This window comes from Streptomyces sp. NBC_00878, from assembly GCF_026341515.1.
In the GTDB taxonomy this organism is placed as follows: Bacteria; Actinomycetota; Actinomycetes; order Streptomycetales; family Streptomycetaceae; genus Streptomyces.
Window position 1 is genome coordinate 7,617,644 of the sequence record NZ_JAPEOK010000001.1, and the last position, 114,205, is coordinate 7,731,848.

95 protein-coding genes, 1 tRNA gene and 13 pseudogenes (2 of these 109 cut by a window edge) are annotated in these 114,205 nt (G+C 69.2%); 55 read left to right on the forward strand and 54 right to left on the reverse strand.

Annotated elements, in window-relative coordinates; genetic code table 11:
- From mmsB to OHA11_RS32985, 6 genes are all read right to left on the reverse strand, one after another.
- On the reverse strand, positions 1-26 hold the 5' end (the start) of the coding sequence (gene mmsB / locus OHA11_RS32960) for a multiple monosaccharide ABC transporter permease (RefSeq protein WP_266502613.1). Its footprint begins 1,219 nt before the window's first position; 26 of the gene's 1,245 nt are visible here — the first part of the coding sequence; its start codon is at positions 24-26; the stop codon falls past the left edge of the window.
- A 5-nt stretch (positions 27-31) separates the two neighbouring features.
- Positions 32-1,573: a multiple monosaccharide ABC transporter ATP-binding protein gene (gene mmsA, locus OHA11_RS32965; protein WP_266502614.1), complete on the reverse strand. Its 1,542-nt coding sequence runs from the start codon at positions 1,571-1,573 to the stop codon at positions 32-34.
- A 32-nt stretch (positions 1,574-1,605) separates the two neighbouring features.
- Entirely contained in the window at positions 1,606-2,718 is a 1,113-nt protein-coding gene (gene chvE, locus OHA11_RS32970; RefSeq protein WP_266502615.1) for a multiple monosaccharide ABC transporter substrate-binding protein, read from the reverse strand.
- A gap of 133 nt (positions 2,719-2,851) precedes the next feature.
- Positions 2,852-3,820 (reverse strand): hypothetical protein, encoded by a 969-nt coding sequence (locus OHA11_RS32975; RefSeq protein WP_266502617.1) that lies wholly within the window; start codon positions 3,818-3,820, stop codon positions 2,852-2,854.
- A gap of 274 nt (positions 3,821-4,094) precedes the next feature.
- Entirely contained in the window at positions 4,095-5,108 is a 1,014-nt protein-coding gene (locus OHA11_RS32980; RefSeq protein ID WP_266502618.1) for a zinc-binding dehydrogenase, read from the reverse strand.
- Positions 5,109-5,277: 169 nt separating this feature from the next.
- Positions 5,278-6,438 carry a mandelate racemase/muconate lactonizing enzyme family protein gene (locus tag OHA11_RS32985; protein WP_266502619.1) on the reverse strand — a complete coding sequence of 387 codons (1,161 nt, stop codon included), beginning with the start codon at positions 6,436-6,438 and terminating at the stop codon, positions 5,278-5,280.
- Positions 6,439-6,692: 254 nt separating this feature from the next.
- On the opposite strand from OHA11_RS32985, the gene OHA11_RS32990 reads away from it, so the two are divergent.
- Positions 6,693-7,418, forward strand: coding sequence for a hypothetical protein (locus tag OHA11_RS32990; RefSeq protein WP_266502620.1), 726 nt, complete (start codon positions 6,693-6,695; stop codon positions 7,416-7,418).
- 338 nt (positions 7,419-7,756) lie between these two features.
- Here OHA11_RS32990 and OHA11_RS32995 read toward each other — a convergent pair whose 3' ends face one another.
- Complete coding sequence (locus tag OHA11_RS32995; RefSeq protein ID WP_266502621.1) at positions 7,757-8,224, reverse strand: MarR family winged helix-turn-helix transcriptional regulator; 468 nt, start codon at positions 8,222-8,224, stop codon at positions 7,757-7,759.
- Positions 8,225-8,337: 113 nt separating this feature from the next.
- Here OHA11_RS32995 and OHA11_RS33000 point away from each other — a divergent pair, with 113 nt between their 5' ends.
- Positions 8,338-9,360 carry an NADP-dependent oxidoreductase gene (locus OHA11_RS33000; RefSeq protein ID WP_266502622.1) on the forward strand — a complete coding sequence of 341 codons (1,023 nt, stop codon included), beginning with the start codon at positions 8,338-8,340 and terminating at the stop codon, positions 9,358-9,360.
- 169 nt (positions 9,361-9,529) lie between these two features.
- Here the strand turns inward: OHA11_RS33000 and OHA11_RS33005 are convergent, their stop codons facing one another.
- Positions 9,530-12,109 carry a M14 family zinc carboxypeptidase gene (locus OHA11_RS33005; RefSeq protein WP_266502623.1) on the reverse strand — a complete coding sequence of 860 codons (2,580 nt, stop codon included), beginning with the start codon at positions 12,107-12,109 and terminating at the stop codon, positions 9,530-9,532.
- A gap of 247 nt (positions 12,110-12,356) precedes the next feature.
- Here OHA11_RS33005 and OHA11_RS33010 point away from each other — a divergent pair, with 247 nt between their 5' ends.
- Complete coding sequence (locus OHA11_RS33010; protein WP_266502625.1) at positions 12,357-12,551, forward strand: hypothetical protein; 195 nt, start codon at positions 12,357-12,359, stop codon at positions 12,549-12,551.
- 657 nt (positions 12,552-13,208) lie between these two features.
- Positions 13,209-14,012 (forward strand): EI24 domain-containing protein, encoded by an 804-nt coding sequence (locus OHA11_RS33015; protein ID WP_266502626.1) that lies wholly within the window; start codon positions 13,209-13,211, stop codon positions 14,010-14,012.
- On the opposite strand, the gene OHA11_RS33020 is transcribed toward OHA11_RS33015, so the two are convergent.
- Entirely contained in the window at positions 14,002-15,249 is a 1,248-nt protein-coding gene (locus tag OHA11_RS33020) for a pyroglutamyl peptidase (protein WP_266502628.1), read from the reverse strand. The two genes, OHA11_RS33015 and OHA11_RS33020, sit on opposite strands and share 11 nt — an antisense overlap.
- Before the next feature lie 218 nt (positions 15,250-15,467).
- On the opposite strand from OHA11_RS33020, the gene OHA11_RS33025 reads away from it, so the two are divergent.
- Positions 15,468-17,915, forward strand: coding sequence for a glycoside hydrolase family 3 protein (locus OHA11_RS33025; RefSeq protein ID WP_266502629.1), 2,448 nt, complete (start codon positions 15,468-15,470; stop codon positions 17,913-17,915).
- 103 nt (positions 17,916-18,018) lie between these two features.
- Here the strand turns inward: OHA11_RS33025 and OHA11_RS33030 are convergent, their stop codons facing one another.
- The gene (locus tag OHA11_RS33030; RefSeq protein WP_266502631.1) at positions 18,019-18,927 is read right to left on the reverse strand and encodes an SGNH/GDSL hydrolase family protein; all 909 of its coding nucleotides are present in this window, start codon (positions 18,925-18,927) and stop codon (positions 18,019-18,021) included.
- Between the two features lie 200 nt (positions 18,928-19,127).
- On the opposite strand from OHA11_RS33030, the gene OHA11_RS33035 reads away from it, so the two are divergent.
- A complete protein-coding gene (locus OHA11_RS33035; RefSeq protein WP_266502632.1) occupies positions 19,128-19,622 on the forward strand; it encodes a DUF3145 domain-containing protein in 495 nt (164 codons plus the stop codon).
- 89 nt (positions 19,623-19,711) lie between these two features.
- Here OHA11_RS33035 and OHA11_RS33040 read toward each other — a convergent pair whose 3' ends face one another.
- The 5 genes from OHA11_RS33040 to fasR form a co-directional block, all read right to left on the reverse strand.
- On the reverse strand, positions 19,712-21,007 hold the full coding sequence (locus tag OHA11_RS33040; protein ID WP_266502633.1) for a beta-ketoacyl synthase: 1,296 nt from the start codon (positions 21,005-21,007) through the stop codon (positions 19,712-19,714).
- An 84-nt stretch (positions 21,008-21,091) separates the two neighbouring features.
- Positions 21,092-21,340, reverse strand: a complete 249-nt coding sequence (locus OHA11_RS33045; protein ID WP_055611752.1) for an acyl carrier protein — start codon at positions 21,338-21,340, stop codon at positions 21,092-21,094.
- A 71-nt stretch (positions 21,341-21,411) separates the two neighbouring features.
- Positions 21,412-22,443 carry a ketoacyl-ACP synthase III gene (locus OHA11_RS33050; protein WP_266502635.1) on the reverse strand — a complete coding sequence of 344 codons (1,032 nt, stop codon included), beginning with the start codon at positions 22,441-22,443 and terminating at the stop codon, positions 21,412-21,414.
- 14 nt (positions 22,444-22,457) lie between these two features.
- Positions 22,458-23,384: an ACP S-malonyltransferase gene (locus OHA11_RS33055; protein WP_266502637.1), complete on the reverse strand. Its 927-nt coding sequence runs from the start codon at positions 23,382-23,384 to the stop codon at positions 22,458-22,460.
- Between the two features lie 89 nt (positions 23,385-23,473).
- Positions 23,474-24,679 carry a fatty acid biosynthesis transcriptional regulator FasR gene (gene fasR, locus OHA11_RS33060; RefSeq protein ID WP_266502639.1) on the reverse strand — a complete coding sequence of 402 codons (1,206 nt, stop codon included), beginning with the start codon at positions 24,677-24,679 and terminating at the stop codon, positions 23,474-23,476.
- Positions 24,680-24,760: 81 nt separating this feature from the next.
- On the opposite strand from fasR, the gene OHA11_RS33065 reads away from it, so the two are divergent.
- A complete protein-coding gene (locus OHA11_RS33065) occupies positions 24,761-25,420 on the forward strand; it encodes a pirin family protein (protein ID WP_266502641.1) in 660 nt (219 codons plus the stop codon).
- 8 nt (positions 25,421-25,428) lie between these two features.
- Here OHA11_RS33065 and OHA11_RS33070 read toward each other — a convergent pair whose 3' ends face one another.
- Both OHA11_RS33070 and OHA11_RS33075 read right to left on the reverse strand, forming a co-directional pair.
- On the reverse strand, positions 25,429-26,292 hold the full coding sequence (locus tag OHA11_RS33070; protein ID WP_266502643.1) for a serine hydrolase: 864 nt from the start codon (positions 26,290-26,292) through the stop codon (positions 25,429-25,431).
- Between the two features lie 131 nt (positions 26,293-26,423).
- Positions 26,424-26,894 (reverse strand): GNAT family N-acetyltransferase, encoded by a 471-nt coding sequence (locus tag OHA11_RS33075; RefSeq protein WP_266502645.1) that lies wholly within the window; start codon positions 26,892-26,894, stop codon positions 26,424-26,426.
- A 96-nt stretch (positions 26,895-26,990) separates the two neighbouring features.
- Between OHA11_RS33075 and OHA11_RS33080 the strand changes: the two genes are divergently transcribed.
- Both OHA11_RS33080 and OHA11_RS33085 read left to right on the forward strand, forming a co-directional pair.
- Positions 26,991-27,455: a MerR family transcriptional regulator gene (locus tag OHA11_RS33080; RefSeq protein WP_266502647.1), complete on the forward strand. Its 465-nt coding sequence runs from the start codon at positions 26,991-26,993 to the stop codon at positions 27,453-27,455.
- On the forward strand, positions 27,452-28,468 hold the full coding sequence (locus tag OHA11_RS33085; RefSeq protein ID WP_266502649.1) for an aldo/keto reductase: 1,017 nt from the start codon (positions 27,452-27,454) through the stop codon (positions 28,466-28,468). The genes OHA11_RS33080 and OHA11_RS33085 overlap by 4 nt, the downstream gene beginning before the upstream one ends.
- 119 nt (positions 28,469-28,587) lie before the next feature.
- On the opposite strand, the gene OHA11_RS33090 is transcribed toward OHA11_RS33085, so the two are convergent.
- From OHA11_RS33090 to OHA11_RS33100, 3 genes are all read right to left on the reverse strand, one after another.
- On the reverse strand, positions 28,588-29,457 hold the full coding sequence (locus OHA11_RS33090; protein ID WP_266507624.1) for a DUF4429 domain-containing protein: 870 nt from the start codon (positions 29,455-29,457) through the stop codon (positions 28,588-28,590).
- Between the two features lie 57 nt (positions 29,458-29,514).
- On the reverse strand, positions 29,515-30,741 hold the full coding sequence (locus tag OHA11_RS33095) for an alpha/beta hydrolase (protein WP_266502651.1): 1,227 nt from the start codon (positions 30,739-30,741) through the stop codon (positions 29,515-29,517).
- Positions 30,742-30,914: 173 nt separating this feature from the next.
- On the reverse strand, positions 30,915-31,583 hold the full coding sequence (locus OHA11_RS33100; protein ID WP_266502653.1) for a TetR/AcrR family transcriptional regulator: 669 nt from the start codon (positions 31,581-31,583) through the stop codon (positions 30,915-30,917).
- A 141-nt stretch (positions 31,584-31,724) separates the two neighbouring features.
- Between OHA11_RS33100 and OHA11_RS33105 the strand changes: the two genes are divergently transcribed.
- Positions 31,725-33,344: an MFS transporter gene (locus tag OHA11_RS33105; protein ID WP_266502655.1), complete on the forward strand. Its 1,620-nt coding sequence runs from the start codon at positions 31,725-31,727 to the stop codon at positions 33,342-33,344.
- Between the two features lie 403 nt (positions 33,345-33,747).
- On the opposite strand, the gene OHA11_RS33110 is transcribed toward OHA11_RS33105, so the two are convergent.
- Both OHA11_RS33110 and aceE read right to left on the reverse strand, forming a co-directional pair.
- Positions 33,748-34,554 (reverse strand): potassium channel family protein, encoded by an 807-nt coding sequence (locus OHA11_RS33110; protein ID WP_266502657.1) that lies wholly within the window; start codon positions 34,552-34,554, stop codon positions 33,748-33,750.
- Positions 34,555-34,714: 160 nt separating this feature from the next.
- Complete coding sequence (gene aceE, locus OHA11_RS33115) at positions 34,715-37,462, reverse strand: pyruvate dehydrogenase (acetyl-transferring), homodimeric type (protein ID WP_266502659.1); 2,748 nt, start codon at positions 37,460-37,462, stop codon at positions 34,715-34,717.
- 510 nt (positions 37,463-37,972) lie between these two features.
- Here aceE and OHA11_RS33120 point away from each other — a divergent pair.
- The 6 genes from OHA11_RS33120 (at position 37,973) to OHA11_RS33145 (ending at position 43,118) form a co-directional block, all read left to right on the forward strand.
- Positions 37,973-38,410, forward strand: a complete 438-nt coding sequence (locus OHA11_RS33120; RefSeq protein WP_266502660.1) for a DUF3052 domain-containing protein — start codon at positions 37,973-37,975, stop codon at positions 38,408-38,410.
- Between the two features lie 380 nt (positions 38,411-38,790).
- Positions 38,791-39,258 carry a peroxiredoxin gene (locus OHA11_RS33125; protein ID WP_266502661.1) on the forward strand — a complete coding sequence of 156 codons (468 nt, stop codon included), beginning with the start codon at positions 38,791-38,793 and terminating at the stop codon, positions 39,256-39,258.
- Between the two features lie 172 nt (positions 39,259-39,430).
- Complete coding sequence (locus OHA11_RS33130) at positions 39,431-40,006, forward strand: TerD family protein (protein WP_055617911.1); 576 nt, start codon at positions 39,431-39,433, stop codon at positions 40,004-40,006.
- A gap of 144 nt (positions 40,007-40,150) precedes the next feature.
- A complete protein-coding gene (locus tag OHA11_RS33135) occupies positions 40,151-40,726 on the forward strand; it encodes a TerD family protein (RefSeq protein ID WP_266502663.1) in 576 nt (191 codons plus the stop codon).
- A gap of 297 nt (positions 40,727-41,023) precedes the next feature.
- Positions 41,024-42,169, forward strand: coding sequence for a DUF475 domain-containing protein (locus OHA11_RS33140; RefSeq protein WP_266502664.1), 1,146 nt, complete (start codon positions 41,024-41,026; stop codon positions 42,167-42,169).
- Positions 42,170-42,380: 211 nt separating this feature from the next.
- Complete coding sequence (locus tag OHA11_RS33145; RefSeq protein ID WP_266502665.1) at positions 42,381-43,118, forward strand: Tellurium resistance; 738 nt, start codon at positions 42,381-42,383, stop codon at positions 43,116-43,118.
- Between the two features lie 188 nt (positions 43,119-43,306).
- Here OHA11_RS33145 and OHA11_RS33150 read toward each other — a convergent pair whose 3' ends face one another.
- Positions 43,307-44,242, reverse strand: coding sequence for a TerD family protein (locus OHA11_RS33150; RefSeq protein WP_266502666.1), 936 nt, complete (start codon positions 44,240-44,242; stop codon positions 43,307-43,309).
- Positions 44,243-44,441: 199 nt separating this feature from the next.
- Between OHA11_RS33150 and OHA11_RS33155 the strand changes: the two genes are divergently transcribed.
- The 3 genes from OHA11_RS33155 (at position 44,442) to OHA11_RS33165 (ending at position 49,159) form a co-directional block, all read left to right on the forward strand.
- The gene (locus OHA11_RS33155; protein ID WP_266502668.1) at positions 44,442-45,608 is read left to right on the forward strand and encodes an HpcH/HpaI aldolase/citrate lyase family protein; all 1,167 of its coding nucleotides are present in this window, start codon (positions 44,442-44,444) and stop codon (positions 45,606-45,608) included.
- Between the two features lie 66 nt (positions 45,609-45,674).
- Entirely contained in the window at positions 45,675-48,305 is a 2,631-nt protein-coding gene (locus OHA11_RS33160) for a phosphoribosyltransferase (RefSeq protein ID WP_266502669.1), read from the forward strand.
- Entirely contained in the window at positions 48,305-49,159 is an 855-nt protein-coding gene (locus tag OHA11_RS33165) for an HAD family hydrolase (protein WP_266502670.1), read from the forward strand. The genes OHA11_RS33160 and OHA11_RS33165 overlap by 1 nt, the downstream gene beginning before the upstream one ends.
- On the opposite strand, the gene OHA11_RS33170 is transcribed toward OHA11_RS33165, so the two are convergent.
- A complete protein-coding gene (locus OHA11_RS33170) occupies positions 49,086-49,865 on the reverse strand; it encodes a DedA family protein (RefSeq protein ID WP_266502671.1) in 780 nt (259 codons plus the stop codon). The two genes, OHA11_RS33165 and OHA11_RS33170, sit on opposite strands and share 74 nt — an antisense overlap.
- 176 nt (positions 49,866-50,041) lie before the next feature.
- Here OHA11_RS33170 and OHA11_RS33175 point away from each other — a divergent pair, with 176 nt between their 5' ends.
- Positions 50,042-51,136 carry a sensor histidine kinase gene (locus OHA11_RS33175; protein ID WP_266502672.1) on the forward strand — a complete coding sequence of 365 codons (1,095 nt, stop codon included), beginning with the start codon at positions 50,042-50,044 and terminating at the stop codon, positions 51,134-51,136.
- A complete protein-coding gene (locus tag OHA11_RS33180; protein ID WP_266502675.1) occupies positions 51,127-51,771 on the forward strand; it encodes a response regulator transcription factor in 645 nt (214 codons plus the stop codon). Before OHA11_RS33175 ends, OHA11_RS33180 begins: the two co-directional genes overlap by 10 nt.
- 256 nt (positions 51,772-52,027) lie before the next feature.
- Here OHA11_RS33180 and OHA11_RS33185 read toward each other — a convergent pair whose 3' ends face one another.
- The 4 genes from OHA11_RS33185 to OHA11_RS33200 all read right to left on the reverse strand — a co-directional run bounded on the left by OHA11_RS33185 (position 52,028) and on the right by OHA11_RS33200 (position 55,493).
- Positions 52,028-52,246 carry a zinc ribbon domain-containing protein gene (locus OHA11_RS33185; protein WP_266502676.1) on the reverse strand — a complete coding sequence of 73 codons (219 nt, stop codon included), beginning with the start codon at positions 52,244-52,246 and terminating at the stop codon, positions 52,028-52,030.
- A 9-nt stretch (positions 52,247-52,255) separates the two neighbouring features.
- A complete protein-coding gene (locus OHA11_RS33190; RefSeq protein ID WP_266502678.1) occupies positions 52,256-52,942 on the reverse strand; it encodes a DUF4383 domain-containing protein in 687 nt (228 codons plus the stop codon).
- A 266-nt stretch (positions 52,943-53,208) separates the two neighbouring features.
- Positions 53,209-54,633: a hypothetical protein gene (locus OHA11_RS33195; RefSeq protein WP_266502680.1), complete on the reverse strand. Its 1,425-nt coding sequence runs from the start codon at positions 54,631-54,633 to the stop codon at positions 53,209-53,211.
- A 74-nt stretch (positions 54,634-54,707) separates the two neighbouring features.
- A complete protein-coding gene (locus OHA11_RS33200) occupies positions 54,708-55,493 on the reverse strand; it encodes a DUF4097 family beta strand repeat-containing protein (protein ID WP_266502682.1) in 786 nt (261 codons plus the stop codon).
- Between the two features lie 301 nt (positions 55,494-55,794).
- On the opposite strand from OHA11_RS33200, the gene OHA11_RS33205 reads away from it, so the two are divergent.
- Both OHA11_RS33205 and OHA11_RS33210 read left to right on the forward strand, forming a co-directional pair.
- Positions 55,795-55,866, forward strand: a tRNA-Val gene (locus tag OHA11_RS33205).
- A gap of 667 nt (positions 55,867-56,533) precedes the next feature.
- Positions 56,534-56,887, forward strand: a complete 354-nt coding sequence (locus tag OHA11_RS33210; RefSeq protein WP_266502684.1) for a VOC family protein — start codon at positions 56,534-56,536, stop codon at positions 56,885-56,887.
- Here OHA11_RS33210 and OHA11_RS33215 read toward each other — a convergent pair.
- On the reverse strand, positions 56,881-57,045 hold the full coding sequence (locus tag OHA11_RS33215; protein ID WP_266502685.1) for a hypothetical protein: 165 nt from the start codon (positions 57,043-57,045) through the stop codon (positions 56,881-56,883). The two genes, OHA11_RS33210 and OHA11_RS33215, sit on opposite strands and share 7 nt — an antisense overlap.
- 328 nt (positions 57,046-57,373) lie before the next feature.
- On the opposite strand from OHA11_RS33215, the gene OHA11_RS33220 reads away from it, so the two are divergent.
- Entirely contained in the window at positions 57,374-58,798 is a 1,425-nt protein-coding gene (locus OHA11_RS33220) for a Tat pathway signal sequence domain protein (protein ID WP_266502687.1), read from the forward strand.
- Between the two features lie 42 nt (positions 58,799-58,840).
- Here OHA11_RS33220 and OHA11_RS33225 read toward each other — a convergent pair whose 3' ends face one another.
- Complete coding sequence (locus OHA11_RS33225) at positions 58,841-59,188, reverse strand: hypothetical protein (protein ID WP_266502688.1); 348 nt, start codon at positions 59,186-59,188, stop codon at positions 58,841-58,843.
- A gap of 130 nt (positions 59,189-59,318) precedes the next feature.
- Here OHA11_RS33225 and OHA11_RS33230 point away from each other — a divergent pair.
- The 4 genes and pseudogenes from OHA11_RS33230 (at position 59,319) to OHA11_RS33245 (ending at position 63,826) form a co-directional block, all read left to right on the forward strand.
- Positions 59,319-60,106 (forward strand): annotated as a pseudogene (locus OHA11_RS33230) (TnsA-like heteromeric transposase endonuclease subunit).
- Positions 60,094-62,158 (forward strand): annotated as a pseudogene (locus tag OHA11_RS33235) (Mu transposase C-terminal domain-containing protein). Before OHA11_RS33230 ends, OHA11_RS33235 begins: the two co-directional pseudogenes overlap by 13 nt.
- Positions 62,143-63,185: pseudogene (locus tag OHA11_RS33240) on the forward strand (TniB family NTP-binding protein). Before OHA11_RS33235 ends, OHA11_RS33240 begins: the two co-directional pseudogenes overlap by 16 nt.
- Positions 63,182-63,826: a TniQ family protein gene (locus OHA11_RS33245; protein WP_266502690.1), complete on the forward strand. Its 645-nt coding sequence runs from the start codon at positions 63,182-63,184 to the stop codon at positions 63,824-63,826. Before OHA11_RS33240 ends, OHA11_RS33245 begins: the two are co-directional and overlap by 4 nt.
- Before the next feature lie 184 nt (positions 63,827-64,010).
- Here OHA11_RS33245 and OHA11_RS33250 read toward each other — a convergent pair whose 3' ends face one another.
- The 3 genes from OHA11_RS33250 to OHA11_RS33260 form a co-directional block, all read right to left on the reverse strand.
- Positions 64,011-64,871 carry an aminoglycoside phosphotransferase family protein gene (locus tag OHA11_RS33250; protein ID WP_266507626.1) on the reverse strand — a complete coding sequence of 287 codons (861 nt, stop codon included), beginning with the start codon at positions 64,869-64,871 and terminating at the stop codon, positions 64,011-64,013.
- A 328-nt stretch (positions 64,872-65,199) separates the two neighbouring features.
- The gene (locus tag OHA11_RS33255; protein ID WP_266502691.1) at positions 65,200-65,868 is read right to left on the reverse strand and encodes a response regulator transcription factor; all 669 of its coding nucleotides are present in this window, start codon (positions 65,866-65,868) and stop codon (positions 65,200-65,202) included.
- Positions 65,865-67,025 (reverse strand): sensor histidine kinase, encoded by a 1,161-nt coding sequence (locus tag OHA11_RS33260; RefSeq protein WP_266507628.1) that lies wholly within the window; start codon positions 67,023-67,025, stop codon positions 65,865-65,867. The genes OHA11_RS33255 and OHA11_RS33260 overlap by 4 nt, the downstream gene beginning before the upstream one ends.
- A 278-nt stretch (positions 67,026-67,303) precedes the next feature.
- On the opposite strand from OHA11_RS33260, the gene OHA11_RS33265 reads away from it, so the two are divergent.
- The 7 genes and pseudogenes from OHA11_RS33265 to OHA11_RS33295 form a co-directional block, all read left to right on the forward strand.
- The gene (locus OHA11_RS33265) at positions 67,304-67,822 is read left to right on the forward strand and encodes an RICIN domain-containing protein (protein WP_266502692.1); all 519 of its coding nucleotides are present in this window, start codon (positions 67,304-67,306) and stop codon (positions 67,820-67,822) included.
- Between the two features lie 197 nt (positions 67,823-68,019).
- Positions 68,020-68,553 carry an RICIN domain-containing protein gene (locus OHA11_RS33270; RefSeq protein ID WP_266502693.1) on the forward strand — a complete coding sequence of 178 codons (534 nt, stop codon included), beginning with the start codon at positions 68,020-68,022 and terminating at the stop codon, positions 68,551-68,553.
- A 400-nt stretch (positions 68,554-68,953) separates the two neighbouring features.
- The gene (locus OHA11_RS33275; RefSeq protein ID WP_266502695.1) at positions 68,954-69,601 is read left to right on the forward strand and encodes a hypothetical protein; all 648 of its coding nucleotides are present in this window, start codon (positions 68,954-68,956) and stop codon (positions 69,599-69,601) included.
- Positions 69,602-69,740: 139 nt separating this feature from the next.
- A pseudogene (locus tag OHA11_RS33280) lies at positions 69,741-71,132 on the forward strand (ISKra4 family transposase); the annotation flags it as partial.
- Positions 71,133-72,358: 1,226 nt separating this feature from the next.
- The gene (locus OHA11_RS33285; RefSeq protein WP_266502697.1) at positions 72,359-72,532 is read left to right on the forward strand and encodes a hypothetical protein; all 174 of its coding nucleotides are present in this window, start codon (positions 72,359-72,361) and stop codon (positions 72,530-72,532) included.
- Between the two features lie 700 nt (positions 72,533-73,232).
- Positions 73,233-73,802 (forward strand): hypothetical protein, encoded by a 570-nt coding sequence (locus OHA11_RS33290; protein ID WP_266502698.1) that lies wholly within the window; start codon positions 73,233-73,235, stop codon positions 73,800-73,802.
- Between the two features lie 303 nt (positions 73,803-74,105).
- A pseudogene (locus tag OHA11_RS33295) lies at positions 74,106-74,378 on the forward strand (DUF4265 domain-containing protein); the annotation flags it as partial.
- A 107-nt stretch (positions 74,379-74,485) separates the two neighbouring features.
- Here the strand turns inward: OHA11_RS33295 and OHA11_RS33300 are convergent.
- On the reverse strand, positions 74,486-74,749 hold the full coding sequence (locus OHA11_RS33300) for a hypothetical protein (protein WP_266502699.1): 264 nt from the start codon (positions 74,747-74,749) through the stop codon (positions 74,486-74,488).
- A gap of 222 nt (positions 74,750-74,971) precedes the next feature.
- Here OHA11_RS33300 and OHA11_RS33305 point away from each other — a divergent pair.
- From OHA11_RS33305 to OHA11_RS33320, 4 genes and pseudogenes are all read left to right on the forward strand, one after another.
- Positions 74,972-75,082, forward strand: a pseudogene (locus OHA11_RS33305) (dihydrofolate reductase); the annotation flags it as partial.
- A gap of 109 nt (positions 75,083-75,191) precedes the next feature.
- A complete protein-coding gene (locus OHA11_RS33310) occupies positions 75,192-75,917 on the forward strand; it encodes a bifunctional 2-polyprenyl-6-hydroxyphenol methylase/3-demethylubiquinol 3-O-methyltransferase UbiG (protein WP_266502700.1) in 726 nt (241 codons plus the stop codon).
- Between the two features lie 167 nt (positions 75,918-76,084).
- Entirely contained in the window at positions 76,085-76,981 is an 897-nt protein-coding gene (locus OHA11_RS33315; RefSeq protein ID WP_266502701.1) for an aminoglycoside phosphotransferase family protein, read from the forward strand.
- Positions 76,982-77,157: 176 nt separating this feature from the next.
- Entirely contained in the window at positions 77,158-77,586 is a 429-nt protein-coding gene (locus tag OHA11_RS33320; RefSeq protein WP_266502703.1) for a VOC family protein, read from the forward strand.
- Between the two features lie 279 nt (positions 77,587-77,865).
- Here OHA11_RS33320 and OHA11_RS33325 read toward each other — a convergent pair.
- Positions 77,866-78,261 (reverse strand): annotated as a pseudogene (locus OHA11_RS33325) (FAD-dependent monooxygenase); the annotation flags it as partial.
- A 32-nt stretch (positions 78,262-78,293) separates the two neighbouring features.
- Here OHA11_RS33325 and OHA11_RS33330 point away from each other — a divergent pair.
- Both OHA11_RS33330 and OHA11_RS33335 read left to right on the forward strand, forming a co-directional pair.
- Positions 78,294-78,530: pseudogene (locus OHA11_RS33330) on the forward strand (TetR family transcriptional regulator); the annotation flags it as partial.
- Positions 78,531-78,623: 93 nt separating this feature from the next.
- The gene (locus OHA11_RS33335; protein WP_266502704.1) at positions 78,624-78,986 is read left to right on the forward strand and encodes a hypothetical protein; all 363 of its coding nucleotides are present in this window, start codon (positions 78,624-78,626) and stop codon (positions 78,984-78,986) included.
- A 133-nt stretch (positions 78,987-79,119) separates the two neighbouring features.
- On the opposite strand, the gene OHA11_RS33340 is transcribed toward OHA11_RS33335, so the two are convergent.
- Positions 79,120-80,157 carry an LLM class flavin-dependent oxidoreductase gene (locus OHA11_RS33340; protein ID WP_266502706.1) on the reverse strand — a complete coding sequence of 346 codons (1,038 nt, stop codon included), beginning with the start codon at positions 80,155-80,157 and terminating at the stop codon, positions 79,120-79,122.
- A 93-nt stretch (positions 80,158-80,250) separates the two neighbouring features.
- Entirely contained in the window at positions 80,251-80,754 is a 504-nt protein-coding gene (locus OHA11_RS33345; protein ID WP_266502707.1) for a MarR family winged helix-turn-helix transcriptional regulator, read from the reverse strand.
- Positions 80,755-80,870: 116 nt separating this feature from the next.
- Between OHA11_RS33345 and OHA11_RS33350 the strand changes: the two genes are divergently transcribed.
- Positions 80,871-81,431: an NADPH-dependent FMN reductase gene (locus OHA11_RS33350; protein ID WP_266502709.1), complete on the forward strand. Its 561-nt coding sequence runs from the start codon at positions 80,871-80,873 to the stop codon at positions 81,429-81,431.
- A gap of 119 nt (positions 81,432-81,550) precedes the next feature.
- Complete coding sequence (locus OHA11_RS33355; protein ID WP_266502711.1) at positions 81,551-81,787, forward strand: DUF2277 domain-containing protein; 237 nt, start codon at positions 81,551-81,553, stop codon at positions 81,785-81,787.
- 91 nt (positions 81,788-81,878) lie between these two features.
- Here the strand turns inward: OHA11_RS33355 and OHA11_RS33360 are convergent, their stop codons facing one another.
- The 5 genes from OHA11_RS33360 to OHA11_RS33380 all read right to left on the reverse strand — a co-directional run bounded on the left by OHA11_RS33360 (position 81,879) and on the right by OHA11_RS33380 (position 88,595).
- The gene (locus OHA11_RS33360; RefSeq protein ID WP_266502713.1) at positions 81,879-82,643 is read right to left on the reverse strand and encodes a DedA family protein; all 765 of its coding nucleotides are present in this window, start codon (positions 82,641-82,643) and stop codon (positions 81,879-81,881) included.
- 389 nt (positions 82,644-83,032) lie between these two features.
- Positions 83,033-83,482 (reverse strand): DoxX family protein, encoded by a 450-nt coding sequence (locus tag OHA11_RS33365; RefSeq protein ID WP_266502715.1) that lies wholly within the window; start codon positions 83,480-83,482, stop codon positions 83,033-83,035.
- Between the two features lie 85 nt (positions 83,483-83,567).
- On the reverse strand, positions 83,568-85,712 hold the full coding sequence (locus tag OHA11_RS33370; RefSeq protein WP_266502717.1) for an FAD/NAD(P)-binding protein: 2,145 nt from the start codon (positions 85,710-85,712) through the stop codon (positions 83,568-83,570).
- Between the two features lie 367 nt (positions 85,713-86,079).
- Complete coding sequence (locus tag OHA11_RS33375; RefSeq protein WP_266502718.1) at positions 86,080-87,723, reverse strand: alkaline phosphatase D family protein; 1,644 nt, start codon at positions 87,721-87,723, stop codon at positions 86,080-86,082.
- A 227-nt stretch (positions 87,724-87,950) separates the two neighbouring features.
- Positions 87,951-88,595, reverse strand: a complete 645-nt coding sequence (locus tag OHA11_RS33380; protein ID WP_266502720.1) for an HNH endonuclease family protein — start codon at positions 88,593-88,595, stop codon at positions 87,951-87,953.
- 328 nt (positions 88,596-88,923) lie between these two features.
- On the opposite strand from OHA11_RS33380, the gene OHA11_RS33385 reads away from it, so the two are divergent.
- Positions 88,924-89,586 (forward strand): HAD-IA family hydrolase, encoded by a 663-nt coding sequence (locus OHA11_RS33385; protein WP_266507629.1) that lies wholly within the window; start codon positions 88,924-88,926, stop codon positions 89,584-89,586.
- A gap of 366 nt (positions 89,587-89,952) precedes the next feature.
- Here OHA11_RS33385 and OHA11_RS33390 read toward each other — a convergent pair whose 3' ends face one another.
- Entirely contained in the window at positions 89,953-90,753 is an 801-nt protein-coding gene (locus OHA11_RS33390) for a peptidoglycan-binding protein (protein ID WP_266502722.1), read from the reverse strand.
- A gap of 824 nt (positions 90,754-91,577) precedes the next feature.
- Here OHA11_RS33390 and OHA11_RS33395 point away from each other — a divergent pair.
- Entirely contained in the window at positions 91,578-93,587 is a 2,010-nt protein-coding gene (locus OHA11_RS33395; RefSeq protein ID WP_266502724.1) for an MDR family MFS transporter, read from the forward strand.
- Between the two features lie 111 nt (positions 93,588-93,698).
- Here OHA11_RS33395 and OHA11_RS33400 read toward each other — a convergent pair whose 3' ends face one another.
- Positions 93,699-94,220 (reverse strand): GNAT family N-acetyltransferase, encoded by a 522-nt coding sequence (locus OHA11_RS33400; RefSeq protein ID WP_266502725.1) that lies wholly within the window; start codon positions 94,218-94,220, stop codon positions 93,699-93,701.
- Between the two features lie 142 nt (positions 94,221-94,362).
- Between OHA11_RS33400 and OHA11_RS33405 the strand changes: the two genes are divergently transcribed.
- Together OHA11_RS33405 and OHA11_RS33410 are read left to right on the forward strand one after the other, a co-directional pair.
- Complete coding sequence (locus OHA11_RS33405; RefSeq protein ID WP_266502727.1) at positions 94,363-95,121, forward strand: hypothetical protein; 759 nt, start codon at positions 94,363-94,365, stop codon at positions 95,119-95,121.
- Positions 95,122-95,399: 278 nt separating this feature from the next.
- Positions 95,400-95,864 carry a hypothetical protein gene (locus tag OHA11_RS33410; protein WP_266507630.1) on the forward strand — a complete coding sequence of 155 codons (465 nt, stop codon included), beginning with the start codon at positions 95,400-95,402 and terminating at the stop codon, positions 95,862-95,864.
- Between the two features lie 209 nt (positions 95,865-96,073).
- Here the strand turns inward: OHA11_RS33410 and OHA11_RS33415 are convergent, their stop codons facing one another.
- Positions 96,074-96,478: a DUF1992 domain-containing protein gene (locus OHA11_RS33415; protein ID WP_266502728.1), complete on the reverse strand. Its 405-nt coding sequence runs from the start codon at positions 96,476-96,478 to the stop codon at positions 96,074-96,076.
- A gap of 232 nt (positions 96,479-96,710) precedes the next feature.
- Here OHA11_RS33415 and OHA11_RS33420 point away from each other — a divergent pair, with 232 nt between their 5' ends.
- Entirely contained in the window at positions 96,711-97,112 is a 402-nt protein-coding gene (locus OHA11_RS33420) for a hypothetical protein (RefSeq protein ID WP_266502729.1), read from the forward strand.
- A 97-nt stretch (positions 97,113-97,209) separates the two neighbouring features.
- Here the strand turns inward: OHA11_RS33420 and OHA11_RS33425 are convergent, their stop codons facing one another.
- A complete protein-coding gene (locus OHA11_RS33425) occupies positions 97,210-97,908 on the reverse strand; it encodes an O-methyltransferase (protein WP_266502730.1) in 699 nt (232 codons plus the stop codon).
- Between the two features lie 321 nt (positions 97,909-98,229).
- On the opposite strand from OHA11_RS33425, the gene OHA11_RS33430 reads away from it, so the two are divergent.
- Positions 98,230-100,296 (forward strand): bifunctional glycosyltransferase 87/phosphatase PAP2 family protein, encoded by a 2,067-nt coding sequence (locus tag OHA11_RS33430; protein WP_266502732.1) that lies wholly within the window; start codon positions 98,230-98,232, stop codon positions 100,294-100,296.
- Here the strand turns inward: OHA11_RS33430 and OHA11_RS33435 are convergent.
- Positions 100,250-101,965: a hypothetical protein gene (locus OHA11_RS33435; protein ID WP_266502734.1), complete on the reverse strand. Its 1,716-nt coding sequence runs from the start codon at positions 101,963-101,965 to the stop codon at positions 100,250-100,252. The genes OHA11_RS33430 and OHA11_RS33435 overlap by 47 nt on opposite strands.
- Before the next feature lie 196 nt (positions 101,966-102,161).
- On the reverse strand, positions 102,162-103,406 hold the full coding sequence (locus tag OHA11_RS33440) for a cytochrome P450 (RefSeq protein WP_266502736.1): 1,245 nt from the start codon (positions 103,404-103,406) through the stop codon (positions 102,162-102,164).
- Between the two features lie 293 nt (positions 103,407-103,699).
- Between OHA11_RS33440 and OHA11_RS33445 the strand changes: the two genes are divergently transcribed.
- Positions 103,700-104,869 carry a steroid 3-ketoacyl-CoA thiolase gene (locus OHA11_RS33445; RefSeq protein WP_266502738.1) on the forward strand — a complete coding sequence of 390 codons (1,170 nt, stop codon included), beginning with the start codon at positions 103,700-103,702 and terminating at the stop codon, positions 104,867-104,869.
- Here OHA11_RS33445 and OHA11_RS33450 read toward each other — a convergent pair.
- On the reverse strand, positions 104,857-105,147 hold the full coding sequence (locus OHA11_RS33450) for a DUF397 domain-containing protein (protein WP_266502739.1): 291 nt from the start codon (positions 105,145-105,147) through the stop codon (positions 104,857-104,859). The genes OHA11_RS33445 and OHA11_RS33450 overlap by 13 nt on opposite strands.
- A 57-nt stretch (positions 105,148-105,204) precedes the next feature.
- A pseudogene (locus tag OHA11_RS33455) lies at positions 105,205-105,354 on the reverse strand (helix-turn-helix domain-containing protein); the annotation flags it as partial.
- 153 nt (positions 105,355-105,507) lie between these two features.
- On the opposite strand from OHA11_RS33455, the pseudogene OHA11_RS33460 reads away from it, so the two are divergent.
- The 3 genes and pseudogenes from OHA11_RS33460 to OHA11_RS33475 form a co-directional block, all read left to right on the forward strand.
- Positions 105,508-105,701: pseudogene (locus OHA11_RS33460) on the forward strand (ATP-binding protein); the annotation flags it as partial.
- Between the two features lie 199 nt (positions 105,702-105,900).
- A pseudogene (locus OHA11_RS33465) lies at positions 105,901-107,532 on the forward strand (IS200/IS605 family accessory protein TnpB-related protein).
- 892 nt (positions 107,533-108,424) lie between these two features.
- Complete coding sequence (locus OHA11_RS33475) at positions 108,425-109,078, forward strand: class I SAM-dependent methyltransferase (protein WP_266502741.1); 654 nt, start codon at positions 108,425-108,427, stop codon at positions 109,076-109,078.
- 61 nt (positions 109,079-109,139) lie between these two features.
- Here OHA11_RS33475 and OHA11_RS33480 read toward each other — a convergent pair.
- From OHA11_RS33480 to OHA11_RS33490, 3 genes and pseudogenes are all read right to left on the reverse strand, one after another.
- Positions 109,140-109,283: pseudogene (locus OHA11_RS33480) on the reverse strand (IS630 family transposase); the annotation flags it as partial.
- Between the two features lie 511 nt (positions 109,284-109,794).
- Positions 109,795-109,977: pseudogene (locus OHA11_RS33485) on the reverse strand (transposase); the annotation flags it as partial.
- Between the two features lie 162 nt (positions 109,978-110,139).
- Positions 110,140-112,434, reverse strand: coding sequence for an NACHT domain-containing NTPase (locus tag OHA11_RS33490; RefSeq protein ID WP_266502742.1), 2,295 nt, complete (start codon positions 112,432-112,434; stop codon positions 110,140-110,142).
- Between the two features lie 334 nt (positions 112,435-112,768).
- Between OHA11_RS33490 and OHA11_RS33495 the strand changes: the two genes are divergently transcribed.
- A complete protein-coding gene (locus tag OHA11_RS33495) occupies positions 112,769-113,353 on the forward strand; it encodes a DinB family protein (RefSeq protein WP_266502743.1) in 585 nt (194 codons plus the stop codon).
- Positions 113,302-114,051, forward strand: a complete 750-nt coding sequence (locus OHA11_RS33500; protein ID WP_266507631.1) for an IS5 family transposase — start codon at positions 113,302-113,304, stop codon at positions 114,049-114,051. The genes OHA11_RS33495 and OHA11_RS33500 overlap by 52 nt, the downstream gene beginning before the upstream one ends.
- Positions 114,052-114,095: 44 nt before the next feature.
- Here OHA11_RS33500 and OHA11_RS33505 read toward each other — a convergent pair whose 3' ends face one another.
- Positions 114,096-114,205, reverse strand: the 3' portion of a protein-coding gene (locus tag OHA11_RS33505) for a hypothetical protein (RefSeq protein ID WP_266502744.1). Its footprint extends 88 nt past the window's final position; only the last 110 of its 198 coding nucleotides appear in the window; the start codon falls outside the window, past its right edge; the stop codon is at positions 114,096-114,098.

The window sequence follows — 114,205 nt, forward strand, 5'->3', positions numbered from 1 at the left end:
GACTTGGCGGTCACATTCGTGCTCATCCGTCTTACCTCTTGTCCTTCGTCATCTGGCGCATCAGCACTTCCTGCGTGGCCTCGGCCCGCGGGACCTCACCGGTCAGCCGTCCGGCGGCCATCGTGTAGATGCGGTCGCACATTCCGAGCAGTTCCGGCAGCTCGGAGGAGATGAAGACGACCGCCTTGCCCTCGGCGGCCAGTTTGTCGATGACCGTGTAGATCTCGAACTTGGCGCCCACGTCGATACCGCGGGTCGGCTCGTCCAGGATCAGCACGTCGGGGCCTGCGAAGATCCACTTGCTGAGGACGACCTTCTGCTGGTTGCCGCCCGACAGCTTGCCCACCGGCTCGAAGACCGTCGGCGCCTTGATGTTCATCGACTTGCGGAAGCTCTCGGCGACCTGCCGCTCCCCGTGCTCGTCGACGACACCGCGCTTGGAGACCTTGCCCAGGGCACTGAGCGAGATGTTCCGGTTGATGGTGTCGATGAGGTTGAGGCCGTAGTGCTTGCGGTCCTCGGTCACGTACGCGATCCCGTGCCCGACCGCCTCGGGCACGGTCTTCGTACGGATCTCCTTGCCGTCCTTCAGGACGGTGCCGCCCGCGTACCGGCCGTAGGTGCGCCCGAACACGCTCATCGCGAGCTCGGTGCGCCCGGCGCCCATGAGCCCGGCGATGCCGACGATCTCCCCGCGGCGCACCTCGATCGACACGTCGTCGACCACCTTGCGCTGCTGGTCGATCGGGTGGTGCACGGTCCAGTTGCGGATCTCCAGGGCCGGCGCCGTGCCCACCTCGGTGTCGTGCGGGGTGCGGTCCGGGAAGCGGTGGTCGAGGTCGCGCCCGACCATGCCGCTGATGATCCGGTCCTCGGTGGTCTCCGGGGCCTTCACGTCGAGCGTCTCGATGGACCGCCCGTCGCGCAGGATCGTCACCGAGTCCGCGACCGTCTCGATCTCGTTGAGCTTGTGCGAGATGATGATCGAGGTGATGCCCTGGTCCTTGAGGCCCAGGATGAGGTCGAGGAGTTTGCCGCTGTCCTCGTCGTTCAGAGCCGCCGTCGGCTCGTCGAGGATCAGCAGCTTCACCTTCTTCGACAGCGCCTTCGCGATCTCGACGAGCTGCTGCTTGCCCACGCCGATGTCGGCGACGCGGGTGTCGGGGTGCTCGTTCAGCCCGACCCGCCGCAGCAGTTCGGTCGCGTGCTTCAGCGTCTCGCTCCAGCTGATGAAGCCGCGGGTGGCGTGCTCGTTGCCGAGGAAGATGTTCTCCGCGATGGAGAGATACGGCACCAGCGCGAGCTCCTGGTGGATGATCACAATGCCGTGCTGCTCACTCGCCCGGATGTCCTTGAACTGGCAGACCTCTTCTTCGAAGAGGATCTCGCCCTCGTAGGTTCCGTGCGGGTGAACGCCGGAGAGGACCTTCATGAGGGTCGACTTTCCGGCGCCGTTCTCCCCGCAGATGGCGTGGACCTCGCCCGGCCGGACGCTCAGTGAGACGTCCGACAGCGCCTTGACGCCGGGAAAGGTCTTGACGATCGAGCGCATTTCCAGGACGGGTCCCGCCATGGTCGTGCCTTCCAATCCTTAGGAAACGGCGGTTACTTGAGGTCGCTTTCCTTGATGTAGCCGGAGTCGACGACAACTTCCTTGTAGTTGGCCTTGTCGACGTTCACCGGCTCCAGCAGGTAGGCGGGGACGACCTTCGCGCCGTTGTCGTACGTCTTGGTGTCGTTCGTCTCCGGCTTCTTGTCGCCCAGGACGGCGTCGACCATCTTCGAGGCGACCTCGGCGAGCTGGCGGGTGTCCTTGTAGACGGTCTGCGTCTGCTCACCGGCGATGATCGACTTCACCGAGGCGACCTCGGCGTCCTGGCCGGTGACGATCGGCAGCGGCTTGGTCTTGGAGCCGTAGTCGTCCGACTTCAGCGCCGACAGGATGCCGATGGAGATGCCGTCGTACGGCGAGAGCACCGCGTCGACCTTGGCGCTCTTGTACGCCGACGTCAGCAGGTCGTCCATGCGCTTCTGCGCGGTGCCACCGTCCCAGCGCAGCGTGGTGACCTGGTTCAGCTTCGTCTGACCCGACTTGACCACCAGCTGCTTCTTGTCGATGAACGGCTGCAGGACCTTCATCGCGCCGTTGAAGAAGTACTGGGTGTTGTTGTCGTCGTTGGAGCCCGCGAACAGCTCGACGTTGAACGGGCCCTTCTTGGAGCCGTCCTTGAGACCGAGCTTCTCGACGATGTAGCCGCCCTGCAGCTCGCCGACCTTCTCGTTGTCGAACGACGCGTAGTAGTCCACGTTCGGCGAGTTGAGGATCAGGCGGTCGTAGGAGATGACCGGGATCTTCGCGTCCTTGGCCTGCTGGAGGACGTTGTCGAGCGACTTGTTGTCGATCGCCGCGATGATCAGCGCGGAGACACCCTGCGTGATCATGTTCTCGATCTGCGAGACCTGGGTGTCGGGGTCGTCCTCGCCGTAGACCAGCTTGGTCTTGTAGCCGGCCGCCTTCAGGTTCTTCTCCACGTTGGCGCCGTCGGCGATCCACCGCTCGGAGGACTTGGTCGGCATCGCGATGCCGACGGTGGAGCCCTTGGAGTCTCCCTTCGTGTCCTCGCTGCCGCCGTCGCTGTCCTGCCCGCAGGCGGACAGGGTCAGGGCCAGAGAGGCGGCCGCGGCTATGGCGGAAAGCGCTGCTTTGCGATTGCGCATGATCAACTTCCTTGATGATTCTGGACGGCTCGGTCTGGCGGTGCGTGGAGATGGAGCGAGGATCGACCGAGAGGAGGTGTGTCGGATTGTGTTCGGCCGCGTCGTCTTTTGTGAAGGGGGTGTGCTCGGAACGTTATGAGGGAATGTCAAACCGTTGGAGTGCGCCCGGCAGTCGGGAGCCCAGCGGCGCCATGTCCCCGTCCGCCCCGTGCCGCGCGAGCAGGTCCAGGGCGAGCCGGCCGCGCCGCACCCGTTCCTTCGCCGTCGACAGCGTCACGTCCCGCATGTGATGACCGTACGGGTAGATCCCGGGAGCCTTGGACAGACCGAACTTGAGATACAGCGGGGCACCACGGCGGATCAACTCGGCGACCTCGTACATGCGCACGTATCCGCCGAGATCGTCGGGGGCCTCGATGTACATGTCCATGGGCGCTGCGCTGACCCTGCGGATCTCCGTCAGGTGGTCGAGCGTGAGATCGCTCGGCACGTTGATGGAGTCGCCGCCGAGTTGCTCGTACACGGCGTAGGCAGCCGGGTTGACCGGGCCGATGAGCGCCGAGACCTTCAGCGTCGTGTCGGCCGGGATGATCCCGGCGACGCGGGCCCGGTGCAAGGTCCACAGCACGCCCTCGTCAGCCACGAGGAGGCACTTTACGCCCAACTCCGTTGCACGGACGGCGTCTTCAAGACATCCTGCTACCGCGTCGTGGCCGCGGGCGCGCAGCCCCCCGCCTCGCGAGTCGGTACGGGTCGAGCCGCCGATGTCCCACGTGCCGCGCGGGCCCGTGAAGAGGCACAACTCGATGTCGCGCTCGTTCGTGGCCTCGACCATCTCGGTGATCTCGGCGTCGGTCAGCATCCAGACGCCGCTGCCCTGGCTGATCCGGTGGATCGGCACGTCGAGCCGTGAGGATTCCTTGAGGACCACGGCGAGCGCCTCCGGCCCCTCGCACGAGGGGACTTCGGTGCGCCAGCGGCCGCCTTCCGGGAAGGCGTGCGGTGAGGCGTCGGCGGGGGAGAGAGCGGGCGCGTCCAGGCCGAGTGCGGCGAGCGCCTGCTCACCGGGTCGACGGGCCGCCTTGGGAGAAGGGTCGGTCACGAGCTGTCCTTAGCTGGAGCTGGCTTTGGCGGGATTCGCGTCCGAGGGGCCGGACGTGGTTCGTGGCGGTGGATGGATGTACGCCGGTACGGAGCGTCAGGTCTCCGTACCGGCGTACGGTTCGTGGCGGCGGCCGGTACTGCGGTACTTGGTCTTGTCGTCGGTTGTCGTTCGAACTCCCGCCGTTCGCCCGGAGGGCGGTCGACGCGCCGTCGGAGTACGTGCAGGAGGCCGCGTGGCAGGGGGAGTTCGACGAGAGGTCGACGAGAGGACTTTAAGGCCGCAGCAGTACCTTGCCGACCTTGGGGTCGCCGGACCCCACCAGCTCGATGGCGTGAGCGAACTCGTCCAACGGCAGCTCGTGCGTGACCAGCGGAAGGGGATCGAGGAGACCGGCGCCGAAGACCCGCACCGTGTGGGCCCAGGCCTCCGGCGGCGCCCCGAACACGGTGTGCACCTCCAACTGCCGTACGACGAGATCGGTGGGGTCGAGTCCCTCGGCACCCGGAGCCGGGATACCGGTGAGGACGAGACGTCCGCCGCGCCGGAGCAGGGAGGCGGCGGTGGTCGCGGCGGACGCCGACCCGGCGGTCTCGATCACCACGTCGAAGTCGTCCGGCAACTCCTGGTCCCGGGTACGGAATCCGGTGGCGCCGAACGTTTTCGAGAGCTCCTCGCGGTCCGGGCGGGTGCCCACCACGAGCAGCTCCGCGGGCGAGCCCGCCTTCAGGAACTGCACGGCGAACATGCCGAGCGTTCCGGTGCCGACGACGGCCACCCGCTCGCCGGGCCGCGCGTTCGCCTTGAGCGCCGCCGCCGCGATACAGGCCGCCGGCTCCAGCAGCGCCGCCGCCGTCAGGTCGGCGTCGTCCGGCAGGACGTGCAGCAGCCGGGCGGGCAGCGTGAGCGTGGTGGCCATGGCGCCGGGCTGGGTGAAGCCCGTCTCCTCGTAGCCCGCCGTGCACAACGTTGTCTCGCCCTCGTGACAGCGGTCGCAGACCTGGCAGTTGCGGAAGCCCTCACCGACCACCTTGCGGCCCACCAGTCCCGCCGGGACCCCGGGGCCGACCGCCTCGACAGTGCCCGACCACTCGTGGCCCGGCGTCAGCGGATAACGGACGTACCCCTCGGGCCGGTTGCCCTGGTACAGCTCACGGTCACTGCCGCAGATACCGCTCGCGTGGACCCGTACGAGGGCCTCGCCCGCGGCGGGCGGTGTGGGCTCGTGGGCGACCAGCCGGTGCTCGCCCGGACGCTCGACCACGACGGCCTGTGCTTCGGCGCTCATGACTGCTCCGTGTCGATGGGTCGGGTCGTCGCGGCGGTCGCGGCCGTCGGGGCTCCGAAGGAGCGGTGGCCGCCCCCGCGGCCCACCGCGGCGGCGCGCGACCACAGCCGCGCATGGCGGCCGTACCGGTACGTCCGAGGCCCGCGGCTCAACCCGCTGCCGGGCGCCATCACTTGTCACCGCTCTTCGGCTTGCGCTGCTCCCAGCCGTCCGCCCACAGGTCGAAGCGGGCCTGCTGCTGCGGGAACTCGGCCGCCGCGTCCGTGTCCAGCTCGACGCCGAGACCGGGCTCGTGCGACAGCTCGAAGTAGCCGTCGACGACCTGCGGGGCACCCTTCACGACCTTTTTGATCTCCGCGTCCGCGAAGTCGTTGAAGTGCTCCAGGATCTTGAAGTTCGGGGAGGTGAAGCCGACTTGGAGCGAGGCGGCGGTGAGAACCGGACCGCCCACGTTGTGGGGCGCCACGAGGACGTAGTGGGCCTCGGCGGTCGCCGCCAGCTTCCGGGTCTCCCAGATGCCGCCGAGGTGGCCGACATCCGGCTGGATGATGTCCACGGCCTGGCTCTCGAAGAGCTCGCGGAACTCGATGCGGTCGTGGATGCGCTCGCCGGTCGCGACCGGGATGTCGACCTTCGCCGCCACCTTCTCCAGCGCCTTCAGGTTCTCCGGCGGGACCGGCTCCTCCAGCCAGGCCGGCTTGAACGGCGCGAGCTCGCGCGCGAGGCGGATCGCCGTGGCGGGCGAGAAGCGACCGTGCATCTCCAGCATCAGCTCGGCCTCGGGGCCGATGGCGTCCCGCACCGCCTCGATCAGCGAGACCGCGTACAGCGACTGCTCGTGGTCGAGCTCGAAGTGCCCCGTCCCGAAGGGGTCGATCTTCAGCGCCTTGTACCCGCGCGCGACGACCTCCTGGGCCGCCTTGTGGTACGCCTCCGGAGTGCGCTCCGTGGTGTACCAGCCGTTCGCGTACGCCTTCACCCGGTCGGTGACCTTGCCGCCCAGCAACTGCCACACGGGCACGCCCAGCGCCTTGCCCTTGATGTCCCAGCACGCCATCTCGATCACGGCGATGCCGGACATCACGATCTCTCCGGCCCGCCCGTAGTCGCCGTACTTCATGCGGCGCACGAGGTCCTCGACAGCGAAGGGGTCGGAGCCGAGAATGTGGTTGGCCTCCGCCTCCCGCAGATAGCCGAGCAGCGCGTCGGTGTGCCCCAGCATGCGGGTCTCACCGACTCCGGTGATGCCCTCGTCGGTGTGCACCTGGACATAGGTCAGGTTGCGCCACGGCGTCCCGACCACGTGTGTGCTGATTCCGGTGATGCGCACGGAAATTGCCCCTTGTGCTCTACGGCCCTGTTCGAAATTTCGTCACACGTTCGAAATGCTGGCCAGACAGTAAGGATCCGGCGGCGGCAGTGTCAATGGGGCGAACGCACAACGGTTTCGACCTGATGGGCTGGGAAGACGGCGAATGGTCCGTCCTGTCCTCAACTCGCCACGCCGGAACGGGGAGTTCAGCACAGAACTTTCACAGGCACGACTGTGAACGTGACCTGCGCGGAGTTTAGTCTTCCGGCGTCATGGACTACTGCCACCCGTGCCAAAGGCACCTCAATGGCGCCCTCGCTTGCCCAGGGTGCGGTACACCGGCCGAAGCGTGCCGGGAGTACGCGGCTTCTCTCGAGGACCGCGAGGATGCCGTCGACGAGCTCGACGACGACCCCGAGGGCGAGGAGCCGACGGGTGGTGGACGCGGGTCCCGGCGCCGGGGCGGCCGCGGGGTCCGGGCCAGCCGGCGCGACCGGCGTGCCGCGCTGCACCGGCGGCGGCGCAGGCGGGTGCTGCTCGTGGGCGCGGGGCTGTTGCTCGCGGCGGGCGGGCTCAGTCTGGCGGAGCTGGGCATAGAGGGCCCCTCCCAGGAGCCGAGGGCGGCGGCGGACGACGCGGCGTCCGGTACGTCGGCCTCCGCGGACGGCGCGGCGTCGTCCGACGACGAGGCCGGTGCCGGCGGCGGGGCGGGTGCGGGGGCGCCGGACGCGTCGGCGTCCCCCTCGGCGTCGGAGTCGGACAAGTCCAAGAAGGACAAGGACAAGAACGACGGCAAGGGGGAGGAGGAGGACGGGGACAAGGAGTCGGGCGACAAGTCCCCGACATCCGACCCCACGTCCACGGCGCCGGCCCCGGATCCGGCGACCCCGGACGACCCGACCACGTCGGACCCGGACCCGACGCCCACGAAGGACGACCCGACCCCGGCCCCGACCCCTTCGGAAACGTGCACGCGTTTCCTGTGGTGGTGCTCATAGCCTGCGGGCCGGTGGGGGCTGGTCGCGCAGTTCCCCGAGCCCCTGGCAGGGCGGGGCTGAGGCTATTTGGCAGCCTGCGGGTGAGTGGGGGTTGCTCGCGCAGTTCCCCGAGCCCCTGGCGGGGGCCGGATGGTCCCCTGCCGGAGGGGACGCGGCGGGATGTGTGTCCGCAGCGTACGACGACACACGTACGCAGCCACCGTGCGGCAACCGCGCCTTACGTCACCGGCTGCGGACGCACGTCCCGCCGCGTCCCCGCCACCCACAGACGAAACGCCGGCCCCCACCCACCCCAGGGGCGCGGGGAACTGCGCGATCAACCCCCACCCACCCGCAGCTCACCCACCAGCCGAGCCCGATCCCACCCCGGCGGAGCCGTCAAGCATCCGTAGCAGCAACCCCCGCAACACCACCCGCTCCTCCCGCGAGAGCCCCGCAAGCGGCTCCCGCGCGAAGCGGAGCGACTCCCGCAGGCTCCGGGCAATCCGCAACCCCTCCTCCGTCGCCGCGGCCAGCTTCACGCGTCGGTCCGCGGGATCGGGCCGCCGCTCCGCCAGCCCCCGCGCCTCCAGCCGGTCCACGATCCCGGTGACATTGGACGGCTCGCACTTCAGCTGCTGAGCCAGCCGCCGCATGGGCAGCGGCTCAAGGGCGAGCAGGCTCAACAGCTTGGCCTGTGCCCCGGTCAGCGCGTGCCCGGCCGCGGCGTCCTCGTACTCCTCGTGATAGCGGGACACGACCGTGCCGATGAGGTCCACGACCTCAAGCGTCAGCGGGTCGACCCGGGGTGTCTTCTGCGTGGCCATGGATTCCAGCCTACCCCGTTACTTGACAGCATGAAATATTAAGGCGCATGGTTGTTTAAGATACTGAACTAAATTGAGGCCTCAGAGCCGCTGTACCGAGAAGGGCGCCCCCCATGACCGACACCCCCGAGCTCGCCGCCACCAACCGCGAATGGCACCTCGTCAGCCGCCCGGTCGGCTGGCCGAAGCCCGAGGACTTCGCACTCGTCGAGGCCGAGGTGAAGCAGCCCGGACCGGGCCAGGTCCTGGTGCGCAACGAGTACCTGTCCGTGGACCCGTACATGCGCGGCCGCATGAGCGACGCGAAGTCGTACGTCGCTCCCTTCGAGCTCGGCAAGGTCATGCAGGGCGGCGCCGTCGGCGAGGTCGTCGCCTCGAACGCCGAGGGCATCACGGTCGGCGACCACGTCCTGCACTTCTTCGGCTGGCGCGAGTACGCCGTCGTCGACGCCAAGCAGGCCGTCAAGGTCGACCCCGAGGCCGCGCCCCTGAGCACGTACCTCGGCGTTCTCGGCATGACCGGCCTCACCGCGTACGCGGGCCTCACGCGCACCGCCGTCTTCAAGGAGGGCGACTCGGTCTTCGTCTCCGGCGCCGCCGGTGCCGTCGGCAGTCAGGTCGGCCAGATCGCCAGGCTCAAGGGTGCCTCCCGGGTCATCGGCTCCGCCGGCTCCGACGAGAAGGTCAAGCTCCTGACCGAGGAGTACGGCTTCGACGCGGCCTTCAACTACAAGAACGGCCCCGTACGCGAGCAGCTGCGCGAGGCCGCCCCCGACGGCATCGACGTCTACTTCGACAACGTCGGCGGCGACCACCTGGAGGCCGCGATCGGCTCCCTCAACCTCCACGGCCGTATCGCGATCTGCGGGATGATCTCCGTCTACAACAACACGGAGCCCGCCCCCGGCCCGAAGAACCTCGCCCGTCTCATCGCGACCCGCGGCCGTATCGAGGGCCTCCTCGTCGGTGACCACTACGACCTGCAGCCGCAGTTCGTCCAGGAGGTCGGCCCCTGGGTCCGCTCCGGCGAACTCAAGTACCGCGAGACGGTCGTCGAGGGCATCGACAACAACCTGGAGGCGTTCTTCGGCGTCCTGCGAGGCGACAACATCGGCAAGATGATCGTCAAGCTCTGAGGCTCCCGATGGCGATGGGCTTCGCCCTCCAGGGGTGCGGGGAGCTGCGAGACCAGCCCCCCACCGACCCGCGCTGTCAACTCAACCCCCGGTTCACGTCGCACCGCTCACGAAAGCGCTGCGACGTGAACCACCCGAATCAGCCGCTGATTCTCCGGCGGAACGTCCCTCAGGACACCGTCAGCAAAGCACGTGCGACCTGCGGGAACTGTCCCTTCGGGTGATTGCGGAACAGCGGCTCCGTGCCGAACAGCACGGCATGCGGACCGCTCACCACCGAGGCCTGCCCCGCGGCCTGCGCCGGACCGCCGCCGCCGTCCTCCAGCGCACGCCAGTGCCCGGACACGAGCGGGTTCCCGGCCGCGTACGACTGCTCCACGCGGACCCTGGGACCGAGGTCCGTGAACCACATCGGCGCGTACACGAAGCCGTGGTCCGGGGCGCCCGAGGTCACCCCGTCGGCCGAATTGACCACCCGCACCACGCCGTTGGCGTCGCCGTTGCCCTCGACGGGCTTGACCGCGAGGAGCCCCGTGGCGGCGTTGAGGGCCGCTCCGGTGGCTCCGCGGCCGATCATGCCCTCGCGGGCCAGGAAGCCGTCCAGGGCGGCACGTGCGGCCGTGTTGAGGCCTCTGTGGTCCAGACCTGCGGAGGCGAACAGGACGTCCGCCTTCGACCAGTCGAAGCCCGCGTTGAGGATCGCCGTCGAGACGGGCGTCACGTCGAAGTTCATCTCGCGCAGCGCGAACAGCTCGCCCGGGGTGACCGCCGCGGCGACCCGAACGCGGTGGAGCGGGGCCGTGCCGGTCGCCTTCGTCGCGTCGAAGGCGACGTCGTACTTCTTCGCCAGGACCACGGCCTTCGAGCGCGCCGATGCGGGCACGATCGCACTGCCGTCGGCCGCCCGCCGTACCGAAATCCCGTCCGCGAGAAGGGAGTTGAGGGCCGCGATCTCACGGGCGTCGTCGAGCCGCAGCCGGAGTGCGCCGCGCGGCGCCACATAGCCGACGTTCGCGGCCTCGTGGACCGCGCGGTCCGGCACGGAGAGCTTCACGGAGAGCTTCGACGACGTCCGTACGGTGTCGACCGTCGCGCCCCACAGCCGACCGAGGCTCCAGCCCGAGATGTCGTACATCACGGACACCTTGTCGCTGATGTCCCGCCCGTCCGACAGCATCACATTGGCCATACCGCGCTTGGGCTGACGCAGGTCGACGACGTACGAGCCCTTCGCGTACGTCTTCCCGGCGAGCCTGAAGTCCTTTGTCGCGCGCCGGACCTGGACGTCGTTGGCGAGCAGGTGGTCGACGAGCCGGGCCGCGGCGGTGGCCGAACGCTGTGCCTTCGCGCCCGCCGGGATCACGTACGCGCGCGGGAAGTCCGTCGTGTAGACGTCCTCCGGGCCGATGCCCGGCACGCCCGGCACGGTCTCCGGCGAGACCGGCACCTGCGCGGCGCCCGTGACGCTCCGCCGGAAGACCTCGATCTGGTCGGCGATGAGCGAAGTGCGGTTGGTCTGCGTGTAGTTGAGGCTCGCGCGCATCGCCGCGCCCGCGATGGCCACGTTGATCGCCGAGCGGCGGCGCAGCTCGGTGACGGGCAGGTCGTCGTACTCGTCGTTGTTCACCGCCATCGGGAACTCGACCGTGTGCGCGGCGACCGTGCCGTGGAACGGCATGTACTGCGGGGTGAAGATCGGCGGCCAGTCGTCCCAGCCCTCCTCCTGGTCCCGGAACGGGATCTGGGCGGGCTCCACACCGTCCTTGTCGGGCGTGTAGCCGAGGCCGTTGACGGCGGCCTCCATGCCCAGGGCGTTGGCGTAGGTGTTCTTCAGGAAGAGGTCGTACTCGTAGTTCTCGCCGTGCGGGGGAGTGGTGGGCTCGATGAGCGTGCCGTTGACGTAGCCGTGCAGGTCGACCATGACCGCGGGCTGCTTGTCGATCGCGATCTGGCGCATCGCGCGGACCTCGGGCTGCGAGGCGGTCACGAAGTCACGGTTCAGGTCGAAGCCGTTGGCGTTGGCGCGGGTGCCGGCGATACGGCCGTCCGGGTTCGCGGTGATGTTGAAGTACACGCGGTTGCGTGCGAGGAGGTCGGTGGTCGACCGGTCCTGGGCCGTGGCGAGTTTCTCGATGAGACCGAGGGCCGCGTCCGTGCCCTCCCACTCATTGCCGTGGATGTTGTTGTTGAAGAAGACGGGTGTCTTGTAGGTGCGTTTGATGGATGGGTCCTTGGCGGCGGCCGAGGGCGCGTTCTCGATCAGTTCGCGCATACGTTCCTGGGCGCGGGCCTGCTGGGTGGACTCGGGCGCGGTCACGGTGACGAGGTAGAGGCGGTGGCCGCCGGCCGAACGGCCCGCGACCTCCACGCTCACGCGGTCGCCGAGCCGCTGGAGCGCGTTCAGCTTCGGGGCGATGGCGTGGTACGGGGTGAGGCCGAGCTTGATGGACTTGTCGGCCGGGTTCTCCGGGTCCGGGGTGAGGACCTGCTCGCGCGGGTAACCGCGGGTGCCTCCGCCTCCGGCGGTTTTGGTGCCGTCGGTGAGTTTGGTGACGGGGGAGGTGAGGGCGCGGTCCGTCGTGCTCTCAGAGGTTCTGGCGGCGGTCCGGTCGGAGGCGCCTGAGCCCTCGCGGACCGGGGGCGCGGGCTGGGATGTGGGGTCGGCTACGGCGCCGTTCGGGGTGAGCAGGAGGGTGGCCGCCGCGGTGGCGGTGGCCGTGGCGATCAGGGCGGGTCTCGGCAGGCGCACGCGTTCCTCCGCTGGAGTTTCTTCTGTGGACATCGCTGACATCGGTACGCGGAGGTCTACCTGTTCAACTCTCCTGCAACAAGAGGGCGTTGGCGTCACGGGTGTCGCAGATGCCGCCGATACCGCCGATACCGCCGATGGAGGGTCCTTGGGTGTGAGACGGGGCATGCTGAGGGGGACGCCGGTTCGGAGCGTGTGTGCGTGCGTGGGTGTGTCCGTGTCCGTGTGCGTGAGGCGAGGAGGGTCCATGGCAGCGATTCCGTCGCTCCCCAGCAGGGATGACGTCGCGCGTATCGCGCGCAGCACGACCGACATCACCGGGCAACTGCTCGACGCGGCAGGGAACATCACGCGCATCGCGATCAACACCTTTGATCCGAGAGACGGTTCGGGGGCGGAGGCGTTGCGGGTGGTGCGGCAGACGACTGCCGGGGGTTGGTAACTGCTCGCCAAGGAGCGCATACAAGGCCGAATTGGCTCGATCGTGTGATGGTCGGCTTCCAGGCTTGCGGTGTCCTGGGCCGTCCGGGTTAACGTGATCGTGCGATCTAGGGGGTGTTTCGAAAGTCCGGTGCGGTGCCCGCGGTGTCCGGTGCGTGCTCTCGGTGTGCCGGCCGGAAGCCCTCGTACTGGACGTACTTGGGCTTTCGGCCGGTGCAGCGAGAGCGCGTGCCGGGCGCCGTGGGTGCTGTGCGGGACTTTCGAAACACCCCCTAGGACGCCGGGTACGGTGCCAGCGTGCGGGGCCCCTGCTCTACCGGAGTGATGGTTCAGGGCCTCCCCGTCGCCTCTGGCCGTACTCATATGGCCAGGTCGCACAGGGAACTGGCCTCCCGGGCCCGGACCACGCACAGGATGCGTGTCGCCGCCCCGGGGTCGAGTACGCCAGGGACCAGTGCGCCCAAGACCGTTCGGGGCGTGCGGCCGAGCGGGCTCACTCCCGCCCAGTCGACAGGAACGGTTGTGGTGGCGGTGCATGCTGTGTGACGGGTGTGGTGGGGGCTGTGACACTGTGCGGCTGGGCCGTGTGGGCGCGGTCGGCCCCCACCCACCCGCAGCCACTCGACCCCACCGGCGGAGCCCCCGGTATGGTGCGGGTATGCATGATCTTGGCGTGGGGTTTCGCTATTTGGTGCGGGGGCAGCGATGGGTGGCCCGCCACGGGAAGCAGTTCGGGTTCGGGCTGATCCCGGGCCTCATCACCCTCGTGCTGTACGCGGCGGCCCTGACCGCCCTGGCCCTCTGGGGCACCGACTTCACCGCCTGGGCCACCCCGTTCGCCGACGAGTGGTCGAGCCCCTGGCTCGGACTCTTCCGTGGGCTCCTGACGGTGGTTCTCTTCGCCCTTGCCCTGCTTCTCTCCGTAGTTACCTTCACCGCCGTGACCCTGCTTCTCGGTCAGCCCTTCTACGAGAACCTCTCGGAGAAGGTCGACCGCGACGTCTCCCCGGACGGCACGGCACCCGAGTCGGACCTGCCCCTGTGGCGCGAGCTGCTGATCTCGGCACGGGACAGTCTCCGGGTCGTGGCCAGGGCCCTGGTCTGGGCCGTGCTGCTGTTCGCGCTCGGGTTCATCCCGTTCGTCGGACAGACCGTCGTCCCGGTGATCGGCTTCTTCGTCACCGGTTTCTTCCTCACCGAGGAACTGACGGCGGTCGCCCTGCAACGCCGCGGTGTCGTACTCCGCGACCGTCTCACCATGCTGCGCTCTCGCAAGATGCTGGTCTGGGGCTTCGGCACCCCGCTGGGCCTCGCCTTCCTCGTCCCCTTCGTCGCCGTCTTCCTGATGCCCGGCGCGGTCGCGGGCGCCACGCTGATGGTCCGCGATCTGCTGGGTGAGGAGACCCGCGACGAAGAGGATGAGGAAGAGGGTGCGGAAAGCGGGGAAAGCGTCAGTCCGTGACCTCTGCCGCCACCTTCAGGATCGAGCGGACCTGGGCGATGATGTCGAGCCGGTTCTGGACGAACTGGGGGTCCGTGACCGTCCCGCTCGACGGATCCGTGTTGCCCGTTCCGAACTGCAGCACCGGCGTGTGGACATGGCCGCCGGGGAGCGAGGCGGTGAGGCCCAGCCGGTCCCGCAGCAGCGTCGCGCGGTACGCGATCTCGTTGGAGAGGTAGTCGCCGCCGCCACCCGCGCGGGCGGTCGAGCCGGGGGTCGGTCCTTCGGGGCGTACGACGGGAGTGGTGCCGCCCGCCGGGATCTCGGTCACCGACGTGTTGTCGTACACGGGGAAGCGACCCGTACTCGCGGCCACGATGTCCTTGTACGGCAAGGTCGTTGACGTCCACTGCGGCTGCGAGGCCGGGTCGGTGACCGGGATCGTCTCGGTGCGGGAGAGGTTCTCGTTGTCCCCGAAGCCGCCCCGCCAGGCCCCGTTGGTGCGTTCGACGTCGAACCGGCCCACCCGGCCCTGGCTGACCGTCGTGAACAGGTCGACGTGCGGGAGGTGCGGGCGCAGGGTCTGCTCCACCGTGCCCCCAGCGAAGTCCTGCCAGCGGACCGGGAAGACGGCGGTCTCGACGCGGGCCGGGCCGTCCGCCGTCTCGATCGTCGTGCCGTCGAGCGCGAGGGCCGTGGCCCCCGAGGGGTTCGAGATGCGGATGTCGCGGTCCAGCGTGAACGGGTCGAAGCCCGTCACCAGGATGCGCTTGACGCCCTTGCCGTGCGGATAGCGGATCGTGTTCTGTCCACGCGACGTCTGCTCAAGTGATGCGAGGAGGCTGGTGCGTTGGGTCTCGGTGAGGGTGAACTCCGGGTCCCACGCGCGGACTTCACGGGTCATGCCGAGTCTTGCCCAGTAGAGCGGGCGGTCGTCGTCTCTGGTCAGGTCGCCGACTGCCGGGCCCCGGCCCTGGGCACGGTCCACCGCCCGCTGCCACAGCCGCGCACCCTGCTTCGCGACCACACGCTTGGCCTCCGCGTACGAACCTGCCTTGGCCAGTTCTCGTACGAACTCCGGTGTCACCGTGTCGAATCCGGAGCGGGCCAGGATCTCCTGGGGCGCCGCCCGGTCGAGGCGTTGTTCCTCCACGGTGGGTGCGGCGGCGGGGCCCTCCGCGGCGAGGGCGGGCGGTGCGGCGAGTCCGGCGAGGAGGGCCAGGCCAAGGGTGCTGATCCGAACACGTATGTGCGTCAAGGTAGTTCAGGTCCTTCCGTCGCGAGTGGGGCCGTGGCGGGCTGGCCGCAGTATGCGTGACGGACGGGGCGCGCGCCACCGCGTGGTGTGGCGGGTTCGGGTGGAGCGTACGAGGTCAGGTGCGGGGCGCGGGGGCATTGCCGCTGCCGTCCGCCTCCGCTGGCGTGGGGCCGAAGGCAGGATGGAGGCATTCGCGGACTTCGACCAGGAGGCAGCCCATGACGGGAACCCAGGGAACCCGGTCCACCCCGGCCGACCAGGCACGCGAGGCCGTGGTCGAGGCGGCTCTCGCGGAACTCGGCCTGGACGCCAAGGCGCGGCTGCTCGCCGGACAGGACATGTGGTCCCTGCCCGCCCTGCCGGAGATCGGCCTGAAGTCGCTGGTCATGTCCGACGGCCCGATCGGTGTACGGGGCGTGCACTGGACCGCCGACGACCCGTCCGTCGCCCTGCCGTCCCCGACCGCGCTCGCCGCCACCTGGGACCCCGCCCTGGCCCGCCGCGCCGGCGCCCTCCTCGCCCAGGAGGCCCGCCGCAAGGGCGTCCACGTCCTGCTCGCCCCCACGGTCAACCTGCACCGCTCACCGCTCGGCGGCCGTCACTTCGAGGCGTACAGCGAGGACCCGTATCTCACCGGGCGGATCGGCACCGGGTACGTGACCGGCGTCCAGGAGGGCGGCGTCGGTACCACCGTCAAGCACTTCGTCGCCAACGACGCCGAGACCGACCGCTTCACCGTCAACAACGTGATCCCCGAACGCGCCCTGCGCGAGCTCTACTTGGCCCCCTTCGAGGCGATCGTTGAGAACGCCCGTCCCTGGGGCATCATGACCGCCTACAACTCGGTCAACGGCACCACGATGACCGAGCACCGCCACCTGGTGAACGAGATCCTGCGCGGCGAGTGGGGCTTCGACGGGTTCAACGTCTCCGACTGGCAGGCCGCCCGCTCCACCGTCGACGCTGTCGAAGGCGGCCTGGACGTCGCGATGCCAGGGCCGAACACCGTCTACGGCGAAAAACTCGCCGCCGCCGTCCGCGCCGGTGAGGTGGCGGAGACCAAGGTCGACGAGGCCGTGCGCAACGTCCTGCGCCTGGCCGCCCGCGTCGGCATCCTGGACGGCTCCGAACCGGTGGTCACGGACCTCCCGGCGGAGGTCGACGGAGAGTCGCTGGCCCGCGAGATCGCCCGCCGCGCCTTCGTCCTCGTACGCAACGAAGGCGCCCTCCCGGTCCCCGCGGGGCACTCGGTCGCGCTCATCGGCGCCGCCGGCCGCGATGCCCGCGTCCTCGGCGGCGGCTCCGCCACTGTCTTCCCGGCCCACGTCGTCTCCCCGCTCGACGGCCTCACCGCCGCCCTGCCCGAGGGCACGCTGACGTACGCGGTCGGCGCCGACCCGAGCGGCGAACTGGCCGCCGCCGACCGGGGGTTCGCGCTGAGCGCGGTCTGCCGCGACACCGACGGGAACGTCGTGGGCACGCGCTCCGCGCCGAACGGCCAGATCCAGTGGGTGGGCAACGACCTGCCCCCGGGCGTCACCCACGACAACCTCCGCAGCGTCGAACTGACCGGCACCTTCACCCCGCGCGAGAGTGGCCAACACACCTTCGGTATCAAGGGACTTGGCGCCTTCACCCTCACGATCGACGGCACGACGTACTTCGACGAGGTCCAACGGGTCGAGAAGGACGGCCCGTTCGTGACGTTCTTCGGCGCACCGGTGGAGCACGCCACGGTGGACCTGACCGCCGGTGAGACGTACGACGTCTCACTGCGCCACGCCGTCGATCTTCCCGACAACGGCCGGATGAAGATCGTCGCCTTCACGCTCGCCCACCAGGAGCCCCGGCGCGACCCCGACGAACTGATCGCCGAGGCCGTCGAGGCCGCCCGCGCCGCCGACACGGCGGTCGTCGTGGTCGCCACGACGGAACGCGTCGAGTCCGAGGGCTTCGACCGCAAGGACCTCCGACTCCCCGGCCGCCAGGACGAGTTGGTCCACGCGGTCGCCGCCGCCAACCCCCGTACCGTCGTGGTCGTCAACTCCGGCTCCCCGGTGGAACTCCCGTGGCGCGACGAGGTCGCAGCCGTGCTCCTCGGCTGGTTCCCGGGCCAGGAGGGCGGCGCCGCCCTCGCCGACGTCCTCACCGGCACCCACGAGCCCGGCGGCCGCCTCCCCACCACCTGGGGCTCCCTCGACACCGCCCCGGTCACCCAGGTCACCCCCACCGACGGCGAACTCCCCTACACCGAGGGCGTGTTCATCGGCTACCGCGCCTGGCAGAAGGCGTCCCGCACTCCCTCGTACCCCTTCGGCCACGGCCTCGGCTACACGGACTGGACGTACGACGAGATCGAGGTGAGGGGCACGACGGTCACAGTCCGCGTCACCAACTCCGGCACGCGCACGGGCCGCGAGACCGTCCAGATCTACGTGGCCCCCACCGAGCCCGACGCCACCCGCCCGCCCCGCTGGCTTGCGGGCTTCGCGACGGCAGAGGCGCCCCCGGGCGAAACAGCCACCGTCACCATCGAACTCCCCACCCGGGCCTTCGAGATCTGGGACGAGAAGACCAACACCTGGACCCTGATGAAGGGCTCATACGAGATCGAGGCCTCCCACTCGATCACCGACCGCAGGCTCAGGGCGACCGCTGCATACTGACCTGGCCTTCAGGGGCTGCCTTTAGGGGGCTGCTTTTAGGGGCGCGAGGAACTGCGCGATCAGCCACAACGAACCCGCGGTTTCAAAACGGCGCCCATCCCCCTCAGTCCGGAGGCGTACGCGCGGTCACAGCGGCGTACGCCATCTCGGCCAACCGCGCCTGCCCGTTCGTACTCGGATGGAACCAGTCCCAGGGGCTCAACTGCTTCATGCCGAACCGGTACTCGAACACCGCCCCACCATCGAAGCGGCACCGCTGATCCTTCGCGCACACTTCCCGCAGCACCGAGTTGTACGACTCCACCCGGTCCTGGACCGTGTCCCGCCGCAGCGTCGCCGCCGAGTCCAGCGCGTCGGCGTCACCGAGCATCGACGGGCAGATGCCGAGCTTCCAGATCTGCTTGCTCAGCTGGTTCGCCCGCCCCTCCGACCACAGCCGCTTCAGATCGGGCACGCTGGACACGTACACCTGCGTCTTCGGCAGCGCCTCCCGCAGCGTGGTCAGCGCGTCCGTGAACTGGGTGCGGAAGTCCGGCACCGAGGTCATCGCGGACACGGACGAGCGGCAGGCGTCGTTCGCGCCGGCCATGACCGTGACCAGTTCGGGCTTCCTCGTCGCGGCCTGGGCCATCTGGCCGGGCAGGTCGGCCATACGGGAGCCGGTCTTCGCGTAGTTCCAGCTGCGCCGGGCGGCGCCGGCCGGCCCGAGGAGGCGTACCGCGAGGCTGTTCACCTTCGTGTCGGTGCCGGTCGCCCAGGAGACCTCGGGGCAGTCGGACAGCACCGAGCAGGCGTCGAAACCGCGCGTGATGGAGTCGCCGACCGCGGCCAGCGAACGCGGGCTGCTGTCCCAGGAGGGCGTGGGGGACGGCTTCGCGGCCCGTGCGGCGGTGCCTGAGGGGCCGGGGGAGTCGCCGCCGCTCGCGTCGCATCCGGCCAGCGCGGCGACGCCGAGCAGGGCCGACGCGGCGCCCACGGCGACACCTCGTGAACGGTGGCCATGCTTCCGCATCCCCAGTTCCCCTCGCTCCTCGTGCAACTACAGACCCACCCACAGGCGTCCCCCCGGGTGAAACCTCCGTGTTTCCAGGCGTTGGGACCGACGGTACGTCACACTCCTTGCGCCGTCGCACGGTAGCCTCGCCACGTGGCTGCCCAGCCATTGACGTTCCGCCAAAGTAATCAAGATGCCCGTTCTGTCCGGAGGTCCCAGTGACGACACGTGGAGTTCTCTACGTGCACTCCGCGCCGCGTGCGCTGTGCCCGCACGTCGAATGGGCAGTCGCGGGCGTGCTCGGCACGCGAGTCAGCCTCGACTGGATCCGGCAGCCGGCCGCACCGGGTACCTGGAGATCCGAGTTCTCCTGGAAGGGCGAGGTCGGCACGGCCTCCAAGCTCGCCTCGGCGCTGCGCGGCTGGCAGATGCTGCGCTTCGAGGTCACCGCCGAACCGTGTGCCACCGCCGAGGGCGAGCGCTACAGCTGCACCCCTGAGCTGGGCATCTTCCATGCCGTGACCGGCATCCACGGCGACATCCTGATCCCCGAGGACCGCCTGCGCGCCGCCCTGGTCCGCTCCCAGCAGGGCGAAACGCAACTGGAGTCCGAACTCACCAGGCTCCTCGGCAAGCCCTGGGACGACGAACTGGAGCCCTTCCGCTACGCGGGCGAGGGAGCTCCCGTCCGCTGGCTCCACCAGGTGGTCTGACAGCCTGCGGCCGACCCCGAACGACAAGTGGCCCGGGTTCCTCACAGAGGAGCCCGGGCCACTCACCGTCAAGACAAAAACGGCTGAAATCAGACCGTACGGAACGCCAGAACCACGTTGTGCCCGCCAAAGCCGAACGAGTCGTTCAGCGCGGCGATCCGCCCCTCGACGGGCAGCTTCCGCGCCTCACCCCGAACGATGTCGGCGGTGGCCTCGGCCTCGGGGTCGAGGTTGACGACGTTGATGGTCGGCGGCGCGACCCGGTGGTACAGCGCGAGCACGGTGGCGACGGACTCGACACCGCCCGCACCACCCAGCAGATGCCCGGTCATGGACTTCGTACCGGAGACCGCGAAGTGGTCGGCATCGTCGCCGAAGACCTTGCGCAGCGCCTTCAGCTCGGCCACGTCACCGGCCGGTGTCGAGGTCGCGTGCGCGTTGACGTGCACGATCTCGGCCGGGTTCAGGTCGGTGTTTTCGAGCAGGTGCTGCAGGGCGGCCGCGATACCGCGGCCCTCCGGCTCCGGCTGCACGATGTCGTGGCCGTCGGAGGAGATGCCCTGGCCGACCGCCTCCGCGTACACCCGGGCACCGCGCTTGGCGGCGTGCTCGGCCGACTCCAGGACCAGGACACCGGCCCCCTCGCCGAGGACGAAGCCGTCACGGCCGAGGTCGTAGGGGCGCGAAGCGCCCTGCGGGTCGTCGTTGTTCTTGGACATCGCCATCATGTTGCCGAAGGCGGCGATGGGCAGCGGGTGGATCGCCGCCTCCGTACCACCGGCGACGACGACGTCGGCGCGGCCGGTGCGGATCATCTCGATCGCGTAGCCGATGGCCTCGGCGCCCGACGCGCAGGCGGAGACCGGGGTGTGCACACCGGCGCGCGCGCCGACGAGCAGACCCACGTTGGCCGACGGGCCGTTCGGCATCAGCATGGGGACGGTGTGCGGGGAGACGCGGCGTACGCCCCTCTCCTTGAGCACGTCGTACTGGTCGAGCAGGGTGGTGACGCCACCGATGCCGGAGGCGATGACCGTGCCGAGCCGGTCGGGGTCGACCGCGGGGCCCGGCGCGGCGGCGTCCGATGTCTCGGCGCCCGCCCTCTCGGTGTAACCGGCGTCCGCCCAGGCCTCCTTGGCCGCGATCAGCGCGAACTGCGCCGAGCGGTCGAGGCGGCGGGCCTGCGGGCGCGGAATGACCTCGCCCGGTTCCACGGCGATCTGTGCCGCGATGCGGACCGCCTGGTCGGCGGCCCATTCCTGCTCCAGGGGGCGGACTCCGGAACGTCCGGCGACCAGGCCCTCCCAGGTAGAGGCTGCGTCGCCACCCAGCGGTGTGGTTGCGCCGATACCGGTGACGACCACGGTGCGATTGGTCGGGCTCACGGGAATTCTTTCTCCAACGATACGAGGATTCAGCGGCGCCACCGCCGGGTGGCGGGGCTAGCAGCGTTCGGGCCGGGGGGTGGCTCAGCCCTGGTGCTTCAGGATGTACTCGGTCGCGTCGCCGACCGTCTTGAGGTTCTTGACGTCGTCGTCCGGGATCTTGACGTCGAAGCGCTCTTCAGCGGCGACGACGACCTCGACCATGGACAGCGAGTCGACGTCCAGATCGTCGGTGAAGGACTTCTCCAGCTGGACGTCCTCGACCGGGATGCCGGCGATCTCGTTCACGATGTCGGCGAGACCGGCGACGATCTCTTCCTGAGTGGCGGCCATGGCAGGCGCTCCTTCTTGTGTATCCAGAGGGTGTGGCGGTACTCCCGCCCGGAGGGTTCCGGACGGTGTGCCTAGGGGAGGGTAACGACCGTCGCTGCGTACACGAGACCCGCCCCGAAGCCGATGACGAGCGCGGTGTCGCCGCTCTTCGCCTCGCCGGTCGCCAGGAGCCGCTCCATAGCGAGCGGAATCGAGGCGGCCGAGGTGTTACCGGTGGTGCGCACGTCACGCGCGACCGTGACGTGTTCCGGCAGCTTGAGAGTCTTCACCATCGAGTCGATGATCCGCTCGTTGGCCTGGTGAGGAATGAAGGCATCCAAGTCGTCCGCAGTGAGTCCGGCGGCGTCCAGCGCCTCCTTGGCGACCTTCGCCATCTCGAACACGGCCCAGCGGAACACCGCCTGGCCTTCCTGCGTGATCGCGGGGAACTTGACCTCGCCCTTGGAGTCCAGGGGTAGTTGGGACACGTCACCGATCCGGAACTGGTCCCAGGGGACGGTCTGCTTGATCGTGGCGGCCTTGTCGCCCTCGGAGCCCCAGACGGTGGGGCCGATGTGCGGCTCCTCGGAGGGGCCCACGACGACCGCGCCCGCGCCGTCGCCGAACAGGAAGGCCGTCGCGCGGTCCTCCGGGTCGGTGAGGTCGGACAGCCGCTCGACGCCGATGACGAGCACGTAGTCGGCGGAACCATCCACCACCATGCCCTTGGCCAGCGTCAGTCCGTAGCCGAAACCGGCGCAGCCCGCCGAGATGTCGAAGGCCGCGGCCTTCGCCGTGCCGAGCTTGTCGGCGATCTCGGTGGCGATGGCCGGGGTCTGGCTGAAGTGCGAGACGGTCGCGACGACCACTGCGCCGATCTGCTCGGCGCTGACCCCGGCGTTGGCGATCGCCTTGCCGGACGCCTCGATCGACATCGCGGCGACGGTCTCCTCATCGTTCGCCCAGTGCCGCGACTCGATGCCGGAGCGCGAGCGGATCCACTCGTCGGACGAGTCGATGCGTTCGAGGATCACCTCGTTCGGCACGACACGGACCGGGCGGTAGCCGCCGACGCCGAGGATGCGCGCGTACGGGGCGCCCTTGTGGGCCCTGATCTTCGACATGCTCTGTCGGCTCCTTACGCGCTCAGGCCGGAGGCATGCTCGGCGATGAGCTCGCGAGCCGCTTCGAGGTCGTCGGGTGTCTTGAGCGCCAGCGTCTGCACGCCGGGCAGCGCGCGCTTGGCGAGACCGGTCAGGGTGCCGCCGGGGCACACCTCCAGCAGCGCCGTCACGCCGAGTTCCGCGAAGGTCTCCATGCACAGGTCCCAGCGGACCGGGTTGGCGACCTGGCCGACCAGCCGGGCCAGGACCTCCGAGCCGGCGGCGACGGCCTGCCCGTCCTTGTTCGACACGTACGTGACCGTCGGGTCGGCGGGCGACAGCTCGGCCGCGGCGCGGGCGAGGACGTCGACCGCCGGGGTCATGTGGTGCGTGTGGAACGCGCCCGCGACCTTCAGGGCCACCACGCGGCGTACGCCCTCGGGCTTGTTGTCCGCCAGCGCGGCCAGCTCCTCCAGCGTGCCGGCGGCCACGACCTGGCCCGCGCCGTTCACGTTCGCCGGGGTCAGGCCCAGCTTCTCCAGGTGCGGGATCGTCACTTCGGGGTCGCCACCGAGCAGCGCCGACATCCCGGTCTCGGTGACCGCGGCGGCCTCGGCCATCGCCAGGCCCCGCTTGCGTACGAGCGCCAGCGCGGCCGTGTCGTCCAGGACGCCCGCGAGGACGGCGGCCGTGATCTCGCCGACGCTGTGCCCCGCGACGGCACCGGGGAAGACGGCACCCAGTGCCGAGGCGGACAGGAGCCCGGCCGCCACCAGCAGCGGCTGCGCGACCGCGGTGTTCCGGATCGCGTCCGCGTCCGCCTGTGTGCCGTAGTGGGCAAGGTCGAGCCCTATGGCGTCCGACCAGGCGGCGACGCGGTCGGCGGCGCCGGGAAGGTCGAGCCAAGGAGTGAGGAAGCCGGGCGTCTGGGCGCCCTGGCCGGGAGCGACGAGTACGAGCACTCTCACACTCTCTCTTGTGGATGGGCACGGCCGCCCGTGGGGACAAGGACGAAGAACCGGAGGGGGAATTGTAGGGCCTCGACAAAAGCCTAGAGTTGGGGATCCCCATCGGCCAGACGCCCCAGGATCAGCGCGATCCGCAACGTGAACGCCGAACGTACATCGGAAGGCGACCAACCGGTGACGTCAGTCACACGTCGTAGCCGGTAGCGCACGGTGTTGGGATGCACGAACAGCATCCGGGCCGCCCCTTCGAGACTGCTCGCCTGTTCAAGATAGACGCTCAGCGTCTCCAGAAGAGCCGACCCGGCCTCCTCCAGTGGTCTGTAGATCTCCTCCACCAGCTGATCACGGGCAGCGGGGTCCGAGGCGATCGCGCGCTCCGGCAGCAGATCGTCCGCCAGAACCGGCCGCGGGGCGTCCTGCCAGGCGAAACACGCCTTGAGACCGGCGGCCGCGGCCTGCGCGGAGCGGGTCGCGGCGAGCAGGTCGGGCACGACGGGACCGGCCACCACGGCTCCCGCGGCATACGGCCCGATCAGGGACTTGGCGACCCCGAGCGGGTTGTCGCTGCCGCCCGCGATGACGACCAGCCGGTCTCCGAGCACCCCGGTCAGCACCTGGAGCTTGGCGTGCCGGGCGGCCCGCCGGATGGCCTCGACCGTCAGCTCACTGTCACCGTCGGGTGCCGTGCCCAGCACCACGCACACATGCTCGGGTGAGTTCCAGCCGAGCGCCGCGGCACGGGACACCGCCCCCTCGTCGGCCTCTCCGGAGAGGACGGCGTTCACGACCAGCGACTCCAGCCGGGCGTCCCAGGCACCGCGTGCCTCGGCGGCCTGCGCGTACACCTGGGCGGTGGCGAAGGCGATCTCCCGCGCGTACACGAGGAGCGCCTCGCGCAGTACGTTCTCGTCGCCCGGGGCCGCGACCTCGTCGATCGCGGACTCCATCACCTCGATCGTCGTCCGCACCATCTCCACGGTCTGGCGCAGGGTGATCGCCCTGGTCAGCTCGCGCGGCGCGGTGCCGAAGACATCGGTGGAGATGGCCTGCGGGGCATCCGGATGCCGGAACCACTCGGTGAATGCGGCGATACCGGCCTGGGCCACGAGACCGATCCACGACCGGTTCTCCGGGGGCATCGCCCGGTACCACGGCAGCGTCTCGTCCATGCGCGCGATGGCCTGGGCGGCGAGACTGCCGGACGACTTCTCCAGCCGCTTCAGGGTCGCGGTGTGCGCGTGGGCGGCGCGGGCGGCGCGTTCGGTGTTGCTGGATTCGGGTTCGGGCACGGGACAAGACTGCCTTATCAGGACGCGAGTATGCGGCGGCGGGTCTCGGGTGGCCCGCCCGACGGGTCTACGGTGGGGTCCGTGATGGACGTACGGCGCGCCGGCGAGCGCTACCGCGGAGGCGACCCGGCGGCCGGGATCGAGTCCCTGCACGCCTTCTCCTTCGGCCCGCACTACGACCCGGACAACCTCCGCTTCGGCGCGGTCATCGCCTGCAACGAGGAACGGCTCGCGCCCGGTGCCGGCTTCGACGAGCACCCGCACAGCCACACCGAGATCGTCACCTGGGTCGTCGAGGGCGAGCTGACCCACCGCGACTCGACCGGCCACGCGTCAGTGGTACGCCCCGGGGACGTCCAGCGCCTCAGCGCGGCGGGCGGGGTCCGCCACACCGAACGCAACGACGGGGACACACCCCTGACCTTCGTCCAGATGTGGCTCGCCCCGCTGGAGCCGGGCGGCGATCCCGCGTACGAGGTCGTCCACGGCATCGCCGACTCCACCCCGTACGCCGTCCCGGAGGCGGCCGCGATGCTCCACGTACGCCGCCTCACGCCGGGCGAGCGGACTGCGGTCCCGGACGCGCCCTTCGTGTACGCCCATGTCGTACGCGGCGAAGTCCTGCTGGACGACTCGCTGCTGAGCCCGGGCGACGCGGTCCGGATCACGAACGCGAAGGACCTGGAGGCGGTGGCCCGCAACGGGGCCGAGGCAGAGCTGCTGCTCTGGGAGATGGCGTAGGGCTCGCGCTACAACTCGGCCAGCACGGCGTCCGTGAACGCGGGCCACACCTCGACGGCCCACGGCCCGAACGCCCGGTCCGTCAGCGCCACACAGGCGACCCCTGTGCCCTTCCCGCCCGCCCACGCTGTGCCCTTCCCGCCCGCCCACCCTGCGTCTGGGTCGATCCACAGGAACGTACCCGACTGCCCGAAGTGTCCGAAGGTCCGCGGCGAGGATGAACTCCCCGTCCAGTGGGGCGACTTGGAGTCCCGGATCTCGAAGCCGAGGCCCCAGTCGTTGGGGTTCTGATGCCCGTATCCCGGCAGGACACCCTTCGTCCCCGGGTACTGCACGGTCATCGCCTCGGCGACGGTCCGTGGGTCGAGCAGCCGCGGCGCCTGCACCTCGGCGGCGAACCGCACCAGATCGTCGACGGTCGAGACCCCGTCCTTCGCGGGCGAGCCCTCCAGGGTCGTCGACGTCATCCCGAGCGGTTCGAGCACGGCCTGCTTCAGATACTCGGCGAAGGGAATCTCCGTCGCCTTGGCGAGGTGATCCCCCAACTGCTCGAACCCGGCGTTGGAGTAGAGCCGCCGCTGCCCCGGAGCCGCCGTCATCCGGTGCTCGTCAAAGGCAAGCCCACTCGTGTGCGCGAGCAACTGCCGCACGGTCGCCCCGTCGGCCCCGGCGGGCTCGTCGAGGTCGACGGCCCCTTCCTCGTACGCGACGAGGACGGCGTAGGCGGTCAGCGGCTTGGTGACAGAGGCAAGCGCGAACGGTCGGGTGACGGGGCCGTGACTCCCGAGCACAACACCGTCCGCCCGCACGACGGCGGCGGCAGCGGTGGGAACGGGCCACTCTTCAATCAGCGCAAGACTCTCCAAAGGCATGAGCAAGAGCCTACGACCAGGGCCAAACGAGGGTTCAGGGCAGCACCCGTCTTTTGTCTTTTAGGGGCGCGGGGCTGTGTTCATTTTGCGGCTCCGCCGCGTGGGCGCGACCAGCCCCCACCGGCCCGCACTCAAAACCGAAGCCGCATCAAAGGATCAGGCGTACGAACAAACCCCATCGCCGCATAAAGCGGCGCAGCCTCCGCCGACGCGGTCAGATCGATCTGCCCGACCCCCTGCTCCCGGAACCACTCCACCAGCGCCTCCATACAGGCCCGCGCGTACCCCCGCCGCCGCACCTCGGGATCGGTCGCGACACTGAACACGTATCCGACCCGCCCGTGCGGATTCCCGGCCCGCCCGATCCGGTACTCCAAGGTCCCCACGACAAGCGCCCCCAGCGCCCCCACCCGCTCGGGATGATCGACGACGAACGCCGCCAAACCCCCGTCGGGATCGGCCAGCCGCCCCCGTATGGTGGCCAGGGACTCGGCATGCCACTCGGTGGACGTGTCCGCCCCGGCCATGGAGTCGATCATCACCTGCCGCAGTCGGATCAGTTCCTCGGCGTCCTCGGGCACGGCACGACGTACAAGACTCATGATCGGCACGGTAGCCACGGACCCCGGCCGATGTCGTCGGAATTTCATCCGAATCCGCTTGCTTGGAGTGCACTCCAAGGTTTTAGCGTGGAGGCCATGACGGTGATGGAGACCACGGAGGCCGACGCCCACGCCTGCGCAGGACCGCCGCACGCGAGTCGGCGTCCGAACGGCCGGGACCAGTACACGATCAGCGAGGTCGTCGCCTTCACCGGCCTGACGGCGCACACCCTCCGCTGGTACGAGCGGATCGGGCTGATGCCGCACATCGACCGCTCGCACACGGGCCAGCGCCGTTACAGCAACCGCGACCTCGACTGGCTCGACCTCGTCGGCAAGCTGCGGCTGACCGGGATGCCGGTGGCGGACATGGTCCGGTACGCGGAGATGGTGCGCGAGGGCGACCACACGTACGCCGACCGCTTCGAGCTGTTGGAGGCGACCCGCCGGGATGTCCGGGCGCGGATCGCCGAGCTCCAGGACACCCTCGCGGTGCTCGACCGGAAGATCAATTTCTATGCGGACGCCGGGCGGGCCCTGGCGTCGGAGAGGTCCCGATGACGGACAGCAGGATCGCGAAGGCACCGCTCGGCACGGGCGGCCCGGAGGTCGGGGTGCAGGGCCTCGGCTGCATGGGCATGAGCTTCGCGTACGGCCCGACGGACGCCGACGAGGCACGGGCCACGCTGGAGCGCGCACTGGAACTCGGCGTGACGCTCTACGACACGGCGGACGCGTACGGGCAGGGGGACAACGAGGAGTTCCTGTCGCCGTTCTTCCGGGCGCACCGCGACGAGGTCGTCATCGCGACGAAGTTCGCCCTGGCGATCCCGCCGGACGAGCCGACGAAGCGGATCATCCGCAACGACGCGCCGTACATCCGGCAGGCCGTGGAGGCGAGCCTCAAGCGGCTGGGTGTCGACGTGATCGACCTCTACTACATGCACCGCCGTGACGTGAACGTGCCCATCGAGGAGACCGTCGGCGTCATGGCCGAGCTGGTCGCCGAGGGCAAGGTCAAGCAGCTCGGCCTCAGCGAGGTCACGGGCGGCGAACTCCGTGCCGCGCAGGCGGTGCACCCGATCGCGGCCGTCCAGTCGGAGTGGTCGCTGTTCAGCAGGGACATCGAGGCGGGCGTGGTGCCGGCGGCCCGCGAACTGGGCGTGACCCTGGTGCCGTACTCCCCGCTCGGCCGGGGCTTCCTCACCGGCTCCTTCGCGAACGCGGACACGGACCTCACGGCCGACGACTTCCGCCGCCACCAGCCCCGCTACAGGGGCGACAACGCGGCGGCGAACGCGGGCCTCCTGGAGCAGATCAGGGCGGTGGCGAAGGGCCACGACGCCTCCGTGGGCCAGATCGCCCTGGCCTGGGTCCACCAGCAGGCGACCGTGCACGACCTCCCGGTCATCCCGATCCCGGGCACCCGCAGGCGCACCCGCATAGAGGAGAACACGGCGGCAACACGCATCGTCCTGAGCGAGGAGGACATGGGCGTGCTGGACCCCATCGCCTCCCAGGTATCAGGCGACCGCTACGGAGACATGACGTTCACGTCGGCGGGCAGGGAGTAGCGAGACTTGTCAGGGGGGAGGGGGCGCGCCCTTCAGGGGCGCGGGGAACTGCGCGACCAGCCACAACGAACTCGCAGCCAACAAACTCCCCAAGGCCCCCACACCCCCTACCTCGCACCTCACAACTCAGCCAACAACTCGGCCTTCTTCACGGAGAACTCCTCATCCGTGACGAGCCCCGCCTCATGCAGCTCACCAAGATGCCGGATCCGGTCGGCAATGTCGGCCGGATCCCGCCGAGGGGCAGCCCCCTCCGACTTGGACGGCCCAGGGCCCGCGCCGCGCACAGCGGCAAGCACCGCCGCCGCGAACGGCAACGACTCATGAACCGGCCCGTACCCAAGCCCAAAAATGACGGCGGCAGGATCCTGATCCGCCTGAGCCGGCTGTGAAACCCCCGTATCCCGGCGAAGCAGCCGCAGATGCCCCTCGAAGACCTCGGGCGACCGCCACTCGACACCGCACAGGTCGGACACGGCGAAACTCTGATCGCCGGCCTTCCACTTCGCGGAGGACGCCCCCGTCCAGAACCACCGGAAGTGCACGGACTTCCCGTCGAAGGACGCCTTCCCGTCGTACGCCTTGAACTGCAGCGGCGTTTCGGGCGGTTCCACCAGATACCGCTCGGCGGGCCCCGTGTCCTTGCTCGCGAGCATCGCCCGCAGCTCGTCCGCGTAGTACTCGGCGAGTGTCTCGCGCTCGGCGGGCAGCACAAGGCGGTAGGGGTCGCACACATCCTTCAGCTGTCCCGAGGCCGCCTCCATGAGCGGATCCGCCCCCGGTCTCGGCTCGGCGCGCAGGACGACCGTCCCGCGCTTGCCGGGCGTCAGCGTCACCGCCGCGATCGCGTCGAGCGGGATGCGGCGCTCGCCGAGCGCCTGGAACAGCTTCGGCGTGCGGATCCCCCGTTCGAAGCGGATGAGCACGGAGTCGGACTCGAACTCCCAGGCGGCATGAAATCCGGCCAGTACGTCACCCATGCGGGCCATCGTATGCGGCATGCGCTTCCTAGTCCCTCCCTGAGCAGACCGCACTTTCTTCGTTCTCTACGCGCGTCCGGCTTCAGCCGTGCCGGACAAACCCTTCCGGCAGACGTCGTTCTCGCGGGCGCAGCGCACCGCGCGGTACGCGCCAATCCCGATCTCCGCGAAGTTCCGCAGGCTGTCGGTGCCGGGCACGAAGTACCCCGTGTGTCCCTTGGCGCCCCGCGCCGACATCACCCGCGCGCCGAACTCCGTGGACATCGGATCGGCCCCGTGACCGAGACCGCCGAACTCCAGATGCGGTACGTCCTCGATCCAGTCGTCGGAATCGCGTACGGCCCACACCCGGGCGGAGGTGTGCAGCTGTGCGGCCTTCTCGACGCGCATCCCGGGGCTGCCCGCCACCGCGATGTCGGAGACCCGGGCGGGCAGCGTGTGCGCGGCGACACCGCAGACCACGGATCCGTAGCTGTGGCAGTACAGCGCGACGCCGGAGCGTCCGGGCAGCGCTCGTACGAGGGCGTCGAGCCGGACCGCGCCCTCGTGGGCGCGAATCCCGGTGGCCGCATCCATGCCGAGTCCGCTGGGCGCCGTGTAGTCGGCCCAGGCGATCACGGCGGTACGGGTCTGAGGGCTCGCGGCCCGCTCGGCGTCGAGGAGGGACTTCGCCATGCCGACGGGGGCCGAGTACTGCTTACGGTCGCTGCGCTCGAAGGTCAGCAGGTTGGTGTCGACGCCGGGGACCACGACCGAGACCCGCTCGGCGCTGTCCAGGTCTCCGAAGACCTCCGCGACGCGGCCCGAGCCCATCGGGTCGAAGGCGAGGATGTGGCGCTCCCCGCTCATCAGGTCCTCGTACCGCTGCATCCGGCGGCCGGCCTCGCGCTGCCCGGTCGGTGAGAGCCGGTCGTCGTGCATGCGTGTGAGTTCGACCTCGCGTGCCTGGCCGAGGGCGATGCGGTTGGCGCGGTAGCGGAGTCGGACCGGCGCCCCGTTCATGTTGCCGACCGCCAGCGGGTAGCGGGCGGCGAGCCGGGCCCGCTGCCGCGCGTCGAGCGAGGCGAAGAAGCGGGCCATCCGGGCGGGCGTCATGTCGTCCGGGTCCGGCAGCCGATGGCCGCCTATGTGCCCGCGCTCCCAGGCGGACAGCGACGCCGCGTACGGCGTGGTCGCTCCCCGGTGGTTGCGCACGGCGGTCCAGCCGGTGGTCGCGAGCATCACGAACACCACGGCCAGCGCGAGCAGCATGCGCCAGACGTTGAGTTGGGGAGTGGAGTCGAAGGAAGTCACTGAAAGGACACACTAGGAGAACGAGAGTGTCTCGCGTTAACCGAGTGAGGCGGATCACGTTTCAGGAGGGGTAATTGGGTAAAACCGGACACTGGTCCCGCCGGGTCGTCACGCTGTGTAGATGAGTGACGAGCCCTGTCGGCAAGGGAGTTCGACTCTGTGTGCGGGTGTCGTCACTCAGTGTCCGTACGGTCGTTCCCGCCGCCCGGATGCCAGTTCTCCGTCAACGCGGGCCCCACCTGGTCGAGATATGAGGCGGTCAGCTCGCGCAGGGCGGTCACGCTGTGGTCCCCGCCCGCGTTCCACAGCCGGCCCGTCAGCCGCATCACTCCGCCGAAAACTGCCAGGGCGACGTGCGGGCGCGGATCGGTGTCCAGGTCGACGCCCTCACGCTCAGCGATCACCCGCGCGAGTTCCTGCTCCAACTCCTCCTGGCGGCGCAGGTGGGGGGCGAGCAGTGCGGGTGTCGACTCGATCAACTGGAAGGTGCGCATGTGCAGTTCGAGCGGGATGACGGCCTCGATGGCCTCGCCGATGGTGTCCCAGCTCGTCAGGAGGGCCCGGCGCAGCGCCTCCAGCGGGGCCTCCTGGGGCGGGCGGGCGCGGACCGCCTCGACGAAGTGCGACTCGGCCATCATCTGGACGGCGAAGGCGGCGTCCTCCTTGCCCGCGAAGTACCGGAAGAAGGTGCGCTGCGAGACGTCGACGGCCTCGACGATCTCGTCGACGGTCGTCCGCTCGTATCCCTGGGTCGTGAACAGCTCCAGGGCGGCCCGTACCAGCGCGTCCCGGGTGCGTTGCTTCTTGAGCTCGCGCAGCCCCGGCCGCGGCGCCGTCTCCATGGGACCTCTTCCCGTCCTCTTCGCCTTCCGGCGGGCCGCGGGTGTCCGGCTGCCCGGCGCGGCTTATCGGTGAGTGACGTGACAGTTACCGACTTGTGAATTGGTTTGTCAACTGTCAGTGGCTGTCATTAGCCTCGGAGAATGACTAGTCAGACCACCGTCGACACGACCGGCCCGGCCGACAAGGCCCCACCCGGCGCCTCCGGACCGATCCCCGGCAAGGGGCTGCGCGGCCACCCCTGGTACACCCTGTTCACCGTGGCCGTGGGCGTGATGATGGTGGCCCTGGACGGCACCATCGTGGCCATTGCCAACCCGGCCATCCAGAAGGATCTGAACGCCAGCTTCGCGGACGTTCAGTGGATCACCAACGGCTACTTCCTCGCGCTCGCCGTCGCGCTCATCACGGCGGGCAAGCTCGGCGACCGGTTCGGCCACCGGCAGACCTTCCTCGTCGGCGTGGTCGGCTTCGCGGCGGCCTCGGGGGCCATCGGGCTGTCCGACAGCATCGCCTTCGTGGTCGTCTTCCGGGTGCTCCAGGGCCTGTTCGGCGCACTGCTCATGCCGGCCGCGCTCGGTCTGCTGCGGGCCACCTTCCCGGCCGAGAAGCTGAACATGGCGATCGGCATCTGGGGCATGGTCATCGGCGTCTCCACCGCCGGCGGCCCGATCCTCGGCGGTGTGCTCGTCGAGCACGTCAACTGGCAGTCGGTCTTCTTCATCAACGTGCCGGTCGGCATCATCGCGGTCGTCCTCGGCGTGCTGATCCTCAACGATCACCGCGCGGAGAAGGCGCCGCGCTCCTTCGACCTGCCCGGTATCGCCCTGCTGTCCGGCGCCATGTTCTGCCTGGTCTGGGCGGTCATCAAGGCCCCGGAGTGGGGCTGGGGCGCCGCCATGACGTGGACGTTCCTGGCCGTCTCCGTACTCGGCTTCGGAGTGTTCGCGTACTGGGAGAACAGGGTGAGCGAGCCCCTCATCCCGCTCGGGCTCTTCCGCTCCGCCGCGCTGTCGGCCGGTGTGGTCCTGATGGTGCTCATGGCCATCGCCTTCATGGGCGGCCTGTTCTTCGTGACCTTCTACCTGCAGAACGTGCACGGGATGAGCCCGATCGACGCGGGCCTGCACCTGCTGCCGCTCACCGGCATGCTGATCGTGGGCTCGCCCCTGTCCGGCGCGCTGATCACCAAGACGGGCCCGCGCATCCCGCTCGCGGGCGGCATGGCGCTCACCGCCATCGCCATGTTCGGCGTCTCGACGCTGGAGACGGACACGAGCAGCGGCACCATGTCGATCTGGTTCGCGCTCCTCGGCCTCGGCCTCGCGCCCGTCATCGTCGGCGCCACGGAGGTCATCGTGGGCAACGCGCCGATGGAGCTCTCCGGCGTGGCCGGCGGTCTCCAGCAGGCCGCGATGCAGATCGGCGGCAGCCTCGGTACGGCGGTCCTGGGCGCCGTGATGGCCTCCAAGGTCGACGGCGACCTCGCGGGCAACTGGGCGGACGCGGGGCTTCCGAAGCTCACCCCGGCCCAGCTCGACCAGGCCGCGGAGGCGGTCCAGGTCGGCGCCGCGCCGGTGGCACCGGGCACGCCGCCCGAGATCGCCGAGAAGATCATGGGCGTCGCGCACGACACGTTCATCTCCGGCATGAGCCTGGCGAGCCTCGTCGCGGCGGGCGTCGCCGTCGTGGCGATCTTCGTCGCCTTCTTCACCAAGCGGGGCGAGAACGCGGAGGCGGGCGCGGGGGTCGGCCACATCTAGTCCGGCATCGGGTCCGCCAGTCCGGAATCTCGTCTGCGTTCGCTCGGAGGGGCGTTCGCCTATCCGAGTGACGTCATTCCGTATGACTTTCAGTGGACCGTGCCGCAGGTCAGAGTTCTCTCAACTGACCGTCCGAAACGGGCAGTTCGGTGAGGCCGGGGCGCGCTGCCGGAGGGGGGCAGCGCGCCCCGGGTCGGGTGCGGATGGAAAGCAGGGGGTTGCCCGTACCGCCCGTCTTTAGGGGCGCGGGGCTGTGTCGATTTGCGGCTCCTCCCCCACTCTCGGCTTCTCCCCCACTCTCGGCTTCGCTCGAGCGGGGGGACCCCCATGAGCGGGGGGACCCCCATCGTGGGCGCGACCAGCCCCCACCGGGCCCGCACCCGACGAACAACCCGCAGACCCCTCAGCTCAACTGGTCCTCCGTGGCGGCAGCCTGATGCGGAATCTTCCCGGCGGCGGAGCCGGACGCCGAGGCCGACATCGACGCCGACTCGGACAACGCGGCAACCTGCGCCCGCAGCGCACGAACCTCCTCCGCCAGCGCCTCGATCGCCGCGGTCTGCCGCCGCTCCTCCACATCGTCCGACTCGAACCGCGAAATGAACCACGCCGCGATATTGGCGGTCACGACACCGAGAAGAGCGATCCCGGACAGCATCAGCCCGACCGCTATCACTCGCCCGAGCCCGGTGGTCGGAGCGTGATCGCCGTACCCCACGGTCGTCATCGTGGTGAACGACCACCACAGCGCGTCACCCAGCGTCTTGATGTTGCCGTCGGCCGACTCCCGCTCGACGGACAGCACGGCGAGCGAGCCGAACATCAGCAACGCCACCACCGCGCCCACGACGTACGTGGTCAGCCGTATCTGCGGGGCGATCCGGGCCCGCTGCCCGACGAGCAGCAACGTGGAGACGAGCCGCAGCAGCCGCATCGGCTGGATGAGCGGCAACAGCACCGCGCACAGGTCGAGCCAGTGCGTACGGACGAACTCCCGCCGCCGCTCGGTGAGAGCGAGCCGTACGAGGTAGTCCAGGGCGAACAGCCCCCACACCGCCCACTCCACCGCGGTGCACCAGTCGGTCACCTCCCGACCGGCGGCGGGCCACACGATCGGCACGGCATAGGCAACGGCGAACGCCACCGCGAGCCCCAACAAGGGCCGCTGCGTACGCTGCTCCCAACGGTCCTGCGCCGATTGCTGCGTCATGCGCGCATCGTAGATAACAAGCAGGGGCGGAGTGACCCCTCGGCCACACCACCCCTTGACAGCACGCCCAGCTTGTTTTTCAGGGGCGCGGGGCTGTGTCGATTTGCGACTCCGCCGCGTGGGCGCGATCAGCCCCCACGCACCCGCAGACAACTACGGCCTAGGCATCTCCCCCGGCGGCACCCGGATCGGCAGCAGCCACATCCAACAACTGATACCGATCAATCGCCTGCTTCAACGCGGACCGGTCGACCTTCCCCTCCCGCGCGAGTTCCGTCAGCACCCCCACCACAATCGACTCCGCGTCAATGTGGAAGAAACGCCGAGCGGCCCCCCGAGTATCGGCGAAGCCGAACCCGTCGGCACCCAGCGACTGGTAAGTCCCCGGCACCCACCGCGAAATCTGGTCCGGAACCGACCGCATCCAGTCGGAGACGGCCACGAACGGTCCCTGCGCCCCCGACAACTTCCGCGTCACATAAGGAACCCGCTGCTCCTCCTCGGGGTGCAGCAGATTGTGCCGCTCCACCTCGACGGCCTCGCGCCGCAACTCGTTCCAGGAGGTCGCGGACCAGACATCGGCCCGTACGTTCCAGTCCTCGGCGAGGATCCGCTGCGCCTCGACGGCCCACGGCACCGCGACACCGGACGCCATGATCTGCGCAGGAATCGAGCCCGAAGTTCCTGCCGCGTAGCGGTGGATGCCCTTCAGGATGCCGTCGACATCCACGCCCTCCGGCTCGGCGGGATGCTGGATCGGCTCGTTGTAGACGGTGAGGTAGTAGAAGACGTCCTCGCCGTGCGGGTGCTCGTCGGACGAGCCGTACATCCGCCGCAGCCCGTCCTGCACGATGTGCGCGATCTCGAACCCGTAGGCAGGGTCGTACGCGACACAGCCCGGGTTCGTCGAGGCGAGCAACTGCGAGTGCCCGTCCGCGTGCTGCAGACCCTCACCGGTCAGAGTCGTACGGCCGGCGGTCGCGCCCAGGACGAAACCGCGCGCCAACTGGTCGGCCATCTGCCAGAACTGGTCGCCGGTGCGCTGGAAACCGAACATCGAGTAGAAGACGTACACCGGGATGAGCGGTTCGCCGTGTGTCGCGTACGCCGATCCGGCCGCGATCAGCGAGGCCGTGCAGCCCGCCTCGGAGATGCCGTCGTGCAGCATCTGCCCGGTCGGCGACTCCTTGTACGCGAGGAGCAGGTCGCGGTCCACGGCCTCGTACTGCTGGCCGAGCGGGTTGTAGATCTTCGCGCTCGGGAAGAACGAGTCCATGCCGAACGTGCGGTACTCGTCGGGCGCGATCAGCACGAACCGCTTGCCGATCTCCTTGTCCCGCATGAGGTCCTTGAGCAGCCGTACGAACGCCATGGTCGTGGCGATCGACTGCTGACCCGAGCCCTTCTTCACACTCGCGTACGTCTTGTCCTCGGGCAGTGCGAGCGGCTTCGACCGCACGACGCGCGTCGGGACGTACCCGCCGAGCCCCTTGCGGCGGTCGTGCATGTACTGGATCTCCTCCGAGTTCCGGCCCGGGTGGTAGTACGGCGGCGCGCCGGACTCCAGCTCCTTGTCGGAGATCGGCAGGTGCAGCCGGTCGCGGAAACCCTTGAGGTCGGCGACGGTCAGCTTCTTCATCTGGTGCGTGGCGTTGCGGCCCTCGAAGTTCGGGCCGAGCGTCCAGCCCTTGACCGTCTGGGCGAGGACCACGGTCGGCTGGCCCTTGTGCGCCTTGGCCGCCGCGAAGGCCGCGTAGACCTTCCGGTGGTCGTGACCGCCGCGGCCCAGGTGCAGGATCTGGTCGTCGGTCATGTTCTCGACCATCGCGCGCAGCCGGGAATCGTGACCGAAGAAGTGCTCACGGATGTACGCGCCGGTCTCCGTGGCGTACGTCTGGAACTGTCCGTCGGGCGTGGTGTTCAGCTGGTTGACCAGCACCCCGTCGCGGTCCTGTGCGAGCAGCGGGTCCCAGCTGCGGTCCCAGACCAGCTTGACGACGTTCCAGCCGGCGCCGCGGAACTGCGACTCCAGCTCCTGGATGATCTTGCCGTTGCCGCGTACCGGCCCGTCGAGGCGCTGGAGGTTGCAGTTGACGACGAAGGTGAGGTTGTCCAGGCCCTCGCGCGCGGCGATGGACAGCTGGCCGAGCGACTCGGGCTCGTCCATCTCGCCGTCGCCGAGAAACGCCCAAACGTGGGACTTGGAGGTGTTCGCGATGCCGCGCGCCTCCATGTAACGGTTCATGCGCGCCTGGAAGATCGCGCCGAGCGGGCCGAGGCCCATCGAGACCGTCGGGAACTCCCAGAAGTCCGGCATCGACCGCGGGTGCGGATATGACGACAGGCCGTCCGGCGCCTTGGACTTCTCCTGGCGGAAGGCGTCGAGCTGCCGCTCGCTCAGCCGGTCCAGCATGAACGCGCGGGCGTAGATGCCGGGGGAGGCATGTCCCTGGAAGAAGATCTGGTCGCCGCCGTCGCCCTCGTCCTTGCCCCGGAAGAAGTGGTTGAAGCCCACGTCGTAGAGGGAGGCGGAGGACGCGAAGGTGGCGATGTGGCCGCCGACGCCGATACCGGGGCGCTGGGCCCTGGACACCATCACGGCCGCGTTCCAGCGGGTCGCGTTGAGGATCTTGCGCTCGATCTCCTCGTTGCCCGGGAAGAACGGCTCGTCCTTGGTGGCGATGGTGTTGACGTAGTCCGTGCTGCGCATCTCGGGCACGGCCACGCGCCGCTCGCGGGCCCGCTCGATCAGCCGCAGCATGAGATAGCGGGCCCGCTCCCGGCCACGCTGGTCGACGGCGGCGTCGAGGGAGTCGAGCCACTCCTGGGTCTCTTCTGGATCGAAGTCAGGGACCTGACTCGGAAGGCCGCCAATGATGATCGGGTTGCGATCGGGTCCGGAAGCCACGCTGTTCCTTCGCTCTCAGGGGGCCGCTTTTTCTCGGTTTTTTCTTGGGATTCTCTCTGGTTACCTGGGTCTCTGTACCGTTCCCCATACCGTTCCCCATCGTGTACCTCGGGAACGGAAACGTCATCTCTACCGAGAGGTAACCGAGACGTTCGTCCCGTCCCCCCAAGGGCGGGCCCGGCAAATCGCAACGATACGCCCGACCTATGACGCGTACCGCAAAGCCATTCGAGTCCCGTACTCTCGTAGGGTTCGGAAATCCACAAATGGGGCAGATCGGTGTGGTGTGCATCACTTATGGCCGGGATCGCCTGCCTGGAGTTGCGGCGAGACGGCCGGGATCGTCACCGTTTCGGCGGTCCCGACGGCCGGGTACTTGCGCGATCCGCCCCGCCCGTGTGGACTACGGCCAATGCTTCGCGCACGCGCGTGGCTTGAACTTCCCCAAGCTCCAGGCTTAGCCCGAGCTGGGGGGAGACCCCATTACCGAACATGATCAGGAGGCAACCCGTGAGCGCGACCGCGGACCACGCGGAGGAGCGGACGAGCCTGGCCGCCAGGCTGGGATTCCAGCCCGAGCAGGTGGTCCAGGAGATCGGCTTCGACGACGACGTCGACCAGGAGCTCCGCGAGGCCATTGAAGAAGTCATCGGCAGCGAGCTCATGGACGAGGAGTACGACGACGTCGCCGACGCCGTAGTGCTCTGGTTCCGTGACGACGACGGCGACCTGACGGATGCGCTGGTGGACGCCACCACGTACGTCGAAGAGGGTGGCGCCGTGCTGCTGCTGACGCCGAAGACCGGCCGAGACGGGTATGTGGAGCCCAGCGACATCGCGGAAGCCGCGACGACCGCGGGTCTGTCCCAGACCAAGAGCATCAGCGTGGGGAAGGACTGGAGCGGGACCCGGCTGGCTACGCCGAAGGCGGCCAAGTCGAAGAGGTGACGCTCTGCTGAGGTGAGCGGGGGTTCAGGGGTTGGCACCCCTGGGCCCCCGTTTTTCGGCTTTCGTCGTCGGCGGCGTCGGGTGCGGGTGCGTCGTGGCTGGTCGCGCCCACGATGGGGGTCCCCCCGCTCATGGGGGTCCCCCCGCTCGAGCGAAGCCGAGAGTGGGGGAGAAGCCGAGAGTGGGGGAGGAGCCGCATATAGACACAGCCCCGCGCCCCTAAAAACTCAGCCCTTCCGGCGTTTGAGGAGCGGGGTCTGGGGCGGAGCCCCAGGGGACGGGAATGGGTAGGGGCGGCGGGGGCGAGAACAGGTCGCTGCGTAGGGTGGGGGACCCGAACGGCCCCACGAACCCACGGACCCCACGAAGGGAAGCAGGACATGACCATCGAGGTCGGCGACAAGGCCCCGGACTTCGAGCTGAAGGACAACCACGGCGCCACCGTGCGGCTCTCGGATTTTCGTGGTTCTCGCGGCGCGAAGAACGTGGTGCTGCTCTTCTACCCCTTCGCCTTCACCGGCGTCTGCACCGGCGAGCTGTGCGCCCTGCGCGACAACCTGCCGCAGTTCTCCGACCGCGACACCCAGCTGCTCGCCGTCTCGAACGACTCCATCCACACCCTGCGCGTCTTCGCCGAGCAGGAGGGCCTGGAGTACCCACTGCTGTCCGACTTCTGGCCGCACGGCGAGGTCTCGCGCGCGTACGGCGTCTTCGCCGAGGACAAGGGCTGCGCGGTGCGCGGCACCTTCGTCATCGACAAGGAGGGCATCGTCCGCTGGACCGTCGTCAACGCCCTGCCGGACGCCCGTGACCTGAACGAGTACGTGACGGCGCTCGACACCCTGTGATCCCGGCTCCGTCCGTAGACCGGGCCCCGTGACCGGCCTGTGACGCCGACACTCCGGGATTCTTCGTACCCAGGGCCTGCGGCAGTGGGGAACCCCTCACTAGGATCGACACGTTGATCCGATACCAATGCACTTCGGGGCGCACCGCCCCTGGACACCAATGGGAGGACTCGTGGGAGTCAGCCTCAGCAAGGGCGGCAATGTTTCGCTGTCGAAGGAGGCCCCGGGACTGACCGCGGTCATCATCGGTCTGGGGTGGGACATCCGCACCACCACCGGTACCGACTTCGACCTGGACGCCAGCGCCATCCTGACGAACGCGGAGGGCAAGGTCAGCAGTGACGCCAACTTCGTGTTCTTCAACAACCTGAAGAGCCCCGACGGCTCGGTCGAGCACACCGGTGACAACACCACCGGTGAGGGCGAGGGCGACGACGAGCAGATCAAGGTCAACCTCGCCGGCGTCCCGGCCGACATCGAGAAGATCGTCTTCCCGGTCTCGATCTACGACGCCGAGAACCGCCAGCAGTCGTTCGGCCAGGTGCGCAACGCGTTCATCCGCGTCGTGAACCAGGCCGGCGAGGCGGAGATCGCCCGGTACGACCTTTCCGAGGACGCCTCCACGGAGACCGCGATGGTCTTCGGTGAGCTGTACCGCCACGGCGCGGAGTGGAAGTTCCGTGCCATCGGCCAGGGGTATGCCTCGGGTCTGCGCGGTATCGCGCAGGACTTCGGCGTCAACGTCTGAGCCACTTCGGGGTCGTCCGATCCCGAGCAGCTTTACCCGCTTCACGGTTACCCGCTTCACCTTTCCCGTCCGGCGCCGCACACTCCTAGTGCGGCGCCGGACGTGCTCAACAACCCAATGGCTTGACCGGGGAGGACAAGGAACATGGGCGTCACGCTCGCCAAGGGGGGCAATGTCTCCCTCTCCAAGGCCGCACCGAACCTCACGCAGGTGTTGATCGGGCTCGGCTGGGACGCGCGCTCGACCACCGGAGCAGACTTCGACCTCGATGCCAGCGCGCTGCTGTGCAACTCGGGGCGGGTGCTCGGTGACGAGTGGTTCATCTTCTACAACCAGCTCAAGAGCCCCGACGGCTCGGTCGAGCACACCGGTGACAACCTCACGGGTGAGGGCGACGGCGACGACGAGTCGATCCTGATCGACCTCTCCAAGGTGCCGGCCAACGTGGACAAGATCGTCTTCCCGGTCTCGATCCACGACGCCGACAACCGCGGCCAGACCTTCGGCCAGGTCAGCAACGCGTTCATCCGCGTCGTCAACCAGGCCGACGGCCAGGAGCTCGCCCGCTACGACCTCTCCGAGGACGCCTCCACGGAGACCGCGATGATCTTCGGCGAGGTCTACCGCTACGGCAACGAGTGGAAGTTCCGGGCGGTGGGCCAGGGCTACGCGTCGGGGCTGCGGGGCATCGCCCTGGACTTCGGGGTCAACGTTTCGTAGGGCGGCCGGGTCCGGGGAGAGCGCCCCCGGCGACCAAGCGGTGATCAAGCGTGGATCAAGGAGGGGTCATCGCCCGTCGCGTACCGAAAGCGGCGTGACGGGCGGGGCCGAAGGGCCGCCACTGGCGTTCACGCCCTCTGGACCTGCGGCTCTCCGGGTGGGGTGGCCCGGCCCTCTCGCCCGGAGAGTCGGCCCTCTAGACTTCAGGTCAATGTTTCGTAAAGCCGGGTACGGCGGGGGGAAACCCCCTCCGGACTTCGTCCGGGGGTAGCCCCCCAACTCACGATTGGGTAGCCAGTGGTTCTGAAAACCTTCGGCTGGTCGTTCGCGGTCACCGCGATCGGCTTGGTCGCAGCGGTGCTGATCGACGGATGGACCGCGTTCGGGATCGTGCTGATCCTGTCGATCCTCGAGATCTCGCTGTCCTTCGACAACGCGGTGGTCAACGCCGGAATCCTGAAGAAGATGAGCCCGTTCTGGCAGCGCATCTTCCTCACCGTCGGCATCCTGATCGCCGTCTTCGGAATGCGGCTGGTCTTCCCTGTCGTGATCGTCGCGATCAGCGCCTCGCTCGGCCCCATCGAGGCGGTCGACCTGGCGCTGAACGACGCGGACCGCTATCAGGAACTGGTCACGGACGCCCACCCGTCGATCGCGGCCTTCGGTGGCATGTTCCTGCTCATGATCTTCCTCGACTTCATCTTCGAGGACCGTGACATCAAGTGGCTCGGCTGGCTGGAGCGCCCGCTCGCCAAGCTCGGCAAGGTCGACATGCTGTCGGCCTGCATCGCGTTGATCGTCCTGCTGATCACCGCGCTGGCCCTCGCCCCGAAGGCCCACCTGCACGCCGGGTCCGCCGACAAGGCGGAGACGGTCCTGCTCTCCGGCATCGCCGGCCTCATCACGTATCTGGTCGTCGGCGGGCTCTCCGGCTTCTTCGAGAACCGTCTCGAGGAAGCGGAGGAGCGCGAGCACGAGGAAGAGGAGGAGGCCAAGCGCAGCGGCAAGCAGGTCTCCGCGGGGGCACTCGTCGGCAAGGCCGCCTTCTTCATGTTCCTGTACCTCGAAGTCCTGGACGCGTCGTTCTCCTTCGACGGCGTCATCGGCGCCTTCGCCATCACGAACGACATCATCCTGATGGCCCTCGGCCTCGGCATCGGCGCCATGTACGTCCGGTCGCTCACGGTCTACCTGGTCCGCCAGGGCACCCTCGACGACTACGTCTACCTGGAGCACGGCGCCCACTACGCCATCGGCGCCCTCGCCGGGATCCTTCTCATCACGATCCGCTTCGAGGTCAACGAGATCGTCACCGGCCTCATCGGTGTCGTCCTGATCGCCTGGTCCTTCTGGTCCTCCGTGCGCCGCAACCGAGCGATCGCGGCCGCCGAGGGAAAAGCTGAGGCCTCGGACGACAAGACCGAAGTCTCGTCCGGGGTGTGACACCCGTCCGGTTGAGGAACGCTCTGTGAGGGGCGGCCGCCGAGGGACTCCTCGCGGCCGCCCCTCACGCGTACGTCGAACGTCGAGGTCATGGGCCGAAGTCGTACGCGGAGAGACCCCGAAGACGTACGCCGAGGTGCGTCGAGGCCGTTCGTCGAGGTCGTACGCCGAGGTCATTCGTCGAAGTGAACAGGGAAGCGTGGGGGCGGGAATGAGCTTCTGGGAAAGTTTGTGGCGCGGGCGGTCGATGCAATTCGACTCGGGCAGCGCGGCGACCAACGCCATCGAACTGACCAAACGGAACCAGACCATCTCGCTCACCAAACAGGGCGCCGCCACCGGCAACCTCCGCATCAACCTGTCCTGGCGGATGCGCACCTCCGACATAGGCGGGCCGCAGCGGGGCAGCCTGCTGCGCCACCCCTTCAAGGCGTTCAAGCCGGAAGTGGTGCAGGCACACACCCAGAGCATGGTCAACGTCGACCTCGACCTGGGCTGCATGTACGAGCTCGCGGACGGCAGCAAGGGCGTCGTCCAGCCGCTGGGCGGCTTCCTGGGCGAACTCAACGAGGCGCCCTACGTGAAGCTCAGCGGCGACGACCGCTTCGGCTCCGGCTCGGGCGAGACGATCTTCGTCAACCTCGACCACCGCGAGCAGATCAAACGGCTCCTGGTCTTCGTCTACATCTACGACCAGACCCCCGCCTTCGACCGTACGCACGCCATCGTGACGCTCTTCCCGAGCAACGGCCCCCGGATCGAGATCGGCCTCGACGAGCGGCACTCCCAGGCCAGGTCCTGCGCGGTGGTCATGATCGAGAACGTCAAGAACGAACTGGTCGTGCGCCGCGAGGTGAAGTTCGTGTACGGCTTCCAGGCCGAGCTCGACCGGCTCTACGGCTGGGGACTCCAGTGGGGACGCGGCTACAAGTCGAAAGCCGACCGCTGACCACGCGCTGCCGCTGGGCTTGGCAGAGGCGCCTCACAGCTCGGGGTGTCCGGTTCGGTGGCGGCTGCGGGTTGTTTGCGGCTTGTCGCGCCCACGATGGGGGGTCCCCCGCTCGAGCGAAGCCGAGAGTGGGGGAGGAGCCGCAAATGTCACAGCCTCGCGCCCCTTTGGGGGCCTTGGGGCGCCCTCTATCGGCCGATGAACTGCGGTCCTTGCGGGGGGAGCCGGAAGTCCGGGTCGGGGAGCGGGGTCACCGGCTGGGGGTAGCCGTAGCCGGAGTGGGCTGTTGCCGCGGCGGGCTGGGCCGGGGCCGTGGGCGGGTAGCCGTAGGCGGGCTGGCTGGTGGGCTGCGGGTAGCCGTACGCGGGCTGGGTGGCGGGCGGCTGCTGCCGAGTGGGGTCAGGGCCTGCGGCGGCCGGGGGATAGCCGTACGCCGGCTGCTGGGGCATCGGGGGCAGCTGAGTGGCCGCCTCGGGCGGCAGGGGCTGCGGCAACGGCTGCGCGCCGACGGGCGGACCGGGCAGCGCGGGCAGCGCGGGCAGCGCGGACACCTGCTGGTCCGCGTTCTCGGACTCGTCCACCGAGATGCCGTAGTCCGATGCCAGACCCTTCAGGCCGTTCTTGTAGCCCTCGCCGAGCGCCCGGAACTTCCAGCCCTCGCCGCGCCGGTACAGCTCGCCGCCGATCAGCACGGTCTCCTTGCCGGTCTGCGGCCTGATGTCGAAGTACGCCAGCGGTTCGGAGTCCCCGAGCGTGGCGTCGTACAGCAGGATCCGCAGGTCGTTGACCCGGTCGAAGGTGACGTCCTCGGCCGAAGCGACAAGGAGAATCCGGCCCACTCCATTGTCAAGGCCCGCCAGATCCGACTGAATCGTGTCCGTGAGGCCCTCGGCGAGACCCTCGTTCACGCGCTTCTTGCCGAGTCGCCAGACCTTGCCCGAGGGATGCCGGGGCTGGTTGTAGAAGACGAAGTCCTCGTCGGACCGCACACGGCCGTCGGGGCCGAGGAGCAGCGCGGAGGCATCCACGTCCGGGACACCCCGTCCCGGCGTCCAGCGCAGCACGGCGCGCACCGCGGTGGCGTCCAGCGGGACGTTCGACCCCTTCAGCATCGCGTGCGTCATGCGGTCATCCTGCCTTCTCGGTCCTGGTCACGACAACGTGGGGTGCCTTCCCGAGCGGCCCGATACGCGGAGAGAAGACACAATGGTGTTTGCCTGCGTTACCTGAATTTCATGCCCGGTGGGAACCCTTGACATGGATCTCTACGTACTATTACCGGCCACATATCGTGAGGCCGCCTAGCCGCCCCGGGGGAGTCTTATGCGTCATTTCGGGCACATCACCTCTGAGGTGCGGGAACGCCTCTTCCACCAGGAGCCGTGCGTCTTCACCGCGGACTCCCCGGCCCGGGTACTCGCCGTGGCCCTCGGCGCCACCCTCTACAGTCCTGCCACCAGGCCGAGGCTGGCCGACGACATCGTGAAGCAGACCGGGCGCGGTGTCGTCTCGATGGTGCTCTGTCTGGAGGACTCGATCGACGACGCGGAGGTTCCCGTAGCCGAGGAGAACCTGGTCCGGCAATTCGCCGTCCTGGCCGAACGCTGCCCGGAAACCGAGCTTCCGCTGCTCTTCGTCCGTGTGAGAGCGCCCGAGCAGATCCCCGACCTGGTCCGGCGGCTCGGCGAGTCGGTCCGGCTCCTGTCCGGATTTGTACTGCCGAAGTTCACCGAGGAGCGGGGTATCCCGTTCCTGGAGGCGCTCACCGCGGCCGAGGCCGCGAGCGGACGACGGCTCTTCGCGATGCCCGTCCTGGAATCGCCCGATCTGCTGTACCGGGAGTCCCGGGCGGAGACCCTCGCCGGCATCTTCCGGGCCGTGGACAAGTACCGCGACCGCGTGCTCGCGCTGCGGCTCGGCGTCACCGACTTCTGCGCGTCGTACGGACTGCGCAGGGCGCCCGACATGACCGCGTACGACGTGCAGATCGTCGCCTCCGTGATCGCGGACGTGGTGAACGTGCTCGGGCGGGCCGACGGCACCGGATTCACCGTGACCGGGCCCGTGTGGGAGTACTTCCGGGTCCAGGAGCGCATGTTCAAGCCGCAGCTGCGGCGCAGCCCCTTCACCCCGGAGGCCGAGGACCTGCGCAACCTGCTGATCGAGCACGACATGGACGGCCTGCTGCGGGAGATCTCCCTCGACCGGGCCAACGGACTGCAGGGCAAGACCTGCATCCACCCCTCCCACGTCCCGCCCGTGCACGCGCTGTCCGTCGTCAGCCACGAGGAGTTCAGCGACGCCCAGGACATCCTGCGGCCCGAGCGGGGCGGCGGGGGCGTGCTGCGGTCCGCGTACACGAACAAGATGAACGAGGTGAAGCCGCACCGCGCCTGGGCCGAGCGCACCCTCCAGCGAGCCGAGGCCTTCGGCGTCGCGAACGAGGACATCGGCTTCGTGGAACTGCTCGCCGCGGGAATCCCCGGCTGACGCCCCCATCACACCCTCATCCCGCCCACTTACGCTCACTGACACTGGCCGACACCCGAGGAATCCATGAACAACGCTGTGAACGACGGGGCCCGGGCAGGGGTCTGGTCGGCGACCGGATTCCGTCCCAGGTCCAGGTCGGGGACCAGGCCGGGGGCCGACGCGGGCCCCGGCGCCGGGAGCCCGTCCGGGACGCCGGGCGGAACCGACGGTGACACCCGCGACGGTGAGACCTGGTCCGGATCCTGGGTCGCCGAGCGACTCGGGGTCGAACTCGTCGGGGACGAGGGGCTCGGCGAACTGCTCGGACTCGCGCTGCGGCGCAACCCCAAGCGGGCCCATCTGCTCGTGTCGCACGTGCTCGGCAAGCACATACCCCAGTCGCCCGCCGTCGTGTACGGGTACGGCTTCGCACTCGGGCTCCGGGTGCGCGACCTGCTCGGTGAGGACGAGGCGCGCCGGGCCGTCGTCCTCGGGTACGCCGAGACGGCCACCGGGCTCGGACACTCCGTCGCGGACGGCGTGGGCCTCGCACCCTGCCTCCACTCGACCCGGCGCCCGGTCGACGGCGTCGCACGGGCGGGCGGCTTCGAGGAATCCCACTCGCACGCCACCTCGCACCTGCTGCTCCCGGAGAACCCGGACCTGCTGGCCGACGACGGCCCGCTGGTCCTCGTCGACGACGAGTTCTCCACCGGCAACACCATCCTCAACACCATCCGTGACCTGCACGAACGCTATCCGCGCGACCGGTACGTCATAGTCGCCCTGGTCGACATGCGCTCGGCCGCGGACCTCGGACGCCTGGAGGACTTCGCCCGCGAGATCAGCGCCCGCGTGGACCTCGTGACGGCCGCCTCCGGCACGGTACGGCTGCCCGAGGGGGTCCTGGAGAAGGGGCAGGCGCTGGTCGCGCGGTACGAGTCCGCGACGGAGGCCTCCGTCCAGGAGGCGCAGGAGGCCCAGGGGGCGCCCGGCCGCCCGGCCCTCCGCGTCGAGCTGGGTTGGCCCGAGGGGATACCCGACGGCGGCCGGCACGGCTTCACGCCCGAGCACCGCGTACGCCTGGAGGGCGTCCTGCCCGCCATGGCGGCCCGTATCGCCGAGGCGCTTCCGTCCGGCGCCCGCCGCGTGCTCGTCCTCGGCTTCGAGGAACTGATGTACGCGCCGCTGCGGCTCGCCGTCGCCCTGGAGAAGCTGACCGACGCCGAGGTCCGCTACTCCACGACCACCCGCTCCCCGGTCCTCGCCGTCGACGACCCCGGCTACGCGATCCGCACGCGGCTCGTCTTCCCCGCCCACGACAACCCCGCCGACGGCCCCGGCGAGCGCTACGCCTACAACGTCGCGGGCGCCGGCTTCGACGCCGTCGTCGCCGTGGTCGACTCCGCCGCCGACACGCCCGAACTGCACGCCCCCGACGGCCTGTTGGCGCGGCTCGCCGCGCACACGCCGAGCGTGCTGCTCGCCGTCGTCCCCTCGTACGCACCAGAACGGCCGTCTGCCGAGCCGCCCACTGAAAGGCCCTCCATGCTGCCCGAGCCCCTCCGTGGCCCCGACTTCTCCTCGTACGCACCTGACGAGGTCGGCTGGCTGCTGCGGGATCTCTCGGACACCCGGCTGGAGGCGCCGACGGAAGAGCGCGAAGAGGCCATCCAGAGCGGTGGCGCCCACTACGCGGAGTCGCTCCCGGTGGAGTACCAGCCGAGCGAGGCGTACCAGGAGCTGTTCCACAACGCGCTCGCCGTCTCGGCCACCCGTATCGCCCAGGCCGTCGGTGTCGTCACGGAGACCGTGCTCGCGGAGCGGTCGCCGCGCCCCGGCAGCGTTGTCCTCGTATCGCTCGCCCGCGCCGGCACCCCCGTCGGCATCCTGATGCGCCGCTGGGCCCAGCACCGGCACGGCCTCGACCTCGCGCACTACGCCGTCTCCATCGTGCGCGGCCGCGGCATCGACACCAACGCACTGCGCTGGCTGGCCGCCCACCACGACCCGGCCGACGTCGTCTTCGTGGACGGCTGGACCGGCAAGGGCGCCATCACCCGCGAACTCGCCCAGGCCATCGAGGAGTTCGAGACCTCCGACGGCATCACCGGCTTCGACCCGGAGATAGCGGTCCTCGCCGACCCCGGCTCCTGCGTGCGCACGTACGGCACCCGCGAGGACTTCCTCATCCCCTCCGCCTGCCTCAACTCGACGGTCTCCGGCCTCATTTCGCGTACGGTCCTCCGCGCCGACCTGGTCGGCGAGCACGACTACCACGGCGCGAAGTTCTACCGCGAGCTCGCCGCCACGGATGTCTCCGTCGCCTTCCTGGACGCGGTCTCCGACCGCTTCGACTCGGTTGACGATGCGGTCGACGCCCAGGTCAAGGAGCTCCTCGCCACCGACCGCAGCCCGACCTGGGAGGGCTGGGCGGCAGTCGAGCGGATCAGCGAGGAGTACGGCATCCACGACGTGAACCTCGTCAAGCCCGGTGTCGGCGAGGCGACCCGCGTACTGCTGCGCCGCGTCCCCTGGAAGATCCTCGCCCGGGCCGGAGCGGGCGCCGACCTCGACCACGTACGCCTGCTCGCCGAGCAGCGGGGCGTACCCGTCGAAGAGGTGGCCGAACTCCCGTACACCTGCGTCGGGTTGATCCACCCGAAGTACACCCGCGGAGCGACCGGCGCCGACGGCAAGGCGGTGACGGTCTGATGTCGAACACCGCCGAGATGACGAACTCTGGTTCACTGCCCACCTCCTCTCCCAAAGTGCTGGTCGCCAGCGACCTCGACCGCACGCTCATCTACTCCTCGGCCGCACTGGCCCTGACCATGCCCGACGCGCGGGCGCCCCGGTTGCTCAGCGTCGAGGTGCACGAGAGCAAGCCGCTGTCCTACATGACCGAGACCGCGGCCGGTCTGCTCGCCGAACTCGGCGACCTGGCCGACTTCGTACCGACCACGACCCGAACCCGCAAGCAGTACCAGCGCATCCAACTCCCGGGCCCCGCCCCGAAGTACGCGATCTGCGCCAACGGCGGTCACCTGCTCGTGGACGGTGTGTCGGACCCCGAGTGGCACACCTCGGTGACCGAACGCCTCGCCCGCGAGTGCGCCCCGCTCGACGAGGTGCGCGAGCACATGGAGGCCACCTCCGACCCGGCCTGGCTGCGCAAGCACCGCGTCGCCGAGGACCTCTTCGTGTACGTCGTCGTCGAGCGCGAACTGCTGCCCGAGGACTGGGCGAAGGAACTGGCCGTCTGGGCGGAGAACCGCGGCTGGACGGTCTCCCTCCAGGGCCGCAAGATCTACGCCGTACCGAAGCCGCTCACCAAGAGCGCCGCCATGAGGGAGGTCGCCCGCCGCACGGGAGCGACCCTTACCCTGGCCGCCGGTGACTCCCTCCTCGACGCCGACCTCCTACTGGCCGCGGACCGTGGCTGGCGCCCGGGCCACGGCGAACTGGCCGATGTCGGCTGGACGGCCCCCGGGATCACTTCCCTCCCGGAACGGGGTGTCGCCGCGGGCGAACGGATCCTGCGGGAGTTCTTGCGGGAGGTCCGGTAGGGGCGGTGGCTGCGCCGGCTTCGGTGGGGTGGGCGGGTTCGGTGGGTGCGTTGGCGCGGCGCCGCCCGCCCGGGCCCGGCCTGAACAGCCGTAGCCGTATGCCCGCGAAGAGCAGCACCGCGAGCACCGCCGCCACCAGCACGACCTTCGAGTACGTCGACACATAGCCGGTGACGTCCGACCAGTTCTCGCCGAGCAGATAGCCGGCGAGGACGAAGACGGTGTTCCAGATCGCGCTGCCCAGCGTGGTCAGGCCGAGGAAGACGGACAGGCGCATGCGCTCGACGCCCGCGGGCACGGATATCAGGCTGCGGAAGATGGGGATCATCCGGCCGAAGAACACGGCCTTGGTGCCGTGGCGGGAGAACCAGGCTTCCGTCTTCTCGATGTCCGAGACCTTCACCAGCGGCAGCCGGGCCGCGATCGCCACCGTCCGGTCGCGGCCGAGCAGCGCCCCCACTCCGTACAGCGCGAGCGCGCCTATGACGGAGCCGGCCGTCGTCCACAGCAGCGCCGCGAACAGGCTCATCCGTCCGGTGCTCGCCGCGAATCCCGCGAGCGGCAGAATGACCTCGCTCGGCAGGGGCGGAAAGAGGTTTTCCAGGGCGACGGCGATGCCCGCGCCCGACGCCCCGAGCGTGTCCATAAGGCTGTTGATCCATGGTGGTGCGCTGCTGTCCGCCGTGGCGGCTGCGATGGCTGTCATGCCTCCACGCTAGAAAAACGAGGCTGAAGGGACCCTGAGGACGACCGCAAGGATCCGTGCGGTGGACCGCAGTTCCGAATTGCGGTTTTCCTCAGTGCGCGCGACTCCGGCGCCCGGCTAGCGTGGCGATCATGCGAGATGTGGCACGACGTGGGACGCGGTGCGCGGTGGGGCTCATGACGGGAGCCGCCGCGGCCGCCGTCGAGCTGCTCTTCACCCTTCTCTCCGGCCTCGCCCTGTTACCCGTACTGGCTTGGCCGCGTGGCCGTCAGGCCGTGCTCCGGCCCGTCTTCGCGGGGGCGCGGCGACTGACGGAGTTCGAGCGCGGACGGCTCAGGACCTGGACGAACGTGTCGATCTCTCCCGCGTACGAGGACGCGGGAGCCCTGCGCTACATCGCGTGCCGCTGGACGCTCGGAGTTCTGGGCGGCGTCGTGATGCTTTCGGTGGCGATCGGTCTCGCGTACAGCACATACTGGATGTACGGCTGGATGTTCTCGGACATCGAGCATCCCGGGGCGATAGCTCTCGTGGCTCTCGGCGGGCTGTTTCTGCTCTTCCTCGCCGTGCAGGGGATATTCGGAGTCGCCGAGCTGGAGCGGCAGTTGGCCCGGCACGTCCTCGGGCCCAGCCACCAGGAGGAGTTGGAGCGGCGGATCGTGGAACTGGCCGCGAGCCGCGCCGCGGTGGTGGACGCCGTGGACGACGAACGCCGCCGCATCGAGCGGGACCTCCACGACGGTGTACAGCAGCGGCTCGTCGCCCTCGGCATGCTCCTCGGCCGCGCCCTGCGCAGCCAGGACACAGAGCGTGCCGACCGGCTGCTCCGCCAGGCCCACGACGAGAGCGGACAGGCATTGGCCGAGCTGCGTGAGGTGGCCTGGCGGATCTATCCGACCACGCTGGACGAGGCGGGCCTGCGGGCTGCCCTGGAGACGGTCGCCGAGCGCTCGTCCGTGCCGGTGCGGGTGGAGTACGGGCTGTCCGCCGAGCCAGGAAAAGCGGCGGCGACCGTCGCGTACTTCGTGGTCTGCGAAGCCGTCACGAACGCGGTCAAACACGCGGCGGCGCGTCGGATCGTCGTCCATCTGTGGGCAGCGAGCGGTGAGTTGTGCGTGCGGATCGAGGATGACGGCTCGGGCGGCGCGAACCCCATGGGCAGCGGGCTGTTCGGGCTGGCCCGGCGAGTGGACGCCCTCGACGGCCGGTTCAGTGTGCTCAGTCCGGTGGGTGGACCCACCGTCATCTCAGCGGAGTTGCCGTGCGTGTGATCCTTGCCGAGGACTCGACCCTGTTGAGAGAAGGCCTCGTACGGCTGCTCGTCGAGGAAGGGCACGAGGTGCTGGCCGCGGTCGGTGATGCCGAGCGGCTGCTGGTGGCCGTCGCCGAGGAGCGGCCGGACGTGGTGGTGGCGGATGTGCGCATGCCTCCCACGCACACCGACGAGGGGCTGCGTGCGGCCCTGGAGATTCGCGAACGCTGGCCGGGCGTGGGCGTGTTGGTGCTCTCGCAGTACGTCGAGAAGCGGTACGCGACGGAGTTGCTGACCGGAGACTCGGAGGGGGTCGGTTATCTGCTCAAGGACCGTGTCGTCCAGGTCGACGAATTCCTCGATGCGTTGGAGAGGGTGAGCCAGGGGAGAGCGGCCTTCGATCCCGAGGTGGTGCGTCAGCTGCTCGGCCGCAGCGGGCGCGCGGACCTCCTGGACCGACTCACCACGCGAGAGAAGGACGTGCTGGCGGAGATGGCTCAGGGGCATACGAACGCGGCCATCGCGCGACGGATGCACATCTCCCTCAGCGGAGTCGAGAAACACATCAACGCGATCTTCGACAAGCTCGAACTGACAGGAAGCGAGGGGTACTCCCGCAGAGTGCTGGCCGTACTTCGCTATTTGGGGGCCTGAAGTGATCGAGAGGTGGGGTGGGTGGGCGGCCGGACTGATGGGTCGGCCTGTCGGTGGGGCAGCCGATTGTCGGCCCTGGCCCGAGGAAGGGGGCTGTCCCTCCGAGGAGGGGGCGCAGTTGTGCGGATGGTCCCTCGGGCGGACGCTGAGAATCCCGGTACTCCCAGGAACCGGCCCTGACTCCCAGGAACCCGTCCTGGAGGAATACCGGCCCTGGAGGATCCTGGTCCTGGCGGAACCCCGCCCCCGGACGGAGTCAGCCGCAGCAGCCCCCGCCGCAACAACCGCCACCGCCACCGGCGCTGGGGCGGGGTGCGGGTGCAGAGGCCGAGCCGCCGACCGCGACCGTCGACAGCAGCTTCACCGTGTCGTCGTGGCCGGCGGGGCAGTCCGCGGGCGCCGACGACTCGGCCATCGGACGGCTCTTCTCGAAGGTGTCGCCGCAGGTCCGGCAGCGGTACTCGTAGCGAGGCATGGGCACAGGTTAGCGGGTGCGCGGCTCGTCTCCCATGGGCCCGGCTCCGGCCTCCGGGGGACCGAGCTCGCCTGCGGCGGGAGTGGCCTCGCCTCCAGGGAGAGCGGCTTCGGCTTCCGGGAGCGTGGCATTGCCCGGGGCCCCGGCCAGGGCCCTGGTCCCGAGCTCCGCCCTCAGCCGCTGTTCGCGGGCGGCCTGCTCGGGGTGGCGGGCCCGCCAGTACGGGTTGTCGTGCGGCAGGGCCGAGCCGACGCGTCCGTACATCCCGAAGAACATCAGCATCACGCCGACCACAAAGCTGAACAGCACGTTCTGGATGCGGAAGGCGAGGAAGTTGAAGCCGGTGTCGAGGAGGGCGAGGTTCACGAAGCCGCTGAGGATGAAGAGGACACCGAGGACCATGTTGATCGTCGAGGCGATGTTGCCGCCGATCACCATGCCGACGAAGAGCAGCAGCCCGACGCAGATCGACAGCACGCTCAGCGCGCCGTTGGTGTTCAGCCCCGCGACCGTGTCCCCGCGGGTGTTGAAGAAGCCGACCTTGTCGATCAGTCCCAGGACGCCGAAGGCGAGCAGCACAAGACCCATCAGCCCCGCGCCGACCCGGTAGAACTTGCTGAGACGGTGGTCGACCGGCAGATGCTCATCGAGCCTGATCCGCCGCCTCGGCGCCGTACGAAGTACGTGCGTGGCCATGTCCGCCTCCTCTGGTGCGAGCGGAGGCCGTACGTACATTCAGCATCCGCCCGGGAGGGCTGCATCGCCACACTTGGGAGTGGGGTTCGAGGGAGAAGAGCCAGGATAGGAGCCGAGGGAGTCGAGGGAGCGCGCCGTCAGGCAGCGCTCCTTTCAGGGGCGCGAGGAACTGCGGGACCAGCCCCCCGACCCGCACCGCGCCCCGCAGGTCACGGACAAGGCATGACGCCCCGCAGGTCACGGGGAACCCATGACGCCCCCGAAGATCAAGAGGCGCCCCCACGCTCCTCACGAATCTGGGAAACCACCCGAGCCACCGTCGCCCGCACACCCTCCAGCTCGGTCAGGAAATGCCAGTAGTCGGGGTGCCGCCCCTCCAACGTCCCGATCGTCCGCTCCAACCGGGCCACCGAGTCGTCGAGCGGACGCGCGTGCCGAGGATCGGGTGTATTGCGCCCCGCCATGGCCAAGCGCTGGGCATCGCGGATCGCGAACCGCGTACGGTCGATCTCGCGCTGCGGATCCTTCGACACCTCGTTCAGCCGCCGCAACCGGTCCCCGGCAGCGGACACGGCCTCATCGGTCGTGTTCAGCAGCGCCCGCACCGTGGACAGCAGCGACGTGGCGTCCGCCCACCGCTGCTCCTCCCGCGCGGTCCGCGCCTCCGCCAGCTTCTGCTCGGCCTGCCGCACGGTCTCGGCGGCCTGGTCCGGTACGTGCTGAAGGTCCTGCCAGCACTCGGCGGCGAACCGCCGCCGCAACTCGCTCAGCACCGGATCCACCTGCCCGGAACGCGTGGTGAGCGCCTGTGCGCGCGTCCGCAGCGTGACGAGGCGGCGGTCGATCTCGGCGGCCCGCTCCGGCAGCCGCTCGGCCTCCGCACGGACCGTCTCGGCATCCCGCGCGACCCGGTCGGCGCGCTCCAGCGTCTCCGGTACGCCGTGCTGCCCCGCGCCCTGATTCAGCCTGGTCAGCTCCGGGGCGAGGGCGGCGAGCCGGGCCGCGAGGTCGTCGGCCTTGAGTTCCGATCCCCGTACGGCATCGAGCGCGTTCGACGCGGCGAGCAGGGACTGGCGGGCGCGCTCGACGGCCGGGGCGAGGCGGGCCAGCTGTGTCTCGGCCTTGCCGAGCAGCGGCCCGAGCCCCTGCTCGAAACGGTCCAGCTCCTGTTTGACCCGGGCCAGCTCGTCCTTGGCCTTCGTCAGCTCGGTACGCGCGTGCGCGGCGACGGAGGCCTCAAGATCGTCGCGGTCGAGGTCGTGGGCGTCGACGGCGCTGATGTACGTAAGGCTGACCTCGTCGATGCGGCGGCCGAGCGCCTCGAAGTCGGAGACCGTGCGCCGGGCCGCGGGGGAGTCGTCGACGGCCGTGATCGTCTCGATCGAGATCCGCAGATCGCGCTGCGCCGTGTCGAGCTCGTAGAACGCGGCCGCCGCGGCGTCCTTCGCCGCCTGGGCCTCGGCCCGCTGGCTCTCGGAGCGCCCGCCGAACCACCGCCGGGTGCCACCGCCGGCGAACGCGGCGGGCAGCGTGAGTGCGACCGCGAGCAGCGGTAGCGGAAGGAGGACCAGGGCCAGCAGGTCACGGCCAGCGCTACGTGCCCCCGTGGGCCCGAATCCGGCACGGGGGCGAGGTACTTGCTGTGCGCATGGCACAAACGGTGTGTACGGCTGCGAAGGTGTCGCCGTCACTTCCCTCTCCCGTGCTGTCATCCGTCCTACCCGGTGTCATTCTCCCACCAGGTAGGGACGAACACACGGGCCGGTTAGTTCGCCGTACGCACGGTGACTTTCCCGTCCTTCGTATGGGCGGACACCACATGCGAGCTGCGCTCGTCACGGGGAACGGACACATCCACCCCGCCGTCGTCGGTCCCGGTGGAGACGCGGTACGTCGCCTCCGGCAGTTCGATGGTCAGGGAACCGTCGTGTCCGCGGGCCGAGACCCGGTCCGGTACGACGGTGAGGCCGAGGCGTACCGACCCGTCCCGCGTGTTCACGTCCACGCGCCGCGAGTCGACGCCGGTCGCCCTGACGGAGCCGTCGTCAGTACGCAGAGTGATTGGCCCGGCCACGTCCTCGACCCGTACGGAGCCGTCGTTCGTGCGGATGTTCAGCGAGTCCTTGAAACCGCTGGCCTTCACGCTGCCGTCGCCGTCCTTCACGACGACCGCCACGTCACGCGGCACCTCGATGCGGTGCTTGGCCGAGCAGTCGGCGACCACACCCGAGCAGTGCATACGGAGCTTCAGCGTGTCGTCCTTCATCCCCCAGGTCACTTCGGGGTCCCCACCGATCGCGACCCGCCCCTCGAACCAGCGCGTGACCTGGACGTTCTTGACATCCGCGGCGACCAGTTCGAGCGCCGAGTCGTCGGAGTCGACGGTCAGCGTCCGCCCACCGAGCGCGAAGGAACGCTGCTCGGGATCCTTGTCGTCCCCCGCACTGGCCCCACACCCGGTGGCGAACACACCGAAGACGACGACACCCACCCCGAGCCCGGCGAGGGAGCGCCGCCTCCCAAAGAGGGAGCGCCGCCGCGGACCGCCCACGGATCGCCCCGCAGAGCTTGCAGACCCGGCATGACTGCTCGAAGGACGCTGAAGACTACTCATGAAAGGACTCCCCCTGATTCGAACGCCCTCGACCCCACGATGTGGCCCGGACACTCTTCGACCGTACGGATCCGGGGCCGACCGGGGGATCCGGGCCGCTCCCGGATCGGGGGTGGGGTAAACCCCCGCATCAGAGGGAGGGGCGCAACCACCGGGACCGGCGTCCAAGCCCGGCTTCCGCCGCCGGAACGGGTTTGCGGGGCACCGCCCCGGGCAATGTAGGCTGTCGACTCGTCCCGGGCGCGTAGCTCAGTGGTAGAGCGCCGCCCTTACAAGGCGGATGTCGGCGGTTCGAAACCGTCCGCGCCCACCGGGTTTGAGTAGCAGCTCAACGCAGCAGAGCGGCCCCTCGGAGTGATCTCCGAGGGGCCGCTCTGCGTGATCAGATTCCATGAAAAGTCCACAACCCCCGGCGATCTTGTGCTTCCGATCGCTCGAACGGGGAAATGAACTGCGGGTACAGGCCACCTACAGCGCCCAGCAGGACGAGGACGGCGTAGCTCCTCTGCGAGAGCCTCATGTCCGCGTGCCCACCGCGAGGGTGTCGCAGCCGGACAGCCGGATCATGGCCCGCAGGATGATCGCCGTACGGCGCTCGTCGAGATCCATGACGCGCACGAGGCTCGTCCGGTGCATGATCCCGGCTATCGACAGAACGAGGTCCAAGATGGCGAGCGCCGCCTCGTCCAGACCGAGTTCGTAGAAGCGGCTGTCCAGGCGCTCCCACGCCAGGCCGAGCCTGGTGGCGACAGGCCCCAGACCAAGGGAGGCGGCATGGCCTCGCGGGCACGATCGGCATGGACACCGTGGAGCTGGGGATCATCCCACTCGGGGCATCCCTCAAGATCCCCCCGGCGAACGGTCTCACTGGGTGATCCGGACTGCGGGCACGACGAAAGACCCCCTCGGTGAAAGCAGCGGGTTCGCGGGATCTGAGCGCCTGTTGTTCGAAGCACTGGCCGGTCTAAGCTCTGCGGATGACCTTGGAATGGGAACAGGTAATTGTCCACTCGGTGGATCCCGCGGCCTTGGGGCAGTGGTGGGCCGAGGCTCTTGGTTGGGTTGTCGTCTACTCCTCCGATGATGAGTTCGAGATCCGTCCGGAGCCGGATCGCCTGCCGGGGTTGGACTTCGTCCGGGTTGAGGAGAGCAAGAAGGCCAAGAGCCGACTGCATCTCGACTTCAGGCCTGATGACCAGGACGCCGAGGTGGCCCGTCTGGTGGCTCATGGCGCGCAGCGTGTTGATATCGGCCAGGGTGATCAATCGTGGGTCGTCTTGGCAGACCCTGAAGGCAACGAGTTCTGTGTCCTTGGACAGCGGAGTCAGTAGGGCTCAAACGGCTTGGCCTTGTCGCCGCCGCCGGTCTCGGCACTGCCGTACGCCCTGAACTGCCGTACTCCCTGAACTGCCGTGCTCCCTGAACTGCCGTACTCCCTGAACTGGCCGCCGCCCTGGTACCCGTCGGCGTTCGCACGGTTCAGGTCCACGGCCCTACTTGGCTTGGCCGAGCCATCGTTCCGTTCGGATGTAGCAGATGTGCCGGATGCAGCCGGATGTGTCTGAGGCGCGTGGCCTGTTCCCGCGCGCTTACCCGTCCCAACGGGCCCTCCTGTCAGGGGCGTTGACCCTGTCCCCGTGCACCAGCACAATGAGCGCGCACTCCTGAGAGCGCTCTCAGGATGGGTGCGCCTCGCATGTTCGTCCGCGCGTACGGAAGTTACGGAAGTTACGGGAGTACGGGATCGCGGGCGTACGGGCGTATGTGCGCTCTTGTGTACGCCCGCACTTTCGCTCCGTACCTTTCCAGGGAGAGCCATGATCGGCAGGCAAGGCCCGGCGTTCAGTCGTCGTACGCTCATCGGCAGCGGACTCGGCATCGGTATCGGAGCCGCCGTGTTCAGCGCGGTCGGCTCCGGATCGGCGTACGCCGCCGGGAGCGTGGGGAGTTCGTCCGCGTGGCGGCGCGGGCACGGCTTTCTTGCCGCCGCCATGGACGGCTATCCCGATCACGGCAGCATTCGCCTTGCGCAGAGCTACAGCGACCAGGCAGGGCTGTTCAGTACGGCGTTCACGTACGACAACGCTATGGCGATCCTGGCCCATCTGGCGACCCGTACCGCCGATGGCCGGGCCAGAGCCGTCGCGCTCGGTGACGCGCTGCTCTACGCCCAGGCCCATGACCCGGCGTACGACGACGGCAGGCTGCGGCAGGCCTACAACGTCGGGCCGTACACCTTCTTCGACGGCTCGCTGCAACCGGACGGCTTCGTACGGGCCGACGGCACCGCCAATGTCGGCACGCAGTTCGGGTTCACGGGTACGGCCGTGGGGGACATGGCCTGGGCGGGTATCGCGTTGAGCGCCCTCGCCCGGCGGACCGGTGTCCGCCGCTTTCTCGATGGTGCCGTGCGGATCGGGGTGTGGATCGAGCGGGTCGGGCGGACTGACGAACCGCTTGGCGGCTACAAGTTCGGGGTCAATGGCGCCGACGAGAAGTTGCCCTTCACCTCTACCGAGCACAACACCGATCTGGTCTGCCTGTTCGGACGGCTCGCCCTGCTCACCGGGGACCGGGTATGGCGGGAGCGGCGTGCGCGGGCCGAAGCCTTCGTCAAGAAGATGTGGGAGCCGTCCGGGGGTTTCTTCTATACCGGTACCAATGACGGGGTGACGGTCAACAAGTCCCCGATCCCCGAGGACACCCAGACCTGGACCCATCTCGCCCTCGACGGCGAGGATTTCCCCTCGTACTCCCACTCGTACTCCCACTCTTACTCCCGGTCGTTGGACTGGGCTGCCGCCGAGTTGGCCGTCCTCGACCACGCCGGGCGGCGGAACAGCGCCGTGCCCGCCGGCCAGTCGTACGAAGGGGTCACCTTCAGCTCTGCCAGTCTGGTGGCCAACGAGGACGTCCCGATCGCCGAGTTCCAGCCCAAGCCCGACCGCAACGGTGTGTGGTTCGAGGGGACCGCTCATCTCGCGCTCGCCCTGCGGGACCGGGGCGGGGCTCGTGACGAGGCGCGTGCCCGGCGGCTCGTCGACTCCATCGAGCGGGCCCAGGACCTGCTCGGCGCCGGCCAGACCGTCGGCGCCAAGGCGCTTCCCGCGCGCTCCGGTGTCGTCTCGGCCAGCAGCCCGCTCGACACCGGATTCGGCTTCGGCTACTACCCGTACCGGCATGTGGGGGCGACCGCCTGGTATCTGCTGGCGGCTACGCGCACCAATCCGTTGCGGGCCTGACGGCGGCGCCTGTACGTCGGCTGCCGCGTCCGTACGTCAGTCTCAGGGGGAGGGGTGGCCCTCCTCCCCCTGCCATGCGTGCTTGAGGGTCATCCGGGCGTTCACCTTTTCCGCGGTCGTGACCTCCGACCAGAAGCGGTGGCAGGTCACGAAGACCGCCAGTTCGCGCTCGCGCTCGCGGAGTTTCTCCACCTCCGCCTGTTCGTCGGCCGTCCAGCCGGGGGAGGCGGGGCGCTCCACCTTGCGCCAGCCGTGGTCGTCACTGAAGCCGTCCAGGGGCTCGACCGACCAGGGGAGCCGCTTCAGGAGGGCCAGAAGCTCGGCCCGGACCTGATGCAGCTCCTCCTGACCGGCCAGGAGGTCACTCGGGAAGTCATAGGTCGCAGCCACGCGCTAATGCTACGCCTGTTCGATTTTGGGATGCGAGTTCATCGAGGGACTTCGCGCGAATGTTGTCCCGTTGTCCCGTGCCATCGAAGGTTGATCATTAGTAAGTTCGTGCCATCGAAGTTTGATCGGTATGGAGTGCGGGTGGTCAGGGGCGGCGGCGGGGCAGCTCGCGGGTGCGTACGCGGATCCGGATCTTGGTGCGTTTGAGCTGGGGTTCCTGGAGGACGGCGTACAGGTTCGGCGGTCGCTTGCGGCCTGCTGGGGCGTGCGCTTCGAGCGTGCGGCACCGGTGCGTCCGTTCCGTTGGCCCAGGGGCGGGGAGAGCTTCGCGGGCTGGTACTTCTGCGCGACGACCGGCGGGCACATCGGCTACGAGTCGTGGCTGGAGCGGGACCGGCTGATCCTGCTGGATGCCGATCCGCGGGTGACGGGGATCGCGTCGCAGCCGTTCTGGCTGCACTGGCACGACGGCCAGCGTCGGCGTCGGCATGCTCCCGACTACTTCGTTCGTCTTGCGGACGGGCGGGGCCGGGTGGTGGACGTCCGGGCCGCGGATCGTGTTGATGAGGCGGCAGCTGAGGCGTTTGCGGCGACGGGGAGAGCCTGCCGGGCGGTGGACTGGGAGTTCGAACGGGCGGGGGTCCCTGATCCGGTGCTGATGGCGAACATGCGGTGGCTGTCGCGTTACCGCAGGACACGGTGCCTGCGTCGGTACGTCGCCACTGAGCTGCTGGAGGTCTTCACCGAGCCAGGCCCGTTGCGGCCGGGGCCGCGAAGGTGGGTGATCCGCTGATGGTGCTGCCGGTGCTGTTCCATCTGCTGTGGTCCGGCGCCCTGGTGACGGACGTGAGTACGCGGCTGCTGGGTTCCGACTCCGTGGTCCACGCGGCAGCGAGGGGGCCTCGATGGGACGTCTGACTCGGCCGGAGGGCCTCGCTGTCGGGGAACGGGTCCGGTTCGACGGGCAGGTCCGGCTGGTTCTGGCGGTCTCGGGCAGGTCGGTCACTCTGTCGGACATGGGCGGCACGCCGCGGGCTGTTCCGCCGGCGGTGCTGTTCGCTGGCGAAGGCTTCGAGGTCGTGGACAGTTCGGGCCGGATGCCGCTCCCGCCCGTGTCCTTGCTCGAGACTCTGCCGCAGGCCGCGTTGGAGAAGGCCCTGTGTGTGGTGGGAGGGACACATCCTGGAGGTGCTCCACGGGCTGCTGCCGGATGCTGCACCGGGCACGGAGCCGAAGCCGCAGTACGCCCTGTCTCGTTCGCTGACCGCGCGGGAACGGGCGAAGGCGGTCGAACTCACTGCTGCGGGGCACAAGGTGACCGCGGGCACGGTCGCGAACCGGCGGCGCCGCTACGAGAAGGACGGGGTGATGGGGCTCGCCGATCACCGGCCGGTCCGCAAGACGCCGAAGTACGGCACGGTGGATGACGCGGTGGTCGCCGCGATGCGCCAGGCGATCAAAGAGGCGACCGACGCCTCGACCCGCACCGGCACGTTCCTGCTCTGGCGGACCGAGCAGATCCTCCAGGCCAGCGAGGACGGCGGGGAGGCGAAGCTGCCCTCGCGTCGCACGCTCTACCGGCTGCTGGACAAGCTCACCACCGGCACTCACACGACGGGATCGGCAACGACGCGCAGGTCGCGGGCGCACGGGGCAGCCGCGCCGTTCGGTGAGCTGCCGGCGTTCGCGCCGGGTGAGGTGATGCAGATCGACTCCACGCCGCTGGATGTGCTGGTGCGCCTGGACGACGGAGTGGCGGGCAAGGTCGAGCTGACCGGCATGGTCGACGTCGCGACGAGGACGGTGACCGCGGCCGTGCTGCGTCCCACGACGAAGGCGGTCGACGCCAGCGTGCTGCTGGCCCGCACGGTCACCCCGGAGCTGATGCGGCCGGGCTGGGTCGATGCCCTGCGCATGTCCCGCTCGGTGCTCCCGCACCGCCGGCTGCTGCCCCTGGACGAGCGCCTGGAGCATGCCGCCGCCCGGCCGGTGATCGTCCCCGAGATGATCGTCTGCGACCACGGCAAGGCGTTCATGTCGCGCAACTTCCTCGCGTCCTGCCGCTTCCTGCAGATCGATCTCCAGCCCGCGCACAAGGGCTCGCCCTTCGAGAAGGGGCACATCGAGAAGACGCTCGGCTCCGTGGGCACCCTGTTCACCCAGTTCCTGCCCGGCTTCACCGGCCGCAGCACCGAGCACCGCGGCCGGAACCTGGACAAGGAGCCGTTGTGGTCCCTGCTGGAACTGCAGGAGCTGCTGGACGAGTGGATCGTCGCGAAGTGGCAGAACCGCCCGCACGACGGCCTGCGCGACCCGGCCACACCCGACCGGTCGTTCACCCCCAACGAGAAGTACGCCGCGCTCGTCGAAACCTGCGGCTACGTCCCGGTCGCGCTGTCCGGTGACGACTACGTCGAGCTGCTGCCCTCGCTCTGGCGGGCGGTCAACGACTACGGCATCAAGATCAAGCGCCGCACCTACGACAGCCCGGCCCTGGCCGGACTGCGGCGCCAGCACTCAGGCGTCAGGGAGAAGAAGGGGTTGTGGGAGGTCCACCACGACCCCTACGACGTCGCCCGGATCTGGGTGCGCAACCACCACGTGGGCAGCGGCTGGATCGAGGCCACCTGGAAGCACCTGCACCGGGTTCCGGTCCCCTTCGGCGAACTGGCCTGGGACCACGCCGCCCAGGGCCTGCCCGAGGCGACCGAGGCGGAGATCGCCGACGCGGTCGCCGCCCTGCTGGCCAGGGCCCACGCAGGCCCCGACCGGCCGGCCAAACCGAAACGGGCCGCCCGGGACAAGCGGGTCGCCGCCCGCACCCGCGCCGCCGGCCCCAGCACACCCGCCGCCCCACCCGCGCCCGCGGCCGCCGACCCAGACGAACCAGGCGAGGACACCGAACCGCTTGCCGAGGTGATCCCCCTGGGACTGTTCAACTCGCTCGAAGATCCATGGAGACGCACGTGATCTCTCCCGGCCACATACCCGACGCCGCCGTGAACACGGCAGACGATCAGGCCGGATGCCAGCTGACCACCCGGCAGGGATGGCGCCGCTTCACCGCCGAACCTCCCGCCCCGCCGGCGCTGTTGAGCGAGGACGAGTACGAACAGATGGAGCCGCTCCAGCGGGAGCTCTACGACGGCGAACGGCTCGACCACCACGCCCGACTGCGCGTGGTCGCCACGTCCACGGTCCGGCACACCGTCGCCTGGTCCTGCTCAACAAACACGCGATCAGCGCCCGCCGCGGGCTGATCGTCTCCGGTCCCGCCGGCACCGGCAAGACCATCGCCATCACCCAGCTCGGGCGAGCCCACGAACTCCTGGACCAGGCCCGGCATCCGACGGTCATCGGCCGGATCCCGGTCGTCTACATCACGGTCCCGCCCGCCGCGACCGCCCGCATGGTCGCCGCCGAGTTCGCCCGCTTCCTCGGCCTGCCGGTCCGGCGCAGCTCCAACATCACCGATCTCATCGAGGCCGTCGTCGGTGTCTGCACCGACACCCGCACCGGTCTGGTCCTGGTCGACGAACTCCACAACATCTCGCTCACCAGCCGCACCGGCGCGGAAGTCGCCGACACCCTGAAGTACTTCTCCGAGCGGATCCCGGCGACGTTCATCTACGCCGGCATCGACATCGAGCACTCCACCCTGCTGTCGGGAACCCGCGGGCAGCAGATCGCGGGCCGCTTCACCCTCATCCCCACGGCCCCGTTCCCCTACAACACGGAATGGAAGGGCCTGGTCGCCACGCTGGAGAGCACCCTGCTCCTGCACCGACACCAGCCCGGCACCCTCACCAGCCTGGACCGTTACCTGCATGACCGAACCGGCGGCATGATCGGCGCCCTGTCCCACGCCATCCGGGGCGCCGCGATCGACGCCATCCTCACCGGCACCGAGACCATCACCAAGAAGTCGCTCGCCGCGGTCCCACTGGACCACTCCGCGCAGTCCTTCTCCCGCACCGCCACCGGGGCCCGTCGGTGAACGAGTACTTGCAGATCCCGCTCGCTCCTCTGCCCGTTGACGTCCGCTCCCGGCTCGGTGAGACGACCGTCAGTTACATCGAGCGCCTCGCGCGAGCCAACCATCTCAAGCCCAGCGAGCTGGTCCGACACCTGGCGCCGCCACCACACAAGACCGGCCACAGGCCAGCCCTGGTCCGTCTCGCGAAAATCTGCGGCCGTTCGACAGACGTCCTGGCCATCACCCTCGCGGATGCCGAACCGGCGCATCTCCCTGTCTGGACGAAGGACGACCTCCGACTCCGGCGCCGCGTCGCCTTGAGGAGTGACGGTTTCGACATGGCAGGGTTGATCAAACAGGACGCCCGCTGGAACAAGGCCGGCCTGCGACAGATCGCCAATAGCTGGCAGATCCCGCTCTGGGGCCTCAAGAGGATCCTCAGCCCGCGCTTCCCCGATCCCAACCCCCCGGCACGGGCCTTCATGACGGAGGACAACTACCGCAGAATCAAGACCCACTACTCACAGGGTCTGACCGCCACGGAGACATGGCGCTACTTCCTCGACAAGCACGACTCCTGGATTCCCCTGACCACCATCACGGCGCTCTACATCACCCTCGCCCGAGAACCTCAGTCAGCTGAATCCAGCGAATATGAGTGACTGTGCCGGGCCGCGATAGTTGGCACCGTCTGGCCAAGATTCTTGGCACCTGTAATGATTTGCCGCGTTTGTTGGCACCGGCGCCATGGCTCAGCGCGTCAGCGAGGCCGGCGCGCATGGGGCCGTAACGGCGACAGTCTCGTCGCTTGGTTCCTTGCCGCTTCCATGCGACCTTCGGCGATTTCTACAGACCGTCCAGTCGCTTGGTCACTGTGTCGAGTGTCGGCCAAGGAGGACCCTCGCGCAGCAAGCGCAGGAATTCCTCTCCGAATCGCCTCCCATTCGGAAACTGGTCACCAAGCTCCCAACGCCACGCGGCGACCATCGCGATAACGAGCTGCCGGCACTCGTCCAGCAGCCCTTGGTCAACGCTTGGGTAGTGCTCGCAGACCGCCTCGGGAACATGGGCGAGATCGAACTCGACGGGTCCACGGCAGCACGTCTCAAGGTCGATGAACAACGGACCGTTCTTCGTGCTGAGCACATTGCCCGGATGCGGCTCGCCGTGGAGCAGCTGCTCCACCGCGCCGCGGTCCTCGATCGCTCGTCGCAGGCTTGCCAGCCTGCCGCTGAGGAACACGCGGTCCGCGTCAGCGAGCTCCGGCGAGCGATCCGGCTCGGCGACAACTTCTTCCGCCTCCGTGATCCGGTCCGTGAACCTTGGGCTCGGCACATCGACCTTGCGCATGCCGGCGTGCAACTGCTCCAGCGCCTTGGCGTAGTCGACTGGTGAGGTGTGAGGTGTCACGGGCTCGTAGTAGGTCCACAGCGTCACTGCGAAGCCATCGCGCGCGTACACACGCGGGTCCGCCCGAGGCTCCAAGGGACACACCGGGCATCCGACCTCGGCGAGCCGCTGAGCGAGCTCGACTTCGAACTGTGCAACCTCTTGTCCCACAGGGGCGACCCGGGCAAAGACGTTGCATGGCGTCAGCCGCAGTGCCAGCTTGTTCGAGTTGTGGAGAACGATTGCGTCGTTGGCTGGCAGGTCGAGCGATGCGGCGACCGAAGTCGCAGCCGCGATCGCACGCGTGACGTCGGTCATCTCCACCCTCGAATTTTGGCATAGATGAGCGAGGGCAATGCCAACCAGCGTGGCTCGGCACAGTGACCCAGGCCACTCAACCTTCGATGGCACACGCTCAATGTTCGTTGTCACAGAACACGGGTGACCTGTCGCAGCGAAGGTTGAGCGTTGTCACCGAAGGTTGGTGACCGCTAGGTTTTCTCACCGAAGGTTGAGTGGCTGCTGAGACCTGGTGTCTGGGCGACGGTGGGGGAACCGGTACACGCGTCCCGCAGGTACGAGGGCGACAAAGGCACCCGGTGCGGCACAACCGGCAGCGTCTGCGGTCGCGTACCGCGTGGCACGCCTATCCTCCCGGTGTAACCAGTCCCGTCTCGTACGCGATCACGACCGCCTGGGCCCGGCTGTTCAGATCCAGTTTGGTCATGGTGCGGTTGAGGTGGGTCTTGACCGTGGCTTCGCTGATGGAGAGCCGGTCGGCGATCTCCGGGTTGGACAGGCCGCGCGCGATGAGCTTGAGGACTTCGACCTCGCGGGATGTCAACGTGCCGAGGCCCGGCGGGGGTTGGGCAGCGGAGGCGGACCTGGCCTGGTGGGCGAATGCTTCGACCAGCCGCCGAGTCACGCTGGGCGCGAAGAGCGCGTCGCCGCCCCCGACCGCGGTCACGGCTGCCAGCAGTCGCTCGGGGCCTGAGTCCTTGAGCAGGAAGCCGGACGCCCCGGCACGCAATGCTCCGTACACGTACTCGTCGAGGTCGAAGGTGGTCAGGACCAGCACCCGGGGCGCGGGGTCGGCCGCGTCCGCGAGGATGCGCTCGGTGGCCTCGATGCCGTTCATGCCGGGCATGCGGATGTCCATCAGGATCACGTCGGGCCGCATCTTGGCGGCCACCTGCACCGCCTCCTCGCCGTCGCCCGCCTCTCCGACGACCTCGAAGCCGGGTACGGCGTTGAGGAGACCGACGAGCCCGGCGCGGATGAGGAACTGGTCGTCGACGACGAGGACTCTCGTCATCTCGTACGCTCCTCTCCCCACCGTGCGCCAGTCGTCGACGTCGGCAGGGTCAGGCTGACCGCGAAGCCCCCCTCGGCGCGTGGGCCGACGCTGATCGTCCCGCCGTAGAGCTTGGTGCGCTCCCGCATACCGATCAAGCCGTGTCCGGTACCCGTCGGGACGTTGTCCGAAATCACCTCCTCACCGTCGTTGGTGACGCTGACCGTCAGGTGGTGCTGCCGGTAGTGCAACCGCACCTGGGCATCGGCGTTGCGGGTGTGTTTGAGGACGTTGGTCAGGGCTTCCTGGACGACGCGGTACGCGCACAGCTCGACGCCGGGCGGAAGGGGGCGCACGGTGCCCTCGACGCTCAGTTCGACCAGGACGCCTGCGGCCCGGACGCGTTCGACCAGATCGTCGAGGCGGGCCAGGGTCGGCATGGGGGCCGCTGAATCGGAGCCGCCCAGGTCGTTTTCCCGCAGGACGTGGAGCATGCGCCGCAACTCCTCCAGGGCCTCCGTGCTGGTGTCCTCGATGGTGCTGAGCGCGCCCCGGGCCGTCGCGGTATCGGAGTCGAGGACGAACCGGGCCAGGCCCGCCTGCACCGAGATCACCGACATGTGGTGCGCGACCACGTCGTGCAGCTCCCGCGCTATCCGCCCGCGTTCGGCGGCGACCTCACGGCGGGCCCGTTCGGCCTGCTCGAGGCGCAGCTGCCGGGCGAGTTCGCGGGAGCGGCGGGCCAGCATTCCGAACCACACCAGCACGGCGCAGCACAGCAGCGCCTCGGTCACGGCCAGTCCAGCGGACCGGCTGTCGCTGACCACACCGCCGTACACCCATTTGGCGGTCGACACGGCCGCGCAGCCGATGGCGATCCTTGCCGTGCACATCGACGCCACCGTGTACAGGACGAGCGCAGAGCCGAACACCGACAACAGCGGCCAGTACCCGAGGCTGACGAAGGCGACGCCTGCGCACTGCACGGCTGCGAAGACCGCCAGCGGTGCCCTGCGCCGCAGGGCGAGGGGCACATGCGCCAGGGCCAGCAGCACATAGGCCCGCGTGTCGAGTTCCGGCCAGCCCCGCGCCACCGACTCCCGTCCCAGCCGGACGGCCACGCAGACCATGACCAGCGCCATCAACGTGTCGACGACGATCGGCCGGGGCGTCCGCATGCGCATCGCCGCAGCGTATCGGCGGCACACGTGCGGCGGCGTCAACCTTCCGCGGTACCACGGAAGTTGCCGGAACCACTACCGCGAAAGTTGCAGGCTCCGCGTGGCTACCGCGCATGGTGGGGTGGGACTTCCACCCACCACGGGACGCGGCAGCCACGCCGCCGCCCCTACGGTCATGACACAGCGGCACCGCCCGACCAACGGAGCCGCCACAGCCCGCGGGCTACTCGGGGGACCCAACGGGGGGACCCAGCCCGCGTCTGGAAGGAGCCAGCATGGCCATACGCAAGCGCATCGCCCTGGCCACGGCCGCCCTCGCCCTGGGCAGCGGCCTTGCCACCGCAACGCCGGCGCAAGCGGTGACGTATCCCGCCTACGCCGACAAGGCCTATGGGGAGTGTCTCGAGGGCCGCAGTCTTGACACAGGCCCCCTAGCTTTGTGGCCCTGCGACAATTCTTCGGAGCAGGACTGGGAGGTTGAGTCGCGGCCGCAATCCGGCACGTCGAACGACGTGGTGAAGCTCAGAAACATCCGTTACAACCGCTGCCTGGACAGCCACGCCGGTGTCAACAATGACTATTTGTTCAACATCAGCTGCAACACTGGCAACTACCAGCTGTGGGAAGTGTTCTACAACAGCAACGGCACGCGAACCTTCAAGAGTTGGGGAGCGTGGAGACACCAGGGCCTGCACCTGTGCCTGAGTTCCAACCCGGCCGGAAGGGACTTTTCCCCGTTGCTGAAGACGTGCAACCGCAACTCGGCTTATCAGCAGTGGACCCGGCGGGTATGACTGTCCGGCGCTGACGGCCATCCTCGTCGGCCGACGGGAGACCGACGGTGCGCGCGGCCGGAAGGGGCCGGCGTGACCATCGGATGCCCCACCTTCCCCCGTGGCGTGCCCCGTCAACCACCCGACGCTGCCGGATAACGACGTCACCGTCGCCGCGCGCCAGCGTCCGCAACATAAAAACAAGGAAGGCGATTCTCTTGATTCGTAAGGCCATATCTGGCCTGGTGGCCGCTCTCGCCGTCATCGCGGCGACGCTGCTGGGCACCGCTAGCCCGGCTGTCGCCGAGGTCAGCGGCCCATGGGTGATGCAGCCGTACACAAGTGACCTCTGTATCCACCCGACCAACTACTCTTCGGCAAGCGGCGTCGTGGTCGAGCAAACCCTCTGCGAGTCCCGCGTGGATCGCGACTGGAACTTCCAGACAATCAACGCGGGCTACTACCGGATCTCTTACCGCAACGGTGGCAAGTGCCTTGCTGTGAGCGGATCGTCGACCGCCAACTCGGCCAAGATAGTCACGCAGGCGTGCGGTAACCCCACGCTCAACGACAATTGGCTGCCGATCAGGAACTTCTCGGCCGGGGATTTGGACTATTACCTGCTGTACAACCGGCACAGCGGCAAGTGCCTGAACGTCAAAGGCAACTCGACCGCCATCGGCGGCGATCTGATCCAGTACACCTGCAACACCGCAGCGAACAACGAGTCGTTCACCTGGAACAGGCCGTAAGATCGCCGCGCGACGACCGCGGCCGGTGCTGGCGAGTCGATGCTCGCTGGCCCTCGTTGTCGGGCGGTGGAGAGAGGCCACTCACGCCGTGGTCTCCAGGTCGGAGCGGCCGCCGTGGTCGGTGACGACGATGTACTCCGCCCGCCGCAGCCCAGGACATGGCCGATCTCGTCTACCGCGCCGCGGTAGACGAAGGACGCCTCGGGGCCGACGAGACGACGGAATCAGCGACCAGTCACTCAACCCCCGGTGAGAATCACTCAACCTTCACTGCGACAGGTCAGCGGGTTTGTTCTGTGCCAGCGAACTTGGGTGCGGCTCTTCCTCAGTGAGCTGGTGATGCCGTGCGCCGTTGCCGTGCGTGCGCGGACGGCGGATCGTCGTGTCCTGAGACGTGGTCTTGGAGGCGGCGATGGTGTCGTGGCTGGAGGAGATCGAGCGGCGGGAGGCGGCTGCCCGGGCCGAGATCAGTGAACTTCGCTTGCGGATGGAGGAGTTGGCTGGTCGTCTTGCCGAGCGGGAGGCTGTGCTGTCCCGGCTGGAGATCACCCGGGAGACGATGACGGAGATCCTGTCCGGCGAGGGGGCGGTGACGGTGTCCGTGGACGAGGCCGCGGGGGAAGTCCCGGTGTCGGTGGACCGGAGCGGGGCGGGATCGCCGGTCGGGGTGCGGCTGGTGCCGCAGTGGGAGCCGGGGGTTGAGGCGGATGTGCTGCCGCGCTCGTACCGGGACGTCGTCGAGGTGATGCAGGACGCGGTGCATCCGATGCCGGCGCATCATTTGTGCGCCGCGCTGGGGCTGTCGACGGACAAGAACAAGGTGGAGGGGTTCCGTTCGAAGCTGAAACGGCTGGTGGAGCGGGGCTGGCTGGCCGAGGACGAGCCGGGCCTGTTCGCGTGGGGTGGTGCGCGGAGGGCGGGCGCGGGTGCGCCGGAGCGGGAAGCCGCGGCCGGTGAGCGGCGTCGCGCCGGTGTGGGGCCGGGCTCTCGTCCCTGGCGTCGATGGTGCCAACCAGATCGCCACTGTCCGAGGACGAGAGCCCGATGAACGCAGCGTATGAAACGGCCGCGGCGGCTGACCCCTTTGCCCGCGTGTTTTCTTCCCTCACTTCCCTGGCCGCCCGCCTCTCCAGCCCCGAAGCACTCACCGCGACACATGAACAGGCCGAGGCCGACTCGAAGCGGGCTCCCGGGAACTGGGGCGACTGCTCCTGCAGGCCCATCTCGAGTGGCGGGCCCGCCACGAGGCAGACCACCTGTCCACCCTCGGTCCGCAGGAGCGGGCTGCGCTCGCCGGCGGCCGGAGCAGGCTGGAGAAGGGCCACCGGCGGCAACTGGCCACCGTGCTGGGGCCGGTGACCGTGACCCGATGCGCTCTGCGCGGCGCGGGCATGACCAACCTCTACCCCGCCGACGCCATGCTGCGCCTGCCCCACGGGCGGCACAGTCTGGGACTGCGCCGCCTCGCGGTCCTCGATGCGGCCCGCGGTTCCTACGACACCGCGCTGGAAGCAATCGACCGCAGCTGCGGGGGCCGGGTGGCGGGCAAACGCCAGGTGGAGGATCTGGTGCGGGCCGCAGCCGTGGACGTCGCCGCGTTCTATACGGCCCGCACTGCCCACCCGGCCCCGGCCGGGACACTGCTGGTGATCAGTGTCGACCAGAAGGGAATCGTGATGCGCCCGGGCCACTTGCGCGAGGCCACCGCGAAGGCCGCCGCCAAGGCCCGGCACGCCTTCCGCACCCGGCTGTCGACCGGAGAGAAGTCCTGCCGCAAAAGGATGGCCACCCTCGCCGTCGTCCACGACGCCGAGCCCGCGATCCCCCGCCCGTACGACATCATCGCTCCGCCCGGCGGCCGCACCGGACACCGCACCGTCCGCAAAGGACCCATCGCGCGGGCGAAATGGCTCACCGCTTCCGTGCGCGAGGACGCCGAAACGGTCATCGCTGCCGCGCTCGACCAGGCCGAGGCCCGCGATCCCGAACACCACCGGACCTGGGTGGTGCTGGTCGACGGCGCCACCCACCAGCGGGAGTTGATCCAGGCTGAGGCCGCCCGCCGCAATGTCACGGTCCATGTCGTCCTCGACATCGTTCACGTGATCGAGAAGTTGTGGGCGGCCTCGCGGTGTTTCCACACCGCCACCGATCCCGCCACCGAGGACTGGGTCGGTGCGAAGGCCGCCCGGATCCTGGCCGGCGACGCCCCCGGCGCTGCCCGCGACATCCGCGCCGAAGCCGACCGCCACCGCCTCAGCGACGACCAGCGCGCCGCTGCTGACAAAGCGTGCCGTTACCTCGAGAACAACGCCGGCTTCGTCCACTACGACCAGGCCCTGGCAGCGGGCTGGCCGATCGCCAGCGGCGCCGTCGAAGGAGCAGCACGCCATCTGGTCGCCGACAGACTCGACATCACCGGCAGCAGGTGGACCGTCCCCGGCGCCGAAGCCGTCCTCACCCTCCGCACCGTCATCAGCAACGGCGACTTCCCCGACTGCTGGATCTTCCACACGCAGCAAGAGCACGAACAGCTCCATCCCTCACCCGACCAGCACATATACGCACTTCAAGCCTGACGCGGGAACTCACTCGGACAGAGCCGCGCCCGAAGAGGAAGGGGCGGGGCGGGCGTACGGACGCGCCTCAGGGGATCGGGTGCCGGGGGCTCGCGCGTCGGCGGGCCTCCGCGCGTCTCCGTCTACCCACCGCGATCTGACTCCTCTTGTCAATCTGGGTGAAATGGCATACCCATGGAACGGGGTTTTCACTGGAAATGACGAAGACGTGAGTATCTGCTGTGAAGGAGGCTTTTCCTGGTAGCCGTCCACCACGGAGACGGCCATCGGGAGGGAGAACAGATGAGGCTACAGATAACCCGGCTGCGCGGGGCCATGCTGGCCGTTGTCGCTCTGGTCTGCGGGCTTCTGCTCCAGGTCTGTATGGCAGGGGTCGCTAGCGCCGCGGGCACTGCCCAGGCACCGGCTACGGCGGCTGAAGTGTCGGCTTCGCCTTCGTCGGACGTGTCCGCCGCCTATTTGTCCTGTACGGTTCCGTCCGGCTACACCTACACCTCGGTTTCGAACACCACGACCTGCTCAACCAGCGGTTTTGCCCCGCTCTATAACGTGGTGCTGCCCAGGACAGGCCTGTGGGCCTGCACTGTCCCACGGGGCTTCACTTACACCGCAATCTCGAGCACCATCGTCTGCTCCACCAGCGGACTCGGCACCAGTTACCTCCTCCGGGCGGTCTGAGGCCAACCCACCCTGACCTGCGGGTGGTCGGGACCGTCGTCAAGGGACGGAGCGCCGGGCCTTTCACCGGCCGCACGACCCCAGCCGGGGACAGCGCGGCCCTTGCAAGACGCGATGTGCCCCGCACTGCGGGGCACATCAACGTTCTTCGGCGGTCGTCTACCAGCGCATGCCGAGCTGGTCGAGGTCTGCGCGGCGTTGGGGGGTGAGCCTGGCCGCCCGGCGGCGGGTGTTGTCGCGGAGGCCGCCGAGTTCGATCTCTGCCTGTCCACGTGCTCGACGTGCTTTCGGGGCACCGTCAGGTGGCCCTCACGGCATGGAACTGCCGGGCGGCGGCGAGGTTGGCCGCCCACTTGTCGCCCTGGGTGCGTTTGGCGGGCTGTTCGTCCTCGCCTGCCGGTTGCAGCCCAAGGGCACTGTCGAGGAGCCACTGCTGGGCGGGCAGGAGCTTGTCCCACCCGAGCCGCTGAGCGGTCGCCCACGCCCCGAGATCCTCGCCCTCAGCAGCGGCGCCCCGGCGGGTGCTTCCTCGCAGTCAGAGGCGCGCTATGTTCGAGATTACCGGCAGCAGGTGGACCGTCCCCGGCGCCGAAGCCGTCCTCACCCTCCGCACCGTCATCAGCAACGGCGACTTCCCCGACTGCTGGATCTTCCACACGCGGAAAGAGCACGAACAGCTCCATCCCTCACCCGACCAGCACATATACGCACTTCAAGCCTGACGCGGGAACTCACTCAGACAGAGCCGCACCCAGCGAACTTTGAGCGTGTGTCATCGAAGTTTGATCGACAGGACCTGGGATCAGGGCCGTTGCGGCGGTCATGAACGCTGAGGCCCGACAAAGCAGTCACCGGCGTGTCCTGGTCCGGGAGGTTGGCGTTTGCCGTGCGGCGCGCCGCCGATCCTGGCGGCACCGCCTGGGCCGAAACCGGTTCGCGTCGAACGTGGGCCCTGCTTCAGCCCGGTGGCAATGACGGTGAAAGGGACGCGAGTGGAGCACACGACAGCGATGAGGGCCAGACTGGCCGCACAAATGGCGCTACCGGTTCTCGGAGCGATGGGGGCGGTGGGAGCCGCCCAGATCCCCGCCGCTGCCGCTACCCCGGAGGTCGCCGCAGCGCCTCGCGCAGCGATCTGCCAGACAGTTGGCCCGACCAGCTTCGTCGGCAAAGTCACGGGGAGTGCCGGCGACTTGATCCGGGGCATCCTCGGTGACTACCGAAGGCCTGCCGCTGCAAACACCCAGGCGGTGGGCAAGGTCACGACGAGCGTCTCACGTCTCACCGACACCATCCTGGGCAGGCCCGAAACCTACTGTTCGCCGGATGCGCCCGTGACGCCTCCTCCGCCGCCTCCGGGACAGGCCCGCTGAGGTGTCCATGCCGGGAGGGGCGCAGCTGGTCCGCCCATTCATCGCGCGGATGACCCGCGAGCCCTTCCCGGACATGGCAGACGTGATCGCCCATGCCGGGCGCGTCGCCTACCGCAGCGAGACACCAGCCGACCGGGACGCCCATGGTGCGCTGTGGGCACGCCAGGCACACGCACCCCATGAGGGGTACCCGCTCTTCGGGAAGATCCACTCCGCGCGGCAGCGTCACGCCATGCTGCATCTGCTGTGCCAGATCTGCGGCCAGGAACCCGACGAGAACACCGACGGCGTCCTGTGGCTTCTCCCAACGGTGCCGGGCCGGCTCCCCGACGACGACGGCAACGGGATCATCACCACCTATCCGCCCGTCTGCCGGCCCTGTGCCGGCCTGGCCCTGCGCCAGTGCCCGCCCCTGCGCCACGCACACGCCGTCCTGCGCGTCCGCGACGTCCAGGTATACGGCGTATCCGGAGCCGCCTTCACCTTGATCGCGTCCTCGGCCGTCTTCCGCGAAGCCCTCGACTGCCCCTACGACAGCCCCGACCTCGTCGGCGTCGTTGCCGTCCAGCAACTCCTGCGACTGACCGACTACAGCGATGCCCAGGATGAGACCACCTGACGAGGGCGCCGCTCAGCGCCTGACGGCCGATCCTGCTGACGTCCGACAGCGACGATTCAACGCTGTGGCCAGCCACTTCGTCTGCCCCTCAAACTTCGACGACACGGACTCGCATCCATCAAAGTTCGCTGACACTACTCAAGATTCGATGTCACAGGACACCCGTGTCACTGTCGTCCCGTGCCGCTGAACCATGATCGTTTCCACCGGAGGTGATCACTGGCCGTGTTCGGACAGTGACAGCTGACTGCCCGGCTCGGGCATGGTGCAGGTGCTGTGGGCGTTCCGCGCGTGATTGCCGCCATGGAGAACGCGGTCGAGAAGATCAAGGTGTGGTTCCGGTTCGTCCCGCGCGAGGGCGGGTTCCAGCAGGACACGGAGGGCCTGTGGGCGACTCGGCTCAGTGCCGATGCTGCCAGAGTTCGGAACGTTCCGTTCCTTCAGGACGGCGTGGCCGAGGGTGACGCCGTACGGTTCCAGGCCGACTCCGACGGGCTGAACTGGGCTGTCGGGCGGGTTAGTTCTGCCGGTAACTGCACGATTCGCGTCGTGCCCATTCCTTCCGGCCCCCTGGGGTGCAGCCCCACGCCTGACTCCTACAGGCGCTGAAGTCCCCGTGATCGACCTTCGATGGCCTGCGCTCGATCTTCGCCGTCGCGGGACGGATTGTCCTGCGTCAGCTTTCAGATGGGCAGGTCGTGGTTGCCGAATGAGTGCCTGCAGCTGACTCGTTTGCATGTTCCCTGCGGGCCGCCGTGCTGGAAGCTGGGGCACGGGCAGGACAGACAGGGGATGGCGCCGTTGGGGTCGGGCTCCCAGTTGTTGTTCGCCAGCCGCGCTCGGGCGGTTTCCCGGATGCCGCGTACTTGGTCGTCGAATCTGCGGAAGTCGGCCTCGTTTTCTTCGAAAGCCTTCTTCTGGGCGTCTGTTATGTCGTACTGCTGCATGTTGCCCTCCCGAGGTGGAGGTGGCGGCGAAGGGTGTTTCGCCCATACGCCCACGATGGCCCGGCGGGCGCCTGCTCGCATGTCGAGCCCGCGGGGAGGGGCCTGCGGGCGCTCCCGACGCGTTTCGCCCGACGAGCCGCCTCATCGTCGCTGGAGCAAGAGGGCACGACACATCCGGCTACGGCGCCGGCGAGGTCGGCAAGCCCGCATTCGTCGTCGTGCGGCGCCACGATCGGATCGGCGTTCGACGCCGGGCTGGTCGGCATGCTGACGCTGCACCTCACGCCCGTCGTACTGGGCGCGGGGGCACCACTGTTCACCGGCGGAGCCCCGCTGTTCACCGGTGGAGCCCGCGTGCGCTGGATCGCCCGAGAACCCCGGACAGCAGTGCCCGGCAAAATCCAGTAGCTGGTCGGGGCCGGCTCTGTAAAAATTCGACCGCATGGCTGACGAATGCTTTGGGCATCCACGACTCGCCGCGATCTATGATCCGCTCGACCCCGACCGCGGCGATCTCGGCGCGTACCTCCGGATGACGGAAGAGTTCAGGGCGCGTCGAGTGCTGGACATCGGCTGCGGCACAGGGGTGTTCGCGCTTCTCCTGGCTGACCGCGGGATGGAGGTCGTCGGCGTCGATCCCGCCCAGGCGTCCATCGACGTCGCTCTGGCCAAACCGGGCAGTGAGCGAGTGCGCTGGATCTGTGGTGATGCGGCGGGCCTCCCGCCACTGCGGGTTGACCTGGCGACGATGACCGGGAACGTTGCGCAGGCCATCGCTGATCCGCAGACGTGGCAGATGACGTTGCGGGGAGCCTACGAAGCACTGCGGCCTGGCGGGCATCTCGTGTTCGAGACCCGCGATCCGGCGAGGCGCGTCTGGGAGGAGTGGAACCGCGAGAGCTCCCACAGCGTGACGGAGATTCCAGGCGTTGGTGCCGTCGAGAGCTGGGACGAGCTGGTCGAAGTGAGTTGGCCCCTGGTGACATTCCGGTGCACTTACGTGTTCGCCGCGGATGGGCAGGTGCTGACGTCGGACTCTACGTTGCGCTTCCGTGAGAAGCAGGACGTCGAAAGGGACTTGGTCGCGCACGGGTACGTGGTCGAGGACGTGCGCGATGCGCCCGACCGGCCAGGCAAGGAGTTCGTCTTCCTCGCACGACGCCCATGATCGCCCGTGATCGCCCTTGATCCACGCCACTCGAACTTCGATGGCACACGCTCAAGGACTGGTGGCAGGGGACAACTGAAGTCGGGTTGTCTGGCGGCTGCCCCGTCTCAAGTGATCTGGTCTGCTTCCGGCGTTTCGAAATGGACTAGTGGAAGAGCGTGCGAGAGATGACCATGCACGATGACCAAGTGGACGTGACCACCGAAACGGTTGCGACTTTGATCCAGGAACAGTTCCCTCAGTGGAGCGGCACCGCGATCCGACTCCTGCCGTCGACCGGGACGGTCAACGCCATCTTCCGCATCGGGAACGACCTCTCGGCGCGTTTCCCACTGCGTCTGGCCGATGCCGCCGAAGCGCTGGCGTTTCTGAAAGAGGAAGCACAGGCGAGCGCGGAGCTGGCGCAGGTGTCTCGGTTTCCCGCCCCGGAACCCGTCGCCTTGGGAAAGCCTGGAGCGGGTTACCCCATGCCGTGGTCGGTCCAGACATGGCTGCCGGGAACGGTCGCCTCGGATGCCGACCCGAGTGGGTCGGACGCTTTTGCCGAGGACCTTGCGGCCTTCATCGCTGCCCTCCGGGAGGTCGAGACGCGGGGGCGGCTCTTCAGTGGCGACGGTCGTGGCGGCGTTCTCGCTCACCACGACGATTGGATGGCGAAGTGCTTCGAGGAGAGCAAGGGGCTGCTCGACGTGCCCCGGCTGCGCCAGGTGTGGAGCCACCTTCGAGAGTTGCCACGCACGGGTGCCGACGTGATGAGCCATCGTGACTTGATCCCCGGCAATGTGCTGGTCGCGGGAGACCGGCTCAGAGGCGTACTCGACACCGGCGGCTTCGGCCCGGCCGACCCCGCGCTGGATCTGGTCAGTGCCTGGCACCTTTTGCAGCCAGGTCCGCGGGAAGTGCTCCGGCGGACACTGGACTGTGACGATCTGGAGTGGGAGCGCGGCAAGGCATGGGCGTTCGAACAGGCGATGGGTGTTGTCTGGTACTACGTCGAGAGCAATCCGGCGATGAGCGGAATGGGGCGCCGGACACTCGACCGCATTCTGGAGTCGATGGGGTGATGTAGCCCCGGTTATAGGCGGTATAGGTGTCCCGTCTCATGCGAATTGGCCCCTGTCTCAGGCGATCTGGTCCTTTGGCGCTACTCATGTCACGACTCATGTCACGCGAGACCTCGACCCGCACGGCTATGAAACCCGGGATCTCAATGAACAGCACGCCTCAATATGGTGGACCGATGACGTCGATCAAGAAGTTCCAAGTCACCTTCGACTGCGCGGAACCTGAGCGCCTCGCTCGTTTCTGGTGCGAGGTGTTGGGGTACGTCGTACCGCCGCCACCGGAGGGGTTTGCCACTTGGGACGATTTCAAGCGCTCGCAGCCACCTGAGCAGCGGGATTCATGGTTCGCCTGCAGTGATCCCTCAGGTGTTGGCCCGCGACTGTACTTCCAGCGCGTCCCCGAAGGGAAGGCCGCCAAGAACCGGCTGCATCTCGATGTGCGGGTTGGCACGGGACTCGTGGGTGAAGAGCGCCTCGCCGCACTTGAGGCCGAATGCGCACGACTGGTCCCACTCGGCGCGGTACACGTGCGAACGCTGTATGACGGCAATGATTCGTGCATCCCGATGCAGGACATCGAGGGCAACGAGTTCTGTATCGACTGAGGGGCCGTGGACCTGTCCTCGTTCTGTCCCCACGGGCCGAGCTGTCCCCATGGGCCGAGACGAAGAACCGTCCCCGGGCCACCAGCCCCCTGGCGCGGCAGGAAGGCGGCCCCGGACGGGACGGATGACGTCTCACCGCACCTGCTCGGGATGCGGCTGCCCGCGGATGGCCCCGACTTGTGGCGGACGGCTCCGACTTGTGGCGGACGACCCCGGCTTGTGGCGGACGACCCCGGCTCGTGGGTGGCGCGGCCGTCCGGCCTGCCGCGGCTGTGGGCTTCAGTGCTGGGCGGCGTCGTCGTGGAAGTCGGGCGCTTCGGCGGCCAGCAGGTGCGCGGCGCCGCCTTCGAGGGCTTGGGCCATCTCGATCGAGCGGGGGAGCATGGTCTTTTCGTAGGCGTGGATGGCGTCATCGACGGTGGCGGCGTTCGCGAGAGCGAGGGCGAGGTCGCCGGCGTCGAGCATGGCGAGGTTGGCTCCGGCGCCCAGTGGCGGCATGAGGTGGGCGGCGTCGCCGAGCAGGGTCACCGTCGGGTTGTGCTCCCAGGTGTGCGGGACGGGAAGGGCGAGAATCGGGCGGTCGACGTAAGGCCCGTCGTTGTCGGTGATCATCTGCCGCATGCGGGGCGACCAGTGGGCGTAGCCCTCCTGGAGCAGGGCACGGATTCCGTCGGTGCCAGCGGGCCTGCCCAGGGGGCGCGGCAGCTGCACTTCGCCGACGGCACCACGAGGAACGCATGTGGGCCCGGCACACCGACACCCTCAGTGCAGCCATCGCCGACGAGTTCGGCGTGGACCACGACAACCTCGCCTGTGCCGCACTTGCTCGATTCGTCCTTGAGGTCCCCGTCCTTGCTCAAGGGCGGAAGGACCGCCGAGCCGCCGTCGAAGAAGTCTTTGACATCCTCGCCAACGGCTGGACCCGACCTTCTGGCGCCAAGTAGCGCGCAACCGAAGGCTCCTTTCGGGAGGGGTCCCTGGAGCGGCGGGTTAGAAATGCCGAGCCGGAATCCCCTCGGAAACAGGAGGTCCAACTGATGAGTACAGGTATGCGTCGGCGAGCCGCGAGCACCGCCGTGACGCTGACCGTGGCGGGCGCACTCGGCTTCGGCCTGATGGCACCGGTGGCGTCTGCCGCCAACGGGCCCTGCTACGACGGGCGGTGCAGGACCACCGTGTCGGCGCCCAAGACCATCAAGGTCAACAGCCGCACGTTCGGGTTCGGGAAGTTGAAGATCACGAGCATCAGCTCCCGAACCGTGAGGATGTCGGCCGCCGACGGGGCCCTCACCGGCAGCACCAGCCCGGGCGGCACTGTCCAGTTCAACAACCTGAAGGTGTGGGTGAGGTCGGTCTCCGGCGGCAAGGCCAAGCTCCAGTTGTTCCCCACGCGCCGCTGAGTGTGGCACTGGACGCGGCAGTGGACGAGACGGCGCTGATTTTTCCCACGCCGTACTGAGCTTGTCGGCGGGCCCTGGCGCGGTCGTCCCGTGCCGGGGTCCGCCGTCCAACTCCTCGTACTCCGTACTCGCGTCAGCCGCCCGTCATCTCGCGGACCAGGGGTGCCACCTTCGTGCCGTACAGCTCGATGTTCGTGAGGAGCGCGCTGTGCGGCATGCCGGTCATCGCGTACTTGAGGTCGAAGCGGGTCGCGTCCAGTTCCTTGAGCGTCGCGGTGATCTTGCGGGCCACGGTTTCGGGTGATCCCACGTGCAGCGCGCCGCCCGGGCCCACATCGCGCATAAGGCTCTCGCGGGTGGGCGTACGGAAACCACGCTGCTTGGACACGCTTCGGATCACCGCCTCGAACGCGGGCAGAAACTCCTCCACCGCCTGCTCGTCGGTGGCGGCGACATGGCCGGGCGCGTGTACACCCACGGGGCGCCGAGGCTGTCCGAACTTCTCCAGCGCCTGCTGGAACAACCGGGAGAACGGTGCGAAGCGGGCCGTGTCGCCCCCGATGATCGCGAGCATCAGCGAGAAGCCGTACCTCGCGGTCCGGACGACCGACTGGGGGCTGCCGCCGACGCCGACCCAGGTCGGGATCGCTCCCGACTCGCTGTGCGGGTAGACGGAGAGACCGTCGAGCGACGCGCGGGTGTTGCCTGACCAGGTGACGGGCTTCTCCCGCAGCAACTCGGCGAACAGGCCGAGCTTCTCCTCGAACAGTTCCTCGTAGTCGTTCAGGTCGTAGCCGAAGATCGGGAAGGACTCGGTGCTCGATCCCCTGCCGAGGATCACCTCGGCGCGGCCACCGGACACGCCGTCGAGCGTGGCGTACCGCTGGAAGACCCGGACGGGGTCGTCGGAACTGATCACCGTCACCGCGGAACCCAGACGGATGCGCGAGGTGCGGGCCGCGATGGCCGCGAGTACCACGTCGGCGGCGGAGAGCGGCATCGTGTCGGTGTGGTGCTCGCCGATCGCGAAGTGGTCCAGGCCGACCTGGTCGGCGAGGACGCCCTCCTCGACCAGTCCGCGGATGGTCTCGCCGTGCGTCAGCGGTGTGCCCTCGGCGTCGTTCGTCACGTCGCCGAAGGTGTCGAGCCCGAGCGTGATGTCTGTGGTCATGTCGTACTCCTCGGGTCGGGGGCATGTACCGGTCGGGGCTGAGGGCTGAGGGCTGGGGGCTGGGCTCCGGGGGCCGGGGTCTGTGCCGGGGGCTCAGGTCGCGATGCGCCTCAGTGCGTGGATGAGCTGGGTCAGGTCGGTGCCTTCGAGATGGTCGAAGACGTGGCGCCGGGCGCTGGCCAGGTGGGCGGGCCATGCCTCCTCCAGGCGGGCGAGGCCGGCGTCGGTGAGGACGGCGTTCAGCCCGCGGGCGTCCTCGTCGCACCTGGTGCGTTCGGTCAGGCCCTGGTTCTCCAGGCGGGTGACGATGCGGGTCATCCCGCTCAGCGAGAGGTTGGCGGCGGCGGCGAGCTCGCTCATGCGCATCCGCCGGTCCGGGGCCTCGGACAGATGCATGAGCGTCATGTACTCGGAGAGCGGCATGCGCTTCTCACGCATCATGTCGGCGTCGAACACCCGGGGCAAAACGGTCATCACCCTGCCGAGTTCACGCAACAGCGCCTCCTCGTGCGGGCTCAGAGGGCTCAGAGGGCTTGGACGGCCCTGAGGGCTCGTGGGGCTCGGAGCGTCGCGCGGGGGCTGTTCGGTGTTCGGCATACCGTCATAGTACTTGCTTGACGAAGCAAGTACTCGGCGATTTACTTGACGCGGCAAGCACGTCGCGGATGGATCCGCGACGGCGCAAAGAGGAACAGGGAAACAGAGGAGCAGCCATGACCAAGATCGGGATCATCCTCGGCAGTACTCGTCCGGGACGCAACGGTGAAGCCGTCGCCCGCTGGGTGCACGAGGTCGCCGGGCAGCGCACCGACGCGGAGTTCGAGCTGGTCGACCTGCTCGACTACAAGCTCCCGCACCTCGACGAGGCGCTCCCGCCGTCGATGGGTCAGTACACGCAGCCGCACACCCTGAGCTGGGCGCGCAAGATCGCCTCGTTCGACGGCTTCGTGATCGTGACGCCGGAGTACAACCACTCCACCTCCGGCGCACTGAAGAACGCCATCGACTTCCTCTATGCCGAGTGGAACAACAAGGCCGTCGGGTTCGTCAGTTATGGCGCGGCCGGTGGTACGCGCGCCGTGGAGCACCTGCGGTTGATAGCCGGCGAGCTGCAGATGGCCGATGTGCGGGCCCAGGTCGCCCTGTCGTTGTTCACTGACTTCGAGAACTTCAGTGTGTTCAAGCCCAGCGAGTTCCAGCGGGAGTCGCTGGGTACCACGCTCGACCAGGTCGTGGCCTGGAGCCAGGCACTGGCGCCGCTGCGGGCCGCTTGATCGCCAAAGAGTCGCCTGAGAGCGAGAGCAAAGAAGCGCCGAAGAATGGTCCGGCCCGTTTGACGTCGACGGCTTCACCTCCCGGGCGCGATGTCAGTGCCGCGCGCGACACTGGACTCATGTGCCGCAGCATCAAGACACTCCGACCGCCCGTCCTTCCCGAAGAGGCCACGGAGGAGGACATCCGCGCCGCCGCGCTCCAGTACGTCCGCAAGGTTTCCGGCTTCCGAGCCCCGGCCGCGCACAACCGCGAGGTCTTCGACCACGCGGTCGACGCGATCGCGGCGGCGACGGCCGAGCTCCTCGACGGCCTGGAGATACGAGGCCAGACGGCCACCAGCCGCCAGGCCGGCTGACCGGGCCCGCCTGAAGGCACCTGTCCGAAGGTGCCTGTCCGCAGACGCGCGTCCGAAGGCGCCTGTCCGATGCCCCGCGTCCGGCCTCGCCTCAGGCCCCCGGGCCCGCCTCAGGCATGGGCGCGGGGACGGGAATGGGGACGGATGCGGGCGCGGAAACGGGCACGGATACCGGTACCGGTACCGGTACCGCTACGGACGCCGTTACCGCTACGGCCACCGGCGACGGTCGTCGCATCAGGTACGCCGCCCCCGCGCCCGCGCCGAACAGCGCCACCAGTGAAACGCCGGTGGCGAGCCAGGTCGCGCCCAGCCACTGGCCGCCGAAATAGCCGAGGGCCACGCTGTACGCGGCCCAGGCGAGCCCCGCGAGGATCGACCACGGCAGGAATTCGCGGACGCGGCGGTGCGCGGCGCCCGCGCCGAGTGAGACGACCGAGCGGCCGGCGGGCGCGAAGCGTGCCAGGACGACCAGGGCGCCGCCGCCGCGTGCGAGCGCCGCGCCGAGACGTTCCTGCGCACCCCTCAGGCGGCGGGAGCGGGCGATGGCGCGGTCCAGGCGCTCCCCGCCGCGCCAGGCCAGCCGGTACGCAACCAGGTCGCCGAGGACCGAGGCGGTCGCGGCGCAGAGGGTCAGCGCGAGGAGATCCGGCACGTGCGCGGTCGGGATGTCCGGCACATGCACAGCCGCGGCGCCGGTACCGGCCGCGGCCGCCGTCGCCGCCGTGATGACCAGGACGCCGCTCGGCAGCACCGGCAGAAAGACGTCGAACAGAACCGACAGAGTCACCACGGCATAGATCCACTGGCTGTAGATCCACGGGCTGCCGGACAGCGACCCCACACTCTCAAGCACCCGAACTCCCCTGTGTCTCCCCCGTGAGCGCGAACCGTGCCGGTAAATGCCGCGATGTCGCGGGGGAGCGGCAGGAGCGGCCTGTGACAGCCATACAGCGTACGCCTCGGGTCCGACAGGAGATCCATAGGGGGCACGTACGTTCGCCACGCCATGTTCACCCGGCTGCCACTCCGGCCGTTGGATCTGGACGGCGGCGCCCGCCCCCAGTGCGGCAGGGGCGGGCGCCGGTCTCGTACGCGTGCTTCGTACGCGTGCCTTGTGCGAGTGCCTTGTACGCATGACACGTGATACCGCGTACGAGTACACGCGGCACGTAGCACATGGCAGGTGGCACGTGGCACGTGGCACGTGGCAGGTGGCACGTGGCACGTGGCAGTGTTCGGCGGTCAGGTTGTGACGGGCTCCGAGGAGCGTGTCGCGGTCGACGAGGTCGAGCGGCCCGTGAAGAACCGGTCGAGGCCGAACGCGCCCGAGCCGGTGAAGACCAGCAGGAGCATCGACCAGGAGTACATGGCCGCGCCCTCGCCGTTGTTCCTGATCGGCCACAGGTGCTCGGGCTGGTGGACCTTGAAGTACGCGTACGCCATCGCGCCCGACGCGATGAACGCCGCTATGCGGGTGCCGAGGCCGAGCAGGACCATAGTGCCGCCGACGAGTTCGATGACGGCGGCGTACCAGTTGGGCCAGGCGCCGGTGTCGACGGTGGCGCCCTTGCTGTCCAGGCCGCCGAGGACACCGAGAAGTGAAACGGCGCCGTGGCAGGCGAAGAGCAGGCCTATGACCATGCGGAACAGGCCGATGGCGTACGGCTGGGCGCTGTTGAGGCGTCCGGTCATGTGGGGGGCTCCTTCGGTCTGAATCCGGTCCGGGGAAGGACCGGTCTGGGGACTGAACCGAGTGAGTGCTCCACGTTAGGTCTGGCTATTCAATGCTTGCAAGTTCAAGTTTTAGCCACGTCTTTGGTTCCGCTGCGTGCTCCGAATCCGCCTCGCGTCCCTGTTCCGTTCGGCCCGCGGCCGTCCGCAGAACGGCCCGCGCGACCGCGTCGGCGTCCGACAGCGTGACCGAGTCCACGCCGGGCCGGGCCCCGGCGGCGGTCACCCAGTGCACACCCTCCGTAGGCACGCCGATCGCGAACCGCCGTGGATGCGCGCATCCTTGACGGTCGATCAGACGATAGGGGCGCTGTGTTACGTCCAGCCCTCCCGTTTCGTAACCGTCCACCGTGTGCGGACGGCACTGGCCCGTCTTCAGCAGCCGGGCAAGGAGTTCGTCGGCCGTCCGCCGGAGGTCCGGCTCCGGCAGCCGGGCCTCGATGAGCGTCGTCGCCGTCACGGCCGAGCCGGGCACGTCGGGGGAGTGCGCCACCCAGGCCCCGCCCTCGGCCCGCACCTCCACTCGCGGGCCGAGTACCTCCAGGACGCCCGCCTCCATCAGCGCGGCCATCTCCTCGATACGGCGGCGGGGCGGGCCGATCGACAGGAACGCGTTGAGCGGGGTGTACCAGCGGTCCAGGTGCTCCCGGCGCGAGGCTCCCGCGAGCCCGCGGTGGTCGACGATCTGCCGCAACTCGTTGCGCAGGTCACGCAGTACGTCGAGGGCTGCCTTGAGGGGACCGTCGACATTGCCGAGCGCGGCCTGTGCGGCGTCCTCGCGGAGATGGGTCAGCAGCCACGCCCGGAAGTCGCCGGGACCCGTGAAGACCCGACCGCCGTACGGTCGTGAAATACGGTCCCAGGACCAGCGGTCGGCCTCCGCGATCCCGAACTCGTCCAGGATCGCCGCCTCTTGGGGATCCCGGTGGGGCACGGCGAGGAACTGCTCACGGAAGCCCTCGCAGAGGCCCTCATGGAAGCCGCGTATGAGGGAGGTGCCCGGGCGCCCCAACAGCGCCTCGTAGTAGACGGTTTCGACCTCCTTCGCCACCAACGGCCATATCTCCGTGAGGAAGTCCGGCGCCTCGCCCGAATCCGCGCGCTTGCGGAAGCGGGAGATGGCTTCCGGGGTGAGGACGAGGGGCACGTGACGCCCGTACGGGCCCTTCGCGTTGTCGCCGCGTGCCTGGTACGGGATACCGCGGCGGGAGCCGGCCCGCAGGTGTGGCTCGCGGCCCGAGGGGAGGTAGCGCAGACCGGCCGCGGTACGCCGGAAGCGGCCTCCGCGAGCCGTGGTCAACAGCGCCATGTGGTCGAAGAAGTTGAGGCCCAGGCCGCGCAGGAGAACGGTCTCTCCGGGGGCGACGGAGGAGAGGTCGAGGTCCGCCGGGTTGGCGGGCGGGACATGACGCAGGCCGTGGCGGTCGGCGTACCCGGCCAGGCGTTGCTGCGCCCGGTCCGCCACGGTGGGCAGATGGCCCTGGGCCAGGACCACGGCGGACAGTCCGGAGAGGGCGCGGCCGTTGTCGAGTACGAGGGTCTGGTGGCCGTCGGCCGTCTCGTCGAGGCGGGTCGCGCGCGCCCGGTGCGTCTCGACCCGCAGTGCGGGCGGCGCCCCGCGCACCACCTCCCCGAAGACCCACTCCAGGTACTCCCCGTACTGGGCGCGGGTCGGGTAGTCGTCCGGCCCCAGTCCGCCGTCCGCCCAGGTGTGCAGGCTCGGGCCTGGGCGGATCGGGCCCGAGCAGTCCACGCTGTCGTCGGTGAAGAGGGTGACCTGCGAGGCCACGGTGTTCATCAGCAGCTCGGCCGGCTGGGCGGTGCGCCAGACCAGGCCGGGGCCGGGCGGCGACGGGTCGACGACATGGACCGTCAGATGTGTACCGGGCGCGAGGAGTTCGGGGGCGGAGGCGCAGAGGCGTTCCAGGACGCTGGTGCCGCGGGGTCCGGCGCCGACGAGCGCGACGGAGACGGCGCGACCTCTCCCGGGCTTCCCGGACTGAGCGGGCTTCCCGGGCTTCCCGGACTGCCGGGACTGCCGGGACTGCCGGGACTGCCGGGACTCCGTGGTCTTCGCCGGTTCCGCCGGTCCCGCCGGTCCCGCTGGATCCGGTTCCGCCGGTCCCGCTGGATCCGCTGGATCCGGTTTCGCCGGTTTCGGTTCTGCCGGTTCCGCGGTCGCTGCAGACAAGGGGGTGACTCCCGGACAGGTGGGCGCTGGGCAGAGCACACCGCCCGCTGGAACCGGACGGTCCGCATCATCATGCCGTCGTGCGTCACAGGAACCGAGCCCTGGAGGCGATCAACCGTGCCGGTTGTGGGATGCGTCACGAGCATCATGGGCACCAAGCAGGCACTAAGCGGGAACCAAGCGGGCACACCATCGGCAATGGGACTGTGCGTGCGCAACGCGCGCAACATGCGCAATGGGTGTACGCGATAAGCGTATGCAATCGGGGAGTTGGGGACGTGGCCGGTCGCCGTGACCGCCGGCCCGGCCGCGGAGCGCGTGAAGGACGCTCGCGCGTGGGTGAGTTGTTACCCTCCGTGTTCGTGTGCTAGCTGAGTTCGGATTCGGCGATCGTCCGCAGCCGGGCCCCGCCGCCCCGCTTCCCCCGCGCCTGGTCGAGTCGCAGCCGGGCCGAACGGCCGCGCAGGGTCAGCGTCATGAGCTGGTTGCCGAACCAAGGCCCGCCGGTTTTCCGCCAATCGACCGGTGGACGCGTCAATTTGCCGTGCCGGGCGAACCGTCGGCCGATCGCGCGGCCGACGCCGCTCCAGCCGAAGCGGAAGCCGATTCTTATCGAGAGCGGGATGGAGTTGTGGACCGGGGAGCAGGTCAGCTGGAACACCCGGGCGTCGGGTCCCGGCACGCCCTCCCGCCAGACCGGTTCGGCGATGTACGCGTGGTGCACGTCCCCGGACAGCACGGACACCGTCGCCGGCGCCTGCGGTCCCGACCCGGCCTCGGCGATCAGCTCCGCCAGCGTGTCGAACGACGACGGGAACGCCGCCCAGTGCTCCAGGTCGGCCCGCCGCCGCAGATCCTCCCCGAACCGGGCCCAGCGCTCGCCCCGTTCGCCCCGGCACAGCGCGGCGTTCCACCCCTCCGCGTCATGCACGAGGTTGGGGAGCAGCCAGGGCAGGGAGGTGCCGATGAGGAGGTGGTCGTACGAACCCGGCTCTTCCAGCACCTGCTCGCGCAGCCATGCCTCCTCCGCCGGGCCGAGCATCGAGCGGTTCTTCTCGTCGAGGACGCGGGCCGCGCGGGTGTCGACCATCAGGAGACGTGCGCGGCCGAAGTCGCGGCGGTAGCTCCAGCGGACCGAGGCCGGGTCGGTGTCGGCCCGGGCGGCGAACGCGCGGAGGGCGTCCGTGCCGTCGGGCGTGGCGCGGACCTCCGCGTACAGGGGGTCGTCCGCGAGGCGCTCGGGCGGGAGGTTGCCGAGGTGCTGGTGGACCCAGTACGACATCAGGCCGCTCAGGATCCGCTCGCGCCACCAGGGCGTGGCCCGCATGTCGGCGACCCAGGCCTCGCTGGTGTTCCAGTCGTCGATGACGTCGTGGTCGTCGAAGATCATGCAGCTGGGCACGGTGGAGAGCAGCCAGCGGATCTCGGGGTCGAGCCACGATTCGTAGTAGAGGTGCGTGTACTCCTCGTAGTCCGCGACCTCCGCGCCCGGCGGTTCGTGCAGTCCGCGCCGGGCCTCCAGCCAGTGGCGGGTGGCGCTCGAGACCTCGTCCGCGTACACCTGGTCGCCCAACAGCAGCAGGACGTCCGGGCGTTCGCCGTCCGGGTTCGCGGCGATACGGGCGGCGAGGGTGTCCAGGGCGTCCGGGCCTCCGGGGTCCTTCTCGTCGGCGGCCGGTGTGGCCCAGCGGCAGGAGCCGAAGGCGACCCGTACGGTCTCGTGGTCGTCCACCGGGGTGTGGATGACGGAGGGCGGGAAGCGGGAGTCGGTGAGCGGCCAGACCTGTGTCCCGTCGAGCAGCACCTCGTACGGGGACCTCGTGCCCGGTGTCAGGCCGGTGACCGGGATCAGGGCGTAGTGATGGCCCGCGATCTGGAACGTACGGGTCTTGCCGCCCGCGCCGTCCGGGCAGCGCACCTCGGCGGTGCACGGGCGGCTCGCCTCGACCCAGACGGTCGCGGACGAGCCGTCGACAAACCTCAGCAGTGGACCCAGGCGCAGTTCCGCCACGTGATCACTCTCCTCCGTCGCCCCGTACGGTACGGAACGACGGAGGTGAGCGGGGAGGTTCCGTGCATGGTGCAGTCGATCAGCCGTCGAGCAGCAGTCGATCGGCTGCCAGGTCAGTGGCGGGCCAGTGGCCGATCAGTGGTGGCGATCAGTGGCCGATCAGTGGCCGATCAGTTGCTGGTCGGTTGTCGATCAGCTGCTGGTTCTTGCCGGCGGTCGGGTGTTGATCAGCAGCCGCTGAGGACCGAGCTGAGCTTGCTCTTCTCCGCCGTGTCCACGGAGAGGCCGTAGTAGTACTTCACCTGGACCCAGGCGCGTACGTAGGTGCAGGCGTAGGCGGTGCGGGACGGCATCCACTCGGCCGGGTCCTGGTCGCTCTTCGACTGGTTCACGTTGTCCGTGACGGCGATGAGCTGCGGGCGGGTCAGGTCGTTGGCGAAGGACTGGCGCCGGGCGGTGGTCCAGCTGTCGGCGCCGGAGTCCCAGGCCTCGGCCAGCGGGACGAGGTGGTCGATGTCGAGGTCGGAGGCGGCGGTCCAGGTCGCGCCGTCGTAGACGGAGTACCAACTGCCGCTGGTGGCGGCACAGGCGGAGCTGGTGACGACGTTCGTGCCGTCGCGCTTCAGGACCGTCTCACGGGTGTTGCACGTGCCGCTGATGGTGATCCAGTGGGGGAAGAGGTCGCGGCTGTAGCCGGTGCGGTCCTCGGTCGCCACGGTGAGCGAGGCGAGGTAGGTCCGGGCGGTGGCGGCGCTGACCGGGGTGGGCAGCGCGGCGGAGGCGGTCGGGCCGTTGAAAAGCCCGGCCATGGCTATCAAACCGGCGAAGGCGGCCACTAGACTGAGCCGTCGACGCGCGTAGATCTTTGCCATGCGAACTCCCTTGGGGAGGGGGGAAGTTGACCTGCGAGCGAGTGACATGCTCGCGGCGGCCGGTTTCCGGGAGATGTGCGTCAGGTGAGAAGTTAGTGACATGGACATGACACAACAAGGGCTGGGGCGGGACTTTCGGGTTTGCTTGCGGGGTGGCGTGGCGGGCGGGTTCGGAATCAGTGCCCGGGGGCGGTAGCGGGATCGGGGCTTTGTTTTGTACCGTGGAGAAACAAAGTGGCTCCCGCTCGCACTCCCTGACCGGCGGGCGGGGCCACCTTGTTCCCGGGGGCCCACGGATGGGCCCCTCTTCCACGCTTGGAGCATGCCGATGACGGCAACGACCACGCTGACCGCCCGTGCCCTGCTGCTGGACATGGACGGCACCCTCGTCAACTCGGATGCCGTCGTCGAGCGCGTGTGGCGCCGCTGGGCCGACCGGCACGGGCTCGACGGGGGCGAGGTCATGAAGGTCGTGCACGGGCGGCAGGGGTACGCGTCGATGGCCGCGTTGCTGCCGGGCCGGCCGATGGAGCAGAACTACGCCGACAACGCGCGGATGCTCGCGGAGGAGACCGCCGACCTGGACGGGGTCGTCGCGGTTCCGGGGGCCGCGGAGTTTCTCGCCTCGCTGCGGGGGGTGGTGGCGCATGCGCTCGTCACGTCCGCGGATGTGGCGCTGTCGGCGGCGCGGATGGGGGCGGCGGGGCTTGAGTTGCCCGAGGTTCGGGTCACCGCGGAGTCGGTGGGGGCGAGCAAGCCGGATCCCGAGGGGTTTTTGAAGGGGGCGGCCGAGTTGGGGGTCGCGCCTGAGGAGTGTGTGGTGTTCGAGGACTCCGGGGCGGGGATCGCGGCGGGGCGCTCCGCGGGGATGCGGGTTGTGGGGGTTGGGGGGCGGGCCGGGTTTCATCGGCCGGATGTTGTGGTGCGGGACCTTCGGCAGGTGGGGGTTGAGGATTTGGGGGGTGGGGTGGTTCGGCTTTGGGTGGGGTGACCTTGAGTGAGTGAGCCAGTGGGCGGGTGTGTTGGGTGCGGGTCCGGTGGGGGCTGGTCGCGCAGTTCCCCGCGCCCCTGAAAGATTGCGCCGTTCCCCGCGCCCCTGAGGGGGCTGGGGCTGGGGCTGGGGTTGGCGTTGCGTGCGGCCCGGTGGGGGCTGGTCGCGCAGTTCCCCGCACCCCTAAAAGACTGGGCCGTTGCCCGTGATCCCAGGAGTCGCGCGGTTGCCCGCGTCCCTAAAAGACTGGGCCGTTGCCCGTGACGCCAGGAGTCGCGCTGTTGCCCGCGACCCCCAGGAGTTGCTCCGTTCCCGCGTCCCCATGAGGCGCGGCGGTCGCCGTGGTCCGAGGGAATGCGGGGTCTTCTACGGCTCTGTCGTTTCTGATTCCAGGCGGTCGCGGGTTTGGTCGTCGTAGGTGCCTGGGGTCTTGGTGGTGATGTTTCGGGTGAGTTGGTAGTTGCGGACGGCGTTTTCGGTTCGGTTGTCGTAGTCGCCGTCGGGGGTGCCTGGGTAGAGGCCCACCTGTACGAGGCGCTGTTGGAGTTCCGTGACCTCGGGGCCCGTGTCGCCGCGGCTCAGGGGCGCGGGGGTGATGTTCGCCGGTGGGGTGGAGGGCGGGCGGGTCGTGGCGGGGGCGCTCGTCGACGGGGCGCGGGTCGTGGGCGTCGAGCTGGGCGGGGTGGGTGAGACCGTCGACTTCGTCGGTGACGGGGTCGCGCTCGGGCTGCTCGACTCGGTCGGTGTGGCCGACGGCGACCGCGTGGGCGACTCGGAGTCCGACGGCGACGGCTCGTCCAAGGTCGTGTCCGGCACGCTCGCGCGTATGTCGTCCGGGGCCGCGCTGTTCCGCGACGGCGTCTCGTACGTGAACAGCCCGCTCGCGAAACCGGCCGCCGCGACCACGGCCGCGGTGGCACCCGCGCCGACGAGTGCGAAGCGGCGGCGTCGGCTGGTGTTCTCCGCGGGGTACTCGGAGGAGTCCTCGGCGGGATCCCTGGGGAAGCCGCCGACGGGGTCCAGCTGATGAGCCTCGAAGAGGCTCGTGTCGGCGGTGCGGGGCAGTCCTGCCATACGGGGCAACTCGGTTGTCACCGCCGGGTCGGTCGGCGGTGCGTGGGCCGCGCTCGTGGGCGGCTCGGGGGGCGTGCCCTGCCAGGAGTCCATGCCGGTGCTGATGCCGGTGCCGATGCCGGTGCCGATGTTGACGCCGTCCGCAGGGTGGCCGAAAGGGGTGAACGGGGTGGGCGGCGCGGGCGGGGTGGGCGGCGCGAATTGGTCGGCCAGTGGGTCCGGGGTGCCGGGGCCTGTGAGGTTCCCCGCTCCTGGTCCCGCTCCAAGCCCAGCTCCTAGCCCCGTTCCGGGCCTTACTCGCGGCCCTGTATCCGTCCCCGGTGCCGTCCCCTCTCCCGGTCCCGGTCCTCGTCCCGCTTCAGGTTCCTCTTCCGGTGTTGTTGGGTCCAGGTCCACGTATGGGCGTATCCGCAGGGGGTCGAAGGCCTCCGCTGCTGCGGCATCCGCGGAGCGGGTCTCCTGTAGGGCGTCCGCCGCTCGGCGGGCGCAGTCGCACGTGGGGGAGCCGCCCAGCTCCCAGGGCGCACCGCATTCCGGGCATATGTGACCGTTCGGGTCGCTCACGTGTGGATCCCTCTCCGTATGAACTCCAGCGATTATGCAGAGCCCGTTCACGCAATCTCCCAGTTACCCCCGGAATCCCGGAATCCGTAGCGGATTCAACAGGCCATAACCGGTCACACCGGCCAGGATGGGGGAGGAAACGGGACCCTCGCGGCCGGGAGGTCTTCATGACCCAGGATGCGCACGGCAGGGATAGTGACGGCACCGACCGTACGGACAGCGCAGACCGTACGGAAAGTGCGGACCGTGCGGAAAGTGCGGACGGTGCGGACGGTACCGATGGCGCGGACGCGCCTGAGGCAGACCGTTACGCCCGTGATCATTCGCGGGGTGCCACCGGGCGTCAGGAGCACATGAAGGGTGGCGTCCTCGTCTCGATGGGGGCTCTGCTTCTCGGGCTGCTGCTCGCCGCGCTCGACCAGACGATCGTGTCGACCGCCCTGCCGACCATCGTCAGCGACCTGGGCGGTCTGGATCACCTGTCGTGGGTCGTCACCGCGTATCTGCTCGCCTCCACGGCCGCCACCCCGCTCTGGGGCAAGCTCGGTGACCAGTACGGACGCAAGAGGCTGTTCCAGACCGCCATCGTGATCTTCCTGGTCGGCTCCGCGTTGTGCGGAATGGCGCAGAACATGCCCCAGCTGATCGCCTTCCGCGCCCTCCAGGGCCTCGGCGGCGGCGGACTCATCGTGCTGTCGATGGCGATCGTCGGCGACATCGTGTCGCCCCGCGAACGGGGCAAGTACCAGGGCCTGTTCGGCGCGGTCTTCGGAGCCAGCAGTGTCCTCGGCCCGTTGCTCGGCGGTCTGTTCACCCAGCACCTGAGCTGGCGCTGGGTCTTCTACATCAACCTCCCCGTCGGGATCGTCGCGCTCGCCGTCATCGCGACCGTCCTGCGCATCCCGGTCCGCGCCAAGAAGCACACGATCGACTACCTCGGTACGTTCCTGATCGCGGCCGTCGCCACCTGTCTGGTCCTCGTCGCCTCGCTCGGCGGCAGCACCTGGGCCTGGGGATCGCCGCAGATCATCGGCCTCGCGGTGCTGGGTGCCGTACTCGCCGTGGTGTTCGTCGGCGTCGAACGGCGGGCCGCCGAACCCGTACTGCCCCTGAAACTCTTCCGGATCCGCACCTTCACCCTCGCCGCCGTGATCAGCTTCATCGTCGGCTTCGCGATGTTCGGCGCGATGACGTACCTGCCGACGTTCCTCCAGGTCGTCCACGGCATCTCGCCCACCATGTCGGGCGTGCACATGCTGCCGATGGTGGCCGGACTGCTCGTGTCCTCGACCGTCTCCGGGCAGATCGTCAGCCGTACGGGCCGCTGGAAGGTGTTCCCCATCGCGGGCACGGGCGTCACCGCGCTGGGTCTGCTGCTCCTTCACCAGCTCGATGTGGACACTTCCGCGTTCGAGATGAGCTCGTACCTCCTCGTCTTCGGACTGGGGCTCGGCCTGGTCATGCAGGTCCTCGTGCTGATCGTGCAGAACGCCGTCTCGTACGAGGATCTCGGCGTCGCCACCTCCGGCGCCACGTTCTTCCGCTCCATCGGGGCCTCGTTCGGTGTCGCCATCTTCGGCACGGTCTTCGCGAGCCGGCTGGGCAGCGAACTGACCGCCGCGCTCCGCGGGCAGGACCTCCCGCCGAGCCTCGGCGTGGACGCGCTGAAGTCCGACCCGACGATCATCGCCGACCTTCCGCTCGGACTCCGCCCGCCCGTCGTCGCGGCGTACTCCACGTCCATCACGGACGTCTTCCTGTACGCGGCTCCGGTCGCCCTCGCCGGGTTCGTGCTCGCCTGGTTCCTGCGCGAGGACCGGCTGCGGGCCTCGGTGACGGCACCCGACGCCACCCAGACGCTCGCCAGCAACCCCGTCCAGCGCTCCTCGTACGACGAGGTGTGCCGCGCGCTGTCCGTGCTCGGCACCGGCGAGGGGCGGCGCGAGATCTACGAGAAGATCACCGACCGCGCAGGGTACGACCTGCTGCCCGCCGCGAGCTGGCTGCTGCTGCGGGTCAGGCGGTACGGCTGGGCCGAGCCCGCCGTCCTCGCCGAGCGCAGCACGGTGCCTCTGCACGTCGTCATCGCGGCCGCCCGTCAGGTCGAGGAGCGGGGCCTCGCCGTACGGGAGGGCCTCGACCTCGTCCTCACCGCCCAGGGCAGCGAGGTCGCCGAGAAACTGGCCACGGCCCGTGAGGAGTCCCTCGCCGAGCTCCTGGGCGACTGGTGGGGCCCGGACCGGCCCACCGACCTGGTCGGGCTCGTGAAGGAGCTGAACGCCGAGATGTGCGGCTCCGACGCGGAACGGCCCCACGACGGGACCGTGTCCAAACCGGCCGACCGGGTGTGGCTCGCCAAGTGAGCCCGGTGAGCCCGGTGCGGCCGGGTGCGGCCGGGTGCGGCCGGGCACGGCCGGGTGCGGCCGGGTACGGCCCGGCAGTTGACGTGCGGGGCGCGAGGGTGGCTCAGGCGCTCAGGCCGTGAGTCGCTTGGCGAACCAGTGCTCCGCGTACACGTCGTCGTTGTACGCCTCGGTCTCCGCGTAACCGTGCCGGGCGTACAGCGCCCGCGCCTCCACCAGGTCGCCCCGGGTGTCGAGGATCAGCCGCTCGGCCCCGAGGTCCCGGGCCGCCGACTCGGCCGCCCCGAGGAGGACGGCACCGCCGCCGCTGCCGCGCAGATCGCCGCGTACGAAGACCCGCTTGAGCTCGCCCGTCGTCGCGTCGCGGAGCCGTACGCCCGCCATGCCCGCCGCGTCTCCGTCGTAGCGCGCTACGAGCAACACCCCGTCGGGCAGGGCGAATTCGGCTCCCGTGTCGGCGGCGATCTCGCGTTCCAGCTCGGCGGGGTCGGTGTCGTGACCGCGATGCAGCCGGTACCAGCGGTCGCTGACCTCCGTGTAGTACGCCCGCCAGAGGGCGGCTGCGGCCGCCGAGTCGAACGGCTCGGGGGCCACGGTCCAGGGCGTCGGCGCACGGGGCGTACGTGTCTTCATGGCGGCATTGTCACGAGGTCCCGTATGCCGTTCGCAAGCCAATTAGCACCGGTCGGCGGTTCGCACGCAGTTTGGGGGCCGCTGTGCGGGCCACTCGGCAAAGGAAACGGCCCACTGGGCCCAGAACCCGGGAAGGCATTCCATGTCCACAGGCGTGATCATCCTTCTGATCGTGGTCGCGGTGGCCCTCGTCGCCGTCGTGGCCGCTCGGCTCGTGGTACCCCGCGGGGCGGGCGGCGGGCGCGGCCTGAAGCGCCGCTTCGGGCCCGAGTACGACCGGGTCGTCGCCCGGCACGACGGCGACTCCAAGGCCGCCGAGCGTGAGCTCGAAGAGCGGGTGAAGCGGCACGGATCACTGAGCGAGCAGCCGTTGGAGCCCGGGGCGCGGGAGCGGTACGTGGTCCGCTGGGCCGCCGTGCAGGAGCAGTTCGTCGACTCGCCGCGCGACGCCGTCGTCGAGGCGGACCGGCTGATCGCCGAGGTGGCGGGCGCCCGCGGTTTCCCGGACGGCGGCCGTTCCGGCGAGCAACTCGACGCGCTCTCCGTGCACCACGCGCACCACGTCCACGGCTACCGGCGCGTCCACCGGGCCGCGCACGCGCCCTCGGCAGGCACGGGCACCGGCACCGGCACCGGCACCGACGCGGGCTCGGGTGCGGGTGCGGGCCGGGCGGCCAGTACGGAGGAACTGCGCGAGGCCCTGGTCGAGGCCCGCGCGCTCTTCCAGGACCTGACGGCCCCGGTCCACAAGGACGAAGAGGCGCTGCCCCGGGAGAAGCGGGAGAAGACCGAGCCCCAGGGCAAGACCGACGCAGCGCCCGCGACCACCCGAACCGACAGCTCCCGCGGCCGTATTCACGCGCCGTGGGCGTTCAACAGGCGCCACGTGAAGGGGAGTTGAGAGCCATGCCGGACACGAACAACAAGAACCACAAGAACAGCACGGACAGCACGGTGGCCGGGCCCCCGGCGGACCCGCACAACGAACGGCGGGACGCGTTGCGCGACGAACGGTCGACGACTTCCGAACGGCCGATGACTCCCAACCGGCCCGAGGCTCCCGACCGGCACGATGCGCCTGACCGGGCCGACACCCCCGACCGGGCCGACACCCCCGACCGGCCTGAGGTCCCTGGAAGGCTTGCCGCCCCCGCAAGGCCCGCCCCTCCGCCTCCCGCAATGCCCCCCGCTCCCGGCACCCGTCCAGGCACGGCCACCCCTTCAGGGGCGCGGGGAACTGCGCGACCAGCCCACGACGACCCGCACAAGAACACGGCGGGTGGTTCACGGGCTCCCGAAGGCGCAGCTGTCCCAGGCAACCCGGCCGCCACTCAGGCCAAGGCGACCCCCGGAACCGCCGGAGGCATCGGCGGTCGCCTCATGTCCCCCGAGGTCGGCGACAAGTGGACCCTGCAACTGCAGCACGCCGTGGCCGGCTTCATCGACGCGCCGCAAGGTTCCGTGGAAGAGGCCGACAAGGTCCTCCAGGAAGTCGCCGCACGGTTCGCCGACGCCGTCACCGAGCGGCGCCGCACGCTCCGTACGTCCTGGCAGGCCACCGGCGAGGGCAAGGCCGACACCGAGCAACTCCGGCTGGCCCTACGGGACTACCGGGAACTGGCGGAACGGTTGCTGCGGCTCTGAACCCGCATGCCCCCGCGCACTCCCGTGCCTCCGCGCACTCCCGTGCCTCCACGAACTCCCGTGCCTCCGCGCACTCCCGTGCCTCCGCGCACTCCCGTGCCTCCACGAACTCGCCAACCTCGGCGAACTCCCATACACCGTAGGCAAGTTGTGCAGCGAAGCCCTGCCCCGAGCCATCTACCGGGGCGGGGCTTCAGTCGGCCAGGGTCTCAGTCCGCCCGGCGTTCGTGCCACTCGCGGACGATCTCCTCGACGTCGTACGGCTTGAGGCCCAGCGGCGGCCCGGGCGGCGGCTTGAACATCACCTCGCGGATCTTCGCGTTGATCTCCGTGATGATCCGCCGCACCACCCGCTCCGACGGCGCCTCGACGGCCGCCGCGAGGGCTTCCTCGGCCTCCTTGCGGAGGGCCAGGGTCGGCGGCAGGACGGAGAGGCCCTCGCGGGCCATCTTCTGCTTGATCCACCACAGTTCGTCGTACGACGTGTCGGGACCGCTCGACAGCGGCTTGCCCATGCCGGGGAGGTCGGCGAACTCCCCACGGGCTTCCGCGGCGCGGATCTGATGGTCGACCCAGGACTCGAAGCTGACACCAGGAGGCTTGCGCTCGGTCATGAGTCCATTGTGCCGGACCGTGTCCGAGCGTGCCGGACCGTGTGCGACCGGCGTCGGATGGGCTGGGACCGACGTCGGACGGCGTGCGACCGGGCCGAACGGTATGCGACTGTGTCGGACGGTGTTGGCCCGGGCGAATTATCATTCGGCGGCGATACGTCGCCAGGGCGTCAAGCACGTCCTGGCGCGGGACAATTGGAACGCGGGAACGCGCGGGAACGAAGGAGCACACGTGCTCGAACTCACCATGGCCTCGGTGTCCGACAGAGAAGCCGGTGCGACGGCCGGTATGCAGATGGCCGACGCGCCGAGCGAGCCGGGTGCCGTGCTGCGGGTGGGGCGGGACCGGGGCGTGTGCCGCCTCGCGACGCCCGACGACTGGCTGTTCGTCTCGCGGGTGCACCTGGAGTTCCTGTGCGGGCCCGAGGGGAGCTGGCAGGTGACCTGGCTGCGGGGCTCGCACGACGAGCCCTCCTCCGAGGTCCGGTTCACGCTGGTCGGCGGGGCGGCGGCCCAGCAGACCCTGCCGTACGGCGGGACGGCGAAGCTGCCCCTCGGCGGTTCCGGCGAACTGATCATCTACGACCGCACCGCGCCGCGCAGCGTGAACGTGGGCTTCTATCACGAGGCCTGACCCCGGACGCGAGGCTTGACCCCGGACGCGAGGTCTGACCCCCGAGCCGGGGTCTGACCCCGAACCGTCTCCCCCGAGGACTCCGACAGCTCAAGGGCTACGGCAGCACGCGCGCCAGCGCGAACCCGTCGTAGCCCTTCGAGCCCACCGTCTGGATCGCCGTGGCGGTCAGTTTCGGGTGCGTGGCGAAGAGTTCGAGGGCTTCACGGGTGCCCCGCACGCTCGGGTCGTCGCTGGTGGCGTCGGTGACGGCGCCGCCGCGGACGACGTTGTCGAGGACGATCAGGCTCCCGGGGCGGGTGAGCTTGACTGCCCACTCCACATAGCGGGGGTTGTTCACCTTGTCCGCGTCGATGAAGACCAGGTCGAAGGGGAAGGCGCTTCCGGCGCTCCCCTCGCTCCCCTCACCTTCCTCGGCCAGCTTCCGCAGCGAGTCGAGTGCCGGGCCCACCCGGACCTCGGTGATCTTGTCCAGGCCCGCCCGCGCGAGGTTGTGCCGGGCCACCTCCGCGTGTCGCTCGCTGTACTCCAGGGTGATCAGCCGGCCGTCCTGCGGCAGGGCGCGGGCCAGCCAGATGGTGCTGTAGCCGCCGAGCGTGCCGATTTCCAGGATGCGGGTCGCGCCCTGGATCACGGCGAGGAGGTGCAGCAGCTTGCCCTGGGGCGGGGCGACGTTGATGTGCGGCAGTCCGGCGGCGTCGCTGTCGCGCAGCGCGTCGGTCAGGGCGGCGTCCGGCGGGGCGAGGAGGCCGGTGAAGTAGTCGTCCACGTCGTTCCAGAGCTGCGGCTCGGTCATGCGGCCGTACCTTTCGTCTACCTAGTTAGATGGGCTAACTAGTTCCGTCGCCGAATATAGCCGGTTACTGGCAGGTTGGGTGGTTGTATTCCGCTCACGGCGACTCGCCTCGGACTCTCGGCGACTTGCAAGGCAGCCGCACCGGCCGTAGAACACCTCCATTCGGACAAAGGCTGAAGGACGTCAGGTGAAGAGGGGGTTGCCTGCGTCTCACGGCGGGGGGAGTGCGAGCCTCTTAGGGTTCGTACAGGAAGCAGACGCAAGAGACTCATGGGATTCATGGGGCTCAGGGGACGAACGGGGCGGGAGGGCCGACGGCACGTGGCGAACGTGGAGCACGGCGGACGACCAGGTGATGCCTTCGGAGCGGCGGCGCCCGGGGCGGCGAAGGCACGGCTGGAAATGGTCCGCGCGGGCCTCTGGCTGATCGCCGCGGTCCTGGCGGTACGGCAGGTCGCCGCCGTCCTGAGCACGCCGAAAGGCGAACGGCTGACGGACCTGGAGACCTGGGTCGGACCCAACGGCGTGCTCCATGTGAACGGGTCGCTGTACGACTCGACGCAGTTCACGGGCACCCCGTTCGGCGGACTCGTCCTCAAGCCCCTCACCCGTGCGGCCGAACAGGCCCTCGGCTGGGGCTGGACCTTCGGCACGCTCCTGCTGGTCGTCGCCCTCGGCCTGGTCGCCGCGCGCGCCTTGCCGAAGCCCGTGAGCCGCCGTACGGCATTGCTCGCCGCCCCCGTCGCGATCAGCCTGCTGATGCTGTCGCTGCCCGTGCGCAACACGCTCTACCTCGGCCAGACCAGCATCATTCCCGTACTCCTTGTGCTCCTCGGCTGCTTCGCCGTGCGCGGGGAGCGGGCCAGCGGGGTGCTGATCGGGCTCGCCGCCGCCCTCCAGCCGACCGTGCTGCTGTTCGCGCCGCTGCTGTGGTTCACCGGCCGCCGCCGGGCCGCCGTGTCCAGCGGGATCACCTTCGCCGGGCTCACCGCGCTCGCGTGGGCGGCGATGCCGCACGACTCGTACACGTACTGGGTGCATCACCTGGCCGGTGTCGGGCTCGGGCGGCCCGCCGACGATCTCGCCAACCAGTCGCTGCACGGCGCGCTGCTGAGGGTCGGTCTCGAAGGGCCCCTGGAGATCGGGCTCTTCCTGGCGCTGGGCGCCGCCGTCGCCGTACTCGGCCTGCGCCGTGCCGTGCGGTACGCCCGCGACGGGCAGTTGCTGCTCGCGGTCGCCATCACCGGCTGTGTCGCCGTCGCCGTGTCGCCCACCACCTGGCAGCACCAGCTGCTGTGGGTGCTGCTCGCGGTGGTCGGCCGGGTCGGCAAGAAGGCCGGTGACCGGTACGTATGGCCCGTCGCCGTGATTTTGGTGATGACGCTTCCGGCGAAGATGATGCTGCCGAACATGGCGGCCCTCTATCCGCTGCGTGACAACGTCGTCCTGCTCGCCGCCCTCGCCGCGGCCACCGTGGTTCCGTTTCTGTCCCGTACGTCGGAGTACTACCGCTCGCCCATCCCGACCGAGTACGCGCGGCCGGTGCCTACCCGCTGGAAGCACGTGCCCCTGCTGCCGTTCCTGCGCCGGGTCCTCACCCGCCCGAACCTGCTGCTCGAACTGCTGCTGATCCGCGTCGGCTACTCCGCGTACCAGCAGGTCAGGCTCGCGGCGACCGGCGGCACCAACGCCGGGGGCCGGGCCACCGCCGAGGAGCACGGCGAGCAGATCCACGCGATCGAGAAGTTCCTCCAGATCGACATCGAGCGCTGGGCCAACCACGCGGTGGTGGACGTCCCGTGGCTCCAGAGCTTCTTCGACTTCTACTACACCTCGTTCCACTTCGTGGTGCCGCTCAGCGTCCTCGGGGTCCTCTACGTCCGTCGCCCCGCCGACTACCGCTGGGCCCGCGCGGCGCTCGGCTTCGCCACGCTGTTCGCGCTCGTCGGCTTCTGGCTCTACCCGCTGGCCCCGCCGCGGCTGATGCCCGGCCTCGGCTTCATCGACACCGTGCACGGGGTGCAGGACTTCTCCCAGCCGGACTACGGGACGCTGACCGCGCTCACCAACCAGTACGCGGCGATGCCCTCGCTGCACTTCGGCTGGTCGCTGTGGTGCGGCCTCGTCATCGCGATCCTCGCCCCGAAGTGGTGGATGAAGGCCCTCGGCCTGCTGCACCCGCTGTTCACGGTCTCCGCGATCGTGGCGACCGCCAACCACTGGGTCCTGGACGCGGCGGGCGGCGCGGCCGTCGTCGGCGCGGGCTTCGCGCTGACCTACCTGCTCCAGGGACCGCGCCCGCGGCAACTCGCCGAACCGGCGGCGGAGTCGGCGGAGGTGGTCAGCATCGCGGAGCCTGTCCCGGCGAAGGGCCGTACCCCGAGCTGATCCGGTACTCGCCCGGCGCGGCCACCGTGAGACGCGTGAACTCGCCCTGCTGTTCCAGGCAGCCGCGCTCGGCGTACAGCCAGGGCGAGAAGGCGACGCGCACGGTCACCGAGCCGGTCCGCGGGACGTACACGAGGATCTCGGAGCTGTCGGCCCGCACGACGGTGGCGGGCTTCGACACCAGGGGCACCGCGTCGCGCACGCGGTAGACCCGCCAGTTCGGGTCCCGCCACACCGGCTCCAGCCACTCGGTCCCGCGGTCGACCAGGCGTGCCTCGTCCTCCGCGAACCCGTCCGGCTTGCCCGAGGGCAGTACGACGAAGCCGACCGCCCAGCGGTCCAGCCAGGCCCGGTACGTCGGCTCCGAGAACGTCCCGTCGTAGAAGAGCCGGCCCCGCTCCATGTCCAGCTGCCGGTTCCAGCCACGCGCCAGGTTCACATGCGGGGCCAGGGCGGTGGCCTCGCGGTGGTTGCGGGCCGGGACCACCTCGACGCGGGTACGGTCGGCGCCGAGCCGGTCCAGGGCGCCCACGACGCCGGCCGTGTCGGCGGCCCAGGCGGGCACCGTCGTCGACACCGCCAGATCGTCGACCGTCTTCTGGCCCACCCACCACATGGAGTAGACCAGCGCCATGGCGAGCGCGACACGTCTCTGCTTGCTGCGTCTCCGGGGCGCCCCGGCCGGTGTCGAGGTGGCCGGCACCGCCAGCAGCGCCGCCAGCAGGGCAGCCGGTGCGAACAGCTCCGCGAGCCGTTCCACGTTCGTGCCGACCGGGGAGGCGATCAGGTACGTGAGGACCGTCCCGGCCGCGTACACGACGGCGCCCCAGCGCAGGACCCGCCAGCCGCGCGGCGCGAGGGTCAGCACGACCAGGCCGATCACGACGGGCGGCCAGATCCGGTCCGCGGGCATCAACTGCTCGCCGGTGAACGGGAACAGCAGGGTGGTCGTGCCCACCACCACGACCGGCGGGGCGATCAGCGCGGCGGCCCGCGCCGGGTCCCGTACGAGGGCGTGGCCGGCGCCGGCCACGACCAGAAACAGTCCGGCCACCGGGCTCGCCATGGCCGCCAGCGCCGCGTACGCCGCCGCGAGCGGCAGGCGCCGCTCGCGGGTCAGCAGCACACAGGCCGCGAGCCCGAGCGCGACACCGAGGGCGAAGGTCGTCCGCCCCGACGCGACGTTGCACCACAGTGCGAGCGAGGCGAGCAGCGCCGGGCCGAGCGGCCGGCGGATCCCCGTACGGACGATGAGGACCGAGGCCAGCCAGGCGGCGAGGAGCCCGGCCGCGACGGTGACCGTCCGCACGCCGAAGGCGGCCATCAGATACGGCGAGATCAGGCTGTAGTTGGCGGTGTGCATCCCGCCGTACCAGAACAGGCTGTACGCCGAACCGCCGTGCCGGGACGCGAAGTCCGCCCAGGCCTCCTGTGCCGCGAGATCACCGCCGCCGGTGGCGAGGAACAGCCACCACACCACGTACAGCGGGACGGTCGGGAGGGTGGCGAGGAGGGGAACGCGGTGCCGCTTCCAGTCAAGGAGGCGATCAAGGTGGAGATCGGGGCGGCGATCGGGACGTCGATCGGGACGTCTATTCGGGCGGAGGTCCTGCTTCCGGGAGGTGGCGGCGCCCGCCCGCCGGACGAGGGACAGTGCGGTCGGGACCACGGCTCGGCTATTCCGTTCGAAGTCTTCGAAGGTGTGTGTTTGCTGTGCCAATCGTGTAAGACGCGCAACGGGCCGGAATCGTTCACACCATTTTTCGGCGGTGGAGGCAGGGGCGGGGCGTAGGGGGATGCCCCTGCCTCACGCGCGGCAGGTCACTGGCGGGTCACCGGCGGCTCAACTGGCGCCGATCTACCGCTCAACCGGCGCTGACCTGTAGTTCCTTGACGCCGTTGATCCAGGCCGAGCGCAGTCGGCGCGGGTCGCCGACCAGGCGGAGGCCGGGCATCGCGTCGGCGATCGCGTTGAAGATGAGGTCGATCTCCAGGGTGGCCAGGGACTTGCCGAGGCAGAAGTGCGGGCCGCCGCCCCCGAAGCCGAGGTGCGGGTTCGGGTCGCGGGTGATGTCGAAGAGCTCCGGCGATGCGAAGACCTCCGGATCGTTGTTGGCGGAGGAGTAGAAGATGCCGACGCGGTCGCCCTTCCTGATCTGCTTGCCGCCCAGTTCGGTGTCCTGGGTCGCCGTGCGCTGGAAGGAGACGACGGGTGTCGCCCAGCGGACGATCTCCTCTGCGGCGGTCGCCGGGCGCTCCCGCTTGTAGAGGTCCCACTGGTCGGGGTGGGTGAGGAAGGCGTGCATGCCGTGGGTGATGGCGTTACGGGTCGTCTCGTTGCCCGCGACGGCCAGCATCAGGACGAAGAAGCCGAACTCGTCCGAGCCGAGGTTGCCCTCGTCCTCGGCCGCGACCAGCGTGGTGACGATGTCCTTGGCCGGGCACTGCTTGCGGTCGGCGGACATGTTCATCGCGTAGGCGAGGATCTCGGTGGCCGACTCCTGGCCGACCTCCTCGGTGATCGCGTACTCCGGGTCGTCGTACGCGATCATCTTGTTCGACCAGTCGAAGATCTTGGCGCGGTCGTCCTGAGGGATGCCGATCAGCTCGGCTATCGCCTGGAGGGGCAGTTCGCAGGCCACCTGGGTGACGAAGTCGAAGGATCCGCCGGGACCCACACCCGCGAGCGCGGTCTCCACGATCTGGCCCGCGCGCGTACGCAGGTTGTCCTCCAGGGCGCGGATGGCGCGCGGGGTGAAGCCGCGCTGGACGATCTGGCGGACTCGGGTGTGCTCGGGCGGGTCCATGTTCAGCAGGATCAGCCGCTGGGCGTCGATCGCGTCGCGCTCCATGTGCTCGTTGAAGCGGATGATCGCGGTGTTGAGGGTGGAGGAGAACAACTCGGGGTGCGTGGACACGTACTTGACGTCCGCGTGCCGGGTGACGGCCCAGTAGCCCTCGTCCCCGAACCCGGCGAGGTTGGGCGTCTGGGGGATCCAGCGGACCGGTTCGGCCCCGCGCAGTTCGGCGAACTCCGGGAGGGGTACGCGGTGGTGCAGCACATCGGGATCGGTGAAGTCGAACCCGTCGGGCAGCGCTGGACAAGGCATCGGCAACTCCTGGTCGTGCGACGACGGTTCGGGTTCTGACGATCCATCAGGAACCGGGAATTGCCGTGAAGGTAGTAACGGGTTCTACAAGTCGCAAGAGGCGCGGCGGCCCGAATTGCGTGCAGAAGTAGCGCGGAAGCCGTGCGGATCGCGACTTCGAGAGCTGCACGACCCTTGCGGTGACGGACGCCGGGTCAGCAGACTGCAAGCAGAACTAGAACGCGTACTAGTTCAGCGTGGCGGGTGGGCCGGGACGCCCGCGCCGCGCGGGTGACCCGAGGAGAGGACTCCCCATGGCCGCGGAACCCGTGATCGTAGAAGCCGTGCGCACCCCCATCGGCAGGCGCGGCGGCGCGCTCGCCAATCTGCATCCCGCCTATCTGCTGGGCGAGACCTACCGTGAACTCCTCGGCCGTACCGGCATCCACGCGGACTGCGTCGAGCAGGTCGTCGGCGGAGCGGTCACCCACGCCGGCGAGCAGTCCGGCAACCCCGCCCGTACCGCGTGGCTCGCGATGGGCCTGCCGTACGAGACGGCGGCGACGACCGTGAACGCGCAGTGCGGTTCCTCGCAGCAGGCCTCCCACATGGTCGCCAACATGGTCGCCGCGGGCGTCATCGACATCGGGATCAGCTGCGGCGTCGAGGTCATGTCGCGAGTGCCGCTCGGCGCCGCCTCCAAGCACGGGCCGGGCAAGCCGACCCCGGACGAGTGGAACGTCGACCTGCCGAACCAGTTCGAGGCGGCCGAGCGGATCGCTCGCCACCGGGGGCTGACGAGGGAGAACGTCGACTCGCTCGGGCTCATCTCGCAGGAGCGGGCGGCGGCGGCATGGGCGGAGGAGCGTTTCAAGCGTGAGACGTTCGCCGTGCAGGTGCCGACGACGGAGGAAGAGCAGGGCGCCGGGCAGGGCATGTGGCGCCTGGTCGACCGGGACGAGGGGCTGCGCGACACGTCGATGGAGGCCCTGGCGGGCCTGAAGCCGGTGATGCCCACGGCGGTCCACACGGCCGGGAACTCGTCGCAGATCTCCGACGGCGCGTCCGCTTTGATGTGGGCGTCGAAGCGGATGGCGAGGGCGCTGAAGCTGCGCCCTCGGGCCCGGATCGTCGCCCAGGCGCTGGTGGGCTCCGACCCGCACTTCCACCTGGACGGCCCGATCGACGCGACCCGCGCGGTCCTCGGCAAGGCGGGCATGACCCTGAAGGACATCGACCTCATCGAGGTCAACGAGGCGTTCGCGTCAGTGGTGTTGAGCTGGGCCCAGGTCTTCGAGCAGGACCTGGAGAAGGTGAACGTGAACGGCGGCGCGATCGCGCTGGGTCACCCCGTGGGGGCGACCGGGGCACGGCTCCTCACCACGGCACTCCATGAACTGGAGCGCAGGGACAAGGAGTTCGCGCTCGTCACGATGTGCGCGGGTGGGGCGCTGGCTACGGGGACGATCATTCAGCGGTTGTAGGCCGCCGCCGTTGTCGTCCAGTTGAGGAACGTGGAGAAGGCGGCGGGGTTGAGGGTGAGGATGGGCCCCGCCGGGTTCTTTGAGTCGCGTACGGCGATGGTGGTGGCTGTGGGTATGTCGGCGACCTCGACGCAGGAGCCGCCCATGTCACCGCTGTACGTCGACTTGCGCCAGGCGAGGGGGCCGAGCGGCGCGCACTCGACGCACTCGCCGCCCTGGTCGCCGCTGTAGCTGGACTTACGCCACCGGATGCCTGTCGGACGTGTGTTGCTTCCCATAGCGTTCCTCCACCACGTGCCGGATCAGCGCTGCCGAGTCCTTCACCGACATGGCCGCTCGATCTGGCTGATCAGCGAGCCGGTGTAGTTGATGATGTCGCCGAGCTGCTTCTGTGTCAGTCCGGCGGCCTCTCGGTATCGCCGCAACTCGAATCCGTAGTAGTCGAGCGGTGACGCCCCCGGGTCGAGAACGTTGATGTGGGTCACGTACGGGCTCCTCTCGCACGATGCGCAACTCGGCCCACTGCGGGACCGGTTGTATCCATTCCGTAGCCGAGGGTAGTCGCGGGACGTCAGTCTTGTGGCGTGAACCATTACATTCCCCCCACCCTCGCGGGCCCCTGCGTCACCCAGTACCGCATGCGCCTCGCCGTCGGCGAGCACTCGCCACGGCACGTCCGGCGCATCGTCCGCTCGTATCTGCGCGAGTGGGAGATGGCCGAGCTGGCCGACTCCGTGGAGCTCGGTGTGACCGAGCTGCTCGCCAACGTCGTTTACGCCATGTCCCGGACCAGTGCTGCACGTTCCTGCTGCTGCGGCAGACGGCGGGGGTCTGGAGCTGCTGCCACTGGGGCGCGCTCAAGGGTGTTCTGGTGAGCAGGAGTGAGTGCTGTTTGCCTGTTTCGCGTTGAGTGTCCGGGCCGTGGCGTCGGCTTTCCGTTGGGGAACTGACGTTCTTGCATCGAATGCGTGACCTTAACGGGTGGCGCTCGTTGAGTGTGGTGACAGGGGTCTTTGGGTGGGGGTGACGAGGTGGGTGGGCTGAGGGAGGTGGCGCCATCGTTCGTCGCGTCCGGCCCGAGTGGTGTGGCCATCCGTACCCGTCTCAAGTACCTGGCACCGGACGATGAGAAGGTGCTGCGGGTGGTGGGTGCGCATCTGGGCTCGCTGGCTTCGGTGGATCTCAAGGCGCGCTGCCGGGACGGCTTGTCGCATTCCGGCGGTTCGTGGGCGGTGCGCAAGCGGGAGTTGACGCCGGTCTCGTCGTCGCGCTGGGCGGGCAGTATCACCAAAGCCACTCATGACCAGTGGGCGCTGGCCCGCCGCTGCCAGTTGACCCACATCCAGAACCTGGAAGCGGGCGTCCGCACGCTGACGCACCGGCTGTCCCTGCCGGTCGGGCAGAAGGGGACCAAGGGAGCACCGGGGGGCTACCGGTCTCGGCGGGAGTGGCATGCGAAGGCCCGGCGGCTGCGGGTGCTGGAGGACCGGCTGGCCGCCGCGCGGGCCGACCGTGAGGCCGGAATCGTATACGTCGTACGGGGAGGCAAACGGCTGGCCCGTGCCCGGCACCACCTGGACCAGGCAGGGCTCACCGAGGGCGAGTGGCGCCGGGCCTGGGAGGCCGAGCGCTGGTTCCTGGCCGCCGACGGGGAGTCCGGCAAGCGCCACGGCAACGAGACGATCCGCATCAGCCCCGACGGCGAGGTGAGCATCAAACTCCCCGCGCCGCTCACGCATCTGGCGAACGCCCCGCACGGACGGTACGTCCTCACTTGCAGGGTCGCGTTCGCGCACCGAGGCGGCGAGTGGGCCGACCGCGTCGCGGCCAGCCGAGCGATCGCCTACCGCATCCACCTGGATACGGGCCGGGACCGCTGGTATCTGACCGCCTCCTGGCAGATCCCGCCCACCCCCACCCTCCCTCTGGAGGCCGCGCTCGCCCACGGTGTGATCGGCGTCGACATGAACGCCGACCACCTGGCCGCCTGGCGCCTCGATGCGCACGGCAATCCGGTTGGTGCCCCGCGCCGCTTCTTCTACGACCTGACCGGCACCGCCGAACACCGGGACGCCCAGGTCCGCCACGCCCTCACCCGCCTGCTGCACTGGGCCCGCACCTGCGGCGTCAAGGCGATCGCGGTGGAGGACCTGGACTTCGCCGCCGAGAAGACCCGCGAGAAGCACGGCCGCAAAAGACGCTTCCGGCAGCTGATCTCCGGCATGCCCACCGGCAAGCTCCGCGCCCGGCTGGCCTCGATGGCCGACCAGACGGGTATAGCGGTCATCGCCGTGGACCCTGCCTACACCAGCCGTTGGGGCGCCCAGCACTGGCAGAAACCCCTCACCACTACAACCCGCAAGACCACCCGCCACGACGCTGCTGCCGTGGCGGTCGGAAGGCGCGCCCAGGGACACCCGATCCGGCGACGGACGGCACCGCCCCCTGCTCACCGGAGAGATGAGCAGGGGCATCGGACCGTCCAGGCCAGACTGGGCGTCCCTGGGCGTGAGGGAACCCGCCCCCGCATCCCCGGACCCCGGACACGATCCGTGCGCGCCGGACGCGGAGCGAACGCGGGCAACCAGAACGCCCAACACCGTTCGGGGCGTTCGGCCGAGCATGGATCCTGGCAACAGGACTCACTCCCGCTCAGTCTCTAGGAACGGTTCGGGTGGAGGTCGAGGACGGGTCCTCGTGCCTTCCGTCGATTCCCGCCGAGTTGTCACCGGAGTCGGAAGGCGGCCGGGCTCGTGCTGCTCGACGCGGTGGCAGACAAGTGGGGTGTTGATCCCCGACGCCGCGGCGGGAAGAGCGTGTGGTTCGAATGCGGAAACACGCTCTGACGGCGGGAGCGGCGGACGCGGAGTAGGTGGGTGCGCTGTCACCTGAAGCCCCGTGAATGTCTCCACCCACACCCGCTCAGCCCTCAACACCCCAGCCATACACCGGAGATGACCAGCTCACGGCCTTGTGCAACACCCCTTAGGAAGGAACTGAGCTGTAATCACATACGATATCCGCCCCGTTCCAACACATTTCCACCCCGACGACGGTGCCGGAGAACGTCGCGTTCCCGCACCCGCCGGCCGATCCATTTCCGTCGCCGATTGTGCGCGGAGAGTCGCTCCTGAAATAGAACGTCGCGGAGACCCCGACCCCGTCCCCCTGCTTGTCGCAAACCTCAACCCAGTGGCGGTCCGCCGCGACGCCCGTGTAGTTGCTGAACACGTACATCCGCCAGTAACTCGCCGCTTGGGCCGGAAGGACAGAAGCGAGAAGGAACAGGCTGGCACCCATGAGCACAGCAGCTAGCCTGGCAAGTGCCGATCGACCGATCTTCATGTCTCCCCAATCTGAGATGCAGTGGCGAGCCCGGTCAATGGTTCTCCTGTCGGCCTGCGGTCAGTGCGGCCCCGGTGAGAGAGGCCGTCACCATGGCGGGAGGGGATATTGCCAGACTCTCGGCAAGAGCCCTCAGCCTGCGGTACCTCGTCAGGCCGGGCAACCTATAACTTTTCAGGTTTCTCTCGGTCAGCCTTTAGGGCCGCCCGCATGGCTGAGCCCTCCTTTCTGACCGCCGTCCGCGAGTCGTACGACACGATCGCCGCCGATTACGTCGAACGCGTCCCGCCTCCAGCCGCGATGGACCCGCTGTCACGCGGGATGCTGGCGGGATTTGCCGAACTGGTGCGGACGGCCGGTCTGGGGCCGGTCGCGGACCTGGGGTGCGGCCCCGGACGCGGGACGGCGCACCTGGCCGGGCTGGGGTGTCCGTCTTCGGCGTCGATCTGTCGCCGAAGATGGTCGGGGATGGCCCGGCACGCCTATCCGAACCTGCGGTTCACTGAGGGCTCGATGACCGCGCTGGAGATGAGGGACGACGAGCTCGGCTCCATCCTGGCCTGGTACTCCACCCATCACACGCCCTCGCAGTGGCTGCCGGATGTGTTCGCCGAGTTTCATCGCACGCTCGCGCCCGGCGGCTACCTGCTCTGGGGAGACTATGTCGGCGATGAGCGGCTGCAGCCGACCCACGGCTATGGCCGTCTGGTGTCCTACGAGTCGTACCTCCTGCCCCTGGACCGCATGGTCGACCTGCTGGACCAGGCCGGACTCGTCGTCACCGCGAGACTGAAACAGGAGCCCGGCGGACGCGTGAACAGACAGCACGCCTGCATCCTGGCCCGCAAGCCCGAAACGCCCTGACGGGGCTCGTTCCCGGGGTGAGGCCGCTCGGCTGGACCGCCGACGATCACGGGGCGGGCGGTCAGACCGCTGGGCTGAGAGGGCGGCCGCCCCAGCGGATGCCTTTCTCGCCGCGGACACGGGCGCGTTCCCGGCGCTGCGCGGCCAGGACGCCTGGATAGCGTGCGTTCTGATTGCGACACCGCAAGTAGTGATGCAGCCAACGACACCGCCCCGGCCCCGGAGATGCCGAGCAAGTCGAAGCGTTCCAACTCCAGATGGTCGACGACTGCTGTGAGTACCTCCACCGCGGTTTCGAGGTTCTGGCGGCCCGGCCACGCGTCGGAAAGCCCGCAGCCGGGCCCGTCGTATTGCACCACCGTCCGGTGCGCGGCGAGCGGGGCGTAGAAGGCGCGCATGGCCGGGTCCTGCCACTGCAGTTCAAGGTGTTCTATCCACGCCGCGGGCACTACGAGCGCGGGACCCCGGCCGACGGTCGCGTACGCGATCCGCACCCCGCCCGGCATGGTGCAAAAGCGGATCTGGCGTCGCGGCGCGGGATCTCGCGCCGACTCCGATGACGGATGGCGCATCGTGAACCTCCAGAGATCGACCGGGAGTTGCGACGGCGCTGAAGAATTTCATGATGCCTGAACGATGCCCACCCGCCGGTGCGTCGGGGCAGTCCAGCGGGCGCTTTCAGCACGCGTGGTCGAGGTCCACCGCATGCTGTGCCGGCACGTCATGCCCGACCCGAACCCCCAGATCCTGGGGACGATGCTCCCAGGCAATCCCGGTACGCAGGACGAACAAGATCCCGCACAACACCTTGCGATTGTCCAGCCGCCTGCGGTCCGGGCGATGACCGTGCCGTTCATGCTCGGCAGCGGCCCAATGCGCTCCCATAGCTCGTCGGTCACAGCCGGAGAGGCTCATGTCCTCGGCTCACACCGCTGGCAAACACTCGACCACGAGCAACATCCAATGCTCATGTCGTCAGGAGTTCCAAGGTGGATTATGGCTTCGGAGTCACCTCCGTCTACACCCACCGACGTCGGGGCCGTCCTGCGCACCGCGAACCGTCAACGCAGCGAAGCCGAACCGGGTTCGAGATCGGGGTCCGAGGAGGCGGCACGCGGACCCGGCACTTGGACGGGGCGAGCGAGGTGTTCTTGCAGCCGGGCGTGACGGAACTGGTAGACAGGGCCGACCTGGCGGAGAACGCCCAGGCGGTGGGCATTGGTGAGGAAAGACTGGAGCCGCCATGGGAGTTGGCCTTGGGCGGAAAGAAGCAGCCGGGCGGCCATGTAGTACGGCCATGCGTGTGCGGCCAGCCCCAGGATCAGTCCGGTCGGGCCCACGCCCAGGAGTGTGCAGACGAAGATTGTGAGCGGGCTGACCTCCTGCAACTCGTGCAGCGTTCGTCGTAATACGAAAGCCAGGGTGTAGGGCAGTGTGGCAAGGAGAAATCCTCCGCCGCAGCCGACGAGGGTGACGAGCCGGTCGGCGCGGACCGTCGAGACGGGACTTGTGACCTCCTCCTTGCTCGTCGTGCCACGCATCCAGTGCAGCAGGGCTTGCAGCGCGCCGAAGAGGGCGCCGAGGATCAGGCCGTGTGCCCAGGGCAGTTCCACAGCGTGTGCGGGTTGGCCCGGCGTCACAAGGGCGAGGGCGTACAGCTGGAAGGCAGCTGTGGCAAGGGCCGTGGTGCCGAGGAAAGTGGCCACGGCGAGGAGCAGGCGCCGGGGCCAGTTCCCAGGGATGAGCGTGCCGCGGCTCGGCAGGAGCGGTGGGGCTGGAGGGCCGGCGGAGTGTAGGACCAGCAGAAAGGTGAACCCCCAGAAGAGCAGACATGCGATCGCGTAAAACACGTTCGGCAACTCATCCGCACGGTCGACCATCATGCCGGGAACGGCGAATGCGACGGCCCCGCCCACGGCGATCAATACGGTGCTGGTGAGCCGCCGGGCGCGAAGGCGGCAGCGGGTGGCGGTCCACGCCGCCAGCCAGCACATGCACGGCAAAGCCACGGCGACAGACCCCGGAATCCATTCCAGGCTCTCAAGTCTTTCAGGCGAGTATTCGGGGAGGGCCCGGCCAATGGCATAGCCCGCCAAGGTGAGAACGAACACGGTGACAGCCCAGACGGCGCCCCGTGCCCACGGGCGGGAAACGACCGGTACCCACTGGTGAATTCTCCACCATTCCAGGTCGGTAGTTCTCTGGCGCTGCATGCCGGAGGCGAGTTGGGCGAGGTAGCGGTGGGCGTGCTCTGGGCTCCAGGGGTGTTTTGCCGGATCTCGGCGCCGGGCGGTTGCGTAGACGATGGGGATGAGGGCGTCGAGGAGATGGTCCTCGATGGCTTCTTTGGACTCGAAGTTGCCCAATTCTTCAGGGTTGCCGGTGCCTTCGGCGTATACGGTCCTGGCGAGGGCGACGGTCAGTGGGCTGGTGAGGGCCTGTGCGGCGGCTCCTGCCGGGTGTGCGGCCAGGTGTTCGGCGAGGGAATCCCAGCGTTGCTGCGACGGTCCGGTAGGCGTGGCGAGACGGAGCAGCGCGAGGGAGTCCTGCACTGACAGGTTGCCAGGTGCGATCACCGCCGCGCCGGACAGGGCTCTGGCAGAGGCTGCGGCGGTGGTGTACTCGCCAGTGCGGCTGGTCAGCACCAGAGGCGCGTCGGTGTCCAGGGTCTCGTTGAGGGCGGTCAGGACGGATGCGTGGACCTCTTTGGGAAGTTCATCCAGTCCATCGATGACCGGGAGCACTCGGTGTCCGGCCAGGAGGTCGTCAATCGCGGTCGGGCCGTATGTGTCCGCATCGGCCAAGGTCGGGTAGTCAGCGGTGATACGACGGCGCAGCCAGTCGTGGACACTCTCCTGCTCGGGGTTGAATGACGTGGCAGTGAGTAGGACGGGCACGGGCTCGTTGTCTGGCCGATTTTGCAGCAGGGAGAGTGCCAGCAGCACGGCGAAGGTGGTCTTGCCGGATCCGGCCGGGCCCAAGACGATCAGCCGACGGCGTGGCAACTGTTGGCGGAAGGCCGCCGCCAGTTCCTCCCCTTGGTCGGCCTGGCAGGAGATGGTCCCCCCGATCAACTCCGGGTGGTCGTGAACTCCAACATCCGGTGAGTCCGACCAGGACACGGGTAGCGGCACGGGATTGTGGAGTTGCCGCAGACCCGCCTCCTTGCGCCACTGAGATTCCACTAGTCGTGCGAGCGCTGCCTGCGCCTCCGTCAGCTGGTCAGTAGTAGAGCGGCCTTGCTGGGCAGACCGGCGCGAAGCCCATGCCGACAGTACGCCGAACAGGCTGACACCCGTCGCAAGAATCGAACTTGCTGTCGAGACGAAGTCGTTGCCCTCCTCACGCCAGGCCATCGTCAACAGAAGTGTCACAGCCCCGCAGAGCGCCCACGCCGTGACCCACCGTCCGCGCACGCTGCCCCTCCCCGCGTCATCGCCACATCTACGCTTTCAACAGGGCTAACGAAGCTGGAGCAGACAGGGAACGACCGCCCTGCGTCGCAGGTCTGCTCGTAGCCCCGTCAACCTCCCGTGTAGCGACTAAGAGGTTGTCTCACGTGGCAAGTTTCGCGAGCTTCTTTTAGCAGGTCAGGGCGGCGGCCATGGCCAGGCCCTCGGCTCTGCCCGTCGTTGCGGACCACGTACGGGATCTTGAGGCCACGAGCAGCCCATGGCAGGCTCATGCCGCGTGATCGATGAATTCGCGAAAGGCAACCTGCACGGGAGACTGCGGCGGGACCGCAGGGCGCTGCTCTGGAAACTCGACGGCTTGTCCGAATACGACGCCCGTCGGCCTTTGACAGCGACCGGGACCAACCTCCTCGGCCTGGTCAAACACGTGGCCACCGTCGAGGCCAGGTACTTCGGTGAGGTCTTCGACCGCCCTTCCCCGGAACCGCTGCCCCAGTGGCAGGACTACGACGGCAGCGATCTGTGGGCGACCGAGGACGAGACCCGCGATCAGATCATCGGGTTCTACCGGCGCACGTGGGAACACTCGGACGCGACGATCGACGAGCTTCCCCTCGACGCCCCCGGCCACGTGCCGTGGTGGCCGGAGCCTTGTCCCAACACGAATCTGTTCGCCGTCATGGTCCATGTCCTCGGCGAGTCCATCCGGCATGCCGGGCACGCCGACATCCTGCGCGAGGGCCTCGACGGCCGGACCGGGGTGCGCGCCGAAAACGAGAAGCAGATCGACGAGGAAGCCCGTGCGTCCTACTGCGCGAAGATCGAGCAGGCCGCCAGGTCGGCCGTACCCATGAAGGCTTAGAGGTTGGTGGTGGGCCCGCTCCGTGTGACGAGCGGGCGGTGTTCACGGCAGTGGTCTACGCACTGACCAGCGGCTGTGCCTGGCGGCATCTGCCGCCGACGTTCGGCATGTCGCCCGCCACCGCGCATCGCCGCTTCACGGTATGGACCGAGGCCGGCCTGTGGCGTCGAGCTGCATCGGGCGCTGCTGGACGAACTCGGGGACCGGGGCGAGGTGGACTGGACCTCGGCGATCGTCGACGCGGCCTCCGTTCGCGCCAAAAGGGGGGATCGCTGACCGGGCCGAACCCGGTCGATCGCGGCAAGAAGGGCAGCATGCTGCGCGTGCTGTCCGTTGCCCAGGGCATCCGGCTCGCGGTCGCCGTGTCCGACGCGAACATGCACGACAGCCTGGCCCTCAAACCGCTCGTCCGCGGCATACCCGCCGTCCGGTCCCGCCGGGGACCACGGCGGCGCCGACCCGTCAAACTCCGCGCGGACAAGGCGTACTTCTCCGCCGAGCACCTGGCCTGGCTGCGCGAGCGCGGGCTCGTCGCGCGCATCGCGCGGCCCGGCATCGAGTCCGGCGCACGCCTCGGTCGGCACCGCTGGAAGAGCGAACGGTCGATCGCTTGGCTCTTCGGCCACCGCCGCCTCACCGTCCGATACGAACGAAAGGGCTCGCACTTCCTCGCCCTGCTCGGCTGGCCGCCGCCCTGACCTGCTACAAGAAGCTCTCGAAACTTGCCACGTGAGACACCCTCTCAGGCTTCACCCTCATCGGTGTAGTCGCTGTCCTCGTTGCCCTTGGGGCTCATAAGAGCCCACACGACGAAGGCGAGCATTACGGCACCGAGGATCGCCGTCGCGAGGT

Coding starts and splice junctions, on each gene's coding strand:
- mmsA (WP_266502614.1), bottom strand. CDS start 1,573: ATGGCGGGACCCGTCCTGGAAATGCGCTCGATCGTCAAGACCTTTCCC.
- chvE (WP_266502615.1), bottom strand. CDS start 2,718: ATGCGCAATCGCAAAGCAGCGCTTTCCGCCATAGCCGCGGCCGCCTCT.
- OHA11_RS32980 (WP_266502618.1), bottom strand. CDS start 5,108: ATGAGCGCCGAAGCACAGGCCGTCGTGGTCGAGCGTCCGGGCGAGCAC.
- OHA11_RS32990 (WP_266502620.1), top strand. CDS start 6,693: ATGGACTACTGCCACCCGTGCCAAAGGCACCTCAATGGCGCCCTCGCT.
- OHA11_RS32995 (WP_266502621.1), bottom strand. CDS start 8,224: ATGGCCACGCAGAAGACACCCCGGGTCGACCCGCTGACGCTTGAGGTC.
- OHA11_RS33000 (WP_266502622.1), top strand. CDS start 8,338: ATGACCGACACCCCCGAGCTCGCCGCCACCAACCGCGAATGGCACCTC.
- OHA11_RS33010 (WP_266502625.1), top strand. CDS start 12,357: ATGGCAGCGATTCCGTCGCTCCCCAGCAGGGATGACGTCGCGCGTATC.
- OHA11_RS33015 (WP_266502626.1), top strand. CDS start 13,209: ATGCATGATCTTGGCGTGGGGTTTCGCTATTTGGTGCGGGGGCAGCGA.
- OHA11_RS33025 (WP_266502629.1), top strand. CDS start 15,468: ATGACGGGAACCCAGGGAACCCGGTCCACCCCGGCCGACCAGGCACGC.
- OHA11_RS33030 (WP_266502631.1), bottom strand. CDS start 18,927: ATGCGGAAGCATGGCCACCGTTCACGAGGTGTCGCCGTGGGCGCCGCG.
- OHA11_RS33045 (WP_055611752.1), bottom strand. CDS start 21,340: ATGGCCGCCACTCAGGAAGAGATCGTCGCCGGTCTCGCCGACATCGTG.
- OHA11_RS33050 (WP_266502635.1), bottom strand. CDS start 22,443: ATGTCGAAGATCAGGGCCCACAAGGGCGCCCCGTACGCGCGCATCCTC.
- OHA11_RS33070 (WP_266502643.1), bottom strand. CDS start 26,292: ATGCCTTTGGAGAGTCTTGCGCTGATTGAAGAGTGGCCCGTTCCCACC.
- OHA11_RS33075 (WP_266502645.1), bottom strand. CDS start 26,894: ATGAGTCTTGTACGTCGTGCCGTGCCCGAGGACGCCGAGGAACTGATC.
- OHA11_RS33080 (WP_266502647.1), top strand. CDS start 26,991: ATGACGGTGATGGAGACCACGGAGGCCGACGCCCACGCCTGCGCAGGA.
- OHA11_RS33085 (WP_266502649.1), top strand. CDS start 27,452: ATGACGGACAGCAGGATCGCGAAGGCACCGCTCGGCACGGGCGGCCCG.
- OHA11_RS33090 (WP_266507624.1), bottom strand. CDS start 29,457: ATGGCCCGCATGGGTGACGTACTGGCCGGATTTCATGCCGCCTGGGAG.
- OHA11_RS33100 (WP_266502653.1), bottom strand. CDS start 31,583: ATGGAGACGGCGCCGCGGCCGGGGCTGCGCGAGCTCAAGAAGCAACGC.
- OHA11_RS33105 (WP_266502655.1), top strand. CDS start 31,725: ATGACTAGTCAGACCACCGTCGACACGACCGGCCCGGCCGACAAGGCC.
- OHA11_RS33110 (WP_266502657.1), bottom strand. CDS start 34,554: ATGACGCAGCAATCGGCGCAGGACCGTTGGGAGCAGCGTACGCAGCGG.
- OHA11_RS33125 (WP_266502661.1), top strand. CDS start 38,791: ATGACCATCGAGGTCGGCGACAAGGCCCCGGACTTCGAGCTGAAGGAC.
- OHA11_RS33135 (WP_266502663.1), top strand. CDS start 40,151: ATGGGCGTCACGCTCGCCAAGGGGGGCAATGTCTCCCTCTCCAAGGCC.
- OHA11_RS33145 (WP_266502665.1), top strand. CDS start 42,381: ATGAGCTTCTGGGAAAGTTTGTGGCGCGGGCGGTCGATGCAATTCGAC.
- OHA11_RS33150 (WP_266502666.1), bottom strand. CDS start 44,242: ATGACGCACGCGATGCTGAAGGGGTCGAACGTCCCGCTGGACGCCACC.
- OHA11_RS33155 (WP_266502668.1), top strand. CDS start 44,442: ATGCGTCATTTCGGGCACATCACCTCTGAGGTGCGGGAACGCCTCTTC.
- OHA11_RS33160 (WP_266502669.1), top strand. CDS start 45,675: ATGAACAACGCTGTGAACGACGGGGCCCGGGCAGGGGTCTGGTCGGCG.
- OHA11_RS33165 (WP_266502670.1), top strand. CDS start 48,305: ATGTCGAACACCGCCGAGATGACGAACTCTGGTTCACTGCCCACCTCC.
- OHA11_RS33170 (WP_266502671.1), bottom strand. CDS start 49,865: ATGACAGCCATCGCAGCCGCCACGGCGGACAGCAGCGCACCACCATGG.
- OHA11_RS33175 (WP_266502672.1), top strand. CDS start 50,042: ATGACGGGAGCCGCCGCGGCCGCCGTCGAGCTGCTCTTCACCCTTCTC.
- OHA11_RS33185 (WP_266502676.1), bottom strand. CDS start 52,246: ATGCCTCGCTACGAGTACCGCTGCCGGACCTGCGGCGACACCTTCGAG.
- OHA11_RS33190 (WP_266502678.1), bottom strand. CDS start 52,942: ATGGCCACGCACGTACTTCGTACGGCGCCGAGGCGGCGGATCAGGCTC.
- OHA11_RS33210 (WP_266502684.1), top strand. CDS start 56,534: ATGACCTTGGAATGGGAACAGGTAATTGTCCACTCGGTGGATCCCGCG.
- OHA11_RS33220 (WP_266502687.1), top strand. CDS start 57,374: ATGATCGGCAGGCAAGGCCCGGCGTTCAGTCGTCGTACGCTCATCGGC.
- OHA11_RS33250 (WP_266507626.1), bottom strand. CDS start 64,871: ATGACCGACGTCACGCGTGCGATCGCGGCTGCGACTTCGGTCGCCGCA.
- OHA11_RS33255 (WP_266502691.1), bottom strand. CDS start 65,868: ATGACGAGAGTCCTCGTCGTCGACGACCAGTTCCTCATCCGCGCCGGG.
- OHA11_RS33260 (WP_266507628.1), bottom strand. CDS start 67,025: ATGCGGACGCCCCGGCCGATCGTCGTCGACACGTTGATGGCGCTGGTC.
- OHA11_RS33265 (WP_266502692.1), top strand. CDS start 67,304: ATGGCCATACGCAAGCGCATCGCCCTGGCCACGGCCGCCCTCGCCCTG.
- OHA11_RS33285 (WP_266502697.1), top strand. CDS start 72,359: ATGTTCGAGATTACCGGCAGCAGGTGGACCGTCCCCGGCGCCGAAGCC.
- OHA11_RS33290 (WP_266502698.1), top strand. CDS start 73,233: ATGACCCGCGAGCCCTTCCCGGACATGGCAGACGTGATCGCCCATGCC.
- OHA11_RS33300 (WP_266502699.1), bottom strand. CDS start 74,749: ATGCAGCAGTACGACATAACAGACGCCCAGAAGAAGGCTTTCGAAGAA.
- OHA11_RS33310 (WP_266502700.1), top strand. CDS start 75,192: ATGGCTGACGAATGCTTTGGGCATCCACGACTCGCCGCGATCTATGAT.
- OHA11_RS33315 (WP_266502701.1), top strand. CDS start 76,085: ATGACCATGCACGATGACCAAGTGGACGTGACCACCGAAACGGTTGCG.
- OHA11_RS33320 (WP_266502703.1), top strand. CDS start 77,158: ATGACGTCGATCAAGAAGTTCCAAGTCACCTTCGACTGCGCGGAACCT.
- OHA11_RS33335 (WP_266502704.1), top strand. CDS start 78,624: ATGAGTACAGGTATGCGTCGGCGAGCCGCGAGCACCGCCGTGACGCTG.
- OHA11_RS33340 (WP_266502706.1), bottom strand. CDS start 80,157: ATGACCACAGACATCACGCTCGGGCTCGACACCTTCGGCGACGTGACG.
- OHA11_RS33345 (WP_266502707.1), bottom strand. CDS start 80,754: ATGCCGAACACCGAACAGCCCCCGCGCGACGCTCCGAGCCCCACGAGC.
- OHA11_RS33350 (WP_266502709.1), top strand. CDS start 80,871: ATGACCAAGATCGGGATCATCCTCGGCAGTACTCGTCCGGGACGCAAC.
- OHA11_RS33355 (WP_266502711.1), top strand. CDS start 81,551: ATGTGCCGCAGCATCAAGACACTCCGACCGCCCGTCCTTCCCGAAGAG.
- OHA11_RS33365 (WP_266502715.1), bottom strand. CDS start 83,482: ATGACCGGACGCCTCAACAGCGCCCAGCCGTACGCCATCGGCCTGTTC.
- OHA11_RS33380 (WP_266502720.1), bottom strand. CDS start 88,595: ATGGCAAAGATCTACGCGCGTCGACGGCTCAGTCTAGTGGCCGCCTTC.
- OHA11_RS33385 (WP_266507629.1), top strand. CDS start 88,924: ATGACGGCAACGACCACGCTGACCGCCCGTGCCCTGCTGCTGGACATG.
- OHA11_RS33390 (WP_266502722.1), bottom strand. CDS start 90,753: ATGGACTCCTGGCAGGGCACGCCCCCCGAGCCGCCCACGAGCGCGGCC.
- OHA11_RS33395 (WP_266502724.1), top strand. CDS start 91,578: ATGAAGGGTGGCGTCCTCGTCTCGATGGGGGCTCTGCTTCTCGGGCTG.
- OHA11_RS33400 (WP_266502725.1), bottom strand. CDS start 94,220: ATGAAGACACGTACGCCCCGTGCGCCGACGCCCTGGACCGTGGCCCCC.
- OHA11_RS33405 (WP_266502727.1), top strand. CDS start 94,363: ATGTCCACAGGCGTGATCATCCTTCTGATCGTGGTCGCGGTGGCCCTC.
- OHA11_RS33410 (WP_266507630.1), top strand. CDS start 95,400: ATGCCCCCCGCTCCCGGCACCCGTCCAGGCACGGCCACCCCTTCAGGG.
- OHA11_RS33415 (WP_266502728.1), bottom strand. CDS start 96,478: ATGACCGAGCGCAAGCCTCCTGGTGTCAGCTTCGAGTCCTGGGTCGAC.
- OHA11_RS33425 (WP_266502730.1), bottom strand. CDS start 97,908: ATGACCGAGCCGCAGCTCTGGAACGACGTGGACGACTACTTCACCGGC.
- OHA11_RS33440 (WP_266502736.1), bottom strand. CDS start 103,406: ATGCCTTGTCCAGCGCTGCCCGACGGGTTCGACTTCACCGATCCCGAT.
- OHA11_RS33445 (WP_266502738.1), top strand. CDS start 103,700: ATGGCCGCGGAACCCGTGATCGTAGAAGCCGTGCGCACCCCCATCGGC.
- OHA11_RS33450 (WP_266502739.1), bottom strand. CDS start 105,147: ATGGGAAGCAACACACGTCCGACAGGCATCCGGTGGCGTAAGTCCAGC.
- OHA11_RS33475 (WP_266502741.1), top strand. CDS start 108,425: ATGGCTGAGCCCTCCTTTCTGACCGCCGTCCGCGAGTCGTACGACACG.
- OHA11_RS33490 (WP_266502742.1), bottom strand. CDS start 112,434: ATGGCCTGGCGTGAGGAGGGCAACGACTTCGTCTCGACAGCAAGTTCG.